The 115343-nt window shown below is 37.2% G+C and carries 113 protein-coding genes, 1 other RNA gene, 2 riboswitches and 1 other annotated feature (2 of these 117 running past the window's edge); of the genes, 15 read left to right on the forward strand and 99 right to left on the reverse strand.

The window, feature by feature from the left end; genetic code table 11:
• Nucleotides 1-405, forward strand: the 3' portion of a protein-coding gene (locus V179_RS0110845; protein WP_034301028.1) for a DUF4397 domain-containing protein. Its footprint begins 351 nt before the window's first position; only the last 405 of its 756 coding nucleotides appear in the window; its start codon lies beyond the left edge, outside the window; its stop codon occupies nt 403-405.
• A gap of 138 nt (nt 406-543) precedes the next feature.
• Here the strand turns inward: V179_RS0110845 and V179_RS0110850 are convergent, their stop codons facing one another.
• The 10 genes from V179_RS0110850 to V179_RS0110895 all read right to left on the reverse strand — a co-directional run bounded on the left by V179_RS0110850 (nt 544) and on the right by V179_RS0110895 (nt 9212).
• Nucleotides 544-1128 carry a YpmS family protein gene (locus V179_RS0110850; RefSeq protein ID WP_028391461.1) on the reverse strand — a complete coding sequence of 195 codons (585 nt, stop codon included), beginning with the start codon at nt 1126-1128 and terminating at the stop codon, nt 544-546.
• Between the two features lie 3 nt (nt 1129-1131).
• Complete coding sequence (locus V179_RS0110855) at nt 1132-1965, reverse strand: SGNH/GDSL hydrolase family protein (protein WP_028391462.1); 834 nt, start codon at nt 1963-1965, stop codon at nt 1132-1134.
• Nucleotides 1966-2174: 209 nt separating this feature from the next.
• Complete coding sequence (locus V179_RS0110860) at nt 2175-2762, reverse strand: SCO family protein (RefSeq protein ID WP_028391463.1); 588 nt, start codon at nt 2760-2762, stop codon at nt 2175-2177.
• 147 nt (nt 2763-2909) lie between these two features.
• Nucleotides 2910-3752, reverse strand: coding sequence for a DegV family protein (locus V179_RS0110865; RefSeq protein WP_028391464.1), 843 nt, complete (start codon nt 3750-3752; stop codon nt 2910-2912).
• 262 nt (nt 3753-4014) lie between these two features.
• The gene (tatC, locus tag V179_RS0110870; RefSeq protein ID WP_028391465.1) at nt 4015-4770 is read right to left on the reverse strand and encodes a twin-arginine translocase subunit TatC; all 756 of its coding nucleotides are present in this window, start codon (nt 4768-4770) and stop codon (nt 4015-4017) included.
• A gap of 314 nt (nt 4771-5084) precedes the next feature.
• On the reverse strand, nt 5085-5279 hold the full coding sequence (locus V179_RS0110875) for a twin-arginine translocase TatA/TatE family subunit (protein ID WP_028391466.1): 195 nt from the start codon (nt 5277-5279) through the stop codon (nt 5085-5087).
• A gap of 292 nt (nt 5280-5571) precedes the next feature.
• Nucleotides 5572-6840 (reverse strand): threonine ammonia-lyase IlvA, encoded by a 1269-nt coding sequence (gene ilvA / locus V179_RS0110880; protein WP_028391467.1) that lies wholly within the window; start codon nt 6838-6840, stop codon nt 5572-5574.
• Between the two features lie 219 nt (nt 6841-7059).
• The gene (locus tag V179_RS0110885; protein ID WP_028391468.1) at nt 7060-7551 is read right to left on the reverse strand and encodes a dihydrofolate reductase; all 492 of its coding nucleotides are present in this window, start codon (nt 7549-7551) and stop codon (nt 7060-7062) included.
• A complete protein-coding gene (locus tag V179_RS0110890) occupies nt 7548-8342 on the reverse strand; it encodes a thymidylate synthase (RefSeq protein ID WP_028391469.1) in 795 nt (264 codons plus the stop codon). Before V179_RS0110890 ends, V179_RS0110885 begins: the two co-directional genes overlap by 4 nt.
• A 165-nt stretch (nt 8343-8507) precedes the next feature.
• Complete coding sequence (locus tag V179_RS0110895; protein ID WP_028391470.1) at nt 8508-9212, reverse strand: anthrax toxin lethal factor-related metalloendopeptidase; 705 nt, start codon at nt 9210-9212, stop codon at nt 8508-8510.
• A gap of 359 nt (nt 9213-9571) precedes the next feature.
• Here V179_RS0110895 and V179_RS0110900 point away from each other — a divergent pair, with 359 nt between their 5' ends.
• Nucleotides 9572-9814 (forward strand): hypothetical protein, encoded by a 243-nt coding sequence (locus V179_RS0110900; RefSeq protein WP_028391471.1) that lies wholly within the window; start codon nt 9572-9574, stop codon nt 9812-9814.
• Between the two features lie 158 nt (nt 9815-9972).
• On the opposite strand, the gene V179_RS0110905 is transcribed toward V179_RS0110900, so the two are convergent.
• The 11 genes from V179_RS0110905 to V179_RS0110955 all read right to left on the reverse strand — a co-directional run bounded on the left by V179_RS0110905 (nt 9973) and on the right by V179_RS0110955 (nt 21972).
• Nucleotides 9973-10728, reverse strand: coding sequence for a TerC family protein (locus V179_RS0110905; protein ID WP_034301032.1), 756 nt, complete (start codon nt 10726-10728; stop codon nt 9973-9975).
• Between the two features lie 350 nt (nt 10729-11078).
• On the reverse strand, nt 11079-11705 hold the full coding sequence (locus V179_RS0110910) for a YpjP family protein (protein WP_028391473.1): 627 nt from the start codon (nt 11703-11705) through the stop codon (nt 11079-11081).
• Between the two features lie 638 nt (nt 11706-12343).
• The gene (locus tag V179_RS0110915; RefSeq protein WP_028391474.1) at nt 12344-13117 is read right to left on the reverse strand and encodes a class I SAM-dependent methyltransferase; all 774 of its coding nucleotides are present in this window, start codon (nt 13115-13117) and stop codon (nt 12344-12346) included.
• A 93-nt stretch (nt 13118-13210) separates the two neighbouring features.
• Nucleotides 13211-13648, reverse strand: a complete 438-nt coding sequence (locus V179_RS0110920) for a BrxA/BrxB family bacilliredoxin (RefSeq protein ID WP_028391475.1) — start codon at nt 13646-13648, stop codon at nt 13211-13213.
• A 290-nt stretch (nt 13649-13938) separates the two neighbouring features.
• The gene (gene ilvD / locus V179_RS0110925; protein ID WP_200868668.1) at nt 13939-15624 is read right to left on the reverse strand and encodes a dihydroxy-acid dehydratase; all 1686 of its coding nucleotides are present in this window, start codon (nt 15622-15624) and stop codon (nt 13939-13941) included.
• Between the two features lie 420 nt (nt 15625-16044).
• Nucleotides 16045-17193 (reverse strand): conserved virulence factor C family protein, encoded by a 1149-nt coding sequence (locus V179_RS0110930; RefSeq protein WP_028391477.1) that lies wholly within the window; start codon nt 17191-17193, stop codon nt 16045-16047.
• Between the two features lie 100 nt (nt 17194-17293).
• Nucleotides 17294-19171, reverse strand: coding sequence for an ABC-F family ATP-binding cassette domain-containing protein (locus V179_RS0110935; RefSeq protein ID WP_028391478.1), 1878 nt, complete (start codon nt 19169-19171; stop codon nt 17294-17296).
• The gene (locus tag V179_RS0110940; protein ID WP_028391479.1) at nt 19168-19785 is read right to left on the reverse strand and encodes an HD domain-containing protein; all 618 of its coding nucleotides are present in this window, start codon (nt 19783-19785) and stop codon (nt 19168-19170) included. Before V179_RS0110940 ends, V179_RS0110935 begins: the two co-directional genes overlap by 4 nt.
• A 51-nt stretch (nt 19786-19836) precedes the next feature.
• Nucleotides 19837-20685, reverse strand: coding sequence for a DegV family protein (locus V179_RS0110945; protein ID WP_034301035.1), 849 nt, complete (start codon nt 20683-20685; stop codon nt 19837-19839).
• 193 nt (nt 20686-20878) lie between these two features.
• Nucleotides 20879-21358, reverse strand: coding sequence for a glutathione peroxidase (locus tag V179_RS0110950; RefSeq protein WP_028391481.1), 480 nt, complete (start codon nt 21356-21358; stop codon nt 20879-20881).
• Between the two features lie 71 nt (nt 21359-21429).
• Entirely contained in the window at nt 21430-21972 is a 543-nt protein-coding gene (locus tag V179_RS0110955) for a hypothetical protein (protein ID WP_034301038.1), read from the reverse strand.
• A 206-nt stretch (nt 21973-22178) separates the two neighbouring features.
• Between V179_RS0110955 and metA the strand changes: the two genes are divergently transcribed.
• Nucleotides 22179-23087 (forward strand): homoserine O-acetyltransferase MetA, encoded by a 909-nt coding sequence (metA, locus tag V179_RS0110960; protein WP_028391483.1) that lies wholly within the window; start codon nt 22179-22181, stop codon nt 23085-23087.
• Between the two features lie 70 nt (nt 23088-23157).
• Here metA and V179_RS31310 read toward each other — a convergent pair whose 3' ends face one another.
• The 6 genes from V179_RS31310 to V179_RS0110990 all read right to left on the reverse strand — a co-directional run bounded on the left by V179_RS31310 (nt 23158) and on the right by V179_RS0110990 (nt 29054).
• Nucleotides 23158-23328 carry a hypothetical protein gene (locus tag V179_RS31310; protein ID WP_182503122.1) on the reverse strand — a complete coding sequence of 57 codons (171 nt, stop codon included), beginning with the start codon at nt 23326-23328 and terminating at the stop codon, nt 23158-23160.
• Nucleotides 23329-23494: 166 nt separating this feature from the next.
• The gene (locus tag V179_RS0110970) at nt 23495-24187 is read right to left on the reverse strand and encodes an AIM24 family protein (RefSeq protein WP_028391484.1); all 693 of its coding nucleotides are present in this window, start codon (nt 24185-24187) and stop codon (nt 23495-23497) included.
• Nucleotides 24188-24201: 14 nt separating this feature from the next.
• Nucleotides 24202-24888: a class I SAM-dependent methyltransferase gene (locus V179_RS0110975; RefSeq protein WP_028391485.1), complete on the reverse strand. Its 687-nt coding sequence runs from the start codon at nt 24886-24888 to the stop codon at nt 24202-24204.
• Nucleotides 24889-25231: 343 nt separating this feature from the next.
• Nucleotides 25232-25660: a transcriptional regulator MntR gene (gene mntR / locus V179_RS0110980; RefSeq protein WP_028391486.1), complete on the reverse strand. Its 429-nt coding sequence runs from the start codon at nt 25658-25660 to the stop codon at nt 25232-25234.
• A 424-nt stretch (nt 25661-26084) separates the two neighbouring features.
• Nucleotides 26085-28253 (reverse strand): DNA topoisomerase III, encoded by a 2169-nt coding sequence (locus V179_RS0110985; RefSeq protein ID WP_034301545.1) that lies wholly within the window; start codon nt 28251-28253, stop codon nt 26085-26087.
• Nucleotides 28254-28439: 186 nt separating this feature from the next.
• A complete protein-coding gene (locus tag V179_RS0110990; RefSeq protein WP_028391488.1) occupies nt 28440-29054 on the reverse strand; it encodes a LysE/ArgO family amino acid transporter in 615 nt (204 codons plus the stop codon).
• Nucleotides 29055-29597: 543 nt separating this feature from the next.
• On the opposite strand from V179_RS0110990, the gene V179_RS0110995 reads away from it, so the two are divergent.
• Nucleotides 29598-31043: an aminotransferase-like domain-containing protein gene (locus V179_RS0110995; RefSeq protein WP_028391489.1), complete on the forward strand. Its 1446-nt coding sequence runs from the start codon at nt 29598-29600 to the stop codon at nt 31041-31043.
• A 52-nt stretch (nt 31044-31095) separates the two neighbouring features.
• On the opposite strand, the gene add is transcribed toward V179_RS0110995, so the two are convergent.
• Both add and V179_RS0111005 read right to left on the reverse strand, forming a co-directional pair.
• The gene (gene add, locus V179_RS0111000) at nt 31096-32088 is read right to left on the reverse strand and encodes an adenosine deaminase (RefSeq protein ID WP_028391490.1); all 993 of its coding nucleotides are present in this window, start codon (nt 32086-32088) and stop codon (nt 31096-31098) included.
• 71 nt (nt 32089-32159) lie between these two features.
• Nucleotides 32160-32259: riboswitch (purine riboswitch) on the reverse strand.
• Between the two features lie 235 nt (nt 32260-32494).
• Nucleotides 32495-33367, reverse strand: a complete 873-nt coding sequence (locus V179_RS0111005; protein ID WP_028391491.1) for a LysR family transcriptional regulator — start codon at nt 33365-33367, stop codon at nt 32495-32497.
• 127 nt (nt 33368-33494) lie between these two features.
• Here V179_RS0111005 and V179_RS32210 point away from each other — a divergent pair, with 127 nt between their 5' ends.
• Nucleotides 33495-33884, forward strand: a complete 390-nt coding sequence (locus tag V179_RS32210) for a class I SAM-dependent methyltransferase (protein WP_326929541.1) — start codon at nt 33495-33497, stop codon at nt 33882-33884.
• A 52-nt stretch (nt 33885-33936) separates the two neighbouring features.
• The gene (locus tag V179_RS32215; protein WP_326929542.1) at nt 33937-34269 is read left to right on the forward strand and encodes a hypothetical protein; all 333 of its coding nucleotides are present in this window, start codon (nt 33937-33939) and stop codon (nt 34267-34269) included.
• 514 nt (nt 34270-34783) lie between these two features.
• Here the strand turns inward: V179_RS32215 and V179_RS27800 are convergent.
• From V179_RS27800 to V179_RS0111040, 5 genes are all read right to left on the reverse strand, one after another.
• The gene (locus V179_RS27800; RefSeq protein ID WP_051404931.1) at nt 34784-35230 is read right to left on the reverse strand and encodes a general stress protein; all 447 of its coding nucleotides are present in this window, start codon (nt 35228-35230) and stop codon (nt 34784-34786) included.
• Nucleotides 35231-35332: 102 nt separating this feature from the next.
• On the reverse strand, nt 35333-36580 hold the full coding sequence (locus tag V179_RS0111020) for a glutamate-5-semialdehyde dehydrogenase (RefSeq protein WP_028391492.1): 1248 nt from the start codon (nt 36578-36580) through the stop codon (nt 35333-35335).
• Nucleotides 36580-37680, reverse strand: a complete 1101-nt coding sequence (proB, locus tag V179_RS0111025) for a glutamate 5-kinase (RefSeq protein ID WP_028391493.1) — start codon at nt 37678-37680, stop codon at nt 36580-36582. The genes V179_RS0111020 and proB overlap by 1 nt, the downstream gene beginning before the upstream one ends.
• Nucleotides 37681-37736: 56 nt before the next feature.
• Nucleotides 37737-37948: a binding site (T-box leader), on the reverse strand.
• 66 nt (nt 37949-38014) lie between these two features.
• The gene (locus V179_RS0111035; protein ID WP_028391494.1) at nt 38015-38194 is read right to left on the reverse strand and encodes a zinc-finger domain-containing protein; all 180 of its coding nucleotides are present in this window, start codon (nt 38192-38194) and stop codon (nt 38015-38017) included.
• 37 nt (nt 38195-38231) lie between these two features.
• The gene (locus V179_RS0111040) at nt 38232-38891 is read right to left on the reverse strand and encodes a ribonuclease H family protein (RefSeq protein WP_028391495.1); all 660 of its coding nucleotides are present in this window, start codon (nt 38889-38891) and stop codon (nt 38232-38234) included.
• Between the two features lie 217 nt (nt 38892-39108).
• Here V179_RS0111040 and V179_RS0111045 point away from each other — a divergent pair, with 217 nt between their 5' ends.
• Entirely contained in the window at nt 39109-39513 is a 405-nt protein-coding gene (locus tag V179_RS0111045) for a reverse transcriptase-like protein (protein ID WP_028391496.1), read from the forward strand.
• Nucleotides 39510-40418, forward strand: coding sequence for a DMT family transporter (locus tag V179_RS0111050; protein ID WP_028391497.1), 909 nt, complete (start codon nt 39510-39512; stop codon nt 40416-40418). Before V179_RS0111045 ends, V179_RS0111050 begins: the two co-directional genes overlap by 4 nt.
• Nucleotides 40419-40455: 37 nt before the next feature.
• Here V179_RS0111050 and V179_RS0111055 read toward each other — a convergent pair whose 3' ends face one another.
• Nucleotides 40456-40731: a DUF6123 family protein gene (locus tag V179_RS0111055; protein ID WP_028391498.1), complete on the reverse strand. Its 276-nt coding sequence runs from the start codon at nt 40729-40731 to the stop codon at nt 40456-40458.
• Nucleotides 40732-40856: 125 nt separating this feature from the next.
• On the opposite strand from V179_RS0111055, the gene V179_RS32040 reads away from it, so the two are divergent.
• Nucleotides 40857-40979: a hypothetical protein gene (locus V179_RS32040; protein WP_268745208.1), complete on the forward strand. Its 123-nt coding sequence runs from the start codon at nt 40857-40859 to the stop codon at nt 40977-40979.
• A gap of 372 nt (nt 40980-41351) precedes the next feature.
• On the opposite strand, the gene V179_RS0111065 is transcribed toward V179_RS32040, so the two are convergent.
• The 6 genes from V179_RS0111065 to V179_RS0111090 all read right to left on the reverse strand — a co-directional run bounded on the left by V179_RS0111065 (nt 41352) and on the right by V179_RS0111090 (nt 49781).
• Nucleotides 41352-42182: a 5'-3' exonuclease gene (locus V179_RS0111065; protein WP_051405019.1), complete on the reverse strand. Its 831-nt coding sequence runs from the start codon at nt 42180-42182 to the stop codon at nt 41352-41354.
• 453 nt (nt 42183-42635) lie between these two features.
• The gene (locus tag V179_RS0111070; protein WP_028391500.1) at nt 42636-43472 is read right to left on the reverse strand and encodes a sulfurtransferase; all 837 of its coding nucleotides are present in this window, start codon (nt 43470-43472) and stop codon (nt 42636-42638) included.
• A gap of 174 nt (nt 43473-43646) precedes the next feature.
• Nucleotides 43647-47336 (reverse strand): dynamin family protein, encoded by a 3690-nt coding sequence (locus V179_RS0111075; RefSeq protein WP_028391501.1) that lies wholly within the window; start codon nt 47334-47336, stop codon nt 43647-43649.
• A 527-nt stretch (nt 47337-47863) separates the two neighbouring features.
• Nucleotides 47864-48028: a hypothetical protein gene (locus V179_RS31035; protein ID WP_154664003.1), complete on the reverse strand. Its 165-nt coding sequence runs from the start codon at nt 48026-48028 to the stop codon at nt 47864-47866.
• 128 nt (nt 48029-48156) lie between these two features.
• Nucleotides 48157-48693 (reverse strand): isoprenylcysteine carboxyl methyltransferase family protein, encoded by a 537-nt coding sequence (locus V179_RS0111085; RefSeq protein ID WP_028391502.1) that lies wholly within the window; start codon nt 48691-48693, stop codon nt 48157-48159.
• Entirely contained in the window at nt 48690-49781 is a 1092-nt protein-coding gene (locus V179_RS0111090) for a type III polyketide synthase (RefSeq protein ID WP_028391503.1), read from the reverse strand. The genes V179_RS0111085 and V179_RS0111090 overlap by 4 nt, the downstream gene beginning before the upstream one ends.
• A gap of 217 nt (nt 49782-49998) precedes the next feature.
• Between V179_RS0111090 and V179_RS0111100 the strand changes: the two genes are divergently transcribed.
• Nucleotides 49999-50451, forward strand: coding sequence for a chemotaxis protein CheX (locus V179_RS0111100; protein ID WP_028391505.1), 453 nt, complete (start codon nt 49999-50001; stop codon nt 50449-50451).
• Nucleotides 50452-51107: 656 nt separating this feature from the next.
• Here the strand turns inward: V179_RS0111100 and V179_RS0111105 are convergent.
• The 12 genes from V179_RS0111105 to V179_RS0111150 form a co-directional block, all read right to left on the reverse strand.
• Complete coding sequence (locus V179_RS0111105) at nt 51108-52418, reverse strand: nucleobase:cation symporter-2 family protein (RefSeq protein ID WP_028391506.1); 1311 nt, start codon at nt 52416-52418, stop codon at nt 51108-51110.
• Complete coding sequence (locus tag V179_RS0111110; protein WP_028391507.1) at nt 52411-53007, reverse strand: xanthine phosphoribosyltransferase; 597 nt, start codon at nt 53005-53007, stop codon at nt 52411-52413. The genes V179_RS0111105 and V179_RS0111110 overlap by 8 nt, the downstream gene beginning before the upstream one ends.
• Nucleotides 53008-53182: 175 nt before the next feature.
• Nucleotides 53183-53284: riboswitch (purine riboswitch) on the reverse strand.
• A 231-nt stretch (nt 53285-53515) separates the two neighbouring features.
• Complete coding sequence (locus V179_RS0111115) at nt 53516-55432, reverse strand: ATP-dependent DNA helicase (protein ID WP_028391508.1); 1917 nt, start codon at nt 55430-55432, stop codon at nt 53516-53518.
• A 368-nt stretch (nt 55433-55800) separates the two neighbouring features.
• Nucleotides 55801-56001 carry a cold-shock protein gene (locus tag V179_RS0111120; RefSeq protein WP_028391509.1) on the reverse strand — a complete coding sequence of 67 codons (201 nt, stop codon included), beginning with the start codon at nt 55999-56001 and terminating at the stop codon, nt 55801-55803.
• Between the two features lie 203 nt (nt 56002-56204).
• A complete protein-coding gene (locus V179_RS0111125) occupies nt 56205-57356 on the reverse strand; it encodes a THUMP domain-containing class I SAM-dependent RNA methyltransferase (protein ID WP_028391510.1) in 1152 nt (383 codons plus the stop codon).
• A gap of 179 nt (nt 57357-57535) precedes the next feature.
• Nucleotides 57536-57673: a hypothetical protein gene (locus V179_RS31040; RefSeq protein ID WP_154664004.1), complete on the reverse strand. Its 138-nt coding sequence runs from the start codon at nt 57671-57673 to the stop codon at nt 57536-57538.
• A gap of 325 nt (nt 57674-57998) precedes the next feature.
• An RNA gene (rnpB, locus tag V179_RS30020) (RNase P RNA component class B) lies at nt 57999-58390 on the reverse strand.
• A gap of 165 nt (nt 58391-58555) precedes the next feature.
• Nucleotides 58556-58867, reverse strand: a complete 312-nt coding sequence (gene gpsB / locus V179_RS0111130) for a cell division regulator GpsB (RefSeq protein WP_028391511.1) — start codon at nt 58865-58867, stop codon at nt 58556-58558.
• Between the two features lie 82 nt (nt 58868-58949).
• Nucleotides 58950-59495, reverse strand: coding sequence for a DUF1273 domain-containing protein (locus tag V179_RS0111135; protein WP_028391512.1), 546 nt, complete (start codon nt 59493-59495; stop codon nt 58950-58952).
• Nucleotides 59496-59618: 123 nt separating this feature from the next.
• Entirely contained in the window at nt 59619-60194 is a 576-nt protein-coding gene (locus V179_RS32440) for a CotD family spore coat protein (protein ID WP_268745190.1), read from the reverse strand.
• 311 nt (nt 60195-60505) lie between these two features.
• A complete protein-coding gene (locus V179_RS0111145) occupies nt 60506-61786 on the reverse strand; it encodes a ribonuclease H-like domain-containing protein (protein ID WP_326929544.1) in 1281 nt (426 codons plus the stop codon).
• Between the two features lie 30 nt (nt 61787-61816).
• The gene (locus V179_RS0111150) at nt 61817-64081 is read right to left on the reverse strand and encodes a DEAD/DEAH box helicase (protein ID WP_028391514.1); all 2265 of its coding nucleotides are present in this window, start codon (nt 64079-64081) and stop codon (nt 61817-61819) included.
• Between the two features lie 849 nt (nt 64082-64930).
• On the opposite strand from V179_RS0111150, the gene V179_RS0111155 reads away from it, so the two are divergent.
• Nucleotides 64931-65392, forward strand: coding sequence for an Hsp20/alpha crystallin family protein (locus tag V179_RS0111155; RefSeq protein ID WP_028391515.1), 462 nt, complete (start codon nt 64931-64933; stop codon nt 65390-65392).
• Between the two features lie 87 nt (nt 65393-65479).
• Here the strand turns inward: V179_RS0111155 and V179_RS0111160 are convergent, their stop codons facing one another.
• The 3 genes from V179_RS0111160 to V179_RS0111170 all read right to left on the reverse strand — a co-directional run bounded on the left by V179_RS0111160 (nt 65480) and on the right by V179_RS0111170 (nt 67097).
• Nucleotides 65480-66040 (reverse strand): YppG family protein, encoded by a 561-nt coding sequence (locus V179_RS0111160; RefSeq protein ID WP_051404932.1) that lies wholly within the window; start codon nt 66038-66040, stop codon nt 65480-65482.
• A 78-nt stretch (nt 66041-66118) separates the two neighbouring features.
• The gene (locus V179_RS0111165) at nt 66119-66487 is read right to left on the reverse strand and encodes a YppE family protein (RefSeq protein WP_028391517.1); all 369 of its coding nucleotides are present in this window, start codon (nt 66485-66487) and stop codon (nt 66119-66121) included.
• Nucleotides 66488-66821: 334 nt separating this feature from the next.
• A complete protein-coding gene (locus tag V179_RS0111170; RefSeq protein ID WP_028391518.1) occupies nt 66822-67097 on the reverse strand; it encodes a hypothetical protein in 276 nt (91 codons plus the stop codon).
• Nucleotides 67098-68213: 1116 nt separating this feature from the next.
• Here V179_RS0111170 and recU point away from each other — a divergent pair.
• Both recU and V179_RS27810 read left to right on the forward strand, forming a co-directional pair.
• Complete coding sequence (gene recU, locus V179_RS0111180) at nt 68214-68816, forward strand: Holliday junction resolvase RecU (protein WP_028391519.1); 603 nt, start codon at nt 68214-68216, stop codon at nt 68814-68816.
• Nucleotides 68817-68854: 38 nt separating this feature from the next.
• The gene (locus V179_RS27810; RefSeq protein ID WP_084552316.1) at nt 68855-71566 is read left to right on the forward strand and encodes a PBP1A family penicillin-binding protein; all 2712 of its coding nucleotides are present in this window, start codon (nt 68855-68857) and stop codon (nt 71564-71566) included.
• A gap of 42 nt (nt 71567-71608) precedes the next feature.
• Here the strand turns inward: V179_RS27810 and V179_RS27815 are convergent, their stop codons facing one another.
• From V179_RS27815 to V179_RS0111275, 18 genes are all read right to left on the reverse strand, one after another.
• Entirely contained in the window at nt 71609-72130 is a 522-nt protein-coding gene (locus V179_RS27815) for a YpoC family protein (protein ID WP_051404933.1), read from the reverse strand.
• Nucleotides 72127-72783, reverse strand: coding sequence for an endonuclease III (gene nth / locus V179_RS0111195; protein ID WP_028391520.1), 657 nt, complete (start codon nt 72781-72783; stop codon nt 72127-72129). The genes V179_RS27815 and nth overlap by 4 nt, the downstream gene beginning before the upstream one ends.
• Before the next feature lie 32 nt (nt 72784-72815).
• Nucleotides 72816-73508 carry a DnaD domain-containing protein gene (locus V179_RS0111200; RefSeq protein WP_028391521.1) on the reverse strand — a complete coding sequence of 231 codons (693 nt, stop codon included), beginning with the start codon at nt 73506-73508 and terminating at the stop codon, nt 72816-72818.
• Nucleotides 73509-73841: 333 nt separating this feature from the next.
• Entirely contained in the window at nt 73842-75134 is a 1293-nt protein-coding gene (gene asnS / locus V179_RS0111205; protein WP_028391522.1) for an asparagine--tRNA ligase, read from the reverse strand.
• 249 nt (nt 75135-75383) lie between these two features.
• Nucleotides 75384-76571: a pyridoxal phosphate-dependent aminotransferase gene (locus V179_RS0111210; protein ID WP_034301049.1), complete on the reverse strand. Its 1188-nt coding sequence runs from the start codon at nt 76569-76571 to the stop codon at nt 75384-75386.
• A 21-nt stretch (nt 76572-76592) separates the two neighbouring features.
• The gene (locus tag V179_RS0111215; protein WP_028391524.1) at nt 76593-77069 is read right to left on the reverse strand and encodes a cell wall elongation regulator TseB-like domain-containing protein; all 477 of its coding nucleotides are present in this window, start codon (nt 77067-77069) and stop codon (nt 76593-76595) included.
• A gap of 15 nt (nt 77070-77084) precedes the next feature.
• On the reverse strand, nt 77085-77255 hold the full coding sequence (locus V179_RS30025) for a YpmA family protein (protein WP_084552317.1): 171 nt from the start codon (nt 77253-77255) through the stop codon (nt 77085-77087).
• Nucleotides 77256-77536: 281 nt separating this feature from the next.
• On the reverse strand, nt 77537-80314 hold the full coding sequence (dinG, locus tag V179_RS0111225; RefSeq protein ID WP_028391525.1) for an ATP-dependent DNA helicase DinG: 2778 nt from the start codon (nt 80312-80314) through the stop codon (nt 77537-77539).
• A 228-nt stretch (nt 80315-80542) separates the two neighbouring features.
• Nucleotides 80543-80926, reverse strand: a complete 384-nt coding sequence (panD, locus tag V179_RS0111230; RefSeq protein ID WP_028391526.1) for an aspartate 1-decarboxylase — start codon at nt 80924-80926, stop codon at nt 80543-80545.
• A 266-nt stretch (nt 80927-81192) separates the two neighbouring features.
• Nucleotides 81193-82044, reverse strand: a complete 852-nt coding sequence (panC, locus tag V179_RS0111235; protein ID WP_028391527.1) for a pantoate--beta-alanine ligase — start codon at nt 82042-82044, stop codon at nt 81193-81195.
• Nucleotides 82041-82877 carry a 3-methyl-2-oxobutanoate hydroxymethyltransferase gene (gene panB, locus V179_RS0111240; RefSeq protein ID WP_028391528.1) on the reverse strand — a complete coding sequence of 279 codons (837 nt, stop codon included), beginning with the start codon at nt 82875-82877 and terminating at the stop codon, nt 82041-82043. The genes panC and panB overlap by 4 nt, the downstream gene beginning before the upstream one ends.
• A 308-nt stretch (nt 82878-83185) precedes the next feature.
• Nucleotides 83186-84172, reverse strand: coding sequence for a biotin--[acetyl-CoA-carboxylase] ligase (locus tag V179_RS0111245; RefSeq protein WP_028391529.1), 987 nt, complete (start codon nt 84170-84172; stop codon nt 83186-83188).
• Nucleotides 84157-85356 (reverse strand): CCA tRNA nucleotidyltransferase, encoded by a 1200-nt coding sequence (locus V179_RS0111250; protein WP_028391530.1) that lies wholly within the window; start codon nt 85354-85356, stop codon nt 84157-84159. The genes V179_RS0111245 and V179_RS0111250 overlap by 16 nt, the downstream gene beginning before the upstream one ends.
• Before the next feature lie 15 nt (nt 85357-85371).
• On the reverse strand, nt 85372-86499 hold the full coding sequence (bshA, locus tag V179_RS0111255) for an N-acetyl-alpha-D-glucosaminyl L-malate synthase BshA (RefSeq protein ID WP_028391531.1): 1128 nt from the start codon (nt 86497-86499) through the stop codon (nt 85372-85374).
• 1 nt (nt 86500) lies between these two features.
• Nucleotides 86501-87205, reverse strand: a complete 705-nt coding sequence (gene bshB1 / locus V179_RS0111260; RefSeq protein WP_028391532.1) for a bacillithiol biosynthesis deacetylase BshB1 — start codon at nt 87203-87205, stop codon at nt 86501-86503.
• 1 nt (nt 87206) lies between these two features.
• Nucleotides 87207-87614, reverse strand: coding sequence for a methylglyoxal synthase (gene mgsA, locus V179_RS0111265; RefSeq protein WP_028391533.1), 408 nt, complete (start codon nt 87612-87614; stop codon nt 87207-87209).
• Between the two features lie 18 nt (nt 87615-87632).
• A complete protein-coding gene (gene dapB / locus V179_RS0111270; protein WP_028391534.1) occupies nt 87633-88433 on the reverse strand; it encodes a 4-hydroxy-tetrahydrodipicolinate reductase in 801 nt (266 codons plus the stop codon).
• A gap of 5 nt (nt 88434-88438) precedes the next feature.
• The gene (locus V179_RS0111275; protein WP_028391535.1) at nt 88439-88786 is read right to left on the reverse strand and encodes a nucleotide pyrophosphohydrolase; all 348 of its coding nucleotides are present in this window, start codon (nt 88784-88786) and stop codon (nt 88439-88441) included.
• A 763-nt stretch (nt 88787-89549) separates the two neighbouring features.
• Between V179_RS0111275 and V179_RS0111280 the strand changes: the two genes are divergently transcribed.
• A complete protein-coding gene (locus V179_RS0111280; RefSeq protein WP_028391536.1) occupies nt 89550-90422 on the forward strand; it encodes a YitT family protein in 873 nt (290 codons plus the stop codon).
• Nucleotides 90423-90592: 170 nt separating this feature from the next.
• On the opposite strand, the gene V179_RS0111285 is transcribed toward V179_RS0111280, so the two are convergent.
• From V179_RS0111285 to aroC, 16 genes are all read right to left on the reverse strand, one after another.
• Entirely contained in the window at nt 90593-91270 is a 678-nt protein-coding gene (locus V179_RS0111285; protein WP_028391537.1) for a zinc metallopeptidase, read from the reverse strand.
• Nucleotides 91271-91324: 54 nt separating this feature from the next.
• Nucleotides 91325-92119 (reverse strand): sporulation protein YpjB, encoded by a 795-nt coding sequence (gene ypjB / locus V179_RS0111290; protein ID WP_028391538.1) that lies wholly within the window; start codon nt 92117-92119, stop codon nt 91325-91327.
• A 77-nt stretch (nt 92120-92196) separates the two neighbouring features.
• Entirely contained in the window at nt 92197-92787 is a 591-nt protein-coding gene (gene lhaT, locus V179_RS0111295) for a lipoprotein heptaprenylglyceryl N-acetyltransferase LhaT (protein WP_028391539.1), read from the reverse strand.
• Nucleotides 92788-93271: 484 nt separating this feature from the next.
• Nucleotides 93272-94036, reverse strand: a complete 765-nt coding sequence (locus V179_RS0111300; protein ID WP_028391540.1) for a menaquinol-cytochrome c reductase cytochrome b/c subunit — start codon at nt 94034-94036, stop codon at nt 93272-93274.
• Nucleotides 94037-94166: 130 nt separating this feature from the next.
• Nucleotides 94167-94841: a menaquinol-cytochrome c reductase cytochrome b subunit gene (qcrB, locus tag V179_RS0111305; protein ID WP_028391541.1), complete on the reverse strand. Its 675-nt coding sequence runs from the start codon at nt 94839-94841 to the stop codon at nt 94167-94169.
• A 3-nt stretch (nt 94842-94844) separates the two neighbouring features.
• Nucleotides 94845-95351, reverse strand: coding sequence for a QcrA and Rieske domain-containing protein (locus tag V179_RS0111310; protein WP_028391542.1), 507 nt, complete (start codon nt 95349-95351; stop codon nt 94845-94847).
• A gap of 160 nt (nt 95352-95511) precedes the next feature.
• A complete protein-coding gene (locus V179_RS0111315) occupies nt 95512-95964 on the reverse strand; it encodes a YpiF family protein (protein ID WP_028391543.1) in 453 nt (150 codons plus the stop codon).
• Nucleotides 95965-96524: 560 nt separating this feature from the next.
• Entirely contained in the window at nt 96525-97061 is a 537-nt protein-coding gene (locus tag V179_RS0111320; RefSeq protein ID WP_028391544.1) for a ReoY family proteolytic degradation factor, read from the reverse strand.
• A 54-nt stretch (nt 97062-97115) separates the two neighbouring features.
• Nucleotides 97116-98375, reverse strand: coding sequence for a tetratricopeptide repeat protein (locus tag V179_RS0111325; protein WP_028391545.1), 1260 nt, complete (start codon nt 98373-98375; stop codon nt 97116-97118).
• 30 nt (nt 98376-98405) lie between these two features.
• A complete protein-coding gene (locus tag V179_RS0111330; RefSeq protein ID WP_028391546.1) occupies nt 98406-99278 on the reverse strand; it encodes a hypothetical protein in 873 nt (290 codons plus the stop codon).
• Nucleotides 99279-99749: 471 nt separating this feature from the next.
• Nucleotides 99750-101036 carry a 3-phosphoshikimate 1-carboxyvinyltransferase gene (gene aroA / locus V179_RS0111340; protein ID WP_028391547.1) on the reverse strand — a complete coding sequence of 429 codons (1287 nt, stop codon included), beginning with the start codon at nt 101034-101036 and terminating at the stop codon, nt 99750-99752.
• A 29-nt stretch (nt 101037-101065) separates the two neighbouring features.
• Nucleotides 101066-102169 (reverse strand): prephenate dehydrogenase, encoded by a 1104-nt coding sequence (locus V179_RS0111345; protein WP_028391548.1) that lies wholly within the window; start codon nt 102167-102169, stop codon nt 101066-101068.
• Between the two features lie 133 nt (nt 102170-102302).
• Nucleotides 102303-103415 (reverse strand): histidinol-phosphate transaminase, encoded by a 1113-nt coding sequence (hisC, locus tag V179_RS0111350; RefSeq protein ID WP_028391549.1) that lies wholly within the window; start codon nt 103413-103415, stop codon nt 102303-102305.
• 58 nt (nt 103416-103473) lie between these two features.
• Complete coding sequence (gene aroH, locus V179_RS0111355) at nt 103474-103836, reverse strand: chorismate mutase (RefSeq protein ID WP_028391550.1); 363 nt, start codon at nt 103834-103836, stop codon at nt 103474-103476.
• 40 nt (nt 103837-103876) lie between these two features.
• The gene (gene aroB / locus V179_RS0111360) at nt 103877-104956 is read right to left on the reverse strand and encodes a 3-dehydroquinate synthase (RefSeq protein ID WP_028391551.1); all 1080 of its coding nucleotides are present in this window, start codon (nt 104954-104956) and stop codon (nt 103877-103879) included.
• Between the two features lie 2 nt (nt 104957-104958).
• Entirely contained in the window at nt 104959-106131 is a 1173-nt protein-coding gene (gene aroC / locus V179_RS0111365; RefSeq protein WP_028391552.1) for a chorismate synthase, read from the reverse strand.
• Between the two features lie 518 nt (nt 106132-106649).
• Here aroC and V179_RS32050 point away from each other — a divergent pair.
• On the forward strand, nt 106650-106775 hold the full coding sequence (locus tag V179_RS32050; RefSeq protein WP_268745191.1) for a hypothetical protein: 126 nt from the start codon (nt 106650-106652) through the stop codon (nt 106773-106775).
• 45 nt (nt 106776-106820) lie between these two features.
• Here V179_RS32050 and V179_RS0111370 read toward each other — a convergent pair whose 3' ends face one another.
• The 9 genes from V179_RS0111370 to spoIVA form a co-directional block, all read right to left on the reverse strand.
• Nucleotides 106821-107594 (reverse strand): CheR family methyltransferase, encoded by a 774-nt coding sequence (locus V179_RS0111370; protein WP_028391553.1) that lies wholly within the window; start codon nt 107592-107594, stop codon nt 106821-106823.
• Nucleotides 107595-108235: 641 nt separating this feature from the next.
• The gene (ndk, locus tag V179_RS0111375; protein WP_028391554.1) at nt 108236-108682 is read right to left on the reverse strand and encodes a nucleoside-diphosphate kinase; all 447 of its coding nucleotides are present in this window, start codon (nt 108680-108682) and stop codon (nt 108236-108238) included.
• Nucleotides 108683-108964: 282 nt separating this feature from the next.
• Nucleotides 108965-109927, reverse strand: coding sequence for a heptaprenyl diphosphate synthase component II (gene hepT, locus V179_RS0111380; protein ID WP_028391555.1), 963 nt, complete (start codon nt 109925-109927; stop codon nt 108965-108967).
• Between the two features lie 34 nt (nt 109928-109961).
• A complete protein-coding gene (locus V179_RS0111385) occupies nt 109962-110666 on the reverse strand; it encodes a demethylmenaquinone methyltransferase (protein ID WP_028391556.1) in 705 nt (234 codons plus the stop codon).
• A 2-nt stretch (nt 110667-110668) separates the two neighbouring features.
• Nucleotides 110669-111499 (reverse strand): heptaprenyl diphosphate synthase component 1, encoded by an 831-nt coding sequence (locus V179_RS0111390; protein WP_034301057.1) that lies wholly within the window; start codon nt 111497-111499, stop codon nt 110669-110671.
• Between the two features lie 549 nt (nt 111500-112048).
• Nucleotides 112049-112282, reverse strand: a complete 234-nt coding sequence (mtrB, locus tag V179_RS0111395) for a trp RNA-binding attenuation protein MtrB (protein ID WP_028391558.1) — start codon at nt 112280-112282, stop codon at nt 112049-112051.
• Between the two features lie 21 nt (nt 112283-112303).
• Nucleotides 112304-112870, reverse strand: coding sequence for a GTP cyclohydrolase I FolE (gene folE, locus V179_RS0111400; protein WP_028391559.1), 567 nt, complete (start codon nt 112868-112870; stop codon nt 112304-112306).
• A 289-nt stretch (nt 112871-113159) separates the two neighbouring features.
• On the reverse strand, nt 113160-113432 hold the full coding sequence (locus tag V179_RS0111405; RefSeq protein WP_028391560.1) for an HU family DNA-binding protein: 273 nt from the start codon (nt 113430-113432) through the stop codon (nt 113160-113162).
• Between the two features lie 802 nt (nt 113433-114234).
• On the reverse strand, nt 114235-115343 hold the 3' portion of the coding sequence (gene spoIVA, locus V179_RS0111410; RefSeq protein ID WP_028391561.1) for a stage IV sporulation protein A. 370 nt of this gene lie beyond the right edge of the window; 1109 of the gene's 1479 nt are visible here — the last part of the coding sequence; the start codon falls outside the window, past its right edge; the stop codon is at nt 114235-114237.

Genomic DNA, 115343 nt, shown 5'->3' on the forward strand with positions numbered 1-115343 from the left:
ACCATTCTAAGTCAGAAAATTCAAGTTGAGCCAGGAAAGTTATATACATTAGCTGTAAGTGGTCTGGATAAGTCGATGCGACTCATCGCTCATGAAGACCTTCCATCTGTTCCTAATAGCGAATCCAAAGTTCGGCTGATCCATTTGGCTTCAGATAGCCCTGCTCTCGATTTAGCGGTAAAAGATGGAGATGTAGTATTTCAAAATGTACCGTACAGAAAAGCAACAAATTATCTGGGAATTACACCTATGAGTATTGACCTTGAAACTAGAGTTTCTGGTACGAAACAAAGCGTGCTTTCCATTCCTCATGCTGCATTCAGTGACAATAGGGCCTATACCATCTATATAATCGGTTTACAGGATGCAGAGCCTGGGTTGGAAGCTTTATTCGTTTTACCTTAACATTGCTTTCGTATCAATTATATTCAACTCTGTTGCCTAACACATAATAAAAGGGTCAGATCCTACATCTACTATTTATCGTTTACATGATGTGTAACTGTCACGTCCAACGATGTGTAGAATGTAGATCTGACCCTTTTAAGGTTGTAACGAAGGGACTGTTAATACAAAGGAAATTTTATCATTTTTTAAATCAAATTCTTTTGCTTTCACATGAACATCACTTTTCAACTCCATATTTTGTAACGATACATATATCTGTTCCTTATCCGGCTGTATCGTGACCCATTCTGGTGTTTTATATTGACGATTAATGAAAGTCAATACATAGGAAACAGGTAAATTGAGTTGGCCAACTGAAATCGACTCTTGTTTTAGCACAACATCGCCGTTACTTTGAGCTTCTGGAACAAATGTCAGCTTTAATTCTATATCTCTCCCAAAAAATGGCATGGTTCCGTAAAGTTCAACAACGTCTGATAAATGGACATCATAATGGACAGGTCCAGCCAATCCTTCTTTCTCAATATATTGAGAAATTAACGTATTTAAATCATCTCGATTCGTATTAATGACAAATGAAACACCTTGATCTTTACGATCTATTTTTGCTATTTCCTCATCTTTTGCAGGTAAATTAATTAGTATAATGACAGTTACTAGCACAATAATATTTATGGCCAATAAACTTAAAAATAAGTATTTCCAACTTGCTTTAGACATTAATTATTCTTCATCCCCTTTTGTACTCGTCTCAATGGAATCTCTTCCTAAAGTTTCAATATGCATTTCTTGATAGATTCTGTCTGCAATCAACTCATACCCTCGATTATTTGGATGAAAATGGTCCTCTGTAAATAATAAATTCTCTGCCGTATTCTCAAATAAATCACCAATTTCAATGAAATACGCGTTATCATATCCCTCAACAATTGTTCGTCCGCTGCGATTCCATTGGTCCATGATTATATCCAATTCTTGAAAGGCACTTAATACTTTGGTAAAAGGATTGTATACACCTACTAAATAAATTTGCGCATGCTCATTGTTTGAGCGAACTTTTTTTAAAATTTGTTCCAATCTTTTTTCATACCCTATTCTTGCTTTTTCAAATTGCTCCATTTTCAAATCGATTATATTTTGGCGGAATACCCGCATGATATCATTGCCACCGATCGTAATTACAATTGCATCTGCCTTTTTAATATTGGCAATCACAGTTTTTTCTTTCATGCGCTTCAATAACTGGTCAGTTCGATTGCCTTTTACGCCATGATTTACAAAATTCACAGACGTAATCGTTGGTTCTTTTTCTAGCAGTTGTCGTAAATAGGGTAAATAACCACCTTTGTCAGTAGTGTCGCCTACACCTTGTGTCAAAGAATCCCCTAAAGATACGATTTCTATTGGATCAGGAAAAAAAGTGGCAGGAATCGCATCCTTTTTTTTTAACCCAAGTTCGTTTTCTTGTTGTGATGGATGATTTGAAACTGTTCGAATGTTTGAACATGAAGTAAGAATTAACAGTCCAATCAATAGACAGGATATTTTTTTCTTCATATGTATCACCGTCCTAAAAAAAAGGTCTTTCACTATTATATCACGTACACTTAATAAAAATCGTAATTCCATAATTTGAGATACCTTACAACAAAAAAGAATATCCCTTTGCAAAAGCCCCAAACCAACGCCTACTATAAACCGTTTAGTGTATGAAACACTGTAAACAATAAATTAGTGCGTGGTCAGATCTTTTAGGGACATCCACATCATTTTTGTAAAATTTTAATATCATTCAGTATTTCTTCAAACGGAACATCACTCACGCCTGAATAATCTTTGACAATTTGTCCTTCTTTATTAATTAAATAAAACTTTGTGCCATGGATAACTTGATCATTATTGGCTGGTTTTTGAACGATTGTTTTAAAATTCTTTTTAGCAAACTCTTCAATTTCCTGCTGCGTATAGCCCGTTAGGAAATGCCATGAGGATAAATCAGCATTAAATCGCTGTCCATACTCTTTCAACGCAGCTGGTGTATCTAACTCAGGATCTACAGAGAAAGAAACAATTTCTACATTGGAGATGCCATTCTCCTTAAGCATCGTTTGAAATTCAGCCAAATTACTCGTCATAGGTAAACAAACCGTTGTACAGTTCGTAAACACGAAATCAGCAAGCCAAACTTTGCCCTTTAAGTCACTTTTTGAAAACTCTTTGTTATTATGATCCGTGAAAGTAAACTCCTCAAGATCCCAATTATACCCGTTTTTAATCCCTTGTGAACCGCATGCGGATAATAACAAAACAGACATAATTCCAACGAACAATATTATGTTTTGCCACCTTTTCATTTTTTTACCGCCTTTATTTGTATATGATAATTATATTATTTTAACAGAGGGTGTAAGCTGTATAAAGAAATTTGCATTCAAGTTATAAATTTTATGAGCCTTTTCACAAAAAGTAACATCTAACTACTTTTACAGTATTTTCATTATTTATTCCCAATGATACATCACTCCCATAGCCCCTTCTCCCGTGTGGGTACTTACAACAGACGATGTACCTTCAATTTTTATCTCGGATAAACCGCTGATTTCGGCTAATGCCGTTCTAATCTTTGAAGCGATTTCATATCCATTCACATGAACAATGGCAATTCCCATAATTCTCTTATCCTTTAAATCTTCTTTATATTTATTCAAGACAAATTTAACAATTTGAGATTGACTCCTTGCTTTTGAGACAGGATGAAGTACGCCACCCTCTAAAATTGCAATTGGTTTAATATTAAGTAACGATCCAATCATAGCAGACACTTTACCAATTCGTCCGCCTTTCACTAAATTCTCTAATGTATCAATAGAAATAATCAATCTTGATTGAGATTGAATTTCATTAATTCTTTCCAAAATTTCAGTAACACTTTTTCCTTCTTTTGCCATTTTAGCAGCTTCAATTACTTGAAATGATAATGCCTTTGAAATGTATTTTGAATCAAATACAGTAACATTAGATTGAGACATTATCGCTGCACTTTCAGCAGATTGGACAGTACCACTCATGCCACCTGTCATATGAATAGCAATAATTTCGCTTCCGTCTTCTCCAAGTCTATCAAATACTTCTAAAAAAGCGCCTGTCGATGGCTGCGAGCTTTTCGGAAGCTCCTTAGCATCCTTCATTTTTATTAAAAACTCTTCTTGCTCCAATTCGATCTTATCTAAATAGATCCTGTCATCTATTGAAACCGATAACGGTACCATTTCAATTCCATATCGTTTAATTTCCTCTTGCGTCATATCAACAGTCGAATCTGTTACAATCTTCACATTCCCCATCACTACACATCCCAATCTCAACAATTCTCTTAATTATACATGGTTAAAACAATCATTCAAACATAATACTCAATATTTCGAGCAATTTTGACAAAGTTTGAAAGTTGGACACATTTATAGCCAACGGGGAATATGATTAAAAAAAAATGCTGCCCTTGATTGAATTGAATCGTAGGCTAGATCTTCCCCTACTACTTCATCCAAACATAAGACAGCATCGTATAATTTTATGCGTATATTAGTGAAATATTTGTTATTGTTATCAATCTAAACCTTCTTCTTCCGGTAATTCCTCTTGTAAGAACGCATCTCTCTTTTGCTTCCGTTTGTACACAAATTTTGATAATGAGATACTGATTTCATATAACAGCAACAATGGTATCGTCACAAGAAAATCTGAGACAAAATCTGGTGGGGTAATACATATCGCAATAACGACCAAGACAAAATAGGCGTATTTTCTCAGCTTTTGCAAAACATATGGATTAACTATTCCAATTGAAGTTAAAAACATCGTCACAACAGGAAGTTCGAAAAGAATCCCAAACGGTAAAGTCATATTAAGTAGAAATTGAAAATATTTATCAGCGGTAAAATTGGTTACAAACATTCCATTACTTAAACCGAGTAAGAAATCCAATACCATTGGGAAAATAATGAGATACCCAAATGCTAGTCCACCAACAAATAACAGAAAAAGTGCTGGGATATAAGATAATGTTACTTTTATTTCTATTGGCAATAACGCAGGTTTTACAAATAACCATAATTGAAAAGCAAACACTGGTATTGTTGCTGCTACCGAAACAACAGTTGCAAGCATGAAATAAATCCAAAGGATATCACTAGGTCCCAATACCATTAGTTTTTCATCAAAATCTTTAACAAGCCATTGATATATATCTTCAACGTAGATAAATCCTACAATAAAAAAGAGGATAAAGGAAATTACTGTAATAATTAAACGTTTACGTAGCTCTTCTAAATGGGCAATTACGTTTTGTTCTTGATCTACCAAATCTATCACGCTCTCTATAAAAAATACGAAGATTATCGAATTTTCTTCATTATTCCTGTTTATTGTAAGAATTCACATCGACAGTGATTTTATCCCGCCTTAATTGTCAGTAAGACATCCACCTCAAGGCATGAGGAATCGAAGTAACGGAGGTAATAGTGACACTAGAACGGAACTATCAATCAGTGGGTGATGAAACCCCACTGATTTATGTTTCACTCTTTAGTGTTACATTTACATAGTTTGAACTATATATTGTAGTTATATAGTCTGACGCTTCCGTTATATGACATCTTACTCTTACATTCAGATACTTATTTTACAGAATTATTCTTTTTTTCATCTTTTTCTTCAAAGACATCATTTGTCAATTCACGGGTTGAACTTTTAAACTCACGTAAAGTTTGACCGAACGCCCGTCCAATTTCAGGTAATTTCTTCGGACCAAAAATGATAAGTGCGAGCACTAAAATCAAAATTAATCCTGGTACCCCTATATTTGAAAACATAGTAACACCCCTCCTGTTCATTCTTCAATAAAACAACCCATTCGAATTAAATAGTATCTCACTTGACATAACTTGCTTAGAATACTTTTAACATGACCCAAAAAAGTCGATTTATCCCTTGTAATTTTACCTTATCCCTGTAATTAATTCCAGTTTTATTAAAAAAAGTGGGTGTGCATAACTAAAGGATCAGATCCCAATCAACTAAATACAGTTCTAGTAAAGTGTAAGTAACACGATAAACTGTGTGATGAGTGGGTCTGACCCTATTTTGCATCTCGTTCTATAAATATTAAATCAGCAAAGAAAATAAATTACTGTCTTTATTTACTTCCACATATGGAAATCCTTTTTTGCTCATGCGCTCAATCAAGGGGCCATAATCCTGCCTATTTTTCAGCTCGATTCCAACAAGAGCAGGTCCCTGTTCTTTGTTATTTTTTTTCGTATATTCAAATCTAGAAATATCATCATTAGGACCGAGTACTTCATCTAGAAATTCACGTAAAGCTCCAGCTCGTTGAGGGAAATTAACTATGAAATAATAAAGTAATCCTTCATATAAAAGCGATTTTTCTTTTATCTCTTGCATACGACCAATATCATTATTGCCCCCACTAATGACACAAACGATGGTTTTCCCTTTGATTTCATCCCGATAAAAATCAAGTGCTGCAACAGTCAACGCTCCTGCAGGTTCGGCAATAATCGCATGTTCATTATATAAGTCAAGAATAGTTGTGCAAACTTTTCCTTCAGGGACCTTAATGATATCATCCACATGTTCCTGACAGAGATCAAATGTTTTTTGTCCTACACATTTAACTGCTGCTCCATCCACAAACGTGTCAATATCTAGTAAAGCCTCTACTTCACCTTTTAATAAAGATTGTTTCATAGAAGCAGCACCTTCTGGTTCGACACCAATGCAAGATGTTTCTGGTGATACTGATTTGAAATATGTCGATATCCCAGATACTAGGCCTCCTCCGCCTATTCCTGCAAGTACATAATCTATCTTTTCATCACAATCATTTAAAATTTCAATGGCTACTGTCCCTTGACCAGCGATGACCAGTTCGTCATCGAAAGGATGGATAAAAGTCCTGTTTTCTGCTTCCATGCATCTCTCCGCTTCATAAAAAGCGTCATCAAATGAATCGCCTACTAATACAATTTCAATTTTGTCTTTACCAAATAGCTGAACTTGGTCAACTTTTTGCCGAGGAGTTGTCGCAGGCATGTAGATTTTCCCTGAAATCCCCAACTGACTACACGCAAATGCAACCCCTTGCGCATGATTGCCCGCGCTTGCACAGACAACTCCATTCCTTGTTTCTTCTTCAGACAGCTTTTTCATTTTATAATATGCTCCCCTAAGCTTAAAAGAGCGCACATGCTGTAAATCTTCTCGCTTTAAGTAAACATTACATCCATACTTCTCAGATAATCTTTCGTTCCTTTGCAGCGGCGTATGTGCAACGATATCTTTAAGCTCCTGGTAAGCAACTAAGATATCTTCAACTTGGACCCATTTTCTTGTTGATGTTATTTGGCTCATGTAATACCCTCTTTTCAATTCACTAGATAATTTGTCAATTATATCACTAATTAAAAATAAATCAACAGATTTTTCAGATATTTCACCTTATTTGCATCTAATAGAAAACTCCAAAAAATTGAGATGAATGACTCAATATTAATCCGATACTTCAATCATCGATATGAATTAAGACAGCGAGTACTACATTTTTCTATAAATGAAGTACTCCGATTCTGCCTAGTTCTCGATTCGTTCTAATACCACAAATTCATGAGGATACTTGTTCTTTTCATCGATGGTACCAGTCGTTCTAGAAATCAACTGCCATTTTGACATATTTAATTCAGGGAAATACGTATCACCAGCAAATGAATGATGAATTTCAGTTATATATAACCGCTTGCAGTTAGCAAGTAATTGCTGAAAGATTTCTGCTCCGCCAATTACGAACACTTCTTTATCCGAGGTATCCGCATATGCAACAGCTTCTTTCAAATTAGAAATAACGGTTACACCTTCTTTTTGATAATCCGTATTCCGGGTCAAGATGATGTTCTCTCTACCAGGCAAAGGTTTGCCAATAGACTCATACGTTTTTCTCCCCATCAAAATCGGATGTCCCATCGTCACCTTTTTAAAATATTGCAGATCCGCCGGTAAATACCAAGGCAGTGTATTGTCCTTACCAATTAATCGATTGTCATCCATTGCCAAAATAAAAGATATCATACACTCACTTCCCCTTTAATATGTGGATGTGCTTCATAGTTTTCCAATTCAAAATCTTCATATTTAAAATCGAAAATACTTTTTACTTTTTGATTAATTTTCATAACTGGTAATGGATATGGTTCTCTAGTTAGCTGGAGATTAATCTGTTCAACGTGATTGTCATAAATATGAACATCTCCAAATGTATGAATAAATTCTCCATACTCTAAGTCACAAACTTGCGCAATCATCATTGTTAGTAGAGCATATGATGCGATATTGAATGGCACACCTAAGAATACGTCAGCAGATCGTTGGTATAGCTGACATGATAATTTTCCATCCCGAACATAAAACTGAAACATCGCATGACACGGCGGTAATGCCATTTTTTCTATTTCGCCAACATTCCAAGCATTAATTATCAATCGACGTGAATCAGGATTTTTTTTAATCTGCTCAATCAATTGTGAAATTTGATCAATTTGTCTGCCATCAGCTGTTCCCCATGAACGCCACTGATGGCCATAAATAGGACCGAGCTCACCTTTGTCATCCGCCCATTCATTCCAAATACGAACACCATTATCTTGCAAATACTTAACATTCGTATCACCTTGTAAAAACCACAGTAATTCATGAATGATTGCCTTTAAGCTTAGTTTTTTAGTCGTAAGGACAGGAAAACCTTCTTGTAGATCAAATCTCATCTGATAGCCAAAGGTACTAATTGTACCTGTCCCCGTTCTATCGCTTTTCTTTGTTCCGTTTTCAAGCACATGTTTACACAAATCCAAATATTGCTTCATTAAATTAAACCACCTTTTTTCAGTCACACACAATTTATATAGGTAATAACCCCTTAATTTCCTTTTTATAATACTACAATTATTCTACTTACAAACCAATTATCGCAAAAGAATTAATTTAATAAGCGTAGTGTTTAATTTATTTCGTAGTTTTAGTTTTTCTTATTAATTAAGCTGTTTAATAAATGAATAAGTACGTGGCGCCTTTTCTTTTAGCACTTTATTAGAAACCGAATTCGCATAGAACATCGCATATGTTTCGGCAAAATATTCTTCTGGATATGTAGAATAATAAGCTTTGTCAGGAAAAAGTCCGCTTACTTCTTGCTCCCAAATTATTAAAAATAGATTATTATCACGAATTCCATTATACGCGAATGTATCGATCGTATGCGCTAATTCGTGAAGCTCAAGATTAATCGAACCGTGTCCGTTTCCCGATTCCGTTGCACCAATTTTCACAAAGACAATACGATTTCCTCCCATTCCAGGCACATCATCCCAAGTTGTCTGATTATTTTTATAACCTCTTGGCTTTACTCCTCTTAAGTGCATCGTATGTGGATCATCTGTCAAGCGACCTGTGAATAACTTAATTTTAACATTTTTATCTACTAACTTTTGAATTGTAGCGGGAGGAAGTTTACTAATTTGTTCAACACTGTGAACCGCTTCTTCTACATTAAAGGATTGTTCAGGGAATAAAAAAAGACGTTCTAAATTTGTATTTTCCTGCCATACTTTTGTTAATTTTAGGCTATGGCCTTTTGGAAATGCACCAACACTTAAACCTTCAGTTTCAACAAAGCTAAATGAAGAAAGAATGAAGAATAGAAGGAGGCATAAGATTATAGAAAATGTTCTTTTCATATATAGCACCACCATTCGTTATACTAGTTTCAAAAACTATCACATTATATTATTGAAGTATAACATACTATGAATCCTTTAAACTGTCGAAAATATTTGGAAATGAACTTGAAATTACAATCAGTACGGGTTCTTCATTCCCATCTAATTGTTGAACCAATTGGATCTTTTCAGGCAGTTTGTCCCCTACCTCTCTTCTTAGTTCCTGATCAGCTTTTTGTAGGGTTTTACTGCCTGTTAAGTGGTGAAAAAAAGTGGTACGTGGTATGAAGGAGAAGATTTTCAAAGAATTTATAAGTAACACTTCAGTAGCTTTGAACATATACAAGAAGTAACTGGATGAATGCTAGGTGATTATATTGAGACGTGTTAATAAGCAGGAGCTATTAAGACTTCACCCTGAACTTGCAGATGAAGTGCTTGATGTATTTAATCTTGAGGTTTTCATATATCTTGACCTTGTCATATTTTCAATCTTTTTAGGACTTCTTTTACACCCTTTAATCCAATCATTTTTATGGTCCATTTTTATCCCATTATTTTTCTTTATCTTCTTTTTCATTGTGTTTCAAATCATTAAACGAAAATTCCCTGATAGTTAAAAACTACTCTATTTCCTTCAAAACGAGAAAAGGCTGTCACCAAAAGAAAACGATCAGAACCCCACAATTTACTTAAGAACGTTTATTTGGTCGTGTGATTAATTCAATAAACGGTCTAATAATTGTAAGGTCTGACCCTTTTGGACAGCCTTTTTCACTTAATCTTTTATATGTCGTAAATTACGGTAATGAATAACAAAGGTAATCGCAAATGTGATGACTATCATGGAGAAAAACATTGCATGTGGAATCTCAATCTGAATAACAGAAAGATACATTTTAATGGAGATAATGGCAATCAAAACATATGCAGCCGTCTCCAGTTCAGGTACTTTATCAATTAGCTTAAGGAATACACCCGCAATGCCACGCATCATTAACACTCCAAGCATACCACCAATCAACAACACCCATACTTTTTCACTGACACCAAATGCAGCGAGAACACTATCCACCGAAAACGCGATATCCATTAATTCAACAGCAACGACCGTTCCCCATAAATTTCCAAACATCCTAATAAGAATACTTTCTTTAGACATTCCTTTTGATTCTTCTTCACCATTCTCATTTTGTTTCGTTTTATCTATAAAATACTTTATGGCGAGCCATGCAAGATATGTTGCTCCCAATACTTTTACCCACCATAGATGAATTAAATAAACACCGAGTCCAATCGCAATGAAACGGAATGCATATGCACCAAGTAATCCATAGAAAAGTGCCTTTTTTCTTTGTTTAGTAGGTAGATGGCGAACCATAACAGCGAGAACTAATGCATTATCTGCTGACAACAAACCTTCAAGTAAAATCAGTGTTCCAATTAACCCCCAGCTCACTGGGTCTGACAATACTTTTGCCCACATTTCCCAATCAAAAAATTGAGCGTACGTGTTCATAATGCTTGTTAACATATTATCCCGGCTTTCTTGTAAAATAAAAGTTCCTCATTTATTAAAAAACCTAAGCTTCAGTAAAGGAACTTCGAAACCAAACTGAATCAAGAGTGATCTTTTCGAATAAGAATGATCGGCTTAAATTAGGGAATTGGACGTATTCGCTCGTTCAAAACATCCTAAAAAAACATTTACATCATTCTTTTAAAAATGAAAAATGCGCTAATAGCAGCGCATTCAGTTTGACCATATAGATAGCATACGCCTATAAAATTCATATTTCAAATGTTTATATTCATTCTAGCAAAATTATTGTTAATCTTAAATCGGTGGGGGTTTTACTGCCCGCTATTATGGGATAAGCATCTTCAAGAAAAATAAGTTTGCTCCGACCATTTCGGAGGTGTATTTTTATCCCAATAAATTTTACCTAAAGCATAGTGTGTAGCGAATTCATCATGATACGTATGATAGTGAAAATTGAACCAATATCCTTCTTGCGGTGGATTCTCTTGTCTAACATGAAAACGAATAATATCTTTTCCAGTATTTTCGTTATAAAGGTGAAAAATCTTCTCACTTCGTCCTGAAGAAGGTCCTTTAGATATAGTTAACTGAACAAGCTCTTCATCAGGGAAGTTTACTGCCATTTGTGTAATGGCCTCTTCAATTTTTGGTAAAACAGCAAATTTAAATTCATCTTCAATCTTCGGACCAATCTTTTCACCGAATTTCGTAAAGGCATGTTCCTCGGCCTTTGTCATGATCGATTCAATAAACTCACTTCGGTCAAATATACTTGGTGATATCGAGTCATCAGCTGATTCGATTAAGGAATAGCTTGTACTTTCCGTTTCTTCAAAAATATTTTTCTTTGGGTGTTTATTCGGATGTGCTTCAGTAAGCCAGGATATATCAGAAGGAGAAACCATTCCGAATGTTAGAACAGTTACTAATACAACTAAGCTTTTCTTCAACCATTTCGATTTCTTCATGATGATTTCCCACCTCCTTCACGTATCAATGAAGTTACAAAAAGTATTATTTCCTGCCTTTATTAGCTATTCACGTCAATTTTCAGTTATCGGCATACATGACTAGCCATTTGTATAATCTAATTTCTAGTATACGGGATTTCTTAGGAAATTACGAAAAAAATGTATGCTAAATTTCATTTTGATGGCATGTTTGTCTATAATAAAGAATGACCATTTTTTTATTGTGTAAAAGAAAATGAAGGATTTTGCATACCTGATGTAGAACTATATATTGTAATCCATTGTTTTGTAAAGGAGGAATTCACCTATGGAAGCGTCAGCACTTTTGATACTCGTCGTAATTTCACTTGTTTATTTCATTTATGAAGCGATTGCCGATTGATCAACGGGAAGACTATGTATAAAACTATTCCAATTCTTCTTTTGTTCTAATCTGAAAAAAGAAGTGGTTTTTGTTATTTTAATAGCCTGATCCTAGAGGATAAGTAGTCGCTATAACTCTACATACAATGTTATTAATGTATTATTAACACGATATACTAGGTCAGGCCCTTTTTAAGTATTCTCTTGCTTTTTCAATTGACTGAAATTCAAACTTGAAGAAACTCGTCTTAAAGAGCAACGACGAGTTTCTTTTATAATTGAATATACCCATAATGAAATAATGAGGTTTTCCTTTTGATTGTTGTGAACCCCAATTTCTCAAATCGTTTGCTTCTGAAATGATCCTTTAGCACGACTCGATTTTTCGCAACGCGCTTTGCCTGCTCAATTGTTTCTAGTTGTAAATCATTATAGGATGCAAATTGTGCCAACCCATTTATACCTTCTGATTCTTCAATACGCTCTTCAAACATCGGATCAAAGTACACCACATCGAAGCTGTTATCTGGAAGCTTTTTTAAAACCTCATGATGATTACCTGTTTCAATCTGAATTCTTTTCATTGCAGCATCCATAAGTTCGATCCCACTTTCCCACTGCAATAGTCCTTCTTTAACAATAAAGGAGATGATCGAATTTTCTTCAATCGCTCTAATTTCCCCACAAGCACCTGAGACGTAACTCGCAATAATGGCATCTGAACCTAATCCGAGTGTACAGTCGAGAATAGAAGACCCTTTTTCAATTCTAGCAGCTGTTATATACGGATCATCTTCGCCGTTCATCATTCGTTTGATACGAATCATTGCAATATTCGGATGAAAAAAGAAAGGTGAACCCCCAGAAATTGTATGAAGTTCAAGTTTGTTTTTCCCGACAACCAAACAGTCCATCCCATAATCTTGATGCATTCTATTTAAAGACCGTTTATTCCTCTTGTAAAACGGTAGTGAAAATTGAGCGGCAATACTTTTAGCTCGTTCAGTATGTATTTCATCAGTGCGTCCAGCTGTTGTGACAAACATGATTGCTCTCCTTTTAGTCAACTAAATAGCAGTAGAGACTTATCTAAAAGGACAAGCCCTTTAGAGATAAGTCTCTACATGCTTAATAATAGCTTATTTCATTTCTTCAAATGCTGTGAGAAGATTCTCCATTACCGCTTCCATCGGAAACCCTTCTATATCATGACGTGGAATGAAGTGAATCACTTCTTTTCCTTTTAATAAAGCCATAGACGGGGATGATGGTTCATATCCTGTGAAATATTCACGCATTTTTGCCGTAGCGTCTTTATCTTGGCCTGCAAACACTGTAACGATATGATCTGGTTTGTTAGCCGAATTTAATACTGCTTGAGTTGCTGCTGGGCGGGCTATTCCTGCTGCACATCCGCATACCGAATTCACTACAACAAGAGTTGTTTCATCTTTTACTGTATTCATAAAGTTGTCTACTTCCTCAGCAGTAGTAATTTCCGTAAACCCCGCTTGAACAAGCTCTGCTCGCATTGGTTTTACCATTTGTTTCATATATTCTTCATATGCCATTGACATAGGTAGTTGCCTCCTTTATTTTCCGATACACCATAAGAATACTATACATATTAACAAATATGCAAAAAAGTGAATCGTCTATAATACGTTTAAGTTAGATAATCCGCTCATTTTTTCAAAATAGTTAACCGACTGCTCCACTACTTCTTGAATAGGTTTGAATTTTACAATTCCAAATTAAAAAGGGCCAGGCCCAACTCTTATTAGAAAATTCGTGTCTAAACACTTTCTTCTAATTTAGAGTGTGAACTCCGACCCTTCTTTAACAAGTGTAGATTAACTTCATCTGCTTAGATTTTTAATACGCCACCTGTGTTAGCACTTGTAACGAGCTTAGAGTAGCGTGCTAAATAACCAGTTTTTACTTTTGGTTCAAAACCTCGCCAATTTGCTTTACGTTTTTCAAATTCTTCATCTGAAATTTCTAATTGGATTGTACGATTATTTAAATCTAATTCGATAATATCGCCGTTTTCTACAAATGCAATTGGACCACCTTCTGCAGCTTCTGGAGAAATATGACCAATTGAAATTCCTCTTGATGCACCTGAGAAACGACCATCAGTAATAAGACCAACTTTAGCGCCAAGACCTCTGCCGACAATTTGCGAAGTAGGTGCTAACATCTCAGGCATTCCTGGCCCACCTTTAGGTCCTTCATAACGGATCACGACAACATGTCCTTCTTTTACTTTACCAGTGATGATTCCAGAAAGGGCATCTTCTTGAGAATCGAAGCAGATTGCTGGACCTCTATGATAGCCGCCTACTGCTGGATCGACAGCTCCAACTTTAATAACTGAACCATTTGGCGCTAAGTTACCGAATAATACAGCAAGGCCGCCTCGCTCAGAATAAGGATTGTCTAATGGACGAATAACATTTTTGTCCAAGATTTCAGCCCCAGCAACATTTTCACGTAATGTTTTACCAGATACAGTTAGGCAATCACCATTGATTGCACCCGGCTTTTTAAGAATCTCATTGATGATGGCACTAACGCCTCCTGCGTTATGAACATCTTCAATGTGATAATCTGATGCAGGAGCGATTTTTGCAAGATGAGGTACACGACTTGCAATTTCATTGATACGTTCTAATGAATACTCAATTCCAGCTTCATGTGCTAATGCAAGTGTATGAAGTACTGTGTTTGTTGAACCACCCATCGCCATGTCCAACGCAAATGCATTATCAATTGCATCGATTGTTACGATATCACGTGGTTTAATATCCTTTTTGATAAGCTCCATTAATTGCGTAGCTGAGCGTTTAACAAACTCTTTACGTTCGGGAGCTACAGCTAAAATTGTACCATTACCAGGTAGGGCAAGACCAAGACCTTCTGCCAAGCAGTTCATGGAGTTTGCAGTAAACATACCAGAACAAGAACCACATGTAGGACAAGCAAATTGCTCAATCTCTTGTAATTTTGCTTCATCAATTTTACCAGCTTGGTAAGCTCCAACCCCTTCAAAAACAGAGTTTAAGTTAAGTGGGTTACCATCTTTATCCACACCAGCTTTCATTGGTCCACCGCTAACAAACATTGTTGGAATATTGACACGAAGTGCCGCCATCATCATCCCAGGCGTAATTTTGTCACAGTTAGGAATACAAACCATTCCATCGAACCAATGCGCAGAAACAACAGTTTCAATTGAATCAGCAATAATCTCACGACTTGGCAATGAATAGCGCATACCAATATGCCCCATTGCAATTCCATCATCAACCCCGATTGTATTGAATTCAAAAGGTACGCCGCCCGCTTCGCGAATCGCTTCCTTTACAATTTTTCCAAATTCCTGCAAATGTACATGACCTGGAACAATATCGATATAAGAGTTACAAACTGCGATAAACGGCTTTCCGAAATCTTCTTCTTTAACGCCGGCTGCACGTAACAAACTACGGTGTGGAGCTCGGTCGATACCTTGTGTAATCATGTCACTTCTCATTTTTGGCGTAGACATTGCTGAAAGACCCCCAATTTATTATGTTATGTGAATAAATAAGATTATTTATTATTATCCAAAAATTCTAACATAAAAGCCAAGAAAAGAAAATGAAAAAAACTCAAATAATATCGAAATATGGCTATTCCATACAAAACTCCACCATTTACTATGAAGGTTCCAGCCTGTAGCACACTACACACACCTAATCACAATCGTGGCGGTGCGTAGCCGATTTTGGATGCATTCTTTATAAAAATTAAGTATACCCGCTAAGTAGATTGGCTATATTAGTAAGTCACGAAGCCCCGTCCACATATCCTTCATACAAAAAGGTCAGATCCCACATCGACTATATTGTTTATTTGACGTGTATATGACACAATAAACATCTATAGTGTGTGAGGTCTGACCCTCTAAAACATCCTCTGTTTACCCTTATTTTTCGCTATTTTCTACTTCCGTAAGTCGCGCATCTGTCATTTGCTTCCAAACGGACCCTTTCGCTTCTTCCCCATTTTCAATTCGGTCAATAGCCATTTTTATTTGCAAAGCCACTTCGAATTCTGAATCTTTTTCCGCTTCTTTTAAAGCAGATAATACGCTTTTATCACCAGATTCATAGAGGAACATTGCAGCACGCCATCTAACAATTTTACTTTTATCTTTTAAGGCAGATGCCATTTCCGTCATCGCTTCCGCAAATCCGAGATCAGATAAGCAATCACCAGCCGTTCTTCTCACAGCAGGATTTTTATCATTTAAGCCCATATATAGTGCAGGTAATACTTTTCGATCTTCAATCATTCCTAGTAATACGACCGCTTCTCTACGTACAGAAACTTTACTGTCTGACAAAGCTTTTTTTAACAATGGAATATCCTCAATTGTCGGATCTTCCATTTGCTCAAGTGCCTGATAGCGTTTTTCCCAATTTTCATCCTCAAGCATTTCTGCGGTAAGCTTAATTTTAGTCCGTTTTACTAGTTCTTTTTTATTGTCGTTCTCTTGCTTAGCCGCAGCTACAAGTTCATTTATCCGTTCTGGCGGATACGCAGCTATAAGTTCCTCAGATACTTCTGCACCAATTGCATCCATATCTCCGTATCTGACACCATAGTCTTTCCATTTTCTTAGCAAAACAACATTATCATCTTGTTTCTGTGCTGCTTGAACAGCTTGGGCAAAAGAATCCGGAAGAGCATAGCGCTTTTCACTATTTCCGTCGTTTAGCTTGATTTGATATGGTAATCCTTTGAAATGTAAAATCGAAACATTGACTTCTCCATAATGATCGAGAATAGTCGATCCCACTTCTTCATTTCTTGTATCTTCACCGAATACTTGGCGAACTTTAATCAAGATTTCTTGCCAATCAAATTTACCATTTCGTTCAATGGCTAAAAAATCGGCAACATGATAAACACCCTTCACACCATCGATATATAAAATTTCTCTGATTAAAGATGGCGCTTTTTCAGCTTCCTCTTTTTTATAGTTATTGCTTATACCAGCTGGTAGCTCTTCGGCCAAGTTAATTTTCATTGTGTTTGGACTTGGTGTAGGTTCAATCGATATAATATTCATACGTTCGCTCCTTTACACATATTTTTAGGATATGACTATAGTTTATCATAATCTATGGTTTAGGCGGTTCGGAGTGAATTAATGCTCATACGTGACCTGCTTATTCCTCTAATTTTTCCGCTAAGTATTCCCAACGTTCAAGCATATAATCAAGCTTTTCTTTAACTTCTGTCTCCTCTTCCATTAAGATTCGGAGTTTTTCAAAATCACTTCCAGCCGTTGCCATTTCTGCAGTGATGCTTGTTAAACGTTCCTCGGCTTTTTCCATTTTCTCTTCAATTTCTTCCCACTCTTTCGTTTCAGCATAGGTCAATTTCTTTTTCTTTTTATCAGGACGTTGTTGTACTTGAACAACAGGTTTCTCTTGCATAGGCTCAACTGTTACTTTTTCTTCTAAAAACTCAGAATAGCTACCGTAATAATGACTGACAACAGCTTTTCCTTTGAAAACAAAAAGTTGTGAGCATGCTTTATCAAGAAAGTAACGATCATGCGAAACAGTAACGACCACTCCAGGGAATGTCTCTAAATAATCCTCAAGTACAGTCAATGTCTGAGTATCAAGATCATTGGTTGGCTCATCCAAAAGGAGTACATTTGGAGCTGACATTAAAATCTTCAATAAGTAAAGTCGACGCTTTTCTCCACCTGAAAGCTTGCGGATTGGCGTTCCATGTGTATGTAGAGGAAAGAGAAATCGCTCGAGCATTTGAGCGGCAGAAATATAGCTACCATCTTTCAAGGCAATCGATTCAGCTGTTTCGCGAATATACTCGATCATCCGCATGCTTTCATCCATATCTTCACTTTCCTGTGTATAGTAGCCGATTTTCACAGTTTGTCCTGTTTCAATCACACCAGAATCGATTTTCACTCTACCGGCCAAAATATTTAGCAAAGTCGATTTTCCTGTTCCATTTTGACCGACGATGCCAATTCTATCTCCTCGTTTAAATAAATAGGAGAAGTTATGTAGGATAGTGTGGTTGCCATATGACTTCGAGATGGACTCTAGCTCCAACACTTTTTTCCCTAGGCGTGCCCCGCTTAATTCAATATCAAGTGACCCTTGTTGCGATTTATTTTGCACATCCGATTCTAGCGTTTCAAAACGCTGGATTCTTGCTTTTTGCTTTGTCGTTCTCGCTTTTGCACCTTTTCTTATCCAGGCTAATTCCTTTTTAAATAAGCTTTCCTTTTTGTTTTGTTCAATTGCTTCATTTTCTTCTCGGATTGCTTTTGCCTCTAGAAAATCACCATAATTACCTTTGTATTCAAATAGGCTACCACCACTAAGCTCCCAAATTTTATCCGAAACCGTATCAAGGAAATATCGGTCATGAGTTACAAAGAGAACGGCTCGCTTTGATTTCACTAAATATTCCTGCAACCATTTAATACTGTCATAATCAAGGTGATTCGTTGGTTCATCAAGGATGAGCAAATCGGTTGTTTCAATTAGCGTTTTCGCTAAAGCCGCCCGCTTTTTTTGTCCACCTGACAGCTCAGCTATTTTCCTTGAAAAATCAGGGAGTCCAAGTTTTGTTAATATCGCTCTAGCGTCAGCGCTTGTATCCCATGCATTTAATGCATCCATTTCCTGCTGTTGCTTTAATAACCGGTTCTGTATGTCGGTATTATCCGGATCGTTTTGCAACTTTTGTAGGGTGTTTTCATATTCTTTAATGACTTTAAAAACAGGGTAGTCACTTGCATAAAGAAAATCAATTATTGTCATGTCATTTGGAAAATCTGGATCCTGAGATAAATATGAAATAGAGTAATCGTTCGGATGATCCTTTTCCCCAGTGTCAGCTTCCTCAATTCCAGCAATAATATTTAATAGTGTTGATTTTCCTGTTCCATTTACACCGATGATTCCAATTTTATTGCCTTCAGAAATTGAAAAAGAAAGGTTTTCAAAGACTAATTTTTCACCTTGCATTTTTGTTACGTTTTCCATTGCAAAAACTTTCATAATCGTACATCCCATTCTATATAAAATTGCTGTAAAAACTCCTGCATATACTGATGTCGCTTTTTGGCTAATTCTTTTGCTGTGTTTGTATGTAATTGATCCGCTATCTTTAATAATTTATCATAAAAATGCTGGATCGTTGATTGCTTTGCCTCAATTGTATCTAAATCTGGATGATAGATTGGATTCCCTACACTTCCACCATATGCGAATGTTCTTGCAACTCCAATTGCGCCAATTGCGTCCAAACGATCGGCATCTTGCACAATTTTAGCTTCAATGGAAGGAAGTGCGATTTGTCCTTTACTAAAAGAAATTGAATCGATAATGGCTGTGATCTTATCAACGGTCTCATTATCCATGTTAGAATGAAGAAACCAATCATTCATTATACGCCAGCCATCTGCTTTTGATTCATGTAATTTACGATCAGGTATATCATGCAATAATGCAGCTAACTCAATTGTAGGTAAATGACCCTTATGCTCTTCACAGGCAATATGTATGGCCATTTTTCTTACTCTGTCTATATGGAACCAATCATGACCTGTTATGTCATTTCCAAGTCTACTCTTCACAAAAATTTCCGCTTCTTCTATTAGGCTTTTATTCATCATGCACTCCCTGTACTTTCTTTCATATTGTATCATGCTAGAACACTTTGGTCATTCTTCATTAAACCAAGATAATCCAAGAGTCTTTGGTCCTGCATGAACACCTACAGAACTCCCTATTGGGTAGGCATGGATGATGATGCTTGAATCGATTTCATTAATGACTTTACGCCATTTATCAGTCTGTGTAAGCGAAGCACCAAATAACAAGCAGCACTCCTTCACTTCTTTTGAAGTATATGCTTTTTTAAATAGATCAAAAATCCGCTCTTCTGCCTTTTTCTCACTTCTCACTTTTGCGATGGTAGCAAGTATGCCATTTTCTATCGAAATAATCGGTTTGAAATTCAACATACTGCCGAGCAAATATTGAGTACCTGATAACCGGCCACTTCTATGGAGTTGTTCGAGTGATCCAATCAATACATACGTCTCATTACTCTTACTATATTTCTCAGCTTCCTGTAAAGCATCCGTGATCTCCATTCCTCTTTCAGTGTAACTCATGATTTTTTTTAAAACCATCGTCATTGGATAAGAAATAACAAGGGTATCGTATACATACACAGGAATTGAAACCATTGCAGCTGCTTGCCTACTTGAATCAACCGTTCCGCTTAAGCTTCCCGATAAATGAACAGAAATGATACAATCATACCGTTCTTCAAGTGACTGATACAATTCTATAAAGGTTCCAACAGAAGGCTGAGACGTTGTAACTGCCACCTTCTCTTCTTCCATCAAACGATAAAGTTCTTTAGGGATAATATCAATTCCATCTCGATATTCTTTTCCTTCCATTATGACAACCATCGGAACGATATAGATATCATCATTTTTCTGTAAATCGTCATCCAAGTAACCGGTACTGTCCATTACCCAGGCTATGCGTTTAGTCATTTGAATGCCCTCCAAATGTATATAATTGTTTCTAATTATATGATGGATCAGGAATAATCATTTACCTTAATAAAAAATTTGGCATTCTAAAAAATTTGGCATTCTAAAAAAGCCTGATTCTCAGAAATCTGTATCAGCATATTGAGCAGACGGATTGAGAATCAGGCTATTTTGAATTTCCTATTATTCAGTTTCAAAAGAGCAGCGACTTAATATCTTCTTCTAATTCTTTAGGCTTCGTTTGAGGAGCGTATCTGCTGACAATATTACCGTTACGATCTAATAAAAATTTTGTGAAATTCCATTTTATCCCCTTTGAACCGAGCATTCCTGGAGCATGTTCGGTTAAATATTGAAACAAAGGATGGGCGTTTTTACCATTCACATCAATTTTAGCAAACATCGGGAATGTGATACTATGATTCAATTTACAATACGAATCAATTTGAAGATTATCGCCAGGCTCTTGTGAAAGAAATTGATTACATGGGAAGCCAAGTATGACCAAGCCATCATCATGATATTGTTCGTATAACGCCTGCAGTTCACTATATTGTGTTGCAAAGCCGCATTTACTAGCAGTATTAACAATGACTACTACTTTCTCTTTAAATTGCTCCATAGAAATATATTCGCCATTTATTTTTTTAACGTCAAATTGATATATAGACATACAATGTCACTCCCTTTAACTAGTAAATATATTGTATATCATTTCATGTTAACTTTCCCATTTTTTACAATTCACTTGAATATAGGTTCTAATTTCTCTAACGTTTCAATTACATAATCAATAATTTCCACAAGATCGTCTATCTGTTCTTCTTTAATTAATCTTCCAAAAGAAAAAGTATATTTTGTTGTATAGAAAACTTGCTTTTCCTGGTTATTTATCGTTTCGGAATCCGTTTTTTCAATGAGACGAGTTTCTCCCCAAATATGAGTAAGGACATTCATTACTTGTTTAGTTTGAATTTCATCCAACTTATCTTGGATTGCAACCATCACTTTGAGGATTGAGCCTGAAGCAGATTCATAGTTAGATTTTGGTAGTAATTCAGCACTCAGGTTTTCTAATTTTGATATAAGTGTAATTCCTGCACTGATCTTTCTTTTAGCACATGTATGTTTCAACTTCATTTCAATTACAAACTCACGTGATAAATCTGCAAGGTTTACTAAATCCATTCGATTCGTTACAAGGATATCACCATCTAAATCTCGATCATAAACTGCTCCTTCAACTATAACTTTCATATTATCAAATGCAGTAGGATCAAATACCATAACACACCTCTTCATTTATTTTATCTTAGCCTCATATTTTATCATAGGGACACTTATTGCAGGAATGACTTTAAAACTTTGTACAAGCAATATTCTATCATTATGCTAATTTCAGTCAAAAAATGGTGCCTTCTAACAGAAACTTCTATATAATAAGTTTTATTAGAATTTTCTAATTTCAAAAAAATAGTGGAGGAGGATATATATTGCCTATTAAAATTCCCGGTTTATTACCCGCCAAACAGATTCTCGAACAGGAGAATATTTTTGTAATGGAAGAAGAGCTGGCAACTAAGCAGGACATCCGTCCATTAAATATACTTATCTTGAATTTAATGCCGGAGAAAGAAAAAACGGAAGCCCAACTCTTGCGCTTTTTAGGGAACACACCAATTCAAGTAAATGTTTCATTTTTACGATTAACCTCACATGAAGCAAAAAACACTAGTAAGCTACATTTAGATCAATTTTATAAGACTTTTTCAGAAGTGAAAAACAATAAATTTGATGGGATGATCATTACTGGTGCTCCCGTTGAAAAGCTTGAATTTGAGGAAGTGGATTATTGGGAAGAACTTCAGGCGATTATGGATTGGACAACTCAGCATGTTACATCGACCTTACATATATGCTGGGGTGCACAATCTGCTCTATATCATCATTATGGAATAAACAAATACGAGTTACCAAAAAAATGTTTTGGTATTTTTACACATGATGTTCTTCAGCCAAACGAACGGCTTGTCCGCGGTTTTGATGATCAATTTTTAGCACCACATTCGAGGTACACGGACATTGATTCAGAACAATTATTAAGCAATGAAAAACTGATTGTACTTGCCCAATCAGACCAAGCTGGAATCTTGTTACTCGCATCAAGAGATGGTAAAAGGATTATGATTACAGGACATCTTGAATATGATGCAGGTACATTAGGGCAAGAATATAAACGTGATCAGGCCAAAGGTATTTTAACAGATATCCCTGAGAATTATTATCCAGACGACAATCCAGAAAAGAAACCACTTCATCGTTGGAAAAGCCATAGTAGTCTTTTGTTTTCAAATTGGCTCAATTATTATGTCTATCAAGAGACACCTTTTGAATGGGATTAAGATTATCGTCTCCAATAATCACATGCTAAAAGAGACCAACTTGTATTAAGTTGGTCTCCTATCCATTGCATCATATTTTTGTAAGTTCTTCCTCAAAATAAAAAGTCGACGGCTTTTCTTTGATTACATACGTATACTTTTTCATTTTCGGAACATATTGAAACTTCATGATCGTTACTTCTTCACCAGTCTCTCCAAGATTGACAATTTCGCCTGGTTGGAACTTATTCTTATTGGACACCGGTCACACTCCCTCTCTATATTCATTATACCATAGAAAGAGTAAAATAAAGTGAAACTTCCATCATTCGGGTTTTCCTTTCCCTCACCTATGCTTCTACGATTTCTCTAAGCCTCATGTTGAGAACTTACTGCCCATTATTGCGGGATCATATCCAACCCAATTTTTAGCTTTGTTGAGAAAGATACACTTCCTCGAAAGGCTGTACAACTACAAAGCCATTCCCTTGGAATTTCATTTGAATGGATTCACCACTTGCACGACCAAAAAAGGATTTCAATGAAACATCTGTAACAAACTCAGGAACAAGGTGACCAGACCAAGCAACGGTTGCATTTGGATCGGTGTATACCGGATTTCCCGGTTCAACTAATAGAGTTAGAGGTTCATAATGAGACGTAAAGGCTACCATTCCTGTCCCTTTCAGCGTCACGTTAAAAAGCCCTCCTGACAATAATCCAGCAACCTTTCGCATGAGCTTAATATCCCAATCGATACTAGGTTCAAATGCAAGTAAGTCATTGCCGTTTACTGTTACCGATTCATTATATAAATTTAATATTGAGATTTTCTTGCCTTGATCGGCAACGTATAGCTTACCCTGCCCTGTCGCTTTCATAAGGGGTGCACCCTCGCCTGTAAAAGCCTTCTTAAATAGCTTCCCAATTCCATGTTCAAGAATACCTTCACGTTCAAACTTAATATTGCCACGGTAAGAAATCATCGATCCCATCTTTGCCCAAATTTGGCTTTCAAGATTAATTTCAAGTATTCTCGGTGTTTCCAATTCAAACAATCCTTGCCCTTTATCTTCTTGTTTGGTTTCGTCAATGAATTGATTGATTCTGAATTTTTCCAACTTAATCAACTCCATTATTTTTTTCTTAACATAAATAACCATGTGAATGAAAGCGATTGCTGTAAATCTTTTGCTAAATAATTAAGTTTGGTATAATCCACACCACGCTTCGGAATACCTTTATCTGCTATGATTTCCCAACCATTGTCCGAGGCTAATTTTTCTAAATCCCATGATTGCAAAGTATTCATAATTACATCTTTCCCAAGGATTTTTGGATAGCTATGCTTCTTTCTAGGCATAGCTGTCGGCCCTAATATTCCTATGCAGCCATATCCACCTTGCTTTACAACACGATGCATCTCTTTTAGGGCAAGCAGTGGATTTTCTGTCCATTCTAGCGAGTTTATTGCCAATACAGCATCATATTCTTGATTCCGGAAAGGTAGTTTTGCTAAATCACCTTGAACAAAAGAGATATGATCCATTCCTTGCGTCTTTGCATGAGCGATTTCAATCATTTCAGATGATAAATCAAGACCAGTAACATGATAACCTAAGCTAGCAAGCTTCATTGACCCATAACCATCGCCACAACCTAAATCAGCTACTTTCGCCCCAGATGGAACATACTCTATAAAAAAAGGGATAATACTCTGTCTACTTCCCGTTTCCCACATCTCTAGTGAATTTTTTGACCAATCAAGCGCAAATTGATCCCATTGTTTACAAGCATCATCAAGCCAATTATGTATTGTCACGCTTCCACCTCATCTCTTTAAGTGCTTCTAATTATGTTGCTGAAAATAATACACGCTAGTTTGTAATTTAGCTACTTATTCTTACGTTAAGTGGTAAAAAAGGTTTCAGTTTATTCGAACATTTACTTATTGGCTCTGTTAAACTTGCCTGTTGATTAGAACGAAAGGCTTTCGCTTTCCGATCAACATAGTGCCAAAATCAACAATGAGCTTTAACATAGCCTACTTATAATAAGGTCATTAAAACAGAAAGTGGCCTGACTTCGCCAATACGATAACAGTATAAGTAGTAAACATAAATATACTGTATGTAAAGTACGAGGTCAGACCTCCTAAATTATTTTTATTTTTCTGCGTCTTCATTTTTCTTTTGGATGGCTTTTAGTTGTTCCATTCGTTGTGGATCTTCTTGAAAATACTCAACTAAATCACCAATTCGGTCGATGGAATCCCAACTTAAATGATGTTCAATCCCTTCAACATCTTGATAAATGTTTTCTTCCTTTACTCCGATAATCTGTAACAATTGTTCTAACAGGTCATGACGATATACGAGCCTTTTCCCTACTTTTTTTCCATTTGCAGTAAGCACAAGTCCGCGATATTTTTCATAAACTAGATATTTTTCTTGATCAAGTTTTTGTACCATTTTCGTAACTGAGGAAGGATGAACAGACAGGTTTTCCGCTATATCAGAAACCCGAGCATATCCTTTTTCTTCTATTAATAAGTAGATTTGCTCGATATAATCCTCCATGCTCGGTGTAGGCATTTATTAATCCTCCCATTCATAAGAAAAGTGAATAGCGCCAATAAAGGAACTTCGACTTAAATCCATTTCTTCCAGGAGTCGTTGCCGAAGTTAGTGCATCCTGTGTACTCTAAAATTAGACAAGCTAACTAAGATGAGGAGTAGACTTTTCCTCACCAGAATGGATTGTCATGTAGGATGATTTCGCTAAACACCAAAACTCATTAAAAACCTTATACTTTCTTATCATTTTTGCAATCGTCTCAGGTCTCGGCTACCATCAATTAATTATTCTACCATAACGTATAAACCAAAAAGACACACTCTAGACGATGGTAAATGAGATATGTATAAGGTTAAACTCTAAAATGTATGAAAAATTTTATACATATACAAAAAATTCTACTATATTAAACTTACTTAAACAAGTATGAAACGAAAGACTTTACTGATTGATATTCGTTTCTTGTGGAAACTTCCAGCTAATTTTTTTTGATTGTTCATCCCAAATCAAGGCTGCATGAAATGTTTTGTTTCCTTTTTCAAATCCTTCTATTACATCTGTTTCTCCTGTTTTCAGTAATTTTTTCAAGATTGCTTGTGTAATGTTTTTGTTAAGTATTTTTTTCGAAACGGTAAATGTGCAGTTTGTTGTCGAATAATTTGTGCAGCCGTAGAAATTACCTTTGTCGACTACCTTTCCATCGCATAATTTACAATTACCCAAAGATGCAGAACCCTTTCTTTTTGTAGATTTTCGTTGAATCGATTCTGTATCAAATTGAGAGAAATCCCATTCATTTGAAGCTTCTATTGCATCAGATATGATTTTAGATGATAATTTCTTAACGGCTTCCATAAATGTTCCTGCAGCTGCTTTACCTTCACCTATTTCTCTAAGCCGCTGTTCCCATTTGGCCGTCATTTCTGGTGATGCAAGGATTTTATCACCAATCGCTTCAATTAATACTTTCCCTTTATCTGTCGCAAAGACTTGATTTTTTTGCACAGTAATATACTTACGATCCTTCAGCATCGTAATAATCCCAGCTCTTGTTGCCTCAGTTCCGAGACCTTCTGTTTTCATTAATACTTTTTCAAGCTGCTCATTGTCAAGATGCTTTCCTGCTGTTTTCATAAGTGTAATGAGCTGACCTTCTGTATAACGCTTTGGTGGCTGTGTTTTTCCTTCTTTCACTTTACACTTTACTACTTTACCACTAGCTTCTTTTTCGACATTTGGAAGCAATATATCTTCGTCTTCTTTCTCATTATTAAAAATGACCTTTCGCCAACCTTCTTGAATTTGCTGCTTACCCTTTGAAACAAATTCAGCCCGTTGATCAACCATTGTCGTTATAGTCGTATAATCAAAAATAGCTTTGTCATAATGAGCAGCGATCAGTCTTTTGACGACTAAATCGTACATTTTTCGTTCATCATCCGACAAGCGTGCTGGATCAGTCACCTGTTCGGTTGGAATAATTGCGTAATGATCGGTCACTTTTTTTTCATTGACAAAGCGTTTGTTATGGAGAATTGATGGCTGTGGCAGTGGAAAATACTTCGAATAGTCGGCAAATCTACTCAATTTGTCCATGATTTCTGGAAAGGTTTCCGCTTCTCCTTTTGTTACGTAATTAGAGTCTGATCTGGGATAGGATACGATGCCTTTCTGATAGAGGCTTTGTAAAACATCAAGCGTTTTTTTGGGCGGAAATTTATACATTTTATTTGCGGTTGCCTGTAATGCAGACAAATTGAAAAGTAGCGGTGGCAGAAATTCTTTGCGATCTGTTGCCATTTCTGTGACTTTTGCATCTTTCCCTTTACAAAAGGCAGCGATTTTCTCAGCCATCTCTTGATTGTCAATACGAGTCTCCTGATTCTTCTGCCATTTCCCTTGATATTTTCCACCTTCGATATTAAAGTCAGCTATGACTTCCCAAAAAGGCTTCGATACAAATTGTTCAATTTCTTTTTCCCTTTTCACAATTAAAGCAAGTGTTGGTGTTTGAACTCGGCCTGCTGAAAATACGTCGCTCATTCCTTTTTTCTTTAGGAGTATACTATAAACTCTTGAAGCATTCATCCCAACTGTCCAGTCTGCACATGCTCTTGTATACGCTTCATGAAACAAAGGCCTTGTCTCTTGTTCCGCTAATAAATGCTGGAACCCTTCATAGATAGATTTTGGTGTAAGTGATGAAATCCAAAGCCGTTTCATTGGTTTTTTTGAACCACTAAGTTGGATTATATTACGGACGATTAATTCACCTTCACGACCAGCATCTCCTGCATGGATGATTTCCTTCACTTCAGCTTTTTGCAGTAACGTTTTGACTACTTGAAATTGCTTATATTTCGATCTCGTCACTTCATATTGAAACTTCTCAGGAATCATCGGTAGCGTATCAAGCGACCATTTTTTCCATTCTGACTTATATTTTTCAGGTGAAATCAGTTCTGTTAGATGGCCAATCGCCCATGATACATAAGCTCCTTCTGGAAAAAGCTCATTTGGTAAAATTTCTATATACCCTTGATTTTTTTTCGTTTTAAATTGCTTAGCCAGAGTTGCCCCTTGATCAGGCTTCTCGGCGATAATTAACACGGATGGCAACTTCAGTGCACCCTCCTTTTTGAACAAGATCCTACTACAAATAACTTTACCGCAAAAATCGCTTTTCGTATATGGATGAATCGTAGAATTATCCATTCGTTAATGGAAATCATTTATTCCTAATTAACGGGGTAGTAACCCCCAGCACTGATTGAAGTTTCACTTTATATAATACATTTATTTTATCAAAATAGATCCTATATAGACTGCTGTTCCCCACATAACACTTGCTGAAATTTTATTGAGAATGGCCAAAAAGCGACCCGATTGATCCAATTTCCCTGTTATTCTTCCTATAATCCCCAAACTAACAAACCATGCCCAGGAAACCAGTATGCATACAACAGTGAATGCGACTTTTTCAATCCCAATATAGTTTAATGAACTTGTGCCAATCACGCCAATTGTATCCAAAATCGCATGTGGATTTAACAACGATACAGACATAGCGAATGCTATTTGTTTTTTAGGAGTGAACGTAACGTTTTTATTCTGCTCCTTAACAATTGGTGTACTCCGCCATGTAACAAAACCCATATAAATTAAAAAACAACAACCTGATGTAAGAAGAATTGTTTTTAACCAGTAATATTCAAGAACAACAACAGAAACTCCTAAAACGGCTAAAGAAATTAATAGAGTGTCACAAATGGCTGCTGTAACAATAACTGGTAATGCCCTCAAAAATTGAGGCTGGACCGCTCCTTGGTTAAACACAAACACATTTTGAACTCCTAATGGTAAAATTAATCCGAACGCTAAGATAAAACCATGAAGTATTGCTTCTAACATTTTTATTCCTCCTGCTTTATTATTGATTTCATTGTATAAGAAAAATTTCAATAGGTCTCCAACCAATTGGTTGGAATCACATCCAACCAATCGATTATAATGGATAGATAAATTGAAACTTCAAACAGTGGGATTTTCTTCATCCCACTGTTCGTTTGTCCCGTTCTAATGTCGCTAATACCTTCGCACAGCATAGGTAAAGCGACACTAGGAACCTGAAGACTAAGTGCGCCGCTTCCTATAGTCTTTCATCTGAGTAACCAATATCCTTTGGACACAAACTTAGCTTTGAAAACCACAAAGGTACGTTTCACTGTATCTCATCTATCGGGCTTTTACTTCGAAAAGCGAGACGACTGCTTTAAGGAACGTCTACTAGGATCACTCACGTCTTCCGAGCAACGTAGACGCTATAACATCCAAAACCATAAGAAGGAATACAGCATCGCGTAGTTTGCTACAGATATTACAGCTAGTGACCTAAGGGGGCTAGGTTCCGCAATTAAATGAGTTAGTTAGGATAAAGCGAGGAGTGTATTTTTTATGACTGATGAATGGGCATTAAATAAATCGTCTCAGACGCCACTTCACCAACAAATATACGAATATATTCAAAGTAAAATCATGAACGGCGAGTGGTCAGTCGGAACTAGAATCCCAACACAACGGGATCTAGCAAAAAAATTTCAAGTGAATCGCAGTACGATTGTCTATGCTCTAGGAGAGTTAACTGCCGATGGATTAATCGAGTCAAAAGTAGGAAAAGGAACAATTGTTGTAAATAACACTTGGAGTATTCTGGCTTCTACTCCACCACCTGATTGGAATAGTTACGTGAAGTCCGGTTCTTATCAGCCAAACATACAAATGATTCAAGAAATCAATAAAGCTGAATCGAACCCCAAAATCATTCGACTCGGCACTGGAGAGCTTTCTCACGAATTGTTGCCTGCTGAAAAAATGCAACAAATGTTTCAAAGTCGTTCAAAAATATTTTCTTTAGGATATTCTGAACCAAAAGGGAGTATCCATTTAAGAGAATTATTAAGTGAATATTTAAAAGCCAAGGGAATCATAGCCTCTCCTTCTTCGATATTGATAGTATCAGGGGGGCTACAAGCATTGCAATTAATCTCTTTAGGCTTATTACACCGTGGGTCAACTATTCTTCTCGAAACCCCTTCCTACCTAAACTCTGTACATGTCTTTCAATCAGCAGGAATGAACTTACTTGGCATTCCTATGGATCAAGATTGGCTTTTAACGGATTCGATAGGAAGGTTCAAAAGGCAGCATAACGGAGCTTTACTCTATACCATCCCATCTTTTCATAACCCAACAGGTGTTTTAATGTCTGCAAATAGACGAATAGATTTATTAAATGTTTGTAAAAAAGACCGGTTACCGATTATCGAGGATGATGTTTATGGGGATTTATGGTTCGAACGTTCGCCACCAATTCCATTAAAAGCTATAGATAACCAGGGGCTTGTCTTATATATGGGGAGTATGTCTAAAACCGTTGGCCCTGGTTTAAGGATAGGTTGGATTGTAGGACCAGAACCTGTAATCGACCGTTTATCAGATATTAAAATGCAAACCGATTATGGCTCAAGTTCATTATCTCAATTTGCCGTAGCTGAGTGGCTATCAAGTGGTTTTTATGATGAACACATCAAGAAGATTAGAGCAGAATTAAAATGTCGTAGAGACTTTACTATTGCATTACTACATAAACATTTTCATGATTTAGCAACTTGGAATATGCCTGAAGGCGGTTTTTATATTTGGCTTTCGATTCAGAAACAAATTTCAATCCGAAAATTATTTGAAAAAGCCTTGAATGAAGGGATTTTATTAAATCCTGGAAATGTATACGATCGAAACGATCAACAGCATCTTCGATTGTCTTATAGTTATGCATCGCCCGGCCAACTAAAAAAAGGATTAATAAGACTTTCAGAACTAATTCAGGAGCTTTCTAAATAAGTGTAATGCCAGAACCCCTATTTACTTGGTTCTGGCAGTTTAATCTTCTCCATTATATATACTTTTTCAGCATTTCCTTTGTCTCTAATTCTGCAAAGCATGCTTCAACACTATTTAAATAAATTTGTTTATAATCTTCAAGACTCATATTAAATTCGTTAAATAATAAATTGCATTCATTCAGCATATTTGTAGCTGATACTGTTCTGTTATCCGTATTAATCGTTACTTTTATTCCATCTTTGTGAAAATTATAGATTGGATGTTCACGAAAATTATTCACTGCTTTTGTTTGGACATTACTTGTTGGGCACATTTCAAGCACAACTTGTTGTTCCTTAACTATATGATATGCTTCATCACAATCTTTAATAAATACGCCATGTCCAATCCTTTCAGCGCCCAAAAGTTTAACAGCCTCTAGTACATTTGTGCCTATTCCAGTTTCACCAGCATGGATTGTTACTCTATAGCCATATTCTTTAGCTAATCGAATCGGAGCTTCAAAAATTCTGCAAAACCCTTCCTCTTCAGATGCACATAAATCGATAGCAACAACTCCCTTTCCAAGGAATTTTTTACCCTTTTCTACGACTTCAAAAGCATGATCTACCGACATCGTTCTCATACATGAAAGTATTAAGTTTCCTTTTATATCGTATTGATCTTCGGCATCCTTCATTCCATCTAAGACACTTTGTATGATTACTTCTACATCTAATCCTTTTTTTGTGTGGAGTAAAGGTGCAAATCGAACCTCCATATATTTTACATTTTCCTGTGCAGCATCTTCCAAAAGCTCAAAGGCAATTCTTCTTAAATTTTCTTGTGATTGCATGACTAAATTAGGAAGTGCGAATTTTTTCAAATATTCATCAAGAGATTCACATTCTATTGGAGCCGTGAGTTCTCTCTGTATTTCTTCAAGATCAAAAGAAGGAATGCTGATGCCTTCTCTCTTTGCTATATCAATGACCGTTTCAGGTCTAAGACTACCATCTAAATGGCAATGAAGCTCAATTTTAGGTAACACTGATAATTTCATAATAACCTCCACATTTTTTTGTTATTTGAGAAGTAAAAGGTAAAAAAAATTCCTGATTACGAAGAAAATACACGTACATGTACCTTCTTCGTAATCAGGAATTATCGGTTCCTGGTAGAGACCTCCAAACCGTATCATTGGAGTTATACGAATAATTTTTTTCATCACTTTTGTAAAAGAATAATAAATTTTATTTTTATTGTCAAGTAGTTCCCTATTTAAACAAAGTTAAGATTATACAAAATGTCAGATAAAGTGCAACTTCTGTATGTGGAGAGATTACAGCCTGTTAAACCTATAAACGTAGTTTTAAGACAAAACACCTTTCTTAATAAAGCTCAAAAGGGACAATATTATATCATTATTAAACTTTTTTGAGATAAGAATATAATACTTAAAAAACGGACTAAAACTTTGACATTTCCCCTTTGAAAAATCGAATAAATTTATTCGCTTCATTTGTTTCAACTTTTGTTAAGACATAAGTTGAGGATGTAGGTAGATGAATATGTTCTGATTTTATTTGAATTAGTTTATTCATTCTTAATTCATCCCTAACCATTGTAAATGGTAAATATGAAATGCCAAGTCCTTGTTCGATAAATTGTTTCGTAATTTCTATTTGATTCACTTGCATAGTTCGAACAGTTGGATAAAGACGTTTAATTTCATTCAACAAATTCCGCCAATAGTCAGGATGATTATGAGTGATGACCCTGTATTTTTCGAATAGGATTTTTTCATCTTCTAACTTCACTTTATCTTCATTAGGTCCTACTAAAATGACAGGCTCTTCGTGTACAATATGGCTCTGTATATTTGTTTGGATCGGCTTGATTCTCGTTAAACCTAAATCTGCTCTTCCCACACTAATTTCCTCACCAATTTCATATGATTTAAGTACGTTAATAAATACTTCTATATTTGGGTTTTCATCCATAAAGCGACGTAATATGGCAGGCAATACAGATGAGGCTATTTGTGGTGCTGTCGCAATTACTAGCTTATGATTGTATCCTTGTTTCCATGATTCAAAATCGGCTAATCCTTTTTCGTATTTTTCGACTATTTCTCTTGCGTATGGAAGATAATGTAGACCCGCTGAAGTAAGTGAAATTATTTTTCCATTCCGATCGAATAATTCAATGTTCAGGTTCTCTTCTAGTCTCTTTATATGTTTCGTTATAGCGGGCTGTGTTAGAAAAAGTTCTTCCGAAGTTTTGCGAAAATTTTCGTACTTTGCTGCAATGATAAATGTTTTGAGCCATTTAATCTCCATGGATTTCTCCCCCCGTAATAACAGTTCGTTATTAATTTCCTCATTTTTTGTTAATATCCATTATTTATTCTCTAAAGTATAATCTATTTAACAGAAATATACAGCCAATTAAAAGGAGCGAGTAACTATGGGGAAAGTGCCAAGTGCCCAGGACAGTTGGAATGCCAATTTATATGATCGTAAACATTCATTTGTAACAGAATACGGGAATCGTTTAATTGAATTATTAGCTCCAAAAGCAGGTGAGAAGATTCTAGACCTCGGTTGCGGAACAGGAGATTTGGTAAAGAAATTACATGATTACAAAGTGGATGTTGTTGGTGTAGATCAATCAAAAAATATGGTAATGCAAGCAAAAAATAAGTACCCAACGCTTAAGTTTTTTGTGCAAGATGCGACAAACTTAGAATACAAGAACGAATTTGATGCGGTTTTCTCTAATGCCACACTTCATTGGGTAAAACAGCCTAAACAAGCACTAAATTGCATTTATAACAGTTTAAAGACAAGACGGTAGGTTTATCGCAGAATTCGGAGGTAAAGGAAACGTTAAAACAATAACCGATGAGATGATTAATCAATTCAAAGAAAGTGGAATAAGTTATCAAACGGCAAATTTTCCATGGTATTTCCCGAGCATTGCTGAGTATTCAACTTTAATGGAAGAAGCAGGATTTAAAGTAACCTTTGCCGAGCACTTTGCTAGACCAACTCGACTAGATGGAGATGATGGATTAAAGAACTGGATGAATATGTTCGGAAGTGAGATGTTTGAAGGGATAGATCAAAATAAAAAAGAGGATATTATCACACAAGTTGAGATTCATTTAAAACCAATTATATATATAGATGATCATTGGATCGCTGACTACAAAAGGATTCGTATAATTGGAATAAAGTGAAACTTCAATCTGTCTGGGGCTTCATCCCCCACTGATTGTTTGTCCCGTTCTACTATTGCTAAGATCTTCGCATTCGCTTCGATCAATCGACAGTACGATCTAAGGATTAATGAATCACAGACTAAGTACGCCGCGTCCATTAGTCTATCGTCTACGTGACCCAAATACTGCGGGCGCAAACTTACCTGTGAATACCACAAAGGTAAGTTTCACTGAATCTCACCCTTTACGGGCAGTTTGATTCCCCACCTCTCTTCTTTTAGCATACTCAGAATCTCGAGGTAGCGGTCTTACTGTCCGTTAAGAGTGGGATAAAAGACTAGACAAGGATAGCTTCTTTCTTTGTTCCGCCCATTTTGCTTTAACAGTGATTAAAAGAAGAAAATGAAACAACCTGAGTCCTATTTGGATAAGAACTCAGGTTGTTTAGTTTCTGCCAGAACCGATTTCAGCGTCCAAACATGTTAGTCGCTTAAAACTTTTTTGATTTTTTAGCATCTACAATCATGTTAGATTAGTTACGTTTCTTTTCCTTATGAACCATCACTAAAACCCTTCCAATTTCTAAATCGTTCTGATACATCTTAGCTTCTTTTTCCGAGATACCATGAGCATTTAGAGCAGGCAGCAATCCTCCAGCACCGCTTGCCGCACCAGCTACCGCACCAGCAAGTGTAGTAAATATTGGACCAATAGCTAGAATAGGGCCGAATCCAGGAATCGCCAACGCACTTAACCCGATAAATAGACCTGTAAGACCAATTGCCCCTCCCGTTGTTGCACCTGCAATCATACCGCGGCTTGCTTTGGGTACTATCTCTTCTCCATGGTCTTTGATTTTATCGATATGTTTAGCTACGATTGAAATCTCATTATCTGAATATCCCTTTTCTTTAAGAGTTTTAATTGCTTGTACCGCTTGTTCTTCTGTTTCATATACGCCTATTACTCGATTATCCATATGTGAGTCTCCTTTACTGATCTATACCAATTGAATACCCTCTTAATTGATAAATTAATCATGGTTCGATTAATCGGACCAGTATTATAGAGCTTATGGTTATCAGGATCTTATTTGCCCCTGACCATATATGAAATATTTTGTTGAAGTCAGTGCTGGCAGCCCCATCGGCCCTCTAGCATGAAGCTTTTGAGTACTAATTCCGATTTCAGCACCGTAGCCAAATTCAAACCCGTCTGTAAAGCGAGTAGATGCATTATGATACACAGCAGCCGCATCAACATTTGTTAAAAAGAACTTTGCTGCGACTTTATCATTTGTAAGAATTGCTTCTGAATGTTTTGTGCCATAAGTATTAATATGCTGGACAGCTTCTAATACATTGGCAACCGTTTTAACGCTGAGTGATAAGTCTAAGTATTCAGTAGACCAATCCGCTTCTGTCGCTTGGTTAACTTCAGGATAATGCGCTAGAACTTTATTATCACCAAATAGTCTGATACCAGTATCATGTAACAATTTCAACAATTCTTTCCCATGAAGCTCTAACCATTTTTCTTGAATAACAAGGCTTTCCACAGCATTACATACTGATGGACGCTGAGTTTTTGCATTTACAATGATCTCTGTTGCCATCGCGAAATCCGCGCTTTCATCAAGATAAATATGACAGTTTCCTGCACCAGTTTCGAGCACAGGTACTGTTGATTCTCTTACAACTGTGTCAATCAGATTTTTACTGCCCCTAGGTATTAACACATCTAAATATTCACTTGCATGGAAAAGCTCTTTTGCTGTTTCTCTGCTTGTGTCTTCTATTAATTGTACAGCATCTACTGGTAGTTTCGTATTTTTCAATGCCTGATGTATGACCTTTATGATCGCTTGATTAGAATGCTGTGCTGAAGAGCTTCCACGTAAAATGACCGCATTTCCCGTTTTTAAAGAAAGAGTTGCTGCATCAATCGTTACATTCGGTCTAGCTTCATAGATCATTCCGATAACACCCAGAGGAACTCGTTCTTTTTTTATTAACAGACCATTCTCTTTTTCTATCGTTTCTAATGTTTCGCCAATTGGGTCAGGAAGTTCAATCAACAATTGAATCGCCTCTGCCATTGCCATAATGCGCTTTTCATCTAACATTATGCGGTCAAGCACCGCAGTAGTTAAGCCATTTTCACTTCCTACTTCCAAATCTTTCTTATTCTCCATCATTATATAGGATTGTTCAGCGATTAACTGTTCAGCAATCATTGCTAACGCTTCATTTTTTTCAATCGTTGATACATTGACCATTTGATAACTCGCGGCTTTGGCTCGAATTCCTTTTTCAGCAATTTCACCCATTATTTTTCCTCCTTAATTTTTACCCATTTATCTCGATGAATCACTTCGATAGCTGGAAAAACGATCTCATTACTTCTTTTACCCATGACTGCTTTTAATTCGTTTTCCGAATAGAGCACTTCGCCTTTTCCAAGTAAGCCTAATGATCCATATACCTCAACAACATCGCCTTTATCAAAGCTGCCAATCATTTTATAAATACCAGCTGGAAGCAGACTACTACCTTTTTTAACTAACGCTTCTTCTGCGCCTTCATCAACAAATAAAGCACCTGAAACATGGGAATGAAAAGAAATCCATTGTTTGCTTCTCGCAATTGTAGGGAGCGCACCTTTGCCAATATAGGTGCCATCTCCGTTTCCAGCAATAATACTTTTTAGTTTATCACTGCCTTCACCAGTTCCTATAAAGACCTTTACCCCTAATGATAGAGCCGTCTTAGCAGCATGGAGCTTGGACTTCATTCCACCAGTGCCAACCTTTGAATCTGATTCTCCTCCAAGCATCATGAACTCAGCGGTCACTTTTTCCAGATAATCAATTCGTTTGGCATCATCTTGTTTATTCGGATTCGCGTCATATAATCCATTAATATCTGTCAAGATGACAAGTTGATCCGCATGTACTAGTCCGCTTACTAGAGCAGATAGCATGTCATTATCTCCAAAGGTAAGTTCTTCGATTGAAACGGTATCATTTTCATTAATAATCGGCAAAATTCCTCTACTAAGTAATTCCGTTAAAGTTTCAGAAGCATTGCGATAACGACTTTTATTGGAAAAATCAGTTCTTGTTAATAAAATTTGTGCAGGTATGATTCCATATTCACTAAACTGTTCGTTATACGACTGGATAAGTACACTTTGACCTACAGCAGCTGCAGCTTGCTTTCCTTTTAAAGTAACGGGGCGTGAAGAATAGCCCAACTTGCGAAAACCAGCCGCAACAGCTCCAGAAGATACTAATAATACCTCATGTCCAGCTTCCTTCAACTTAGCAATGGCTGCTGTATGATCCGATATTTTTTCCTGATCAATTTGCCCTTTATTATTTGTTAAAGAACTGCTGCCGATTTTCACAACGATCCGCTTTTTTTGCATGAGAATTGCCTCCATAAATTATCATTTATGCATAAAAAAACCCTTCTCATCCTCTAAGAAAGGACGAAAAGGGTTAGTTTCCGTGGTACCACCTTTGTTGAATGCTTTATTTTGCATCCCACTTTTCTTGTTAACGCCAAGGATACGCCCGGGGTTCTCCCAGGACTCCAGAAGCAGGTTCAATGGTTCATTGTGACGGGATTCTCAGCACCCTCCCGCTCTCTGACACAATAAATGACATTTACTAATCCTCTATCTTCGTTCAAGTTTTTATTAAGTATGCAAAAAAATTAGATAATTGTCAATAGATAATGAGAAAGTAGTACCACCACATTTATGTTAGAAGCTTGTTTCCTACTTTTCGCAGTTGCTCGCCAACTGTACACTGAGAAATACAAAATTTATGAGCAAATCTTCTACCTTTTTCTTTTTTAAATTGTTTATGGACAAAACATCCTTTGCACTGATGTTCTAAAATTTCTTGCACATCATTATATAATTCATTCCTTTTCATCTTGTCTACTCCTTCTTTACTTTTAAAACAATAGATCCTATCCTTCAACCTGTAGTTGACTAAATATTTCTTCTCCACGCAGGGCTTGTGAAGCGAGATGATCTGCTTCACTATTCTTTTTACGAACAATTAGCTCGTAATTCGGCGTGATGCCAAGTTTCTTCAACTTTGCTTCAATACGGTCTCCCCATGCATTCAATACTTTTTCAAAACAAGGCCATTCACCAGATAGTTGATTTAGGACAACTTGGGAATCACCTCGAAATGTAACCACCTGGTGGTGTACGTCAAGTATCTCTAACTGATTTACAGCTTCATAAAAAGCGGCATATTCAGCTTCATTATTCGATTCTAGCTCCTCTAATAAACTGTTCATACGAATTCGAAAGCTTTTTTTGCCTTGTTTATAATAAATAGCGACTCCAATGCCGGTCATCTTTGAATCCTTCTGATAACCACCATCGAAGTAGACCGTGACATCTTGCGGTTCATATTCGATTTCAGCCAATAATTTTTTCAGTTCCTTCTTTGACCAAGAGGTTCCTTTTTCATCTTTAAACTCTATTTCCTTCAAGCGGCCTATTTTTTCAAGATCGTCAGTAATAATTAGTGCTTCTTCAGCAGAGATCCAATCAGAGGTAAATATGGCAGATGGTTTCTTAGCCGAATGATACTGCCATAGCATAGTGACCTTCAAATCATTCCCCCCTTGTAAACTTTTATAATAATTTATACAAAATTCATTTATTAAAGACTATAATAACTGATGTATCATCATCCAAAGCGATATTATTTTCTCATATTTTACGCAGAAATTCATCGGTTCATGCTTATAATAGAAGAAATATCGGGTGCATTACTTAAGTAGTTTACATATCATCAGCAAATTATTCTGTAAGGAAGTGTTTATCATCATGATTGAAGTTCATATCGATGGTGCTAGTGCGGGAAACCCTGGACCGAGCGGCGCTGGTATTTTTATTAATAATAATGGAACGGTTGAACGGCATAGCATTCCTCTTGGAAACATGGAAAATCACGAAGCGGAATACTGGGCATTGATTAAGGCGTTGGAAATCTGTTTGAGCAACCAATATAAGGTCGTTTCATTTCGTACAGATTCGCAACTCATTAATCAAGCCGTTGAAAAAGGCTTTGTAAAAAATAAAAGGTATTCTCCATTATTAGATCAGATCCTCCATTTATCTAGTAAATTGGAGTTATTTTTTCTAAAATGGATTCCAAGTAGCGAGAATAAGTCAGCTGATGAGTTAGCAAGACGAGCTGTTCGAATGAATAGTGGGGGTACAGAGTCATGACAAAAGCGGCAGTAGCTGATTTAACTTTATTATTTGTCGTTTTCATTTGGGGTTCAACATTCGTTATGGTTCAAAATGCGATTGGTTTCTTAGAACCACATTTATTTAATGCAATTCGTTTTTTTATTGCAGCTATTGTGTTAATCATTGGTTTTCGAATTTTTTATTTTAAAAAAACCGATGCGATTTGGACAAGATCTTTATTTTTTTCTGGTATTAAAATCGGCATCTGGTTATTTTTGGGCTATGCCTTTCAAACGGTTGGTTTATTAACGACTACGCCTGCCAAAGCAGGTTTTATCACAGGCTTAAGTGTCGTACTCGTCCCGCTATTTTCTTTGCTGTTATTGAAGCAAAAATTACGACTGCCAACTATTCTAGGAGTTCTATTAGCGACTTTTGGATTATACTTTTTAACGGCTGCAAAAGGCTCTTCAATTGTCTTGGGAGATGTGCTCGTATTTTTCTGCGCCATCAGTTTTGCTATGCAAATCATTATGACCGCAAAATATGCAAAGTCTCATCCAGCCCTGCCATTAACGATTATCCAAGTCTCGGCAGTAGCCATACTTTCTTTTGTTTCTGCCCTTTTATTCGAAGATTTTTCTGTTCTAATGAATCCAGCCATCATACTAAAACCTGATGTTTGGAGCGCTTTACTAGTTACTGCTTTTTTTGCAACAGCTTTTGCATTCTTTGCCCAGACCTATTTTCAAAGTTATACCTCTCCAACGAGAGTTGCACTGATTTTTGCAATGGAGCCTGTATTTGCTGCACTAACATCATTTGTTATAATCGGCGAAAGTCTTACTACGGTGTCTCTAATTGGCTGTTTGTTCATTCTCACTGGTATGATCTGTGCCGAGCTACCTCCAAGAAAAAAATTAGCCGCCCAACTTGAATAGGGCGGCTTCGCTATTATTTCTATTTATTTTTACCATTCTAATTTAACAATCCTTGTTCACGGGCAAATCGTTCCGCTTTAGAGCGACTATTTATCTTATTTCTCTTCAAGGTTTCCAGCAATGAAATATAAAAGCTACCGTCGAAACTTTTTTGTGCTTTTAAAGTTATTTCGATAGCTGTATTAACAAGGAAATCGCTTGCTTCTGTATAACGCTGTCCAAAATAAATAAAGCCAATGGCATCTTCGCCAAATGAGAAGCCTTTTTCTTCTAGAAAACAAACATATTCCTCCACCGTTTTCCCCACAAACATCCACTCCATCCTTATCCATTCTACATATTACCTTAATTCAACCTTTTTGCCTATCCATTTTTCGACAAAAGTTGCCAAATTATTATCGAAGTTTTTGGAAATAGTAGAGCTAGGAGGTGTTTTCATTGAGCAAAAATCGCAACCGTGGTCATGGCGTAAATCCTCAAGGTTACTCTGGTGGAGGCAAGGGCGACACAAGTCCAAAATCACAATTAGAACAAAAAGCAAAGAATGAAAATCATAAATAATCTCTTAATAAGATGAAACTTCAAGCAGAGGGGGATTCTTCATCCCCCACTGCTTGTTATTCCCTTTCTACTGTAGCTAAGTTCTTCGCTTTTTCGATCAATCGACAGTACGAACTATGGTTCAACGAACTCAGCCTAAGTACGCCGCATTTTTTAGTCTTTCGTCTGAGTAACCCACATCGCCTTGGAGCCAAACTTAACCTCTGTTCGCGTATCGATAAGTTTCACTGCATCTCATCAATCGTGATTTTACTAGCAGTTATCCCGCACCTACGCTTCCTCGATTCCTCTAAGCCTTGAGGTGGGAGATTTTACTGCCCGTTAACAGATAAAAAACCGCAATCCAGCACAGGCTAAGATTGCGGTTTTTTTTTAGATAATTCGTTGTATTGTTTTGAACTCATGGTCTTCTGCAAGCCTTCTAACTTTTTCGTGGTCAAACCTATAAACGCTCGTTTCAAGAGCACATGATACAGGGACATCACATTTGATTTCTGCAAGCAGTCTTGATAAATGAAGCATGTCAACTGCAGCTTGAATTTTTGTTTGTTGCGCTTTTGTAAGTAATGCAATGTTATTAAGAATCCCTTCAATATTTTCATATTGAATGAGCAACTTCAATGCCGTCTTCTCGCCAATCCCTTTTACTCCTGGATAATTATCCGCAGTATCCCCCATCAATGCTTTTAAATCAATCATTTGCTTTGGTGTAATACCCTTCCATTCGAAAAAGCTAGCGCCATTATGGACTTCGTAGTTGCCATATCCTTTTTTTAGCAGTACAACTGAAATGCGATCATCAATCAACTGCAACATGTCCTGATCACCTGTCAAAATCGATACATGACTTTCATTCATAGCTGACTTCGCAATGGTCCCAATGCAATCGTCTGCCTCATATCCAGCAACCCCAATGTTAGGAATGTTAAATGCTTCAACAGCTTCCTTTGCCAACTCAAACTGCGGCACCATCTCAATTGGTGCTTCCGATCGATTTGCCTTATAATCTGGAAACAAATCGTTACGGAAGGTTTTACTTCCCATATCCCAACAAACTGCTACATGGCTTGGTGAAAAATGATCAATGGCCATAAGCATATGTTTAAGAAATCCTTGAACTGCATTCGTTGGAACACCTTTTGAATTAATCATAAATTGCCCCGTTACTGCTGTTGCATAAAATGCTCTAAATAAAAGTGCCATTCCATCAACAAGTAAAAAGGATGGCAGCTGTTCTCTTTCTTTTATATCCAAAACAATCACCTCATACACTACTCTACTATTATTTCAATATAATTACTAGTTTCATCGTTTGGTAATCTTAAAGTGAAACTTCCATCAGTAGTGGGCTTGCTACATCCCCTACTGATGGTTTGTCCCGTTCTAGTGTCGCTATACCTCCACGTAGCGAAGGTAAAGCGACACTAGAACTAAGGTTCAACGAACTCAGACTATGTACGTCGCGCCCTTTTCTTTCCTCTGAGTGATCCACATCCTGTGGGCGTTAACTTCTTTGAAGACCACAAAAGTAAGTTTCACTGTATCTCACCAATCGGGCTTTTACGGGCAGTTTGTCCCACCACCTATCTTCATTGTACCTCTAATAAGCTTGAGATAGGGGTCTTACTGCCCAATAATGCGGGATATATGGAAATCTCAGCTTTTCGTAACAACTTCATTTTCCTCATATGATATCCAATCACTAAAACTCCCAACATAAAGCTTAACTTGATCAAACCCAGCTTCTTTAAGCGCGATAAAATTTGGTGCAGCCGTTACTCCTGAACCACAGTACACAATTACTTTCTGTGAATTACTTAATTCAGCAAATCTTTCTCTTTGTTTTTCAGCTGATATAAATGAACCATCTTTTATACCTTCATTCCACATTTTATTTCGTGCAAATGGAATATGTCCTGCAACATGGTCAATAGGCTCTTCTATTCCTAAATAACGTCTTTCCTCTCGTGAATCAAGTAGAGTGACATCTTTTGGCTGGAGAATTACATATTCTTTCACTTCATCATAGGTAGCAAGAATGGTTGGATCAATACAGACATGAAAAGTTTGTCGATTATAATGTGGAATTTCTTTGTCCACTTTTCCCCCTGCTTGTTTCCATGCATAGTAGCCACCATTTAGAATTTGCACATGTTTATGTCCTAAATAGGAAAGCAACCATACAAATCTTGAGGCAAAAGCTCCTTCCCCACCATCATAAGCGACCACTCTTGTGTTATTCGATACTCCTACTTCTTCAAGCTTTTGTTTAAATTCAGCTAGATTAGGGAGTGGGTGCCTGCCACCATGGTTTCCAACTTTGCCAGACAAGTCTTCCTCAAGATGGAAATACACAGCGCCAGCAATATGCTCTTGGTCATAAAGGTCTTTACCGCACGAAGGATCACCGAGATTAAACCGACAATCAACAATTCTAACCTCTTCATTTTGTAATGTTTTCAATAATTCGTTTGGCTCAATTAAATAAGACATTTTTCGTATTCTCCTTTAATTAGTTCCGAGGGTCAGACCCTCGCAACTTTCTTAAGCTTAAATTTATTAATGAAGTAAATTTGTACTAATTCTGACCTTTACAACCCCAAAAATTTTTACTTGTATAAAGCTAAATAGAGTAAAAGGACACAAGAAAAGACCATTACATGTTCTTTATTTTTGATTTAAAAGCTTAATCTCTTCTGCAAGTTGTTCATAGTGGGGAATATCAATCGTTTCTTCAAGAGCTGCTTGTAATCCTGCAAAAATTTCAGCTATTTCAGCTTCACTATTTTTTTGCAACGAAACCAATTGTTGCATAAGATGTTCTTGGTAGCTTTCATATAATTGCTCACTTTTTTCAATTACATAATCAAGAGCTGGTTTATCCAGACTTTCTTTTAACGCATCACTCATTTTGACTTTTTCATTTTTCTCAAAAAAGGCTTTCGGGTTCTTAAATAATGAAAGTTCTTTTTTAAATTCAGTTGCTGTTAATTCAGTAAACGCTTTGTCAAAAGTAATAATCGGACCATTTTGTGGTTCATATGGTTTTAAAGCAATGTTTTTCTTTACTTTTTGGACTTGTTCCAATATCGAGCTTTGCTTTTCTAATACTAGCTTTGTTACAAATAATTCTGCTCTTAAAGCAGTTGCACGCATTTCTTGAGCAAAGTCAAAACCGATTGATTCTAATAAACTGTTTAAGGATTGCTTCAAGACGACTTTATTATCCTGACCATCATCTTTTATCACAGCAGGGTTAAAACATTCTTTGAAAAAATCAGCAAATCGGAAAAACACGCGTTGTTTGCTATAAAAGGTGAGCTCATCGATTTCTTTTTTCAAACGTTTTTTATCGGTTTCACCGTTCATATCCTGCACAATTTGTTTAATTTTTTGAAGATCCTCTTTTAAAGCGAGCAGTGCCTTTTGCTTCGTTTCTTTATCCTGCTTGGATGTAGTTACTACATCCATCATTAGCTCCTCAGTCCGAACCATGGCAGCTTTAGCCGACTGCAAAGCAAGATCCGTTAAGTCATGCTCTATAAACGCATTAAACTGCGCCTCAAATTGGGCGATGCCACTGTCTGGAAGAAAAGCATGTGAAAACGAACTTTGTTTTTGCTTTTCTCCTAAAGCCCCTTTACTACTAAGTGCAAAAAGCTTCGGAAAACGGATGCCAAAACTCGCCAATTCAGTTTCTACATAGTCTTTGACTTCTATGACCTCTTCTTTTGAATTTGCTAAATCAGCCGCATTAACAATAAAGAACATTTTATCCATTGCAAAAGAGTCTTTCACACGGCCAAGTTGGATGAGAAACTCACGGTCTGCTTTTGAAAATGGATGATTATAGTAGGTAACAAAAAGAATCGCATCAGAGTTCTTAATGTATTCAAACGCTGCTCCGGTATGTCGGGCATTAATCGAATCTGCACCAGGTGTATCAACTAATACCATGCCTTGCCTTGTTAAATCACAGTCATAATATAATTCAATTAAATCAACAAGACACGATTTCGTCTCTTGGGCAGCAAACTGACGGAAGCCATCCAAATCAACAGTCAATGTCGTACCAAGCTCACTTTTGTATAGTGGAAGCCCCGCGTGGAAAGCGCGTAAAAAAGATAATTGTGTTTTACCTGTTTCAGAATTACTACTTCTTTGGATAATATCTTCAGATAGCTGATGTGCTTCCTCCAAGTTGGCTGCTTTTTCTGAAAAGACAGTAAGTGCAACGTTCACATCTTCAAGGAGCATCGCTTCTGTTTTAAGCTTGACAGCAGCAGTCCCATGCTTATGTACAGGATCTGCTGCCATTATTTTATTGATCGCAGCTGTCGTTGGATTTGGTGAAACAGGAAGTACACTTTCACCCATTAATGCGTTGGCAAAGGACGATTTCCCTGCACTGAAAGCACCAAATAGGGCAACAGTAAACGTTTGATTTTCAAGTCGTTTGGATTTTTCCTTTAATTCACTATATAAAGATTGAAACCCTTTTAAAGGATAAATCAAATCTGCAACTTCAGATAAACTGACAGCCGTTTGGTGTAGTTTATCTTTTGCGCTCATTTGCTTGGTTACTGTTTGCAATTCTACCTGATCTATAGAAACTTCTTCAGTTTCTTTCTTCTTTTCAGCCCGATTCTGCTGTTTGCTTTTCTCTTGAACGATGATTTTTCTTTCTACATCATTTTCTTCTTTCAGCCAAGCTGTCAGTATTTGCTCTACCTGAGTTTGTTCGTTTGCTTTACCTGCAAGTATGTCAGCAAGTTGGTCTTTTTCTTCTTGGAGCTCTCGTTCCATCATGTTGACTAACTCTAACGCATATAGATACGACGAAAACTGCTTCAATTCATTCTCTAATTCCTGAGTTCGCTGTTCGTTCTGTTCCATTATTTTTTGAGTAAGTTGATCCATAAATTGATCACATGATCTTCTTGCATCTCTCTTTATTGTTTCAGAAAGTTCATCTGTATAATTTAGTACATATTCACCCGTAATTTGGACTTGCCCCTTAAGTAAGCTGGTTAATAAAGTTTCTGGAACCTCTACTTGTAGGCTCTGAGCAGTTTGTTCCATGAGCACATCATGTAGACCAGAGGCTGCTACAGTTTGGACAGCGAGCTCTTTAATATGCCAATCCATCTGTGTTTTAACTTTTTCCTGTATATCCGCTAGAAACACTTTTTTACGTTCTAGACGCTCAAGGTCTGTTTTTTTCTTTGTAAAAAACAGACCCATTTTAAAGTCTTTCTGTGTGGATTCGAGAAATTGATTGGCTAAGTCACGAGTTGCTGCAGGCATAAGAATAGCATTTTTGACAATGGATTGTGTTGCTTTTTCAAAGTTTTCTTTCACGCGTTCTATATTACGGACCAATTGATATTTTTCCTCAAGAAGCCGATTTACATCATCTGTGATCGCTAATCTTTCGGTATCAGTAAGGCTATATAACGACTCAAGTTCTACTGAATGTGCCTCTTCATACTTATTCTTTAACCAGCTAAGATGCTGATTGATGACCCTTTTTGTAGATACACAAAGTGAATGCTCTCGATTTTTTTCTTTATTTTGAACTAATGTATCAATAAATTGCCGGACGTTTTCAATTTCATTTTGAGAATGCGTCAAATCGCGGATGGATGTGAAAAACATGCCATCGAATATTACGTCCCAAGCTGCAAAAGCATCACGAGCAGACTGTTTAAATGCTTCAAAACTGAGTTCGTTTTCATCATGTTTATCGATCATATTGACGATAAGATAAAAAGACTTACCCGCTTCAGTCAGTTCTCTAGTAAAAAGGAAGTTCACTTCTGATTGAACATGATTATAATCCATCACATAAAAAACGACATCCGCTAAATGAAGAGCGGATTCAGTTGAAATTCGGTGAGCGTCATCTGTTGAATCGATACCAGGCGTATCCATAATCACACAAGTATTAGGTAAAGGAAAATCCTGCGAGCTAATAGTAATGGAAGATACAGCGTCACCATCTTTTGCAAATGTCTTAACGGCAGTGTAATCATATGGAGCAGGAAATATTACCGGTTTACGTTTACGAAAATGAATTTTTGCAAAGTCTTCACCTTTTTGGACTTTCACCGTATTTGCACTTGTTGGAATTGGGCTTGAAGGCAACAAATGTTGATTTAATAAAAAATTAATCATACTTGATTTTCCGGCTGAGAAATGACCGCAGAACGCTATCACAAACTCTTCTTTATGAGATTTTAGGATTAGTTCTTTTATTTTCTCTGCATTTGTTCGATCTCCCTCTTCAGAAAGTTTTTCGTATAGATTCATTAAGTCCGTTATGTTGTAAGTCTGTCTTGTATCAGTGTACGCCATTCATCTCTTCCCCTTAAACATCGTTTTTATGAACTCAAATTATCCCGATTTAATTAGCTTTAATATCCACACTTTTATTTTAAATCGCATAGTGCGTTGATATTCAGCCTGTAATTCCCTGTTTGGTGAGATACTGTGAAACGTACCGATGCTAGAGCATAGGTTTAATTTAGGCCCACAGGATGTGGGTCACTCAGACGTTGCCGCAGGACGCGGCACTTATTCTGAGTTCGTTGAACCTTAGTTCGCAGTGTCGCTTTAAAGAAGCGTTAGCTTGCAATTTAGCGACACTAGAACGGGACTAAGCATCAGGGGGACCTACATTCCCCTGATGAAAGTTTCACTTTATTCTATGTATCATCAAATGGAAATTGCGATTTACGCATGTCTCTTATTGTAAACGATTTTGTCCATTATTCATATATTTGGATAAGTATTAAATAGAGGATTAAGAACAAAAGAGCATAAGATATATATCAATAAAATAATATCTCTTATCCTAAACAACAAAAAAACAACCAAGTATATTACCTGGTTGTCGGTGTTGGGATGTACGCTTGGTTATTTTTTGTTACGATATGTTTCTGTGCTAGATTTTTTTGTGCTTTCTGAGGGCTTGCAATAAAACTTAACACATATTTCATTACAAAGCTATATGTAACAACTGTTAGCAAAACAAAAAACCATACCATCTTATACACCATCCTTAAAAATAAAGTTTATTAAAATTTATAGTTGTCTCAATTGATAATCATAATCATTTTCATCTTATTAAAGCAATACTATCACGAACGATAATCATTTTCAATAAGATTTTAAATTATTTTTTATCTTTTAGGAAAACGGCGGAATAACTTGTTAAATTCTTCAATGCACGTTCTTCGATTGGAATTCTAACTGACATTGCCCATGCATTTAGACATGTGAACAGTGCGGCAGTGAAATAAGCATTATATAAAAGTGAAATGACAAGAATCTCTGTTGCTACAATGATATAATTAGGATGTTTCACATATTTATATGGTCCTTTTACAATAACCTCAGCATCTGGGAGAACGATGATTTTTGTATTCCAGTAAGGTCCAAGCGACGTGATGACCCAGACTCTGCCGATTTGAACTAATAAAAAAATCGACAGCCAAAAAGGCCATAATACCGAGACATCTTTATCAAAAAGATTGACCTCTGCAATGAATGATGAAAAGAACCCCAAATGCATAAGCACAATCCAAGGATAATGTGAACTGCCGAACTCAAGTCCCCCTTTCGCCTTTAAACGATCTTCGTTATATCTCGCCAGCACAAGTTCGCTCAGTCTCTGTACCGCGAGCAGGGTTATCAATATCAGAAATGTCATTCTTCCCACCTCAATAATAGTAATTCTGAACTAAAGCCAGGACCTAATGCAGCCGCAAGCCCATATTCCCCTTCGCTTATATCTTGTTCCATAAATTTCTCCAGCACGTATAGAATAGTAGCAGAAGACATATTGCCATACTCTCTTAGCACTTCCATTGAAATCTTCACCATCTCTTCATGAAAACCTAATGATTCACAATACGCATCAATCACTTTCTTACCACCTGGGTGGGCAATGAAATGACGAATATTACTTTGCTTCATATCGTTTTTATCGAGAAAAACCTCTACATTCGGTTTCAACCAATTGCTAATAATCGTCGGTATATCTTTTGAAAAAATAACATGAAGACCTTCATTTCTTACGTCCCAGCCCATGACATCTAATGAATCTGGCATTAATGTGGACTGTGTAGACAGTATTTTGGGAACTCGTTTTACTTTACTAATACTTTTACGTGCAACTTCATCACCGCAAATAAACGTACAGGCTACTCCATCCGAAAACAAGGATGTGCCGATTAAATTGCTTTTCGACCGATCATTTCTCTGAAAAGACAGGCTGCATAGCTCAACAGATAAAACAAGCACTTTTGCTTTTGGAAATGCCTTGCAATATTCGAAAGCACGAGACAGCCCTGACGCACCCCCAGCACATCCTAATCCCCATAGTGGTATTCTCTTCGTATAAGGAGAAAAGGGGAGTCTATTCATAATTCTCGCGTCTATAGTTGGTGTTGCTATGCCTGAACTTGTTACGAAAAAAATCGCTTCAATTTCTTGTACGGCTACTTCGTGTTTTAAAAAAGTTCCATTAGATAAACAGCTTTGAATTGCTTTAGTTCCATATGTCACAGCACCTTCAATAAAAGCATTGTTTCTTTCTTCGAATGAGTGATCTCGTTTAAACCATTCTAGGTCTTTAATAAAATAACGGCTATCAACTTGTCCATTTTTAAAAGCTCTCAATAATCGATCAATGTCTTTAAAAGAAGAACCAAATATTTCACGTGAAAATTCCATTAATTTTTCTTGAGCAAATAAATAAGGAAGTTGGATATGTGATGTTGATAGAATATATGGCAATATTTCCACCTCCAAGGATGATGGTTATCATTCCCAAATATTCTTTCTCTATTCCTAGCGTTGGGTATCATTATTTAAAAAACAATCATTCTTTAGAACTAAAAATACGACATAATCCTTTATTATTATTCAAAATTCTTGCTTTTTGTAAAATTTTCAGTTCCAAATACCTATCAGAATGGTATCATGAATTATATTGTGTTATGGAGGAAAAAAGATGAGTGTTACCACACAGATTACGTCCGTTTTAAATGGGACTATTCAAGCAGTAAAGTCGATTATCCCGCTCAATCTCGAGATGAACAAACCACTATTAGTTACTGAACCATTTTTACAACAGGGCATTTGTGTCATAATTGGAATGACAGGCGATGTCCGTGGCAGGTTAATAATCGAAGGAAATTCAGACGCAATTAGTCTAATTGGTGAAAGGATGTTCGGAATGACGTTAGAAGGAGAAATGCTTGAATCCTTTGCTGCGGAGTTTGGAAACATGATTGCTGGAAATTTATCTACCCAACTAACAGTTGACAATATCATTATGGACATCTCCCCGCCAACTGTGTTAGTTGGTGAAACAAAAATGTACGGCATTGAAAAAGCCATACATGTACCAATAACGATTGAGGCTGATAGATCGATTCACATTCTATTAATGATTGAATCATAATACTTCCTTTAAAAGAATGAATGATTACAAACGAATTTTAATTTCGTCTGTTTTTTAATACAATAACTCTGTTAAACTTGCCTGTTGATTGCAGCGAGAGGCACTCGCTTTCCGTGGGGCGGTACGGGAGCGTCCTCGGCGATGTTTGCCTGTGCAATCTCCCTTTGACTCGTATTTCACGAAGCAGTCTCACGCCTTCCACTCCAATCAACAAAATGCCAAAATCAACAATGGGCTTTAACATAGCCAATACAAAAAAAGCAAGCAACAGACGGTGTCACTCACGTGTGAAAAATAGTGCCAAGAAACTAAAGCTGATTTTCTGAATTAAACCTGCGATTTTGCTTTTGAACTTCAATGATGATGTCTTGAAACTCATTTCTCCCACATTTTTCGCAAATTGATTCTATGGTTAACAATGTTCTGCAGTATTTGCAGTATTTCTTTTCCACATACTCCACTCTCTTTCGTATACTTATTCTTATAAGATATGAATGAGAGTGGTAATTGTTTCCACTTCACTTCACTTTATTTTAATTGAAATAAAGTGAAATGGAAACGAAACTGATACTGCCTGTAAATGCGTGAAAAAGGAGGCTGCCCTAAAAATAACTTTTGTAAGACACCCTCCTCTTCTTCATTATTTAGACTGTAGGTTAAGAAGCCTTTTGTTCAAGTACCACAGAATTATTGATATTTCGTTTTGATGGAATCATATTGAATAAAATATTAAGGAAAATAGCCGATAGACTTCCTGCTACGATTCCATTGCTTGTAAGGATCTGTAAACTTTCCGGTAATTTCAAGAAAATATCAGGGACTACAGTTACACCAAGCCCCATTCCCACAGAGCAAGCAATAACCAATAAATTCTCCTGTCTAGCAAAATCAACTTGGCTCAGCATTTTAATTCCAGATGCAATAACCATCCCAAACATGGCAATCATGGCTCCACCTAGAACGGCTGTAGGAATTATTGTGGTTAGAGCTCCCATTTTTGGAACTAGTCCAATCACAACTAACATGACCCCTACAGTATAGATAACATTCTTGCTTTTAGCACCAGATAACTGAACTAGCCCTACGTTTTGCGAGAAAGCAGTATAAGGAAAAGCGTTGAACAAGCCACCTAACACAATCGCTAACCCTTCAGCACGATATCCTTTCGTTAAATCTTCTTTTCTGATAGTTCGATTTGTAATATCACCTAATGCGTAATAAACACCAGTTGACTCAACTAAACTGACAATAGCGACTAAAACCATTGTTAAAATAGCTGGTATATCAAAAGTTGGTATGCCGAAATAAAACAAATGTGGCATATGAAAAATAGATGCATCTGCTACTGGTGAAAAATCAACTTTCCCAAAAAACGAAGCAACTACTGTTCCTACTAACAAACCTATTAATATAGAAATAGATCGTAAGAATCCAGTAAAAAATTTATACAAAATGATAATCAATAGAAGTGTACCAAATCCAAGTACGATATTTTCTAACGAGCCAAAATCTTTTGCTCCTTGTCCCCCAGCTAGGTTATTCATCGCAACTGGGATAAGTGTGATCCCTATAATCAAAACAACAGAACCAGTCACAATCGGCGGAAAGAAACGGGCGAGTTTCCCGAATGATTTCCCTATCATCATCACGACGAGACCCGAGATAAGAATAGAACCATAGATGGATGTAATACCGTATTGTCCGCCGATTGCAATCATTGGGCCAACTGCCGTAAAAGTACAGCCTAGCACTACAGGAAGGCCGATTCCAAAAAAGCGATTTGTCCAAACTTGTAATATGGTCGCAATTCCACACATGAAGATATCAATCGAAACAAGGTATGTTAATTGTTCTACGCTTAAACCTAACGCTCCACCAACAATAAGAGGCACAATTACAGCGCCAGCATACATGGCTAAAACATGCTGAATTCCTAGTGACGCCGTTTTAAGCGGATGATTACTCATGGATTGCTCCCTCACGCTCTTCTACAAATGTAATTTCACCAAGACTAAGTGCTTCAATTCTTGCAAGTGACTCAACCCGTACGCCTTGTTCTCTCAATTTTTCTCCACCATCTTGAAATGCTTTTTCAATTACAATCCCAATTCCTACTACAGTTGCATTTACTTTATGGCAAATTTCCATTAATCCTAAAGCCGCCTGCCCATTCGCCAGAAAATCATCAATGATCAGTACTCTGTCCCCACTATTAATAAACTTATTAGAGATAGCAATTTCATTTGCTTCTTTTTTTGTAAACGAATATACATTAGCTGTAACAAGATCATCGGTTAACGTCACTGATTTCCGTTTTCTAGCAAAAATCATTGGAACTTCAAGTTCAAGAGCTGCCATCACACCAGGCCCAATCCCAGATGATTCAATAGTAAGAACAACATCGATTTTTTCATCTTGAAATCTCCGTTTGAATTCTTTACCCATCTCGTGCATCAGAACGGGATCCATTCTATGGTTTAAAAAAGAATCAACTTTCAAAATGTTATCGGATAAAGCTTGTCCCTCTTCTAGAATTTTAGTTTTTAATAATTGCATGTCTTTGCTCCTCCAATTCGTTAAGCCCTCTTCACTCATTACCCATGTAATTTCAGAATATAAAAAGCCCAAGAATCATCCCCTGACTCTGAACAATAGAGTGAGACAACGACTCTTGAGCTTTTACCATAGGCAAGCGAAAATAGAAATAGAACCGGCTTGCATGATTAGCAACAAGTATATGTGACTCACTCATAGTCAGATCATTTACGGTAATCCGGTAGAAACTAGCAAGCCCTATCCCTGCAATTATATGAGTGTAGCTGAAAATTATTATTGTAATAAAATTATATCAGTTGTAATTCAATTTGAACAGAAAAATTTCACTTCTTCTTTTAATCGACTGGAGATTGTAAAACTTCCCTATTTTTTTCAAAAATTAGCCAAGGTTTTTTAATCTAGAAAGCATCCAAAATTCCAGCTCCGCACCACCACCATTGAGATTATGTGAGTATAGCGTGCTTCATGGTATATCCTTCATAGTAAAATGATGGCGTTTTATATGAATTCACTTTAATGATGTCGGTAAAACAGCGACAATTTTATCAAGAGTTGATTTTGAAAGATTTTTCTCAGTAAGAATATGAACCGTACCTGAATCTTCATTTGTCCGAATTAATCGTCCTATTCCTTGTCTCAAACGTAACAGCATATACGGTAAATCTACTTGTTCAAATGGATCAGCACAAGCTTCACGTTTCGCCTGGAAAACAGGATCATGCGGCGGGAAAGGTAACGAAAAGATAATGACATTCCGTAGTGAATCGCCTGGTATATCTAATCCTTCCCACAAATGGTAAGAAAACAGAACAGAAGTTTCTTCCTCTTGAAATTTCTTTACTAGCTCACTGATTTCTATATCTCCTTCAAAATAGAACGAATAAGGAGTTGATACAGCCTGTCTTTTAAACCACTGGAGTTCTTCTTTTGACTTGAAAAGTACTAATGTCCTACCCTCTGTTTCTTTGATGCTGTTAATTGTATACGCTAGTTTTGCATCAGCATCATCTGTTGCAAAAACAGGCAACTTAATATCCATCACTTCATCATATTCAAACGGTGATGAAACTGAAAAATGACTAGACTCACTGATTCCTAAACTGTCAGCTATATAATTAAATGAACCGTCATTTGAAAGGGTTGCTGATGAGAAAATATACGGAATTTTCTTCGTGAACACTTCTTCTGACAAAATTTCTTGAACAAGTCTAGGCATAATGACCAATGTTTTACTATTTTCAGTTTGCTCAAACCACGTAATCGCCTGTTTATTTTTAAGAAATAATGATAAGGAATAGTTCAATTGCTCTAAATACTCTTCCGTCACCTTCAAGTCATATTCATTAATTGTATAAAGCTCTGCTTCAAATACGAGACTTTCTTCAAGTTCTTCCACTTTTTTATGGAGCTTTACTGCTAATGAATGAATTTCAGTTGACGTTGGTATTTCAGAGCGATTTGAACCAGTAACAGGTATTGATTGTTCATGTAGGACGGCAAAGAAATTTTCACTCATATCGATTAAATCTTCTATCATATAAAGCGTTTCTTCACGAACTTCATTTGCAACTAGTGCCTCTAGTACAGTTGCTAACGTCGCCTCACCAATTTTATACGTGAGTGCTTTTTGAGCAGAATACTCCAATAAATGACCTTCATCAAAAACGACACAGCTGTATTCAGGTAATAATGGTAGCTGCCCTTCTCGTTTTCGCTTTTCCTTTGTCCAAATATGCTCCATAAAGAAATCATGGGAACAAATAATTAAATCGCTGGATTTACGATAATGGTCACGTGAAAGTGTCTGACCACAGCGGTGCCGTACATCACATGTAAAACAATTTTGCAGTTGGTCCCAGCCTATCTGTGACCATTCTTCATCATTTAAATACGGGTATTGCTTTCGATCGCCGTAAGCTGTATATGCCGACATAGACTCATTGCCATGTACGAATTTTGGCAAGGAATCATAAACCTGATCAATCCCTTCCGAATCCACTATATTAACGGCATGCTCCAACTTTTTAAGACATAAATATTGATCATGGTATTTTGCTAAACGTACATCAACAGTTAATCCGAGTGCTTCTTTAAGCTTCTGAATATCTCCTTCTTCTTTCACTAGCTGCTCGATGAGCGTTTCGTCAGCACAAGAAATGATCGCTGGTTTATTCGTATAGCGCGCATAACAAATGGCATACAGCAAGTAAGCTAGTGTCTTACCAGTTCCTACTCCTGCTTCAGCAAACATTACTTGTTTTTCTTTAAAAGCTTTCTCCAGTTGGAAAGCCATAAATATTTGTTCATCTCTTAATTCAAAGCCTTTCTCTGGTAAAATGTCATAAAAGACATCTCCTATCCACTCAGAAAGCTTATCGTAAAAGGAATCTTCTTTTGTTATCGGAAAAGGCAGCGACTGAATCATCAATTTCCTCCTAATATAAAAGCAAAAGCGCCTTTGTTAAGGTGCTCTAGCTAGACATTTAATAATAATATTTTTAAATGAACTTCATTTATTCTGTTCACGACCGTTTACGTTTTTAATGGTAAATTTCCCCTGATCTACTATATGATTTCTAACGAAAAGGGTAAAACATTTTAGCTTAATTAAGTATTTTATTTAAATACCGCACGTTCAAATTCATATTATCAACAAAACTACATTATCCTTTATTTCTCGTTGACCGTCAAGAAATTATTATGGCTACAAGGTATGATTTTACTGAAGTCGGTTCATCCCAGATGAAAACAGGCCCCCAAAAAAGGGAGCCTGTTTATATATGATCAATCTTATTATGCTTTATTTACGTTAGTAGCTTGTGGTCCACGTTGACCTTGTTCTACTTCAAAAGTAACTTCTTGACCTTCATCAAGAGATTTGAAACCTTCACCTTGAATAGCTGAGAAATGTACGAATACGTCGTCTCCGCCTTCACGTTCGATAAATCCAAAACCTTTTTCTGCGTTAAACCATTTTACTTTACCTTGTTCCATTGTTGTTGCCTCCTAATGTGATAGCACACAGTGTATTACTATCCTTGCCCTGGTGATAATGAAAATAACGCGTCATACAACAGCTATTTCTTTCATATCGAACAAAAATAATTCTTTATCAGAATAACAGATAGTCCTGGTAAAAGCAAGCTTAACCAGAAAATAAGTATAATGTTCACAAATCAACTATTATTATTTCAAGCTTATTCTTCTGTTCTAGGTTGCTTAGGTGGACGTTTCCCCCAGTATTGATAATAATCAGTTCGAATAAATCCATTGAACAGCTTGCGTTTTTTCGTTGCTTGCTTTCCATAATAAGTTTCAAATTCAGGATGCGAAGTAATCATATAGATAGACCATGTATCAAGCTTTTTAAACGCTTGACCCATTCCTCTATAAATGTCTTCAACCTGCTCTTTTTCACCTAGTCGTTCTCCATATGGGGGATTCCCGACTATTACCCCATATTCTTTACGAGTAGTTAGGTCACTTACCTGCATCTGCTTAAAAGTAATGAGATCACCAAAACCAGCTTCAAAGCTATTCGCTTTTGCAATTTCAATCATCCGGTGATCAATATCATAGCCTTCAATATCAAGTGGTTGATCATATTTTGCAAGATCCTCTGCTTCCACTCTTGCTGCATCCCACACTTTTTGATCAAACCAATCCCAAGTTTCTGAAACAAAGTCGCGATTGAAGCCTGGGGCAATATTTTGACCGATTAATGCCGCCTCAATTGGTATCGTCCCTGAACCACAAAACGGATCAATAAACGGCTTATCAGGATACCAATTGGTCAGCATCACTAGTGCCGCAGCAAGTGTTTCTTTCAAAGGCGCTTCACCTTGATCTGTCCGATACCCTCGACGATGAAGGCCCGGTCCGCTCGTATCTAAACTAAGAGTTACAATATCTTTCAAGATTGATACTTCAATTTTAAATAGCGCACCATTCTCCTCAAACCATGATGTTTTTTTATAATACTTCTTCATTCGATCGACAATTGCTTTTTTTACAATCGCTTGACAATCCGATACGCTAAACAGAGTAGATTTAACGGATTTTCCACTCACAGGAAATTCTGCATTCTCCGGGAGATAATCTTCCCAATTCAACGCTTTCGTTTTTTCAAATAATTGGTCAAATGTAGTCGCCTTGAATTCACCGATTTTAATTTTAATTCGATCGGCACTTCGAAGCCATAAATTAGATCTAGCAATGGCAGAAGCATCGCCTTTATACATGATTTTTCCATTCTCTACTTCACACTCATAACCGAGTGCGCGCACTTCTTTTGCAACAACAGCTTCAAGCCCCATTGCCGAAGTGGCAATAATATCAAATTGTTTCAACCTTTACACCAGCTTCCCTATTAACAACTCAAGAACCCATCTTCCTATTAAAGATTTGTTCTTGTGATATTATATCTTATTAGTTTTCGTACAATCTTGGTATTTCTCACACGTTTTTCAACCATATCACATAAATAGTCTTGGTCATTATGATTATCGTGTTTATTACAGTAGCCCCATTACGATGCATATGTAAATGTCAGATCAGACTTCGGTCCGATATCAGTCAGCAAACGATATAAATAACTTAGGTTTTGAAAGTCATCAATAGATAGTGTAATGCCTAATTGATTCATTGTCACTAATTTACGCATCATTTCTTTAGTGTCTCAGTCTCTTAAGCATTGTCATGATCGCTCTTACAGTTCTACCAACTGGCTACCTACACTGTCGTTGTGGAATTGATTAATAAAGTGAAACTTCAATCAGCAAAAAAGGTATGTTACCACTTTTATCAATTATCTTACAAAGTATACAAAATCCTTCAAAAGGTTATATATTTGACTTCACAAAGACCGAATTACCCTTACCATTACGTTTAATTTTAAATGTTTACACCATACCAATAGTAATTGACAAATCTATATACAAAACAAAACTCCCCTTATTTGAATAAGGAGAGTTTTGTTTTGTATAATGACGTTCTGTAAGCCATGTTTTGTACCGTAGTACTGCAAGCGATTTTTCATCTCGTACTTAGGTGGTAATCATCTATCTACAGAGGCAATAGCCTCTGTCCTTCTCCTCGTTCATTTCCAAGGAAGAAAGCGCCCCTACCATTAATTTGGGTTTCTCGCTCGTGGGGTTTACCGCGTTCCACCCTTTTCATTTCTGAAAAGGCTACGTCACTGTGGCACTTTTATAGGTATTCATGCCATATCCTAATGGACTTAGGCACTTTCCCGGCCGTCAGCAGAATGAATTCTGCTGCCGTGGCTTATTTTTTCGCCAGGCACGAACACTACAAACATCTCAGTCTGTGCGAGCATGGACTTTCCTCTACAGTTAAGCAACTGCAGCAATTACCCAAACGTCATTACACAAGAAATCATTCTACATTGTTTTTCACTATAAAGCAAGAAGTAATTATTATTATTTTTGGATAGCAATACAAAATTGAAGTATTATGTTGATTTTCTGTTGTTAGTTAAGCAATTTTCAGCACTCTGCAACGATATGAGATACGTAAATCAAACACATCAGTCATATAGTTTGCTGCCAAATACATGCTTTTCCAAGTTCGATAACCTTTTAAGAATATCGAAGTTCGTCGTTCCAGGCATTGGCCCAGTATTCGTTTGGCTTTGGCGCTTAACTTGCTCTTCAGAATGTTTGCGCAGTTTTAGATTTTCTTGTTTTAAATCTTCAATTTCCTGATAGAATGCTTCATAATCCTTAATAACAATATCTAAGAACTGGTCCACATCTTCAGGTTTGTATCCACGCATTGCAGTTTTGAAATCTTTTTCCAATATGTCTTTTCCAGTCAATTTTATCTTGTCAGATAGCATAAGACTCACCTCTACACTTTCTCCATACATCGACTTTTCATTTATTTTTTCAAAAAAACCTTGATTTGTCAATGAATCTTTATTAATCAGACCACTGTTCTTCTTGTGCAGCCGCTTCGAGATCATCAAATGTTAGAGGAAAGATCAAATAATCATGTTCTAGCCTATACTTCTTCGCTTCAGCCATAGCAAATTTAGGCGAACCCTCTTTTTCTTCATCATAAATAATCATCATACCATCACTTTTATGAATCATAAACATATTTTTCATTTTCAATTGACTCGGGCTTTCGTATGGGCTTTTGTAAATAGATTCTACTAAATCAGCTTTAGCTATAATTGATTGATAAAACTCACGATTTTCATCATTCCATGACTCTTCTTGGTTTAAGTATGGCGTAATCACCGCAAGCTTTACATCATATTCTTTTTTACATTCAAAAACGACTTCCGCAGCCCAGAGTTCTGTCCCTAGTTGCCCAGAAATTATGATCCATTCTAACCCATCTTCTATGAATGATGTTAATCTTTGTTTAAGAACCTTCTTAATATATTTTATACCTGGGTGATCCTTTTTGAAAATACCATATTCATAGGCCTTATAGCCTGTTATGTATAGAACTTTCATCTTATTCTCTCCATCATTGATACTATTATTTAGTATAACATCTTTCCTACTCTAAACACTTATTCTTGTTATAAAAATCAATTAAAAAGAAACAAGGGCATGTATTAGCCCTTGTTCTATCTGTTAATAACCGAATGGTCTTGGTCTTGGTCCACAGCACGGATTATATGCCGGCATTGGTGGCGGCCCAGTGCAAACTAAGTGTTGGTTAAAGCATTCGTTGACTACTGAATTAGTATGTGGAAAATAGTGTTGATGCTGGAATACATGCTGATTAACCGTTGTGTTATGAGACGGGTGAATATGAGGTACAATCGTCTTCATAACATTAGCATTGACCGTATTTGTCGTTGGTGATACTTGAGATGGTGCAACACTTGTCGGCATTACTGGACTTACGCCATATCCAGGTGCTGGATACCCCGGCCCCATCTGTGCGCCTCCAACATAAGGATAAGGTGTTGGTGCTGGACCTACTGCAGCACCCATAACTGCAGGAGCGTAACCTGGACCTGTTTGTGCACCCATAACTGCAGGTGAGTAACCTGGACCTGTTTGTGCACCCATAACTGCAGGTGAGTAACCTGGACCTGTTTGTGCACCCATTACTTTATGACCATAACCATGTTTCGCACCTAACACAGTTTTATGATAGTCAACGTTTTTATGATAGTCGACATTTTTCTTTGTAAATTCCATCGCATTTTGTCCCCTTTCATCAAAGTATCGCTTTCAATTACAGACTATGACAAAGGGGGAGTTCATGTACTAGTCAAAAACCTAATTTATCATAAAAAGGTATAGAATGTATCCCCAAAAGCAGAAAACAAAAATGCAGTTAAACATAAGACAACGAAAAACAAAACTAAAATTGCTTTGTACATCTCCCGTACGACCTCATTTATCATATTTTAGGACATTTCATCCGCATTCAATATTACACGCTTTCACGGGCTGTCACAATCATTTCTTATCATGTAAAAATAGGAATTTTTTATCATTTTTCCATATTAAAGGATATGCATATCAACCTTTAATTTCCTTTGCAGTCGTAATAGACGTTTTGTCAACTCATTTTCTTTCAATGAATCATTATATTTAGATATACCGGAAAGTATAGTCAGCGCTTCTTCCGTATATTTCTTTGCCTGTTCATAATCCTTGAATTGGTGTTCTAGCAGTTTTGCACATTCAATACCCGCTTCAACTTTTAACATGCCATTCCCCTTTTCAAAAACCTCTTTCCAGATAGAATATGCTTCAATAAAGTGTTTATTTTTCTTTTTTGCAAAGCCTAGTGCCTTTTTGGCAAGAAGGACTTCATCTGCTGATCCTTCTTTGACCACACGTTCGTACGTTTTATATGCCTCCTCTTTTGTGCCAAGATCATGTAGCCAGCGTGCGACTTCAAGTGACTCATCCCCATATCCATCTACTTGGAGAATTTGCCGAGAAAGATGAATATACAAGGTAATTAATGAAAGGACATCCCATTCATTATGCTTGAGGACACCAAATAATACTTCTGGATCCTGACGCTCGACAAAATCAAAATAAATCATCGGTGCTAAGTAGCCTGGTATATCATTTTCTCGCTTAAATCCGAGAATTTCAGTTTCAACAATCGATAGTTTCACTCTTTCTAATTTATTTTTCCAGAGTCTTCGGGAGGCATGATATAAGTCAAAATGCCCGAATTCTGGTAAGTTCGGTACATGTTGTTGGATAAGTTTATGTCTTGTTTTTAATTGAGGCCAATCAAATGATTTGCCATTATAGGTAACAAGCGTTTCATAGTTCACTTTTTCTAAGAAACTCTGATATAACGGGACCTCAGCCCCAGGCTGGGGCAAAATATGCTGTCTGACAACAACTTCATCTTTTTCAAAGCTTGCATAACCGAGGATAAAAATGGTATTCCCAACTCCTCCGCCAAGACCGGTTGTTTCTGTATCAAAGAAAAACAAATCCTGTGTACCAATTCCTGCAGCAGTTAATGGGTGATTTAATCCGCTTTTCTGCCACACATCCATAACAGTTTGCAATTCTGCAAACGAATAATCACCATGTTTCATCTCGATGGGATAACGTACTTCCCTAATCCAACAATAGGAGTCATCAAACCTATATGGTTGTGTATCGAATTGCTGCCATTTTTCTGCAAATGGAAGTTCTCGATGGCCATCAACTTTTTCATGAAGCTCCTTTTTTATGACTTCTACTACACTTTCCTTTTTCTCTGAATCAGGCAAATCCATATGTGTTTTCATGCGATTTAATTTATTCTTCAATGACAATTCAAGCACCTCTATTTACAACGTTTAGCGGAATATTTTTAACACATTCACAGCATCTATTTTGGCAGTCGTTGAAGCTGTGTCTGTTCCGATACAAGAAGGGCAGCCTTTTTCACAAAGGCAGCGTTCAATCATTTCTTGCGTTTCTTTTAGAATATTCTCAGCATTTTGGTAAACTTTTTCACTTAATCCGACACCACCTGGATATTTATCATAGATAAAAATGGTCGGTTTTTCATTATGGGCTGCTTTCACTTGAGGATATACGTGAATATCATTCGGGTCGCACATGACGAATAGTGGTACCATGTAATTTAATGCATGTGATGCTCCAATCAGGCCTTGCTCCATTCGATTTTCATCCCAGTCAAATGCATTATGATTTATTGATAGCATCGCACCGTTTGTGTGCAGTTCAGATTCTGGCAGCGTAATCGGCCCTGAGCCAATGTTTTCATGCGTTTCAAATTTAATTTTTTTAAAAATAGTTGCCATCGCCCTGACTGATACATCACCAAAGGTCGCTTCTGTTTGTGCAAACACTTTTTGTTTATCTATTTCCAATACAGAAAGCTGTACAGCGAGATTAGCATCTGTATAATAATCAACATTTACTTCGCGTACATATGCCTTCTTTTCCTCCCAATCAAGCCTCTCCACTTGATATTGGGTGCCTTGGTGCAAATAAATCGCTTCATCATGAAGCAATGTCATAGCACTAAACGTATCCATTTCACCAATAACTTGATGATTAGGCGATTCTGTTTGATCAATGATGACAACATTTTCCTGTGAAGCCGATCGTAAACTAATATTGTGTGCCGGAAAAGCATCATTCATCCAATACCATTTATCGCCGTTTTGATGAAGTACTCTCTCCTCGGTTAAAAATTCTAACACATCCATAATCTCAGTTTGACCAAATAAGTCTCCCTTTTTAAATGGTAGCTCATACGCGGCACATTTCAAATGATCGACTAGAATGACGAGATTATCAGGATTAATGCGTGCCGTTTCGGGATTTCTCGTGAAAAAGTACTCGGGATGTAAAACGATATACTGATCAAGGGCATTTGAACTACCTACCATAATAATTAGCGCTTCACCATGCCGTCTCCCTGCTCTTCCCGCTTGCTGCCAAGCACTTGCAATCGAACCAGGATATCCCGTCATTATACAAACTTGTAATTGTCCAATATCCACTCCCAGTTCTAGTGCATTCGTGCTAACCACTCCGTAAATAGAACCGTCTCGTAACCCTTTTTCAATCTCTCGGCGCTGCTTTGGTAGATATCCGCCACGATAGCCTCGAATCGATTTTGGTCCTAGCTGTTTTGCCACTAGCTCCTGTAAATAAGTTAATAAAATCTCCACTCGGACGCGGCTTTTTGCAAACACAATTGTTTGAATTTTGTTAGCTAGGAACTCAAGAGCAAGCTTTCTTGCTTCAAGTACTGCACTTCTTCTAATATTTAGTGGTTTATTCACAATCGGAGGATTATAAAAAACAAAATGCTTCCTTCCGCTTGGAGCGCCATTATTATCAACGAGCACCATTTCTTTTTCTGTTAATTCCTCAGCAAGTTCAAGAGGGTTGGCAATCGTTGCTGATGTGCAAATAAACAAAGGGTCACTGCCATAAAATGCACAGATTCGCTTTAACCTTCGAATCACATTTGCCATATGACTACCAAAAACTCCACGGTATATATGCAATTCATCAATGATGATATATTTTAAATTTTCAAACAAAGAAACCCACTTTGTATGATGAGGCAATATTCCAGAATGGAGCATATCAGGATTCGTAATAACAATATGCCCTGCTTGCCTAATTTTTTGTCGGATGTTTGAAGGTGTATCTCCATCATACGTATAACTATTAATGGAAGCATCCATTTCGTCAATCATTTCATGTAATTCACTCTTTTGATCGTAACTAAGTGCTTTCGTTGGAAATATATACAAAGCTCGTGTTTTTTCATTTTCAAGAATAGATTGCAATACTGGAAGATTGTAACAAAGTGTTTTTCCAGAAGCTGTGGGAGTAACAGCAACTAAACTTCGACCTTCAGCTGCTGTATCAAAAGCTGTTGATTGATGTGTATACAGTTCACTAATTCCACGTCTTTTTAACGCAGCCTGAAGCTTCTCATGCATACGAGCTGGAAAAGGTGCTGTTTTTGCTAATTTCTCCTCAATTGTATGCCAGTGAGCAATATTAAATTTATATTCTTCGCTGCTTTTTAATTCAGCCATGATTTCTTGTAAATTCTTTCTCAGTCTCATAAAACCACCTCATCTCTTTATATTACCGAATAAGCGTTCTATACAAAAGGAAAATCTCATTCCCTTTAAATGGAATGAGATTCCCGACTCCTTTATCCTCTATTAACTGGTAGTCCCCTTACCTCAAGGCTTAGATGAATCGAAGAAGCGTAAGTGGACGAACTGTCCCTATATGCCCTGTTGGTGAGATAAAGTGAAACTTGCCTTTGTGGTTTTCAAAAGGTATGTGCACCCACAGGATGTGAGTCACACAGACGAAAGACTATAGGGTGCGGCGCACTTAGTCTGTGTATTCTCTAACTATCATTGGAAATGATGATCAATTCAATCAACTGATTGATTGGGCAATTATTCCAATTGGACAATTGCTTACGATCGTCATCCTTTTTTCTTTCTTGTTTAGTTTATCTTAAATAATCAAACACCATTTTTGTCACATAATTAGACAGAAATACATAGGCTAATACAAAACAGATTCTTTACAAAAGGCTGTTTTCACATACTTTGTTGCTTTTCAATCATTTTTACACTAATAACCCGGGTTGATTTCCGTTGCAGGTACTCGCTTTCCGCGGGCGGTCTCAGAAGCCTCCTCAGTGCTTTGCACTTGCGGGGTCTCCCTCAACACGCTTTTCCCGCAGGAGTCTCGCACCTGTAACGAAGATCAACATCTGTTCGAATTGGTTTCTTGCTAAAAACAACAATCTTTACGACCACAGGATGTGAAAAAAATAATGATGAAGCAAGCTTATGGTTGGCTACGATGAATCATTTTTATAAACGTTACTTTCCTCCATTTAAGAACAGTGATTGGTTGTTCCATGAATGAATTCGAAAGGAGTATGAACCATGTCTGACTCTGAAAAAAGGAAAAAACCATTTCGTCATGAAGGTGTTTACGATTTCTTCAATAAAATGGATCGTCTTTTTGCTGACAAACCAGCAAAAGGAATGCTCCAATCAATGAATGAATTTTTCGGCTCTGTTTCTTCTGGAAGCTTTCCAGTTGATGTATCAGAGACGGAAAGTGATTATTTCATTAGTGCTTCCTTGCCAGGAATCCGTAGAAAAAATATTGATATAGAAATCCTCCCTCAAGCTGTCACAATCCGGATTCTCAGAGACAAACAGCAAACTGTTGCAAACAAAGATTTTTATTCAACACGAAAAAAGCAATCAACCTCTCTTACAAGAACCATTAGTTTGTCCAAACCTATCGATGAACAAAAAGTAACAGCTCACCACCGTGATGGAATCCTCCGACTGACCATTCCAAAAATCAAAGGGAAAACAATTATTGTCGATGATTAAATCATGTCATATTCTTTTTAATTAATCATATTAAAAGGTCAGATTTTACCGTCCTGTCGTTATTCGGTAGAATCTGACCCTTATTATTTACGCTTTGAAAATTCCCCCCACCCCTTTAATCATCGAAGACACTTGATTCACCGTATTCATCATCTGTCCGGCTGTGTTCACCATTTTATTTAAATCCATCGATCCATCTTGTGTTTTAAATTGATTGAGCATCGATTGAACACCTGTTGGCTGTTGCTTTTGCATAAATTGCTGCTTTGGATACGGATTGGAGCCAATTTGAAGATTATTCATTTGCCCTTTCTTGTTTTTTGCTTTAGACAATGGATTTTCAAATGGATTAATCCCCTGCACCGGCTGTTGGTAATATTGCATCGGGTGTTGCCCGTAATATCCGGATACCGGCTCGCTTGGCTGGGGTTGGTGCATAAAAGGATGATAGGCACCCATTTGATAAGGGTGCTGACCATGTTGAGGTATAGGCCCAATCGCTTGCTGCCCTTGTATTTGTACGTATTGAGGATGAGCCTGATAAGACGGTTGCTGCATATGATACCCATTCACAAACCCGCTCATCTCATTAAAGTAGGCTCCGTTGTTTCTGTGATCCCATTCATAGTAGGACCCCCACGTGTTCATGTATACTCCCCCCATAAAGTCATTAGCTGATTTATTATATGTGGCAGAAGTATATTTGGTGAGAATCTGAGAAAACGGTTATATTTTAAGTTGAATTTCTGTTAACACATTTTGCAAAATAAATCGTACGGATTGAATGTGACTTTTAAATCTTTTATAACTTGTTTTATGAAAGAATGCCTGTACAACCACATCGGCAAGATTGTTTGCAGTTTGCTCAATTTGTTGTGGAAACAAGTGAGTAAAGTCTTCTTCTTTCATCCAATCTCTCATGTTAGGTGTCCATAATTGTAAGACAGCGTCCACTTCTTCAACAAATGGTTTCACTTCAAGATAAAAATCTCTATCTTTACCTTCTTCCCTAACTGCTTCATATACTTCATCCGCTTTTTCAGTAAACTGTAATAATTGGACAGTAAGTGTTTCCATATATTTCTTATCCAGCATCTAATCCCCCATTTATTTATGTATGAATGTGTATTCAAAATGACCGAGAAATTTAGTTGATTAGCTTAATAGTCTACACAGTTAATACGTGAAAAACGAGGAGACAGGGTTTTGCTACATTCGACGGTTATGTTTTCTCGGACTATTTGAACATCCTTAATAACCAAATTATAAATCATTTATATAAAAAAGGAATGGTAAACAAGCTTGTCTTAAAAAAACAAATTATGGTTCATTCATATGAAATTGCTGTCTCTAATACCTCAATCATGATATCAATGCTAAAAAAAACCCGTACAGCTTGACTGCCGGATTTGTAAACTTCCTTCACAAATTAATAGCCAAGTTTTGGCTTCATCGAAAGAATGGTATTTCGATTCTTATCGATATCGCGTAACTCTGGATTTTGATGTTGCATCATCAACCATCTAAAGTCAGTTTCGTTAATTTTCATACTCGCGGAATCGACCATGTGATGCTGGTTAGTCCATAGCTTGTTGCGTTCCGTGGCAAAGGAAACAGATAATGATGTTTCTAAACTTTCCAAACGCTCATTGATTTCTTCCATCAACCCTAGAATTTCTTCTACATCCACAAGTTTGATTCCCATAAAAAATCCCTCCTTATTTCTTTAACCTGTATTATTCTTTGTTTTTGCCAAAAGCCCTTCACGTCTGACAAAACTAGAAGTAAATCGGCAAAGAAAGTGGAATAAATGGGGATTTTTCAAACTTTCGACAATTCTTATGAATGAGCGGAAAAATTGAGATAAAACTATTATTAGGAGGTGGTAAATCATGACGACAAACGAGAGTAAAGAACAGCAAAAAAAGAAAAATGAAAAGAGCGTTAGTACTAAAGCTGCAATTGGTAACCCGAAATTAACTGGACCTGATCGACCTTCTACTTAAACAAGCCAAATATACTTGTAAAAAACGGCTGTCCCACAAACTGAGCTGATCCTAACACTGATTCAGGGTTTATAATGAAAAAACACTCATTATGAACGATATAAAGTGATAGGTGCTGACTCTTTTGTGTGGGACAGCTACTTTTTTTTATATCAATATAAGCAGCCGAACTTCACCCAACCATTGTTGCTTACTTACAACTTCAATATCTTCTTCAAATTAATTACTTAATTTCCAGAAAAATATGGAGAATAATTTTCTATTCACATCACTTGCATAGTATATGTTGAAGAAGAACTAGCCCTATTCACTAGTCGAATAAAACGGAACTTGCGGCAACGTCTGAGTGACCCCTATACTGTGAGCATCAACTAAACCTTTGAAGACCACAAAGGTAAGTTACACTGTATCTCACCAATCCAGCTTTTACATGCGGTTTCCCCACCTTCTATTCTTCTAAACCTTAAGGTGGGGTCTTACTGCACGTTATTGCGGGAAAAAATCATTTTTTCAAGATTATTGTTGGCTATTTAAATAGTAGAATTGAATTAAAAGGTACTATTAGAAATCTTATCTACTTTTTATTATTGTGATATTTTCCTTATTTGCTTTTCCTGATTTCTGTTTTAAAGTATATAAATGCAAAAAATTAATACAGAACAACACTTATCCGTGTACTATGTCAATCCTATTACCCAATTCAATCTAAATATGATAAAATACATAGTTAGATCGAAAAGAAAAAGATCATTTTATTCACTACTTCACTTGTTTTTTTGCTATTATATGATAAGTGAAAATAAGGGGGGATTCACTTGGCTTTTCATTACCCCAATGGGCGTAAATATGTTTCTAAAAGCTCGGAAGCCATACAACGTCCCATGAAAAAAAACAGCTTCAGTAATCGAGGGAAAACGTTGGAGGATGATTTAAACGATTCGAACGAATATTATGTAGCAAATGGTATAGCTGTCGTCCATAAGAAGCCTACTCCTATTCAAATTGTAGATGTACATTATCCAAAACGAAGTGCAGCAGTAATAAAAGAAGCATATTTCAAGCAAGCGTCTACTACAGATTATAATGGTGTGTATAAGGGTAAGCATTTAGATTTCGAAGCAAAGGAAACACAAAATCCAACTTCGTTTCCACTAAATAATTTTCACGAACACCAAATCCAGCATATGAAAAGCATCGATCAGCAAGGCGGGATCGCTTTTGTCATCATCCGATTTTCTGCAACTGATGAAATTTACTTAATGGAGTCAGGGCATTTAACAAAATTCTGGAACCGTATGAAAGAAGGCGGAAGAAAATCAATTACAAAAAAAGAAGTGGAATCTTTTTCAAAACGAATTCCACTAGGTTTTCAACCAAGGATTGATTATATTAAAGTAATAGATTCCATCTTAGGATAATTTCCAATTGGATCATTATGAAAGGCAGGTAAGCTATTTTGGCTGAAAAATATAATACAAGAGAGGAACGCCGAAAGCAGGCGAACTCTAATAAAAAAGGAAAGGGTCACAAAAAACCAAGAGGGTTATTTAAAAAGATTTTTCTTGTTCTCGTAACGCTCTGTATTATTGGAGTCGTTGCGGGTGGTGCAACAGTAGCCTATTTCATCAGCGATGCACCACAGATTGACGAGTCGCTCTTAAAAGACCCCCTTTCCTCAAAATTTTATGATAAAGATGGTAAACTACTTACCGAGGAAGGCGTTGAAAAGCGAGAATATGTAGCTTATGCGGATATTCCTGAAGTTATTAAAAATGCTGTATTAGCAACGGAAGATGTCCGGTTCTTTAAGCATGGTGGAGTCGATTTTCTCCGCCTAGGGAGTGCTGTGATCGGAAATGTAACCAACGGCTTTGGTTCACAAGGTGCTAGTACTTTAACTCAACAAGTCGTTAAGCGGACATTTTTAACCGATGAAAAGACTATTAAGCGTAAAGTTCAAGAAGCTTGGTTAGCCATTAAACTTGAACAAAGATATACGAAAGAAGAAATTTTTGAAATGTATGTGAATAAGATTTGGTATGCTAACCATGCATTTGGAATTGCCACTGCTGCAGATACGTATTATGGAAAAGAGCTTAAAGATCTTACACTCGATGAAGTAGCGATGCTTGTTGGGCTACCGCAAAGTCCGAGCAGATATAATCCTTTTAAACATCCAGACCGGGCAGAAAAAAGACGAAATTTAGTGCTTCACTTAATGAATCGTCACGGATTTATTACCGAAGCAGAAATGAAAGCAGCCCAAAGCATTCCAGTAACTAAAACGTTAAAATCACAGGATACGAGTAAAATTGATACAACACCATACGATGCTTTTATTGATCAAGTAATTGAAGAAGTTCAAAGTATGGGCGATTACAATCCGTATACAGATGGACTCGAAATCTACACAACCATCGATACAGATGCACAAAAATATGTTTATGACATGTTAAATACCGAGAAGATCATCCAATATCCGAGTAAATCCTTGCAAGCCGGAATTTCCCTGATTGATACACAAAACGGTGAAATACGAGCAATCGGTGGAGGTAGAAATATTCAAGGTAAACGGGTATTTAACTACGCAACTGAAGCAAAGCGTTCACCAGGGTCTACGATTAAGCCGATCATGGATTATGCTCCTGCAATTGACAAATTAAATTGGTCTACTTATCATCAACTAACCGATGAACCATATGAATATTCAAATGGTACACCAATTAAAAATGCAGGTGGTCGTTATCGCGGTGATGTGAGTATGCGTGAGGCTTTAGAGCGATCCCTAAATATCCCAGCACTTAAGGCACTTCAAGAGGTTGGCGTTGAAGAAGGTTACGCTTTTGCGCAAGAATTAGGAATTCCGATCCCTAAAGCTAATTATGAGTCTGGTGCTATTGGCGGAACACAATCGGTATCGTCCATGCAAATTGCTGGCGCGTATAGTGCTTTTGGAAACGGCGGAATTTATAATCAACCACATACCGTCACAAAAATTGTTTTACGAGATAAGACAACTATTGAAAATAAATATACATCAAAAGCTGTTATGAAAGAATCAACAGCCTTTATGATTTCTGACATGTTAAAAGGAGTTATTGATAAAAGCCATGGAACTGGACAACGAGCGAGAGTCTCAGGTCTAGAAATGGCTGGTAAAACCGGCTCCTCCAATTTCACTGCTGCAGATAAGAAGAAATATAACATCCCTTCTGAAGGGATTCCAGACAGTTGGATGACAGCTTATACGACCAAGTATACGGTCGCTGCTTGGATTGGATATGATAAAAAAAGCGAATACCTTGGAAAAGAATCGCAAACGATTCCGAAAAAGATGGTTAAAGAATTAATGCAACATGTTCATAAAGGTAAAACAGAAGACTTTAAACAGCCGAAAAACGTTGTAAAGATTGGCATTCTTAAAGGATCGAACCCTGCTGTAAAAGCAAGTGAGTACACACCTAAAGACCAGATTGTTTATGAATATTTCATAAGAGGACATGAACCAACAAAAGTAACCAAGCAATATGATAAGACATCTGCTCCTATTGGAGTAAACGCAAGCTATGATGAAGCGAGCAATTCCATTAATCTTCAATGGAACTACCCTCAAACAGGTAGTAAGACACCAGAATTTGAGGTTAAAGTATCGATTGATGGGGGAGCCTCTCAAGTACTCGCACGTTCGAGTACGATGGGATTAACACTCCAACAACCTAACCCTGGTTCAACTTATACATTCACTGTCACAGCGATTATTAACGGCCAGAAAAGTGCATCAGCTTCAGCCAGTGTTAAAGTCACTGCACTTCAGGAAGAACCGATCGCACCTGAACCTGACTTAAATAACCCTGATGTGACAGATGACACTGGACAGAATGAACAAGGGCAAGATAATTCAAATGATAACAATAGCAATGACGGCAATAACAATGGAAACAATAATAATCCTGGTAATGGTAACAATAGTGATAATAACAATCCTGGCAAAGGGAATAATAACGGCAATAAAAATCCAGGTAATGGAAACAGTAATGGTGCTGAAAACAGCACTGGCGGCACTGGCGGCACTGGAGGCACTGGCGGCAATAGCGGAACTACTGAACCACCAGAACCTCCAATTGATGCCGAAAACACGGTACCACCAGCTGAAGGTACCAATCCTTAACTTCTCAAATAAAGTAAGAGGCATCCATATGGATGCCTCTTCTTATTTTTGATATCTTTTTTTCATTGCTATCGTTTTATAATATTGTTTTTCGGCTTCAAGAAATAATTCTGATAGTTGAATAAAAGAAACATAATGAGTCATACGCAATTCGACAAATGAAAGTCTTTCAACAACATTAATCGGTTTTATTGAAAGCTTGTCAACAGACTCATACCAATTATAGAGCACTACAGGTTGCTCATTGATCCAAAACAAAGCTTGAAAAAAAAGAGCCATCCCCTTTTTCATGAACAGTTCAGCATCTTTTTGCCTGCGCTCATCAATGATGATCTTGCAAGTATTAGCTATCTCTTTCCATTTTTCAAAAAGAACTGGTATGGTCAAGTGTCCCTGCTGCCAAGGTTGAAATCCTTGTCCCCCACTCCAATACAGCATATCATACACAAAAAGGGCTGGATTAAAACTCGGATCCCATTTATCAAAGCTAGAATGATCGATTTCAATCATATCACTAAAAAAGAACTTTTCATGTAAAAGTTTTTGTGGTAATTTTACAATCATCTAACTGCTTCTCTTTTCATTCGCTTCTTCCCTTCGCGACATACATCAAGAAGTGGACAAACAGGGCATTGTGGATTTTGAGCTTTACAATGGTATCTACCGAAGAAAATCATGCGATGATGGGTAACGGACCATTCTTCTTTTGGAACTTTGTTCATTAAAGTTTTTTCCACCTCAAGAACACTGTCTTTCCACTTGCATATTCCAAGGCGTTTACTCACTCTTTCAACATGAGTATCCACCGCAATGGCCGGAATACCATATGCAACGGAAACAACAACATTTGCCGTCTTTCTACCGACACCTGGCAAATTCGTTAATTCATCCCGGTCTCTCGGAACTTCTTTACCATATTCTTCAATCAGCATTTTGGAAAGCTTTTGGATGTTTTTAGCCTTATTTCGGTACAATCCAATTGAGCGAATATCCTGTTCAAGCTCCTCGATGGGGACATTTATGTAATCCTCTGGAGTTTTGTATTTTTGAAATAATGTTTTTGTGACTTTGTTTACAAGAACATCTGTACATTGAGCAGACAGTGCAACCGCGATGACGAGTTCAAATGGATTAGAATGATTCAATTCACAATGTGCATCTGGAAACATCTCACCCATCGTATCCAAACAATAACGAATCTGCGTTTTATTCAGCATAATAGACTCCTTTTACCTAGAACTATTTATAACTATTGCTCCAACCAATTATAAAAAGGCACATCTTTAATTGGAGTTTGTGTAACCTGCTTCTTTTCTCGCTTTTGATGCATTCTGAATTGCTGACCACGATCCTTTGCCTGATCAATTGTCTTAATGCCATTCTTCTTCCATTCAAATAAAATACGATCAACATAGCGAAAATTTAATTTACCAGAGATAACAGCTTCACGCAATGCCGCTTTTATGATTGAAGGTGAATGATCATCGTCCATCCATAGTGCTAGTGTTTCACACTCATACGGCGACAACGGCCGGCCAAATTCCTGTTCAAATACTGTATAGAGGCTTTCTCCCTCATTTAATGCCTGCTCCGCTTTCTCTTGTTTCTGAGCCTGTAAGAAGCAATCAATTAATCTCTCATACAATGGATCTAGTGAATACCTTTCATCTCCAATTGCTTGTCCTTGATCTTCTTCTAATTTAATATACCCTCTTTGAATTAAACGCTGTATTAAAAACAAACACTCTGTTTCCTGTAGAGTCATTCGCTCTGCTAGCTGGGATGGCGCGGGAAAATCATTTCCCGTTTCAATAAAATGTTGAAGTTGAAGCAGTAGCATAACATCTTGCTCATTTAAGCCTATCTTTTTATAATGAGTAAATAAAAATGAAGGAATCGTCATCGATCCTTCTTTAAACCATGCATATAAGTTATTTTTCATATCTTTGACACCTCATTATAAGTATAACATGAAACAAGGTTCGACATTAACTATAAAACATTTTGGAAAATAATTACCAAAAATAAAAATAAATTTATTTTAAAAGCTTTTTCTATATAGCCTTATAAAGCGAAACTTTAATCAGTGGTTTTTTTTCTGACTTCTCTCAAATGGTTAGTTCCGTACTAGCGTCGCTAGGCCTACTACCCGTTAATGCACGATAAAAAAAGGGACTGTCCCCGTAATCACAACATAAAGTTTAGAAGTGTACACAACACTTTGCTACCGTTGTAGAAGACGAGGTCAGTCCCTTATTATGATATTCTCATGTAATTATGGGTATAGTCTATTTAATAAACGTGGGAATGGAATCGTTTCACGTACATGCTCTACTCCACTGATCCACGCTACAGTACGCTCAAGCCCAAGTCCGAAACCAGAGTGAGGAACCGAACCGTATTTCCGTAATTCGAGATACCAATTATACGTATCTTTGCTTAATTTATGTTCTTCAATTCGTTTTTCAAGCAATTCGAAATCATGGATACGTTCTGATCCACCAATAATTTCACCATATCCTTCTGGCGCGATTAAATCGGCACATAATACAACTTCTTCACGCTCTGGGTCTGGCTGCATATAAAATGGTTTTAATGAAGTTGGGTAATGCGTAATGAAAACAGGTTTTTCATAACTTTCGGCAATTGCTGTTTCATGTGGCGCACCAAAATCATCTCCCCACTGAATATCTGAAAAACCTTGTTCATGAAGGAATTTAAGTGCTTCATCATACGTAATCCTTGGAAATGGTGCTTTAATTTTTTCAAGCTTCTCGACATCTCGTCCTAGCGTGTTCAATTCCAACTTACAGTTTTGCAATACAGATTGAACGATATAAGAAACATAATCTTCTTGTACTTTTAAACTGTCTTCAAAATCGTAAAACGCCATTTCTGGTTCAATCATCCAAAACTCAATCAAGTGACGACGAGTTTTTGACTTCTCAGCACGAAATGTTGGACCGAAAGAGAATACTTTTCCAAGCGCCATTGCGCAAGCTTCCATATATAACTGTCCACTTTGTGATAGAAATGCATCTTCATCAAAGTATTTAGTCGAAAATAATTCCGTTGTGCCTTCCGGAGCACTTCCAGTCAAAATTGGCGGATCTATCTTAACAAAACCTTGATTATTAAAAAATTCATATGTAGCACGAATGATTTCGTTACGGATTTTCATAACAGCATGCTGTCTTTTCGAACGTAACCATAAATGGCGGTGATCCATCAAGAAGTCTGTTCCGTGTGATTTAGGTGTAATTGGGTAGTCCACTGATTCATGAATGATTTCAACATTCTTCACTTGCAGCTCATAGCCAAATGGAGAACGCTCATCTGTTTGTACAATACCTGTAACATATAAGGAAGACTCTTGTGTAATCGATTTCGCACGGGCAAAAATCTCTTCCCCAACATCTTCTTTCACAACAACACCTTGTATATACCCTGATCCATCCCGTAATTGTAAAAATGCAATCTTTCCGCTTGAACGTTTATTAGCTAACCAACCGCCAATCGTCACTTCTTGATCTACATATTTACTTACTTGTGATATCGTAATTTTCACGATACATTTCCCTCCAAATCATAAAGCGCAAGCACCTACCCACCCCATTAAGCCCGAAAGCAATTATCTCTCTAGATAACATGAACCACAATACTTTAGAGGAGGTAGACTACTAGCGCTAAACAATAAAACTTATAAAAAATATTATACGTGCATAACATTTTCATTATACATGTACTTCATTGTAGTGGCAAACACGATACAAATAAATGTATTTTATCTGGTTACTCAACAGTGTAAGTTAGCAAGTCAGCCCATTTTTGATAAAACGAATGAATGAATGCGTTCAACAGCTTTTTCCAATTGATCTAATGATGTTGCATAAGATAAGCGAATAAAATCATCAGCTCCGAATCCCGATCCTGGGATAACTGCTACTAGTGCTTCCTCAAGCAGGGCACCAGCAAATGCATCTACATTATCAAAACCAGTAAGGTCTGCCGCTTTCTTTGCATTAGGGAACAGGTAAAATGCCCCTTGAGGTTTCAAACAAGTGATTCCAGGAATAGCTGTAAGTTTATCGTAAATGATATTCAACCGCTCCTCAAATGCGACTCGCATCTCTTCTACTTTGTCCTGCGGTCCTGATAAAGCAGCGATTGCACCATATTGAGCTGTTGTTGTTGGATTTGAAGTACTGTGACTTGCTAAATTCGTCATCGCTTTTACAATCTCAGCATTTCCAGCTGCATAGCCAATTCTCCAACCGGTCATTGAATAAGATTTTGATACACCGTTGACGACAATTGTTTGTTGTTTCAATTCTTCTGATATAGATGCGATTGAAACATGCTTCGCTCCATCATAAATAAGTTTTTCATATATTTCATCTGAAACAATTAATATATCATGATCTAAACAAACTTGCCCAAGCTCGCGCAACTCTTCTTCTGTATATAACATACCTGTTGGGTTGCTAGGTGAATTGATAAGAAATGCTTTCGTTTTATCTGTAATCGCTTCTTTAAGCTGCTCTTTTGTAATTTTGAACGACTGTTCTTCTGTACCATTCACATATACTGGAGTTCCGCCAGCTAATTTAACTTGTTCAGGGTAGCTGACCCAATATGGAATAGGGATAATCACTTCATCCCCTTCATCCAAAATCGCTTGAAATAATGTGTAAAGCACATGTTTCGCACCTGAGCCAACAATAATTTCATTTGGTTGATATAAGAGACCATTATCTTTTGAAAGCTTGTTAATAATTTCCTCTTTCAACTTTGGCAAACCGGCTGAAGGGGTATATTTTGTATGACCTTCATTCATAGATTTAAAAGCTGCATCGATAATATGCTGCGGAGTATTAAAGTCTGGTTCGCCTGCTCCAAGACCAATAACATCTTGTCCTTGAGCTTTAAGCTCTTTTGCCTTAGCAGTAATTGCTAATGTAGATGATGGTGTTAATGCTTGTACGCGATTTGCTAACTTTGTCATAATAAACCCTCCATTATCTGTCTAAATACCTCGATAGTAATCAATCATTTCGCCTGACTTAAACTCATAATATTCATAATTATAATGTTTTGTAGCATCCAGAGAAGTTACTTCCCAGAGTGGAACATTGTTTTCCATCCCGAGTTTTACTGAAATAATTTCATGAGATTTCAGATGTTCCTTGGCAATCTGAATGATTTCTTTCTTTGTCTTACCATTTTTATATTGAGCTGTTACAATATCTAAATCTTTGTTCTCAGGAATCCAAACAACTAGTTTCTCACCAGCCACATTTTTTCCGACAACAACAGAATAAGATTCAAGTCCATGGTAAAGATAAAATTCATCAAGTGTAACTAGGTCTCTTTCCTGCTTCGCCTTGGCAAAAGCGATATCAGATGCATCTTGTCTTGGCGACATCGCTTTAATATAAGCCCCCGCTACAAGAACAATGAAGCAAAGTACGAAAACCGAAGTAATAATCAGCCACTTTTTCAAATACAGTCACTCTTTCTATGTACGATAAATCGTGAATATCGCTTTTTCCTGATCTTCTGAATCTAGCGCAAGCCCAAACATAAGATTTCTTTCCTTTAGATTACGGTTTAAAGAATCAACTATTTTATACAAATCAGGGGAATGCGCAAGTTTTACAGTTGAAATCACTTCTATTTTGCTTTCCATTTCCAAGCACCCCCTTAACAATAATTTTTATATAAAAACCTTGGGATAACAAGGTTTTATATGTTTGACTTCTTTTCACATTATACCAGTTTGTTGAACATTTCCATATCAATTTTTTGCTATTCTTCGAATTAATTCATTTACAGGAATAAACAAAGAGATAAGCCCTATAACCAAATTTTTTTGAGTCTATTCACCCGTTGATACCAGATTATTCCACAAACTGGCGAGACGATTTAACACGGTGTTTATCTTATTTAAACTTAACTTAATCAGTTAACTTAAATCCATTCTTCAATCGCTTTGACAAGTTCATTTTTTGATACTTGCAGCCAATCAACTGGAGGTATCGCTTGCCTGAAAGCTTCGCCATATATAGTCGTCATAATTCTTCGATCAAGTACAACGAGCACACCTCTATCTGTGCTTGTTCGAATTAATCGGCCAAATCCTTGCCTAAATCTCAAAATTGCCTCAGGAAGTGAATAGGCTGAAAATGGATTCTTGCCTTGATTTCTGATGATGTTGCATCTTGCTTCCGTTATCGGATCATCAGGGGGCGAAAAAGGCAGTCTAACAATAACAAGACAGGACAGATCTTCTCCTGGCACATCAACCCCTTCCCAGAAACTAGTCGTTCCAAATAGGATGGCTTTATCGAAGCTTTGAAAGTTTTTTAGAAGCCTTGTTTTACTGCCACTTGTTATCCCTTGACCAAACAATGTAAACTCTTGTAACGCTTGAAGCTCTTTTATTACATGATAGGTAGCTCTTAACATCTCATGAGAGGTAAATAATATCATCATCCTCCCTTTGGCAGCTTCTGCAGTATGAATAATATGTTGTGCTGCGTGAAAGACAAATTCTTCTTTTGATACGCTCTGAATATCTGGAATATCCTTTGGTACAAGTACTCGCACTTGTTCACGATAGCTGAATGGTGAAGGGTAGCTAAACGTTTTCACTGGTATATCCTGCATCCCGATCTGATTCATAAAAAAGTGAAATGACTTTTTTACAGAAAGTGTTGCCGATGTCATAACGATGCTTTTTTGTCTCGAAAAGAATGTATACCATAACAATTTGCTTCCTGTAATGGGCTGAGAAGCTAATGAGATTCCTTGTTGTGGATTTGCTTTTGTATAGTCCATCCAATAGATAAAATCGGTATTTTGAGTGATAAAGAAATCAGTAAGAGTCTTCTTAAGTTCATTAATTTGATAACAAATCAGTTCAAAATCATTCAAATAAAATTGGGCATTTTTACTTAAAGTTTCAATGCTTGTTAGTAACGAAATTCTTTCTGTTAGTCCTGACAAAATCGTTTGTAGCTGATCAACCAATCTTTCTGCAACCATAGAGATTTTTTTCCATTTTTCATCTTTTAAACAAATCGATATTCGCTTTGGACTACCAGACCTTTCATGCTGATTTGCAATTGCCCCTAATTGAAAAAATAATTGGTCAAATTCATAGAAAAAATCAAGCAAAGTTCGATCTATATTCGATTGTCTAGTTGTTGCTTCTAAAGAATATTGGAGGAGCATCTTTTCCAACCGAAATAGTAATTGTTTTTGATCCGAATGGCCTAAACGATTTAAAAGAGTTTTTACTGAAACATAATCAAGTCTTCGTCCAAGATGCTTGCTTGCAGCCCGTTCAAGGTGATGCGCTTCATCAAGTATTAAAAAACCGTCATTTGGAATTAAAGGATCAGAAGATACTAAATCAGCCATTAAAAACGCGTGGTTGGTAATAATGATGTCTGCTTTAAGTGCAACAGCTTTGGCTCTTTCATAAAAATCGACTACTTGCCAAGGCTTTTGTAACCCCTTTTTAGTAAATGAATTACTTTGTAGCCTTTCCCAGAATAACTCACCTCCGCTTGTTAAGTTCAATTCATCCTTATCACCAGTATCCGTTTCTGTTAACCAAACTAATATTTGCATTTTCGTAAGTGCAGTTTCATAATTGTCTTCTTTTTCCCTGATTGCTCGCTCAAATTTTGCAAGACTAAGGTAGTTGCTTCGTCCTTTTAATAGAACAACTGAAAGTGGAAAATGAAGCATCTTCTTTAATTTTGGCACTTCTGACTGAAGTAGCTGCTCTTGAAGTTGAAGTGTATACGTTGATATGACCACTGGTTTTCCTTGCTTCACAGAAAAATAGGCTGCCGGTAGTAAATAAGCCAAGCTCTTACCAATACCTGTACCAGCTTCAATAATCGTATGGTTTTCATTTTCAAACGAATCATATACCTTATCCATCATCTCAAGCTGGCCTTCTCTGCTTTCAAAATGGGGCAATGATTCACGAATAAGTTCCAATTTCTCTTGTCTATCGCTTGGATAAGCCATTTTCCACGTAGCTTGAGCATGTTTTGTGCTCATTTTCTTAAAAGCTAAGCCTTGAAATGCTTCAATCGTTGCATCATACTCACTTGGTCGAGAAAGTTTTTTTGCTATACATTCTTGAATAAGCTCCGAAATTTCACTTTTTAAAGAGTATGAAAGTCGGTATAGATGTTTCATGGTAAGAAGTGGTAGCTTATAAAGTTTCTTTTTTAGTTCAAGAAAAAGTTGGGCCGTGACAAATGCATCACTATCAGCACGATGTGGCATAGAGTGATCAAGCTTCTCTGCTTTGGCAAGCTGATTTAATTTATAACCATCTGAGGTTGGTTTCATGATTTTAGCAAGTTCGACAGTATCAATCGTAGAGCCGTAGAAAGCTTCCATTCCACATCGTTCTAATTCTTCTTTTAAAAAATTTAAATCAAATAATACATTATGCGCTACAAAGACCGCATCCTTTAATAAAGCAGAAATATGTTCAGCCACTTCTTCAAATATAGGAGCATCTTTTACCATATCATTATCAATACCTGTAAGCTCTTCGATAAATATCGAGATTTCCTGTTCAGGATGAATAAAAGTAGAATATTCAGCAATGATTTGATCTTCTTCTATCACAACTGCTGCAAATTGAATAATACGCTCCCCTTTTTTAGGGGAATTTCCTGTTGTTTCTAAATCGACTACTACATAGCGTTGCGCCATTATATAAAACACCTCTAAATCCCGTTCACACAAGTATGTTCGTTTGTTGTTCTTCCTTGTTTATACCACATTTAAACCAATAAGGAAAATGAACGTAGTTCTAAGTTATTTAAAGAAAAAGCCACTCATTTAGAGAATTAGTCGTTCCTAAAGTGGAACTTCATTTTCACTGATGAGTAGCTTTATAGGATTAAGTGAGATTTTTAGGTTGCAGAAATCTTGTTTTTTTTAATAAACTGTTGCCTCTGGTTCATGAGAAATCATTTCAATGATTTCGTTATTTTCATTCATAAGAGCAACTTTGGGCTTATGACTGTATACAGATTCTTCTGCAATCATGATATACGAAATAATAATGACAATATCTCCAGGCTGTACGAGTCTTGCTGCAGCTCCGTTTAAACAAACAACACCGCTTCCTCTTTCACCTGCAATTGTATACGTTTCAAGTCTTGCGCCATTATTATTATTAACAATAGCTACTTTCTCATTTGGAAGGATTCCAACTGCATCCAGAATATCTTCATCTATTGTTACACTACCTACATAGTTTAAGTTTGCTTCTGTTACAGTGGCTCTATGAATCTTCCCATTCATCATTGTTCGGAACATACAAGCTCCTCCTTGTTAGTTCGTTTATTTAGGCTGTTTTCACATACTTTGTTGCTTTTCAATCATTTTTACACTAATAACCCGGGTTGATTTCCGTTGCAGGTACTCGCTTTCCGCGGGCGGTCTCGGAAGCCTCCTCAGTGCTTTGCACTTGCGGGGTCTCCCTCAACACGCTTTTCCCGCAGGAGTCTCGCACCTTCCACTACAATCAACATCTGTTCGAATTGGTTTCTTGCTAAAAACAACAATCTTTACGAAAAGAGCCTTTATTTATGAACCAAAAATGTTACATTGTCAATTAATCTGGCTGTTGAGAACTGAACAGCCAATGCAATAATGACGCTTCCTGATACTTTTTCGATTGGTTTTAAATCAGGATAAGAATATACTTCAATATAGTCGATCGAGCCAGTTGTATAGTTCTTAATATGATTTGAAATGAGCGAGACTAATTTCTCTGGATTGTCTACGCCGTGTTGCGCTGCCTCTCGTGCAAGGTTTAAACTTTTATACAATTCATGGGCGCAGGCACGCTCTTCTTCAAGTAAATAAACATTCCTCGAGCTTTTTGCCAAACCGTCTTCTTCACGAACCGTTTCGACCGGTACAATATCAATATCAAAATTAAAGTCCGTAATTAACCCATCCACCACAGCTACTTGCTGAGCATCTTTCAAGCCAAAATATACTTTATCTGGGTTAATAATATTGAAAAACTTCGTTAGGACTGTAGCTACTCCGTCAAAATGACCAGGTCTTTTCCTACCACAAAGAACATCCGTTCGTTGTTGAACAGTTACTTTAACGGATACTTCATCCGGGTACATTTCTTCAATGGATGGATAAAATAAATAGTCTACTAACGCCGATTGTGCGACTTTTTCATCATGTTCGATATCCCGTGGATAACTGTCAAAGTCTTCATTTAGTCCGAATTGAAGCGGGTTTACAAAAATCGTCAATACAACAATGTCATTTTCTTGGCGTGCTTTTTCCAATAAACTTACGTGACCTTCATGTAAAAACCCCATTGTCGGGACATATCCTATCGTTTTTCCATTCTTCTTTTCTACTGCTATTTGTTGCTGTATCTCTTTTGCAATTGTAAGGATTTTCATGCTTTACCCCCGTATAACGCTGCTACTTCTTCTTCTTTCATCGTAAAGCTATGCTCTAATGTTGGGAATTGCTTTTCTTTTACTTCACTCACGTATTGTGATAGCGCTCCGCTTATTAATTCATTAGCATTTGCATATGTTTTTACAAATTTAGCGACGCGATCGACTCCATAAGTCACTACATCATGATAGACAAGTACTTGGCCGTCTACAGCTTTCCCTGCGCCAATACCGATTGTTGGAATGCTAAGGTTTTCAGTAATCACTTCTGCTACTTGGTATGGCACACATTCAAGTACAACAGCTATCGCACCTGCAGCTTCACATTGCTTTGCCTCATCTAATAGCTGCTCAGCATCATTTGCGCTTTTCCCTTGAACCTTATACCCTCCAAGCACACCTACTGACTGCGGTGTTAATCCTAAGTGAGCAATAACGGGAACTCCAGCTTTTGTTAAGGCAGCAATCTTATCAGCTACTTGACCAGCTCCTTCAAGTTTTAAAGCATCAGCACGACCTTCTTGAATCATGCGTGCAGCGGTTTTAAGTGTTTCGTCCAATGAAAGATGATAGCTCATGAATGGCATGTCAGTAACAACGAACGTATTAGGTGCTCCGCGTTTCACTGCTTTTGTATGGTGAATCATATCATCAACTGTTACTCGGATTGTCGATTCATAACCTAGAACAACCATGCCAAGGGAGTCCCCGACAAGTATCATGTCCACATTAGCAAGTTCTGCTAGCTTAGCGCTTGGATAATCATACGCAGTAAGCATAACAATTTTCTCATCATTTTTTTTCATTTTCAAAAACTGTCCGGAAAGTTTCATTCAAATATCCTCCTTATGTTAGAGGAGATGAAAAATCTTTCTTGATAGGCATATAACAAAAAAAGAGACGAGCTTTAAAGGAAATAGGACCCATTGTCCCAGCCAAGTTTTCAAATAGCCTTTTTCCCTAAATAAAAGTTCGTCTCTTTAAATTCATCAGAAAATTCATCCCTCCGTCCCCGTCCATTACTGGATCAAGGCAGAAATTTTAGTTTATTAATTGGGTCGTGCAGGTGCAGTTCGAATGATACTGCCCATTAGGATTATATCAACTTTGTTAAATATATTCTATAGTAACGTGCTTCTCCCTATTTATACGGAATCGTAACATCTGCTGAATAAATATGGTGAATTTTCCCCAATTTGTCTTCTAAAAGTAAAACACCACTATCCGTAATACCGAGCGCTTTACCGATAATCGTTTCATTTACAGTTGTCGCTTTTAGTTCTTTCCCAAGTGACACTGCGTAGCTTTCCCATAGAAGTTTTACCGGATTAAATCCATGTTGCAAATATGTATGATACAGTTTTTCCATATTAAGAAGGATTTGTTGAATTAAAGCTGATCGCGAGATATTTTTTCCTGATTCAATGAACAATGAAGTCGCAGTATTCTGTAGTTCCTCAGGAAAATCACTAAGCTTCTGATTAACATTTATTCCCATACCAACAATTACAGAATGAATTCGATCCGATTCCGCCTGAAGTTCTGTTAATATTCCTGTTACCTTTTTTCCTTTAATCAATAAATCATTCGGCCACTTGATCTCTGGGGTAAGATCGGTAACATCCTCGATTGCTTGAGCCACAGCAACTGCCGCAAGTAGGGTCAATTGTGGAGCTTCATGGAAGGGGATATTTGGCCTTAGAATTAAACTCATCCAGATTCCTGTGAATTTCGGCGAATGCCAATTGCGGGATAACCGTCCTTTACCCAATGTTTGTTCTTCAGCAATTACGATCGTTCCTTCGGCTGCATCCTCATTAGCAAGACGATTAGCGATTTTTTGGGTAGAATCTACGCTCTCTTCATAGTGAATGTTTTGACCAAACGCAGTTGTTTGTAAGCCGATTTGAATTTCGTTGCTCGTTACATTTCCAGGTGCTGAAATAATTCGATAACCTTTATTCCGAATCGCTTCAACTACATAGCCTTCATTTCTTAATTCTTCAATATGCTTCCAAACGGCTGTCCGGGAACAGCCGACATAATCCGCAATTTCTTGACCAGAAACAAAGCTGCCAAATGCATTTGAGAAAGCATCAATTATTTTTTTCCTCACATCAGATTGCACGTGCTTAGCCACTCCTTTATTGCTGCTTTATCGTTCTTCACTTTTCCCGTCAATACCGCTTGCAAAGTACTGTCCATCGCTTCCTTTACCCATGGTCCAGGTTTTCGGTCAGATGCAAATGCGAGCAAATCATGCCCTGTCAAAGCAAGCTCAGACATCGATTTAATTTTCAAGTCTTTATAAGCTTCATTCACAGTACGTATCGCATCTTGTACATCGGTATTTTCCAAGACTGCTCTTACAGAAGCCGCCGATATGGCCGTCTTTTCGCCTTCTTTAAAAAGGAGGAGCTTATCTTGCAGAAAATAGGGCTCCTGTTTTACCAATCTGACTACAGATAGAATAAAACGAATATTTTTCATTGGCATCTTCCAGTTTCTTAAAAAAGACTCAATGTTTTCTATATCTAATAGAACTAGGAGAATTCCCCATAATTCCTCTTTCGCATTAAGCTGCTCGATATCATATGCCCTAACTTGCGCTAATTGGCTTTTATATGTTTTAAAGCCTGGAAGATAGTAATACAAAGCAGAATCAATGACCAACTCCATACTTTTCTTTCGATTCATTCCTAATAATAGCTTTTCAAATTCACCAAGAATTCGTTCCACTGATATATGTTCCATTAACCGAACATGTCGCTTTAATGAAGCATATGTATCAGGATTTAATTCAAAGCGAAGCTGACTTACAAATCGAAGTGCTCTCATCATTCTAAGTCCATCTTCGGTAAAACGTTCATCAGGATTCCCGACCGTCACGATTTCTTTTTTTTGAATCGCTTCTTTGCCATAAAAGGGGTCGATTAACTTTCCGTTACGGTCCATCGCAATCGCATTCATTGTAAAATCTCGCCGTTGTAAATCCTCTCGTAATGAACGAACAAAGTTTACCTCATCAGGTCGACGGAAATCAGAATACCCACTTTCTGTTCTAAAAGTTGTCACTTCGTAATTTCCTGAATCATGCAAGACAAGAATCGTCCCATGTGCAATTCCTACATCTACCGTTTTGGGGAAAATCGCTTTTACTTCTTCGGGAGTAGCCGATGTTGCAATATCTACATCATTAATCATTCTTCCTGTTAGGGAATCACGGACAGATCCCCCTACAAAATAAGCTTCATATCCTGCATCTTCAATCGCAGTGATAATCGGCAGCGCCTCTGTGAATAATTGATCCAAGTTGATTGTCACCCCCTACCGATTTAACAGTTTAGTGTATATCGCTTCATATTGTTTAGTGATCGTATTGGAGTGGAATTTCGTTTCGACTGCCTTTATTCCAGCTTTACTAAATTGATTGTGAAGCTTGTCATCTTGTAATAGTAAAACCGCCTTTTTCGCAACCGCTTCAATATCACCAACCTGACATATAAAGCCTGTCTCTCCATCTATGATTACTTCAGGAATGCCCCCTACATTCGTTCCAATGGCAGGAACCCCGCAAGCCATTCCTTCCAGCAGAACAAGACCAAAGCTCTCTTTTTCTGAAAGTAATAAGTTAAGATCGCTAATCGAATACAACTCGTTAAGATTATCCTGCTTACCGAGCAAAAGTACATCTTTTTCTAGTCCTAAACAATTAATCAATTTGATGATTTCTGACATTTCAGGACCATCCCCTACAAGCATGAGCTTAGAAGGAATCTGTTTTCTAATTTGAGCAAATGCATGGATCACATCTTTTACCCGTTTTACTGCCCTAAAATTCGACACATGTATGATTACTTTTTCGTCATCTTTTATTTCATATTCATGACGTAGATTAGAAGAATCTGTTTTATGGTACACTCGTTCATCAATAAAGTTGTAAACCGTGCTTATTTCTTTATCTGGAGCTAATAATTCCTTCGTTTGATGTGATAATGAGTCTGATACGGCCGTTACTACATCTGATTTTTCGATTCCGAATTTAATAAGCTCAGCTAAGGATGAATCATTCCCTAGGACTGTTATGTCAGTTCCATGCAATGTTGTAACAATTTTTACATCATGACACGCCATTTGTTTAGCAAGTATCGCACAGACGGCATGAGGTATTGCATAATGGACGTGTAAAACATCTAACTTTTCTCGAGTGATGACTTCTGCCATCTTACTTGCCAAAGCTAAATCATATGGTGGATATTGAAAAACAGAATATGAATTCACTTCAACTTGATGATAATAAATATTGTGATACATTCTATTTAACCGGAAAGGAAGACTCGATGAAATAAAATGAATTTCATGCCCTTTCTCAGCTAGCAGTTTCCCAAGTTCAGTAGCTACGACTCCAGACCCACCGACCGTTGGGTAACATGTAATACCAATTTTCAACTTCATGTTATCCTCCTATTAGGTCTGCCGAAAGTAATAATGGTTTTTTCGAGAGAAACCCTTCCGCATACGTAACACCTACTTCTTTTCCAAAGAGACGCTCTCTTGCCTCGACCGTTTCGATGTAACCATTTACAAGTGGTGTGTCAAAAGCTGTATCCGTTTGTTGAAATTGACTTGCATATGCCCGTAAACTTTCAAGCTTTGTATCCATCGTTGCAGTTACATCAACGACAAAATCCGGCTTATGAAAGCCATTAATCATATAAAAATAAAGAGAAGCAATCTTATGGGCAGACTGACCTTTTTCTTCCATATATTTTCTGATACCTGCTGAAAAAGCGGCTTCTTCTACTAGTCGTGCGCAATTGCCATGGTCAGGATGACGATCTTCTAAATAGGGCGCAAATACCAAACTAGGTCGGTATTTACGAATCATACTCGTAATTTCTTGTATGTATTCTTCTTTCATCTGTAAGCCTCGATCTGGTAAGTCTAGCGAAATTCGCTTAACTCCGAGGATTTTCGCTGCTTTCTTCGCTTCTTGCTGACGTAACTCTACTGTCCCATTTGAAGACAATTCCGCTTTTGTTAAATCGCAAATGACAATCTTTTTTCCAAGCATTGCGAATTTAGCTAGCGTACCTCCCATGCCAATTTCAACATCATCAGCATGGGCGCCAAAAGCTAATATATCTATATTGTTTTCCATTTTACTCACCTTTTGTTTCGTCTAGTTTTCTCCAGTCTAAATAGCCGTCTTTTAGTCCTCTAATAATTACTTCTGCAGTTCCCATATTCGTTGCCAGTGGCACTTGATATACATCACAAAGTCTAATTAAGGCATTCACATCAGGTTCATGAGGCTGAGAAGTGAGCGGATCACGAAAGAAGATTATCATATCCATTTCATTACGTGATACGAGTGCGCCGATTTCTTGATCTCCCCCAAGCGGTCCCGAATTAAAGCAATGAACAGGAAGTGATACTTCCTGGTTAATTCTGCTACCAGTTGTTCCAGTAGCGTATAACTCATGTTGCTCAAAAATGTCTCTATATGCTGTTGTAAAGCGTATCATATCTTCCTTCTTGTTATCATGGGCAATTAATGCAATTCTCATCGGTATTCTCCCCTTCAATTATTCGATAATATTCTCTAATCCATATACAAGAACATCTAACTTCATAACAGATTCAACAGCAAGCTTTACACCCGACATGAAAGACACTCGGTCGAATGAATCATGGCGAATAGTCAACATTTGACCTTTTTCACCGAACATCACTTGTTGATGAGCAACCAATCCTGGCAAACGGACGCTATGGATACGCATGCCATCTATGTTTGCACCCCGAGCTCCATTCAACGTTTCCTTCTCTTCAGGATGACCTTGGATTTTTGGTTCACGAACACTTTTAATCATCTCTGCTGTTTTTACCCCTGTACCTGATGGAGCATCGAGTTTGCGGTCGTGATGCATTTCAATAATTTCCACATCTGAGAAGTATTTCGCAGCCATTTGGGAAAACTTCATCATTAATACTGCACCTACAGCAAAGTTCGGAGCAATAATACAGCCTAGACCTTTTTCTGCTGTTAGTTCTTCCAATTTCGCTAAATCTTCTGTGCTAAAACCAGTCGTTCCAACTACTGGACGAATTCCATGGTTTAAAGCGGCAACTGTATGTAACATACCTACCTCAGGAGTAGTTAGATCAATTAATACATCTGCTTTGATTGTGGAAAAACAATGCTCAATATCTGAGAATATCGGTACATCTATCCCTTGGAAACCATCAAGATTTCCTAAATTATCCCCATCATGTTTTCGGTCAATTACTGCTACCAATTCAAAGCCCGCTGTTTCTAAAACGAGCTTGACTGCTTCACTTCCCATTCTTCCACGAGGTCCTGCCACAATGATTCGAGTTGTTTCCATAACTATTATTCTCCTCTTTCCTCTTCGTCAATTTTCGTCCATCTGTCTTTATCTCGCGTTTTAAATTTATGCATGACAAGATCATGAGCTTTTGCTAAATCAATGTTCAATGAATTAGCAAAACAAATGATGACAAATAGGAGATCTCCTATTTCTTCTTCTACAGTATTTTCCTTTTCAGTCGTTTTCTTAGGCTTTTCACCATAGTAATGATTGACCTCTCGAGAAAGCTCACCAAGTTCCTCTGTCAATCTGGCTAACATGGCTAAAGGGCTAAAATAGCCTTCCTTAAATTGACTTATGTATTGATCTACTTCGTTTTGAAGATCTAGCATTGTTTTTTTCTGTTCCATTTTCTCACCTATTTCTAACTAATCTCATCAATCTCAGTTCAGAGTGGCAGTAGTATCTTGCATAAACAATCGTCAAATTTGACATGTTCAAAATCTTCTGTGCTTACTAATGCCTAAAGAAAATATTTTTCTTTTACGCTGAAATTTTTTGGAGTTTTAACAACTTTATCAGTATTCTCTATCCATGTTAGCCAAAAGTCACTTATATGACAAGATTTTCGATAATTTTCCAATGTTTGTAACTAACATAAGAATTCGATATAATAAAGAGCACTCTTAAACAAACTAATCTAGTTTAAGAGGATTCAAAGCATATTCTGAGTAAGATTCACTTTAACCCTCATTTACGGGCAGTCCCCCTACCTTAGGCTTAGAGGAACCGAAGAATCGTAGATGGGGTATAACTGCCTATTCTAGTTGCGGCTCCTAGCCCTGTTCAAGGTCATAAGCTGTAATACTCTGTGGCAAACTACGCCATGCCGTATCCCGTCTATGCTCATTGATTATCACAGGATGTGATGGCGTCTACCTTGCCCACAGGAAGTGAGCGATCTTAGTAGACGATCCTTAAAGCAGTCGCCTCACTTTTTGACGTATAAGCCCGATTGGTGAGATACAGTAAAACTTATCTTACGCAGAGGTATAGTTTGCGCCCACAGGATGTGGGTCACACAGACGAAATACTAAAAGGACCTGGCGTACTTAGTCTGTGATTAATTGAATCGGGTTCACTTTATTATAATTGATATTGGAGGGCAAACGCTTGATATACGGTTTGAGATTTAAAAATATTTTGTTCATACTATTAGGCGCGGCTATTTTTGGTTTTGGTCTCGTACACTTTAATATGCAAAATAACTTAGCTGAAGGCGGTTTCACAGGACTTACATTGATTATATATCAATTAGCCAATATTAACCCAGCCTATACAAACCTAATTTTAAATGTACCATTATTTTTCATTGGCTGGAAATTTCTCGGTCGAACCACGTTTCTGTATACAATTATTGGCACAGTTGGCGTATCCTTCTGGCTTTGGTTTTTTGAAAGAAATGAAATTAAACTAACTCTCGGAAATGATTTAATGCTTGTTGCTTTATTTGCCGGTGTTTTTATCGGTGTAGGTCTTGGCATCATCTTTCGTTATGGAGGAACAACTGGAGGTGTTGATATAATCGCAAGGCTTGCCAATCGCTATTGGGGGCAAAATATGGGCAGAACGATGTTTCTATTTGATGCAGTTGTTATCCTGCTATCCATTTTAACCTATCTTGAATATCGTGAAGCGATGTACACTCTCGTTGCAGTCTTTATTGCTGCTCGTGTCATAGACTTTATGCAGGAAGGCGCATATTCTGCTCGAGGCGCGATGATCATAAGTAGCAATAATGAAGCAATTGCCGAAAAAATTATGTTGGAAATGGAGCGGGGGATTACCGTCCTAAAGGGGTATGGTTCATTTACAAAGGAAGATCGAGAAGTACTGTATTGTGTCGTTGGAAAAACGGAAATTGTTCGTTTAAAGAACATTATTACTTCTGTAGATCCACATGCATTCGTATCAGTCAGCGAAGTTCACGATGTACTTGGCGAAGGATTTACATTAGATGAGAATAAAAATCCAATCCATCGGTAATTCAAATTATTCATTTTAATGCAATGATTGGGTATTAATAATACAACCATACATAATTGCATTTTATAAATTAAGAAAGGTGCTGTCCCTTTGCAAAAGGGTCAGACCCCGCAATTACTCTATACTTGTGTATAGTGTGCGAGGTCTGACCCTTTTGTGATATCCACTTTCTATTCATCATTTCTAGCCATTCCTGTATATATTAGAACTAGTCGCAGTAATTCAAGTACAGCTACGAGGGCGGCTGCAACATATGTTAATGCAGCTGCATTTAAGACTTTCTTCGTTTCTCGTTCCTCATCATTACGGATAACTCCAAGAGAAACAACTTGATCCATCGCACGAGATGATGCATTATATTCTACAGGGAGTGTTACAATCTGGAATACAACAGCCGCTGCCATGAAAAGAATTCCTAGTAAGACGAAGTTGCTCAAACCTGCTAACATTCCGATAATGATTAAAATCCATGAAAAATTCGAACCAATATTGGCAACTGGTACTAATGTGTGACGTAAACGAAGCGGTGAATAATTCTGCTGATCCTGAATGGCATGACCAACCTCATGAGCTGCAATGGCAACTCCTGCCACAGAATGACCGTGATAATTATCAGAGGATAGTCGAACTGTTTTAGAACGTGGATCATAGTGATCACTAAGAACCCCTCGAGTTTCTTCTACCGTAACGTTATACAAACCATTTGAATCCAATATCCATCTAGCAGCTTCTGCTCCCGACATTCTAGATGAAGCAGATACTTTAGAATATTTTTTGTATGCACTTTTTACTTTCATTTGAGCAAATAACGGGACTAAGATGATAATCGCAAAGTAAAGTAAAAACATTGTTTCCTCCTAAAAGATTGATTATTTCAATTGTAAAAGTAGCAATCATCTCTGTCAAACATTGTGATCTTTCCGTGGTTTTTCTGCCTTCTCATTTCCTTTGTATTTTCTCCAGCCTACATAAGATAATGTCAAGATAATAATGCTTCCTGTTGATATAATTACCCACCATAATGATGGATCTGCTTCATCCTCATTGGGTTCATCAAATAAAGACTTTAAATCTTGTTCCATTGCAACCCATTCTTGTTCGTTAGTCTTCATAGTTAACATTGCTGGACGATATTGATCCATATAAGTTACACGAGCATCAAGCTGTTGCAGTTTCTCAGAAGGCACCGAAACTTTTAAACTCGGATAGATGATATTGTAATGTAATAACAAATCATTCAACTTTTGATTAAATCGTTCTGAATCACCAATTTTGACCGCTTCTTTGGCTTCATAAAAAGCATCCATGATTGGATCTTCTAAAGCCATCCATAAAGGCTGATTATTCGAACTGACAGCATCCAGCACTAAGCGAAATTTTGTTACTGCATTTATTTTTTCAGAATCTGTTTTTTCTATTGTTTGAACTACCTCTAATGCATCATTATAAGCGACGGTAACGACTCTTAATTCAGCCATATTAAAGATTTCTTTTTCTTTAGATGAAAGTAGATAAAGTTCTGAAAATTTTTGAAGAACTTTCTCTGTTTCTTGATATCGTTTCATTTCCACAAGTCTGAGTGCCTCGTCGGAGATGGAATCCAACTGCCTCATACTTTCAGAAGGCTCAGCACGAACTTGATAAAAAGAAACAGTGATTATTAGCAGTAGTGCAAGCACCAGGATTTTTTTCACCATACTCCTTGTCCCTCCTTATTTCTCTACTAATCAATATGAGAAGGAAAGTTGGAGTAGACCAATGTTTCATAAAAATTTCAAAGGGATAACGTAAATCTTTTTTCTCTATATCCAAAATAGTAGGCAATACTTATAGATATCAAACTGAGCCAGAAAGTAAAATAGCCTATTTCATGCATATATACAAGCAAGTCTCGATAAACCGGCATCATATTAAAAACATAATCAATAATATCATTATGTAAAGTCCAAATTGCTGCGATAATGAACTGCCATGGCTTGATTCGATAAAATGGAGAATACAAAATCCCTTGAATCGCCATTCCTAAATGAGACGCTATTAGCATATAACCTTGCCAAGCAAGTTCTCCTGTCGTAAATAATGTCAGTATATTCATTACCACTGCCCACATTCCATATTTAAAAAGCGTCATAATCGCAAGTGCTTCTACAAGTCCCCAGTTTTTTTTCAGTAAAAATGCGAGTAAAACGAAGACAAAAAACAAAGAAGCAGTTGGACTATCCGGAACGAAAGGAAGAAAAATGACTGGAGTAACCGCAAGTTGACTTCCATACCATATATAACCATATATGGTTCCGAATATATTAATGATTAGTAAAAGTAAGATAAACTTTCTATTTGCCAAATACGGATAGAACATGCTCATATTTGTACCTCTTTCTTAATAAAGTAAAACTTCAATCAGTGAAGTGCTCCTCGCCCTCACTTATTGTTATTCCCATTCAAGTATCGCCAATACTTTCACTCCGCATAGATAAAGCGATATTACGAGGATAAGTTTCAATGAAACAAAGACTAAACACGCGTATCCTTTAGTCTTCCGTCATTGTGACCCACATCCGGTGAACGCAACCTTAAAAAACCACAATGGTATGTTTCACAGTATCTCACAAATCTGGTTTAACAGGTAATTTATTCTTACCTTTCTTCAAGTGGGGGTCTTGACCTTCCGTATATGGGGGATAATATAATAAGCTTAAAAATGAAATAGAAAAAAGAGGATGTCCCTGATAAGGGTCTGGCCGAGCTACCACCATACAGTTTACTGTGCTACTTACACTTATACTAAACTGTATGTAATGGTTGCTGGACCTACCCTTTACTTATGGGATATCCTCTTTCTTCATACATTATTTAGCTGATAATTTCACAAGAAATTCAGCAAGAGCATCAAGTTCTTCATCAGAACCTTTAAAAATACCAGCAGGCATTCCACCAGTACCATTTTTGGCAATATCTTTAATTTCATCAGCAGTATGTCCTGTATCGATAAGAGCCGGACCTGCTCCACCTGTTAATTCAGCACCATGGCATGAAAGACAAGTGTTTGCCTCAAGGGCTTTGTATCCAGCATCCTCTTTATCAATTGCCACGCCTTCAACAATCTTCCCTTGTTGAGCTTGCTTATCCCAGTCATGATAATAAACAGATTGCCAAGTCAAGAAGACAACTCCCGCGATTGCTAGTAGCATGAAGCCAGTTGCAAATGGACGTTTCATGGGACGACGCTCTGGACCACGATCAAGGAACGGTGCAAGCAATAGTCCTCCAAATGCAAGTGTTGGAATAATGATTGATCCAACAATATTATACGGACCTGACGCATACGTATACTTCAGTAACTGGTAAAGAAATAAGAAATACCAGTCAGGAAGCGGAATATATGCAGTATCTGTTGGGTCGGCAATTCTTTCAAGCGGCGATGGATGTGCTGCTGTCAAGCAAAGGAACCCAACAAGGAATACTGCTCCAACTAGCCATTCTTTTAATAAGAAATTCGGCCAAAACGCTTCAGTTTTACCTGGATATTCCGAATAATCTTTCGGAATAAACGGTTTACTATTCGCTGAGATTCGAGAATCACCTACGAATTTCATACCTTTTCCACGATGCATTGAACAATCCCCCTCCTTTATGAAAAGGTTATTATTTAGGTTACTGGATAAAATGTTTCTATGTCCTTCAACTTCTTTGAATCAGAAGCTTGTCCAGTTAAAGCAACTAGATATAGTACTTCCAGATTTCTTACAACGGACCTGAAATTCCTTGTTTTCTGATCATTATAAAGTGAGCTGCGATTAACCCCAAAAGTGCAGCTGGTAAGAAGAAAACATGAATTGCAAAGAAACGAGTTAATGTCTGTGCACCAATAATCGTCGGATCTCCAGCAATTAACGTTTTAATAGCCGGACCAATCAATGGAACAGAGTCGGCGATTGTTAATGTAACTTTTGTAGCAAAAACCGCTTTCATATCCCAAGGTAATAAATAACCAGTCAAGCCCAAAGCTAACATGACAAAGAAAATTAGTACTCCTACAACCCAGTTAAGCTCACGCGGTTTTTTATAAGCTCCCTGAAAGAAGACCCGTAGAGTATGTAAAAACATCATTACGATAACTAGACTTGCTCCCCAGTGATGCATTCCTCGTACAATTTGTCCAAATGCCACTTCATTTTGTAAGTAGTAAACAGACTCCCATGCATTTACAATATCAGGTACATAGTACATGGTTAAGAACATACCTGAAAGAATTTGGATAACAGTAATGAAGAAAGTTAATCCCCCAAAACAATATACAAAAGCTGAAAAATGGTGTGCAGGGTTTACGTGTTCAGGAACCTCATGGTCGGCAATATCCCGCCAAATGGGCGCAATGTCTAAACGTTCGTCAACCCAATCATAAATCTTGTTAAACAATGATTACGCCCCCTCATGCGGTTTTAATAGCCCTAAATAAAGGATTCCGTCTTTTTCCTGCGTTTCATAAACATCAAGCGGTTTGATCGGTGGAGTACCTGGTACGTTTACCCCGTCTTTTGTATATCTACCCATGTGACAAGGGCAGAAAAATTGTTCCGGATGTTCTTTGTCTGTATTCCAAGCAACAGTACATCCTAAATGCTTACATACAGGTGATAAAGCAACGATTTTACCATCATCTGCTTTATATACCCATGCCGTATTCGTCACCTGAGACTCATACCAACCATCGATTTGATCGAATGTGTAATCAACTCGGATTGGTTCCGCTGTCAATTCCGAAACTTTCTGACTTGTTGCTACATACCCCCCCGATGCACTCGCTTTTAACACTGGATCAATCGCGAATCGAACCATTGGCATTAATATTCCTGCAGCCATGAAACCGCCTACACCTGTAAGAGTGTAATTAAGGAATTGACGTCGTGAAACATTACGCTTACTCATGCTTTTCCCCCCCTCTATTACTATTCTGAACCAATTAACCAATAAATAGCAACACTATAAAACTAGGACATTACAATGATATCTCAATATTCCGTCAAGGTCAATATATGATGGTCCTAAATGATGGCAACAATGTGGTATATTACCTATGTAACCAATGCTATTTATTCCAGCTTTGGGTAAGCATATCAATAATTTGGCGCACTTGATCATTCATCATCTGCCTTGCTTGACCTTCTTCCAAATATTCGAGCCCAATTGCGGGTATCCATAAAAGTGTACCTGGAAGCTTATCTTCATATCTTTTCCACTCACTGTCCGATGTAATCCAAAAAATATGTTTGAATTCCGCTTCCGCCAATTTTACTTTCCAAATATCTATAAGACCCGCTTTCTCTTGACCTTCTGACCAGTATGTTAACGCTGGCATTAATAGAAGTCTTCCTTTCAATTGCTTCTCTACTTCCATCGTTAAAATTGTCATAAATTCATGCATGGATGAAAATTGTTTCATCTGCGCTCCGAATGTAATCGGATTCACAGGAATGATTAAACTGTCGACATATTCCTTCGACTCTTCATACATCCCAGTTTCTTTAAAAGTCCATTTCAACTTACTCACTCCTTACAATTATCAATCAACTCCTTATTATTTTATCATGATTAAGTCTTGTTTCATATATCATTACCAGTAATCCTTCTTTTTAACAAAATATTCATTAATTAGAATTTGTATAAATTTGACTTTAGAACATCTAATCCTATCTTGGCATATTTAAACTTTCTCGAATTATAAATGATGGCATGCTCGAAATCTCACATCAGCCGGAGTTGGTAATTATCATATTACACAATCCCAATTTAAAGTTTTTAGCGTTTTCAAAGAAAAATAGGCTGTCCCATATTAAAAAGGCCAGACCACACAACTTCTATATCTCGTCTATCAGCGTGTACTTGACACAATAAACGATATATAGATTGTAAGGTCAGGCCCTTTTTTTAGAGAACTTCTTTCTTTTTAGTTGAAGGCTATGTTATACATAATTGATGCTAAAAAGGATTTAAACTAATTAGTGTGGAAAGTGATTTCACATGTCCCTCAATTAACTTGAAAAGTTATTTTAAATAGCTAAACACAAATAATGATAAACATAACTTAATTGAAACATCGCATTACAGCTTATTCAGTTCTTCTGTTAAAGAATAAAAAGATTCTTTATCATTTTGGTCTAGTGCCTTATCGATCGCTTTCAAGATCCGCTCTTTCTGGAATGTCGCCAACGAATTTTCTAGAAACCTCTCTGCCATGAGTTTATCTCTCTCATTACTTCCTGTACTTTTTGGCATAAATGGATTTTCTTCTAAAACCGCAGCATAGTGGTAGGATGAGTAAGCTGATTTAAAATTTAATTGGATATAGATATCTTCATCCCGATTCAGGCGAATATCATGAAACGACTTCTCTGCGTCAGTTGTCATGATATTGGATTTATAAAATCGGAATGGTGCCTCATCCACACAATGCGTTGACATAATTAAACCTCGTGGGCAATATTGAGCACTTTCCACAAAATGAACCTTTTTCATTAATTGATCATGGCTCATTAAATAATTTAAAATCCATACACATTCCCTGCGCTTCAACTGATAATGATTTAAGAACCAGCGAATAAAGTCTTTCTTTTCGTTAACAGATACAGGGGCTGCCACCATAAGTTCCCTCCTCTGTACAGATATTGTATCAATCAGCATCCTATACCTATTTTATTCCTCAGCTAATCGATCCAAAATCAGCACATATTCATCATTTGCCGGATCCAGCTCGAGAAGCTTATTAAATATTTCTCTAGAGGTAGCTCTGTCTCCTTCTTCAATTAAAAAGAATCCGTAATCTTCTAAAAAATCTTGGTTATTTGCAAAAAATTCATACGACTTTTTGAAACTTGCTAATGCTTCATTATAACGTTCGTTTTTTTGTAGACTCACAGCAAGCATCCATTCAAATTGCGGATCATCCTCACCATATTTCCTAACGCTTTCAATTGTTTCAATAATATCCTCATACTTCTCTTCATGCATCAACAACTTAATTAATGTAAGTGTGGCCTCTAAATAACCCGGATCAATGGCAAGAGCTTCTCTGAAAAACAATTCTGCCTCATCAGTCAGATTTTTTTTCAATGCAATTTTACCCCCGAAAAGATTCAACTCTTTGTTAAATTCATCCTTATGAATCCCCTCCCTTACCGTTTCTAAGGCTTCATCCAGACGTTCAAGACTTTCATAAGACTTGGCCAGATACAAATATAGGGAATGATACTCTGGGTCTAATTCTTTGAGCTCAGTAAATCTTTGAATTGCCGTTTCGAACATTTGTGCTTGGTAGGCAGTTAATGCATATTCAAATAATGTGTTGATTTCGAGTTTGTCTTCCAACGCCTTCTCAAAAAAAGGAATGGCTTCTTCAAACTCACCCAAATTACTTAAAGACTGTGCTAAGCGCTGGTTAATATTAACCCCACCAATTTCCTTCTGCTGCATAAGCACCTCTTTGAACTTCCCTATAGCAGCATGATCCTTCCCTTGCTGGTAATACAGTTCTCCTAAAGCATAATCAATTAATGGTTCTGTCGGTAGCAGTTCCTTTGCTTGTTTAAGCTTTTGTTCACTGACCTCATCCATTCCCTGCATTTGATATAAATCCGCTAAAAGGAGCAGGGCACTCGGATACATGTCATCTGACTCGCTTATTTTTTCAAGCAGCAGGAATGCCTCTTCTTCTCGATCCATATCAACGAGAATTTCAGCGAGTGTAACGAGTAGCTCTCCTTCATTAGGGAACAGCTTAAGTAAATGTTCGTATAAATCCTTTGCTTGCTCCATAAAACCTAGTTGTAATAATTCCTCCGCTAAAAGGAGCATCTCTTCAATTGCTTCAGATGATTTTATTCGATTTATATGTAGAAATGCTTCTTCTAATTCGCCTTTTTTTAGATTGCTGAGCACTTTTTCAATTGTGTTCATAATTAAGATTTCCCCCTGCAAACAATTTCTTCAAATTAAAAATCCAGGAATCTTGATTTTTATTTCAGATCCTTCTGTCTCGGAAAGGGATATTCTTGTCCCTGCCCTAACAACCTTTCCTTTTAACATGGTGACAATCAGTTTATCATATTCCCCTTCAGAAATTCCATTGAAGTCACTTGCAATGTGCGAAGAGTGGAATAGGTTATAACTTAATTCTCCATTATTACGTAAATATCCTTTAATCGGGTACAGACCTATTTTTTTTAATGTCTGGTTTGCAATTGGAGCACCTTCAATAAGCGGCTCTTTACTATGTGAAAGTTTAGCATCGATCATAATTTTACTCCAAATTTCTTTTGCTTTTTCAATTGCAGTTTCTAATCTGAATATGGGGATAAAAGTTGGATTGAATGGAAATGAATATTGACGGATCCAGCTCCACGGAAGCTGCGTTAATTCATCTAAATCCGTAATTTCTACAAATACAGCGGGGATCCGTTCTTTTTTACAACGTTGCATTAGCTTAGGGGATACTATTTTTTGGGAAACTTTGATTGCAAGTAGATAATCAAGAGGTGAGACTTTCATAAGTTTGCGTATTTCTTCTAGACGAGAAGTGAGACGATATTCATAGGCAATCGTTACAGGAATCAAAATCACCCCAATTCCTTTTAACACATGCTGTTCATAAAGTGAAAGTTTTGCGGGCAAATTTAACTCATTAAAGACTGTCGTTGTAATAGGGCTCATTATAAAATTATCAAGATTTTGTTTCATCATACGCAATTGATTGACGGAGTTATGAATAGAATCTACTTTATTTCCTTTCACTACAATAGACTTGATGGATATTTCGTCATTTTGAAACAGCTTTACATGATCCATGATATAATTCGACATGCAACCCCTCCCAAGTCTTGTCTTATGATCAGCTTATGAATAGGAGGCTAGAGTTATGTTCGTTGAAATAAAGATAGGTTTAAAAAAAGATGATTCACCCCAATTTTATGACCTTCTTCATTTTGAAGGCCTATTAGGTTGAATCATCACGATTACTTATTTTGTCCAGCTTGAACGGACAGTCAAGCCCCCAACTTTAAACCTTAGAGGAATCGCAGAAGCATAGATAGTGAAACTTGCCATAAAAGCCGATTGAAAAAGGTACAGTAAAATTTACCTTTTTGGTTTTCAAAGGTAAGTTTGCGCCCACAGGTTGTCGGTCACACAGACGAAAGACGCAGCGTACATAGTCTGTGTTCTTTGAACCCTTGTTCATAGTGTCGCTTTACCTACGCTTCTCGGAGGTATTTACGACACTAGAACTGGACTAACAATTAGCACTGGATGTAAAGCACTACACTAATTGAAGTTTTACTTTATTAGTGCTGATAAATGGTCAAAAAACTGTGGATATGAAACTTCAATCGCTTTTGAATCAGTGAGGATTATTTCTTCATTTGCAATTAAACCTGCAATAGCGAGCATCATGCCAATGCGGTGGTCTCCATGACTCGAAACTTGACCACCATGTAAAGGTGTACCTCCTTTAATAACTAAGCCGTCTTCCGTTGGCTTGATTTCAGCTCCAAGTCGAGATAGCTCGTCTGCAACTGTATCAATTCTGTTCGTTTCTTTTACTTTTAATTCGGCCGCGTCCTTAATTACAGTTGTTCCTTCAGCATTAATCGCTAACAGTGTAATAACAGGAATTTCATCGATCAAACGTGGGATTAAATCACCTTCAATCGTAATAGCGTTAAGCTTAGATGATCGTACTGTGATATGACCATACGGCTCTCCATTTTCATTTACACGTTCAATCTCGATATCTGCACCCATTCTTTCTAGCACATCAATAATTCCGGTACGGGTAGGATTTAAGCCTACGTTTAATAGCTTCACTTCACTATTAGGTGTAATAGCAGCGGCCACCATGAAAAAGGCTGCAGAAGATATATCGCCAGGAACATAAATCGAAGTGCCTTGAAATCTTTGACCGCCTTCAACGCTTATCTCATTTCCCTTTCTCTCCACCTTACCGCCAAACTGAACAATCATTCTTTCAGTGTGATCACGTGTTTTTTCAGGTTCAACAATGATTGTCGTTCCATCTGCTTGAAGGCCAGCTAAAAGGATTGCAGACTTCACCTGGGCGCTTGCTACTGGTAGCTCATATCTAATTCCTTTAAGTTTACTACCGTTAACTGAAAGTGGCGTAAATTCTCCATTATTCCTCCCTTCAATATCTGCCCCCATTTGTTTCAAGGGATTCACCACTCGAGTCATGGGCCGCTTCCCAATTGAATCATCGCCAATTAACTCAGCCTGAAATGACTGACCTGCCAATATCCCTAGCATTAGTCGAATCGTTGTACCGGAATTACCAACATCAAGTACTTCGTTTGGTGCTTTTAATCCTGAAAAACCTTTACCGGTTACTTCAACTTTGTCACCATGCTGTTGAATGCTAACACCTAATTTAGAAAAGCAATCGATCGTACTAATACAATCGGCACCAGGGAGAAAGTTTTCAATTTTGGTAACCCCTTCGGCCAAAGCCCCAAACATGATCGAGCGATGTGAAATGGATTTATCCCCAGGTATAGAAATGGTTCCTTTAAGCGAAGCAATGTTTGTTTGTAAAGTTTGTGTATCCATCAATAGGTCTCCTTTGTAATTATTTGACATTAGACAAGAATCGTATCAAAACTAGTATATTTTTTTATACATGCAGCTGCTTTTGTTCGGTCAGTATCTGTTTGGAAGCTAACGACCAAGACACCAAAAATATCTCCCCTTGTTTCGAGAATACGAATATTGGTAATACTTATCTCTTCTTTCGCAAAATATCCTGTAATTTCTGAAATTACACCTGGGTAGTCTGGAACATCAATATATAAGTCATAATAAGCGGGGATCGCCCCTTTTCCATGGACAGGGAGATCATCGCGAAACTCTTTGGCTTCCTGGAAAAATTGATAAATTCCTACACGATCCGCAGCAGCGATCAAGTCTTTCACTTGAACCATTTCATCGATCCAGTTATCCATTAATTCAATTAATACGGTTTTATTATGAAGAAGAATATCCCGCCACATTTCCGGACTGCTTGACGCGATTCTAGTGATATCCCTGAATCCCCCTGCCGCTAAACGTGAAACTAGCGGATTTCTCTCACTGTAATGTTCTGCTTGTTTGACAAGCCCTGAAGCAATAATATGTGGAAAATGACTGATAACTCCTGTTAATAAATCGTGGTTTTCCGGTGTTACTAGTAAGAAGTTTGCTTTTGTACCTTTTAACCAGATCTTGAGCCTATTAATATCCGCATCAAGAATCTCCTCCGTCGGTGTTAATAAATAAAAGGCATTCTCGAATAATTGAAGCTTGGCAGCTCCAGCACCACTTTTATGGGAACCGGCCATCGGATGTCCCCCAATAAATGTAATTCCCATATCAAGCAGTTTTTTTGCCGCTTTTGTAACCGAACCTTTAGTGCTACCAGCATCGGTCACAATACAGTCCTGTTTCAAATTCATATTTGCCAGTTCAGCAATAATTCGCTCCGTTTCATTGACGGGAACGGCGAGAATTATTAGGTCAGCTTCTTGTACGCCCATTTCAATTGATGGGGTCATTTCATCAATAATTCCCAAAATCTTTGCCAAATGAGCGTTGTTATCATCACGGTCATAACCAATAATATTTACTTCCGGATGTTCATGTTTAATTGCCATCGAAAGCGATCCACCTATTAAACCAAGCCCGATAACACATACATTTCCGTTCATTCATACCACCTGCTTCATTCTTTAAAATCCAATCTTCCATTTCAAAAAGCATGTTATAAAAAAGGTGAGCCTTACCATCTTTTCGTTATGGCACAGTGCCCACCTTTTCTATTCATTCATGTCAATTATTCGCTTAATTATTCTTGCCTAGAACGGCTGCTTGTGAGGCAGTAAATTCTTTTAGAACAGCAATCATTCCCTCATTTTGTTCTTGCGTGCCGACTGTAATTCTCAGACAAGTAGGGAAACCAAGGAATTTTCCAGAACGTACGATAAAACCGCGCTCTAATAAATGTTGGAAAAGTAGGTCAGCATCCACTTTAAAATCAATTAATATGAAATTCCCTTGTGGTGGGTAAAAAGATAAGTTTTCGGATTCACAAAAGCTTATATATTGAGCAAGACCTTTGCGATTTTCTTTGCTACAGTGCAAAATAAAGTCTTGATCAGAAAGAGCGGCAATTGCAGCGGCTTGACCTAATGTGTTTGCGTTGAAAGGTTGTCTTGCAGGATCTAACTTCTGTATGATATCTTCATCTGCTATACCATAACCAATCCTCATACTCGCTATTCCGTACGCCTTTGAAAATGTACGTAAAATGATTAAGTTTTTGTATATACTTGGCCATGCATTCGTCTTCGGATAATCTTCTGCCACAACATATTCTGCATATGCTTCATCCAAGACAACAAGAACATCTCCAGGAACTTTCTCAATGAATTCACGAAGCTGCTTTTCACCAATATATGTACCTGTTGGGTTATTAGGTGTACACAGCCATACAACTGCCGTATTTTCGTCAATTGCACTAAGCATGCCTTCTAAATCGTGATCCCCGTTTATTAAAGGAATTTCACGAATTTCAGCATGTTCCAAGACAGCGTTATGCTTGTATTGGGAGAATGTAGGTGTTGCCATTACTGTATTCTTTCCTTCACTTAACAAACTCCTTGAAATGATTTGAATATTTTCATCTGAACCATTCCCGAAAATCAGCTGTGTTTCGTTAACGCCTGTGTGTTTAGCCACTGCTTCTCGAAGCGCAGTCGCATAGCCATCCGGATATATTGCTAATGATGAAGCGAATTCGGACAATACTTGTTTTACTCTTTTGGAACAACCAAATGGATTTTCATTAGAAGCAAGCTTCACAATTTCATCCAGACCATATTCTCTTCTTACTGCATCAGTTGATTTTCCCGGTTGATATGGTTTTAATGATAATACCGATTGATTCCATTTCATAATCTTACACCTCATTTTTTTATATAGAAATTCTTATGCCTCCGTTTATATGAGCATATTAATTCTTTAAATCAGGACGTAATGCAATAGCTTCCCCATGGTATACGTGCTCAATTTCTTGCTGCGATTTATCAGTATTTAGATGCAACATTATTCTAATACAGTATGGAAGCGATCCTTCAACTGGTATTTCCTGCATGCAAACAACTGGAACGTATTTCCACCCTTCAATATTTCTAAGCGCTTTTGACGGAAAAGTTGACTGCAACTCCTTTGTAACCGATACGAAAACGGACGCTACTTTTTCAGGATGAATCTCATTTTTCTGAATCATTTCAGTTAGAAGTGTTTCCACTGCTACTATAATTTCTTTTTCTTCATCGTGTAGAACTGTCGTAGCTCCCCTAACCCCTCTTATCATGGTCGTTCACTCCTCAGTTGTTTATTTTTCTGTTTATTCTTTATACCATCTCTTCAATCTGCTTCATAATGTGGCCGTCTTCGATTTCTACTAATACTGGAGATCCTACCTCGTTTAACAATACAAATGTTATCGTATCGGAAATCGTTTTTTTATCTTTTTTCATTTTCTGAATTAATGATGCATGATCCAGCTGCTTAGGAATGAAGGTTTTGTAGCCTAATGATTGGACCCATTTCGTAAATTCGACTACATCAAAGTCTAATCTCACATGGTGTTGACTAAGTTTCAAAGCGTACACACAGCCAATTAAAACAGCTTCACCATGCGTGAAATTTCCGTAACCTAGTAATCCTTCCACAGCATGACCTAATGTATGCCCGAAATTCAAATAAGCTCGTACTCCAGTTTCCTTCTCATCTTCTTGGACAATCGATGCTTTAATTTCAATGCCTCTTTTGATCATATAAAGATATTGTTCATCTGTGATTGCCGTTAAATCTTGAATTTCAGAAATTAGCCATTTGTAAAAATCCAGATCTTGAATCAGTGCGTGTTTAATGACCTCTGCGAAACCTGATCGAATTTCCTTCTCTGGTAACGTATGTAAAAAAGATAATTCATAAAAAACAGCTTCCGGCTGATAAAAAGCACCAATCATATTCTTTCCTTCAGGATGATTGATCGCAACTTTGCCACCAACTGCGCTATCATGAGCAAGCAATGTCGTAGGAAGTTGGATAAACGGAATCCCTCTCATAAATGTCGCTGCAACGAATCCAGCAACATCACCGACAGCTCCGCCACCCAAAGCTAGTATCATCGATTTTCTATTTAACCCATTCGCAAGCGCAAAGCTTTGGCATTGATAAAAGACATCAAATGTCTTAGCATGTTCTCCTTCAGGAACAATATATTCCAATACTTGTTTTCCTGTTTTTTCTACCAATTCCTTCACTGTATGCAAATGAATGCTTGCTACTTTTTCATCACTGATAATCAATATTTTCGTAATATCCGAATAATTTTTTTCTATAAAAAATGGTAGTTGCTCAATTACTTGTGTTCCTAAAAAAACAGGGTACTGCTTGGATGGTGTTTTGATGTCAATCGATTCCATCATTAAAACTCCTTTACTTCTTGTCGGTATCGCTCGATATATTCAGATAATTGACTAAAACGATCCGAAGGGAACTGCTCTACAATTGCACATGCTAATTCCCATGCGACTGCAGCTTCTGCAACTACAGCAGCTGCCGGAACTGCACAGCTGTCCGAACGCTCAACACTTGCCTCAAACTCTTGTTTAGTATCAATATCCACACTTTTTAATGGTTTATATAATGTTGGTATTGGCTTCATAACACCACGTACGACAATCGGCATTCCAGTTGTCATTCCGCCTTCAAAACCACCTAAACGATTTGTTTTTCTATAATATCCTTGTTCTGAATCCCATGCGATCTCATCGTGAACCTGACTGCCAAATAGGTGAGCTGCTTCAAAGCCAATTCCGATTTCTGCACCTTTAAAGGCATTAATGCTTACGATTGCTCCAGCTAATTTAGCATCCAATTTACGATCGTAATGTACGTAGCTGCCAACCCCTGCAGGCATTCCTTCGACAATTACTTCGACTATTCCACCAATAGAATCGCCATTTTTCTTAGCTTGATCAATAGCATCCATCATGCTTTGTTCCACTTCTTTATCCAAACAGCGAACTGGGGATTCTTCTGTGATTTGCTGTAATTCTTTGACTGAAGAATACGGAGTTGGTTTTGCTTTAATTCCACCAATTTCAAGCACATGTGAGGCAACTTCAATCCCTAACAAAGAAAGAAGTTTTTTGGCAACTGCTCCCGCAGCCACTCTGACTGTCGTTTCTCTTGCTGATGATCGCTCGAGAACATTCCGCAGATCTCTATGACCATATTTAATCCCACCATTTAAATCTGCATGTCCTGGCCGTGGTCTTGTAATTTTTCGTTTGACCTCATCCGCTTCTTCTGCAGAAATAGGTTCGCTACCCATTATTTTTGTCCAATGCTTCCAATCATTATTTTCAACAATTAGAGCTACTGGAGAACCAAGTGTATTGCCATGTCTGATTCCAGATGCGATAAATGCTTCATCTTTTTCAATTTGCATCCTTCTGCCGCGACCATGACCTTTTTGTCGACGAGCTAATTCATTATTAATATCTTCGGCTGTGATCGGCATTCCTGCTGGAAGTCCTTCAATAATTGTCGTTAATTGTGGACCATGCGATTCGCCTGCTGTTAAATATCTCATTTTCTCTGCCCCCATTTAAACCGTTAAAGGATTTTGATTTAAGTAACAATATACCACAATTTTATGAAAAATGGGAATTTGATTTCTAGAAAAATAAAGATGTTTTTCTCATCATCATTTTTCTATCTTTTTTCAGCCTATTCCACTGGCCAAATGAATTCTAAAAAAATCTTTTCGAGTGAGTATCCAAAAGAACTTGCCCCTTTACTTATGAGGCATCATCCCTCATCTACAAATTAATTATATGAATAGAATATTATGACCGATGTTAAAATCAGGCCCTTTTATGAACAACCTCTTATTCATAATTAATAGAGATACATTTTTTTATTATAGTTCAAAATAATTTTAAAATAACAGTAACTTTATCCCCCATAAACGGGCAGTAAGACCCCAACTCAAAGGTTAGAGATATCGAAGAAGCGTAGGTGGGAGTTAACTGCCCGTAGAAGCCCGATTGGTGAGATACAGTGAAACTTACTGCTGTGATCTTCAGTGGTTTAGTTGAGGCCCACAGGATGTTGGGTCACACAGACGTTGCCGCAGGACGCAGCGCACTTAATCTGTTATTCAGTGAATCGAGTACGTACTGTCGCTTTATCGAGGCGAAAGGAGAGATCTTAGCGACAGTAGTAGGGGACTAACAATCAGTGGGGGTGAAGAAAACACCCACTGAATAAAATTTCACTTTATATTTTCTTATAAAAGAAAGTATCTTCCGCCTCAAAGTCATATTGGTTTGCGTTAAAAATCTGTTCTGTACTTCCAACGAAGAACACACCGTCGGTTTTTAATGCTTGACTAAACTTTGTGTATAGAAGATGTTTAGCTTCTTCAGTAAAGTAAATTAACACGTTTCGACAGATAATTAAATCATAGTTTTTGTCGAATGGTTCAGATAATAAATTGTGTTTTTTATATGTAACTGTTTTCTTAATTTCATCCGCTATATGATAAAAATTTCCTTCTTTAATGAAAAATTTCTTTTTCACCTCGGCAGGCACTTCATTTAATGAACGCTCCGGATAGATTCCAAGCTTCGCTCGTGCAAGGACGTTTTCATCAATATCAGTGGCATATATTTTTATCTGATGCAGAGGTAGAAAAGAAGATAGCACCATTGCAATCGTATATGGTTCTTCTCCGGTCGAACAGGCGGCACTCCATATTTTCAGTTTTTGATTAGCAGTAAGCAACCGAGGTAAAATTTTCTCTGCTAACACTTCCCAACGCTTTGCGTTGCGATAAAATTCCGATACATTAATCGTCATCCGATCAAGGAACTCTTCTCGTTGCTTTGTGTCTTGTTGTATTGCTTGAAAATATGCCTCGAATGAACGATACCCCTTTTTTTCATAAAGGGAAGTCAAACGCCGTTTCATTTGCGCTTCTTTATATAAAGATAAATCTATCCCAGTTAGTTTTCTTACCTTTAAAATAAATTGTTCGTATTCCTGTACCATTATTAACGACTCCCCGTAACATTTAAATATTTTTTATCCGCATTAACGGGCAGTAAGACCTCCACATCAAGGCTTAGAGGAATCAAAGAAGTGCGTGGGGGACATCTGCCTAATCTAGTTGCGGCTCCTAGCCCTACTTAAGGTCATAAGCTGTAATACTCTGGGGCAAACCACGCCACCCAGTATTCCATTTTTAAGCTGTCGGACTATCACAGGATGTGATGGCGTCTACGTTGCCCACAGGATGTGGGTCACACAGACGAAAGACTAAAAGGACGCGGCGTACTTAGACTGCGATTCATTGTATAGGTTCTTACTGTCGATTGATCGAAGCGTAAGCGAAGATCTTAGCGACAGTAGAACTGGACTAACAATCAGCCTGGGGATGAAGAAAAATCCCAACTATTTGATGTTTTACTTTATACAATCTCTTATTCTTATCGGAAAAGAATGGTACTTTTCAACCTGATTCTAATAATTAAATGGTCACTGCCATCATGTTGTTCTCTAATACTTTACTCTGACTAGTTGGTGAAATTTAAAAGTGGGATTACAGTAAGTCAAACTAATAGTTAAAAAGCCTAGATGAAGAGTGAATTCACTCATCATCTAGGCTTTTCGAATACTTATTTTGCAAAGAATTAATAAACCCACTCATTGATTACTTTATTGCTAGCTACCAATTCTTCATCTTTGAAGAATAATGCTACTTCACGTTCTGCACTTTCTAATGAGTCAGAACCATGAATAATATTCTTACCAACCGTCATTGCAAAATCACCGCGGATTGTCGCAACTGCTGCATCTTTAGGATTTGTCGTACCCATCATTTGACGCGCTGCTGCAATGACGTTTTCACCTTCCCAAACCATTGCAAAGACAGGACCTGAAGTAATGAAATCTACAAGTTCACCAAAAAAAGGACGCTCTTTATGTTCGCCATAATGCTGTTCGGCAAGCTCTTGAGTGACTACCATCAGTTTAGCACCAACTAGTTGAAAACCCTTTCTTTCAAAGCGGCTAACAATTTCACCAATTAAACTGCGTTGTACCCCATCTGGCTTAACCATTAAAAATGTTTGTTCCATTTCTCCCACTCCCACTATGTATCATCTGTTTGTCTGTCTATCCATCGAAATATTATCACTTTTCCAATAATATAGCAACTATTTTTTGCAAACGCATACATATTTATAAAAATGTAAGTCCTATTAAAAAAAGATTTACGGAGCTACAGATAACTCTCTCTTTTCTAATTCCTGTACAATTAGAAAAGAGAAGGCTCATTGAAGTAGATATTTGTCTTTTTTAATAGCTGAGTTAGATCATCCACTATGGGAATCATCCTCCCCCAGCTTAATATGTAATTATTAGAATTTCCGCTTGCCGATATTTTTCGCAATTTGGGATAAAGTTTTTCTCGCCTGGTTAGAAGGAAGTCCTTCAAGCTCAGCAAATGCTTTTTTAAGATACATATTGCTTACTTCTGCTGCTTTTTCAATCGACCCTGAAGCTTTTATCGCTTTAATAATGATATTCATTTCTTCTTTTGAAATAGATTCATGGACTGTTTCGATTAACATTCTAAGTTTTGGATCTTCCCTTGCAATTAGTACAGGTAATGTAATATTGCCCTGGCGAAGATCTCCACCTGCAGGCTTGCCTAATTCTGCTTCAGAACCAGTGAAATCAAGAATATCATCTGTGATTTGATAAGACATACCAACATAGTATCCGAACTTATAAAGCTTCAGGCACACTTCTTTATCAGCACTGGAAGCAATTGCACCTAATTGACAACTTGAAGCAATCAATAAAGCCGTTTTTCGTTTAATTCGTCTGAAATAAGTTCGCCAATTTTGTTCAAAATTAAACTTATCTTTAATTTGTTCAATTTCCCCTAAGCATAGTTCAACCATTGTCTTAGCAAGGATTTGATGAGCAGACGGATTATTTATATTAGACATGACTTCAAGTGCACGTGCAAAAATGTAGTCGCCTGTATACATGGCGACACGATTATCCCATTTTGATTTTATTGTAGCCGAACCTCTTCGTAAATCTGCATCATCTACAACATCATCATGGACAAGCGATGCTGTATGAATAAGCTCAAGAGCTACTGCAACATGTTTAATAACATGAATATCATAATTGCCAAATTTAGAAGCCAATAATACAAAGACTGGGCGAATGCGTTTCCCTCCAGATTGAAGTAAGTGCAGTGATGCTTGTCTAAGTACAGGGGAATCCGCCTGGATAGCAGCTTCCAATTCTTTCTCAATTAATTGAAGATCCGTATTCAAAAAAGAATACAACATTTTAAATTTCATACATTCCACCCAGCTTTGTAGTCACTAACCCTTTCTATTGTTCAAGCTTGTAGCCAAAATGTGTGGCAGCTACTCCACCAGTATGTGCTTTATAGCTCACTTTAGCGAAACCAGCCTGACTAAACATTCTTTCAAGCTCTTTCATTCCTGGAAAATCACGGGCCGAGTCTTGAAGCCAAGAATATTCTTTAAAGCTTTTTGCAAATATTTTCCCAAACATTGGCATAATAAAACGAAAATAAAAATTAAAGCCTTGTTTGAATCCAAACATTGTCGGGTGTGACGTTTCAAGACAAACCGCCATTCCCCCAGGTTTCAAAACACGATGCATTTCTCTTAGTACTTGCATATAATCAGGAACATTACGAAGGCCAAAACCGATCGTCACATAGTCAAAGGTATTGTCTTCAAACGGTAACTCCATGGCATTTCCGTGAAGAAGTGTAATTTGCTTAATATTTTTTACTTTTTCTTCACCGATTTTCAACATATTTTTGCTAAAATCGAGACCAATTACTTCCCCTTCACTACCCGTCTCCTCAGCCAAAGCAATGGTCCAGTCTGCAGTTCCACAGCATATATCCAATGCCTTAGAACCTCGTTTTACATTCATATGATCCATCGTTACTTTACGCCACTTGATATGTTGTTTAAAACTAATGACAGAATTCATCTTGTCATAGTTCCCATATATTTTTTCAAAAACATGGTGAACTTTTTGTTCTTTAGTTTGTTCCATGTTCACCCTTCTTCCACAAATGTATTTGTATGGGCGGCTGTTTCTTCGAGAATATGATGAATTCGATCGTTAACTGATTTATTTGGGGAACTAAACAGCTGGACTGTTCGTTCTACAGACTGATGCACTTGTAAAATATGCTGATCAATTATATCGACGATCCGCTTTGATTCTCCACCAGGGTTGGTAGGTAGAGGATTGTTGTGTGTGTCTATTGACTGAATCGCTCTAACTACGATAGATTCACCGCTCTCTAGATAGTTCAACTTCTCTGAATGAAGCCTTTTTAATAAAAGTAACGCTCCTGAAATTTCTTTCCAAAAAGGCATATTTAAATAATCAGCAACTTTACCAATTAAAGAAGATTCAATGACTTGTATGCTTCTCATTAATTCAACTTCATTAGTAATCGTTTTTTGATAAAGCATAATTTTATGTTCATTTATTTCTTTTATGGCATTCGATAAAATACTGATTAATCGAATATTATTCGAATTAGCCAACAATTGATAATAGAGACCACTATAATAGTCACCCGCAAGCACTGTTAACTGACGATCCTTAAGCATTCTGCCGTTTTTGCTATTATCATTTTCATTTGTATTCGTTACTAATTCATGTGTATCCAAAGCACTTTGAACAAGCAATGTAGCCAAAATATACGTATTTCGTTCTTGTTTCGGAATCTCAAGCTCATTAAACATTCCCCAAAGCAAGAGTATTTTATCAAAATCGATATTAGGCTTATCAAGATACTTAAGCAAGTACGGATGATAAGCTGTTGACTCGGTAGATTCTTTCAGTTCAATCAAAAGATCGTCTATGTTTAACAATTGAGATCACCCTTGTATCCCGTAAGATAATATTGACGTTCTATTCCAATTTTGACTCGGTTTAGAAACACAAATTATTATAACATAAAAATAATCGGAAATATCCTTGTACGCCTTATTTTTATTACAATACTCGTAAATTTAGTTTATAAAATTTCTAAAATCAAGCTATCGTAGTACACGAGCTGTTTTAGAATGAAGCTCTTTCATGTAATATGTAAACGAGCTTTATTTATCCCGCATTAACGGGCAGTCAAGACCTCCCCCACCTCAGGGTTTAGAGGAGTCGAAGAAACTAAGATGGTGAAACTTGGCGTAATAGCCCGATTGGTATGATACGTGTAACTCAGCTTCGTGGTTTTCCACGGTATAGTTCCAGGCCCACAAGATCTGGATCTCACAGACGTTGCCCTAGACCCAGCATAGTCTGAGTTCTCTTTGAATCAGGTTCTTAGGGTAGCATAACCTAAGCTGCGCGGAGGTATTAGCGACAATAGAACAGGACTACCAATCAATGGAGATGAAGTCCCCACTGATTTAAGTTTCGCTTTATCCTTTTTTCGATTCGCTCTCGATTTCGCCATATGGCGTATAAACCATCGCATGACCTCTGATCTTTATCGCTGAAGTATGTTCAGTAAACTGAGCAATCATCACTTCTCCTGCATCGAGCTTTTCAGAATGGTGAAATTTCGTATCTGATCCTCTCGTTAATCCAATTACATTAACACTATCTTCAATTGCTTTTATTACAATGTAATCTTTAAACGTTTTCTCGTCCATACTATTCCCTGCCTCATTTTATCAATTTTTAATAAACGATAATACCTCTGCTCTTGTACTGTGGTTTTCAGCAAACACACCTCTTACTGCAGACGTAACTGTCTTGGCGCCAGGGTTCTTCACTCCGCGCATCGTCATACACATATGCTCTGCCTCCAAAATAACCATTACACCATGCGGGTCCAATTTCTCCATAATTGAACTTGCAATTGTAGAAGTAATTCGCTCCTGAAGCTGAGGACGTTTTGAAATCGTTTCTACTGCTCGTGCTAGTTTACTCAAACCGGTCACTTTTCCATTCTTCGGAATATAAGCTACGTGTGCCTTACCGTAAAAGGGGACAAGATGATGCTCACATACTGAATAAAATGGGATATCCTTCACTAAAACAAGCTCTTCATGATCTTCTCCAAAAACCGTTTCGAAATACTCTTTTGGATCCTGGTTTAGCCCTGCAAATATCTCTTCATACATTCTTGCCACGCGTTTCGGTGTATCCAACAATCCTTCTCGCTCAGGATCTTCACCAACCGCTTCTAAAATCATCCTTACAGCTTCTTCAATTTTTGCATGGTTCACATTTGTCATTTCTTTTCCTCCAAAGATTCAGTAATATCCATTCTATGTATGTCATTATATTTCATTTATCGTATTATTAAATTTGTGAAAAGATAACTTAAGATAAGCACAACTTCTTCAATTGTAACATACTCGGAAAAAAATAGGCAAAAGAGGATGTCCCAAAGCGCCTGATCCAGAACTCACCACACAGTTAATAGTGTTACGTACACTTTATGTAAACTGTATAGTAGTTTCAGGGTCTGACCCTTTACTTATGGGACATCCTCTCTTCTTATGCTCAAATACCGTTATGTAATTACTTAACAGCGTCTTTAAGAGCTTTACCAGGTTTAAACGCTGGTACTTTGCTTGCTGCGATTTCGATTTCTTCGCCAGTTTGTGGGTTGCGCCCTTTACGAGCAGCTCGCTCACGAACTTCAAAGTTACCAAATCCAATTAGTTGTACTTTATCTCCACTTTTCAAAGCGTCTAAGATTGTATCAAAAACAGCATCAACAGCTTTCGTAGCGTCTTTCTTTGAAAGCTCACCTGTTTCAGCAACTGCGTTAATCAATTCCGTTTTGTTCATGCCATTCACCTCCTCCCAAAAGGATCTTTATAAAAAATCATTATTACAAACTATAATAGTGATTTGTTACCTAGTTGAAAAATTCACACTTTTGATGTTCTTCTTAAGAATACCTCGAGGAATTCCGGATGGATTTGCAGCTCACCGGAACGTTCAGAAAAGGTCCCTAAACCTGCAAGAATGGCTTTGCAATGCGTTTTCTTAATGTAGATTATCACAAATCCTATTCAGATAGCAAGGAATTTCATAAAATAATGGGAATCTTTTCATGAGAATATGCATATAGTATAAATTTGCCTGCTTATCATTCATCATTTCCCTTATTTACCCATAATAAACACCGAATGTGTTGCCAGAGTAAGGTTCGCATAGAACTAGCTTTTCATACTCTACTTCATCCTAGAAAAATATGCAAATAAAAAGTATGCTTTTTAATTCGTGCAACTCTATAACCATTTCCCGAAAGCAAAAATACGAACTACGGCGTTTTTAATTCAAAGCTATGCTAAAGCTCATTGTTGATTTTGGCAGTATGTTGATTGGAGCGTAAGACGTGAGACTCTTGCTGTGGAAGAGAGTCAAAGGAAGACCCCACAGGTGAACAGCGCCGAGGAAAGTAGAACACCTTTGGTTTCAATCAACAAGCAAGTAACAGAGCCTAATTCAAAAAAAGGGGTATCCCAAAAGCAAAAGAAGGGGCTGACCCCGCATTAACTAAATACAGTATAAGATAGTGTATGAAACACTACATACTGATTTAGAATGCGAGGTCAGCCCCTTAAATGACATCCTCTTTTCCATTTTATAAAATAATCGCAATAAGACCTCCAGAGCCTTCATTAATGATGCGCTCCAACGTTTCCTTCAGTTTATACCTCGCATTTTCAGGCATAAGTGAAAGTTTGGCTTGTATCCCTTCTCGTACAATCGAACTTAAATTTCTGCCGAATATTTCCGAATTCCAAATTGACATTGGATTGTCCTCGAAATCCTGCATTAAATAGCGAACAAGTTCTTCACTCTGCTTTTCCGTGCCGATGATTGGCGCAAATTCTGATTCAACATCTACTTTTATCATATGAATTGATGGAGCTACTGCTTTAAGCCGTACGCCAAATCGAGAACCTTGGCGGATAATTTCCGGTTCATCTATGCTCATGTCTTGTAAGGAAGGGGCTGCCACACCATACCCCGTTTGCTTCACCATTTTTAACGCATCTGAGACTTGATCATATTCTGCTTTAGCGTGTGCGAAGTCTTGCATCAGTGCGAGTAAATGATCTTTCCCGCGGATTTCAACACCGACAATCTCTTTTAGAATATCATCATATAATTCGTCAGGAGCGTATAAATCAATTTCTGCTATCCCCTGGCCCATTTCAATTCCCGCTAGACTTGCTCGATCAATAAATTCGAATTCATTAAAGTGACCGACGACACGATCCACATCCCTAAGCCTTTTGATATCTTTAACCGTTTCTCTTACAGCTTCTTGATAACTTTCTCTTAGCCAATGGTTTTCATTTAAAACCATTACCCAACTTGGTAAATTCACATTTACTTCAAGTACTGGAAATTCGTATAACGCTTCACGCAAAACGCTGAGTACATCAGCTTCTCTCATACCTTCAACACTCATCGTCAATACGGGAATATCATATTTTTCTTGGAGATTTTCCCTTAAAATTGCAGTGTCAGGATGATGTGGCTGCACAGAATTAATAATCATTATAAACGGTTTACCAACTTCTTTAAGCTCTTCAATTACTCGTTCCTCGGCTTCAATATAATCACTGCGAGGAATTTCTCCAATGGAACCATCCGTAGTAACGACTACGCCTAATGTAGAGTGGTCTTGAATCACTTTTCTTGTACCGATTTCAGCTGCTTCATGGAACGGAATCGGTTCTT

This window comes from Bacillus cihuensis (assembly GCF_000504145.1).
Taxonomy (GTDB): Bacteria; Bacillota; Bacilli; order Bacillales; family DSM-1321; genus Peribacillus; species Peribacillus huizhouensis.

What these genes read in the sequence shown, in the direction of transcription:
- V179_RS31040 (WP_154664004.1), bottom strand. Translation starts at nt 57,673, where the DNA reads ATGATGCGTAAATTAGTGACAATGAATCAATTAGGCATTACACTATCT.
- panB (WP_028391528.1), bottom strand. Translation starts at nt 82,877, where the DNA reads ATGAAACTTTCCGGACAGTTTTTGAAAATGAAAAAAAATGATGAGAAA.
- V179_RS0111310 (WP_028391542.1), bottom strand. Translation starts at nt 95,351, where the DNA reads ATGAGTAAGCGTAATGTTTCACGACGTCAATTCCTTAATTACACTCTT.
- V179_RS0111160 (WP_051404932.1), bottom strand. Translation starts at nt 66,040, where the DNA reads ATGAACACGTGGGGGTCCTACTATGAATGGGATCACAGAAACAACGGA.
- aroA (WP_028391547.1), bottom strand. Translation starts at nt 101,036, where the DNA reads ATGGATACACAAACTTTACAAACAAACATTGCTTCGCTTAAAGGAACC.
- lhaT (WP_028391539.1), bottom strand. Translation starts at nt 92,787, where the DNA reads ATGAGCATGTTCTATCCGTATTTGGCAAATAGAAAGTTTATCTTACTT.
- V179_RS0111165 (WP_028391517.1), bottom strand. Translation starts at nt 66,487, where the DNA reads ATGCTGGATAAGAAATATATGGAAACACTTACTGTCCAATTATTACAG.
- ilvD (WP_200868668.1), bottom strand. Translation starts at nt 15,624, where the DNA reads ATGTCTACGCCAAAAATGAGAAGTGACATGATTACACAAGGTATCGAC.
- V179_RS0111065 (WP_051405019.1), bottom strand. Translation starts at nt 42,182, where the DNA reads ATGGCACTTTTATTTAGAGCATTTTATGCAACAGCAGTAACGGGGCAA.
- hisC (WP_028391549.1), bottom strand. Translation starts at nt 103,415, where the DNA reads ATGAAATGGAATCAATCGGTATTATCATTAAAACCATATCAACCGGGA.
- V179_RS0111200 (WP_028391521.1), bottom strand. Translation starts at nt 73,508, where the DNA reads ATGAAAAATAACTTATATGCATGGTTTAAAGAAGGATCGATGACGATT.
- V179_RS0111075 (WP_028391501.1), bottom strand. Translation starts at nt 47,336, where the DNA reads ATGGCGTACACTGATACAAGACAGACTTACAACATAACGGACTTAATG.
- V179_RS0111405 (WP_028391560.1), bottom strand. Translation starts at nt 113,432, where the DNA reads ATGAACAAAACGGAATTGATTAACGCAGTTGCTGAAACAGGTGAGCTT.
- aroH (WP_028391550.1), bottom strand. Translation starts at nt 103,836, where the DNA reads ATGATAAGAGGGGTTAGGGGAGCTACGACAGTTCTACACGATGAAGAA.
- hepT (WP_028391555.1), bottom strand. Translation starts at nt 109,927, where the DNA reads ATGAAATTTAAAATGTTGTATTCTTTTTTGAATACGGATCTTCAATTA.
- V179_RS0111325 (WP_028391545.1), bottom strand. Translation starts at nt 98,375, where the DNA reads ATGAACACAATTGAAAAAGTGCTCAGCAATCTAAAAAAAGGCGAATTA.
- ilvA (WP_028391467.1), bottom strand. Translation starts at nt 6,840, where the DNA reads ATGAGCCAAATAACATCAACAAGAAAATGGGTCCAAGTTGAAGATATC.
- mntR (WP_028391486.1), bottom strand. Translation starts at nt 25,660, where the DNA reads ATGCCTACACCGAGCATGGAGGATTATATCGAGCAAATCTACTTATTA.
- ndk (WP_028391554.1), bottom strand. Translation starts at nt 108,682, where the DNA reads ATGGAACAAACATTTTTAATGGTTAAGCCAGATGGGGTACAACGCAGT.
- aroC (WP_028391552.1), bottom strand. Translation starts at nt 106,131, where the DNA reads ATGAGATATTTAACAGCAGGCGAATCGCATGGTCCACAATTAACGACA.
- V179_RS27815 (WP_051404933.1), bottom strand. Translation starts at nt 72,130, where the DNA reads ATGATTGTAAAATTACCACAAAAACTTTTACATGAAAAGTTCTTTTTT.
- nth (WP_028391520.1), bottom strand. Translation starts at nt 72,783, where the DNA reads ATGCTGAATAAAACGCAGATTCGTTATTGTTTGGATACGATGGGTGAG.
- mgsA (WP_028391533.1), bottom strand. Translation starts at nt 87,614, where the DNA reads ATGAGAATTGCATTAATTGCCCATGATAACAAGAAGGAAGATATGATA.
- V179_RS32210 (WP_326929541.1), top strand. Translation starts at nt 33,495, where the DNA reads ATGGGGAAAGTGCCAAGTGCCCAGGACAGTTGGAATGCCAATTTATAT.
- V179_RS0110875 (WP_028391466.1), bottom strand. Translation starts at nt 5,279, where the DNA reads ATGTTTTCAAATATAGGGGTACCAGGATTAATTTTGATTTTAGTGCTC.
- V179_RS0110860 (WP_028391463.1), bottom strand. Translation starts at nt 2,762, where the DNA reads ATGAAAAGGTGGCAAAACATAATATTGTTCGTTGGAATTATGTCTGTT.
- V179_RS0111370 (WP_028391553.1), bottom strand. Translation starts at nt 107,594, where the DNA reads ATGGTACAGGAATACGAACAATTTATTTTAAAGGTAAGAAAACTAACT.
- V179_RS0110920 (WP_028391475.1), bottom strand. Translation starts at nt 13,648, where the DNA reads ATGTCAATGGCATATGAAGAATATATGAAACAAATGGTAAAACCAATG.
- V179_RS0111385 (WP_028391556.1), bottom strand. Translation starts at nt 110,666, where the DNA reads ATGGAACAAACTAAAGAACAAAAAGTTCACCATGTTTTTGAAAAAATA.
- V179_RS0111210 (WP_034301049.1), bottom strand. Translation starts at nt 76,571, where the DNA reads ATGACAAAGTTAGCAAATCGCGTACAAGCATTAACACCATCATCTACA.
- V179_RS0111085 (WP_028391502.1), bottom strand. Translation starts at nt 48,693, where the DNA reads ATGACATTTCTGATATTGATAACCCTGCTCGCGGTACAGAGACTGAGC.
- V179_RS0110905 (WP_034301032.1), bottom strand. Translation starts at nt 10,728, where the DNA reads ATGTTAACAAGCATTATGAACACGTACGCTCAATTTTTTGATTGGGAA.
- dinG (WP_028391525.1), bottom strand. Translation starts at nt 80,314, where the DNA reads ATGGCGCAACGCTATGTAGTAGTCGATTTAGAAACAACAGGAAATTCC.
- add (WP_028391490.1), bottom strand. Translation starts at nt 32,088, where the DNA reads ATGAAATTATCAGTGTTACCTAAAATTGAGCTTCATTGCCATTTAGAT.
- V179_RS0111135 (WP_028391512.1), bottom strand. Translation starts at nt 59,495, where the DNA reads ATGAAAGTTCTATACATAACAGGCTATAAGGCCTATGAATATGGTATT.
- gpsB (WP_028391511.1), bottom strand. Translation starts at nt 58,867, where the DNA reads ATGCTATCTGACAAGATAAAATTGACTGGAAAAGACATATTGGAAAAA.
- V179_RS0110915 (WP_028391474.1), bottom strand. Translation starts at nt 13,117, where the DNA reads ATGTTTGTCACAACAGCTGGACGCACTGATGAAATACATACTGAACGA.
- V179_RS0111285 (WP_028391537.1), bottom strand. Translation starts at nt 91,270, where the DNA reads ATGTTTTTACTTTACTTTGCGATTATCATCTTAGTCCCGTTATTTGCT.
- V179_RS0111105 (WP_028391506.1), bottom strand. Translation starts at nt 52,418, where the DNA reads ATGAGTAATCATCCGCTTAAAACGGCGTCACTAGGAATTCAGCATGTT.
- V179_RS0111275 (WP_028391535.1), bottom strand. Translation starts at nt 88,786, where the DNA reads ATGGAACAGAAAAAAACAATGCTAGATCTTCAAAACGAAGTAGATCAA.
- V179_RS0111120 (WP_028391509.1), bottom strand. Translation starts at nt 56,001, where the DNA reads ATGGAACAAGGTAAAGTAAAATGGTTTAACGCAGAAAAAGGTTTTGGA.
- V179_RS32215 (WP_326929542.1), top strand. Translation starts at nt 33,937, where the DNA reads ATGATTAATCAATTCAAAGAAAGTGGAATAAGTTATCAAACGGCAAAT.
- V179_RS0111345 (WP_028391548.1), bottom strand. Translation starts at nt 102,169, where the DNA reads ATGAACGGAAATGTATGTGTTATCGGGCTTGGTTTAATAGGTGGATCG.
- dapB (WP_028391534.1), bottom strand. Translation starts at nt 88,433, where the DNA reads ATGGAAACAACTCGAATCATTGTGGCAGGACCTCGTGGAAGAATGGGA.
- V179_RS0111020 (WP_028391492.1), bottom strand. Translation starts at nt 36,580, where the DNA reads ATGGGTGAAATTGCTGAAAAAGGAATTCGAGCCAAAGCCGCGAGTTAT.
- V179_RS0110910 (WP_028391473.1), bottom strand. Translation starts at nt 11,705, where the DNA reads ATGAAGAAATCGAAATGGTTGAAGAAAAGCTTAGTTGTATTAGTAACT.
- V179_RS0110990 (WP_028391488.1), bottom strand. Translation starts at nt 29,054, where the DNA reads ATGTTAGAAGCAATACTTCATGGTTTTATCTTAGCGTTCGGATTAATT.
- V179_RS0111070 (WP_028391500.1), bottom strand. Translation starts at nt 43,472, where the DNA reads ATGTCTTATTTAATTGAGCCAAACGAATTATTGAAAACATTACAAAAT.
- V179_RS0110945 (WP_034301035.1), bottom strand. Translation starts at nt 20,685, where the DNA reads ATGACTAAACGCATAGCCTGGGTAATGGACAGTACCGGTTACTTGGAT.
- panD (WP_028391526.1), bottom strand. Translation starts at nt 80,926, where the DNA reads ATGTTCCGAACAATGATGAATGGGAAGATTCATAGAGCCACTGTAACA.
- V179_RS0111050 (WP_028391497.1), top strand. Translation starts at nt 39,510, where the DNA reads ATGACAAAAGCGGCAGTAGCTGATTTAACTTTATTATTTGTCGTTTTC.
- V179_RS0111005 (WP_028391491.1), bottom strand. Translation starts at nt 33,367, where the DNA reads ATGGAGATTAAATGGCTCAAAACATTTATCATTGCAGCAAAGTACGAA.
- V179_RS0110955 (WP_034301038.1), bottom strand. Translation starts at nt 21,972, where the DNA reads ATGGTATTTGATCCTACTGCATTTGATAATATGAAAGTTATAGTTGAA.
- V179_RS0111300 (WP_028391540.1), bottom strand. Translation starts at nt 94,036, where the DNA reads ATGCATCGTGGAAAAGGTATGAAATTCGTAGGTGATTCTCGAATCTCA.
- bshB1 (WP_028391532.1), bottom strand. Translation starts at nt 87,205, where the DNA reads ATGGAAAACAATATAGATATATTAGCTTTTGGCGCCCATGCTGATGAT.
- V179_RS0110855 (WP_028391462.1), bottom strand. Translation starts at nt 1,965, where the DNA reads ATGAAGAAAAAAATATCCTGTCTATTGATTGGACTGTTAATTCTTACT.
- V179_RS30025 (WP_084552317.1), bottom strand. Translation starts at nt 77,255, where the DNA reads ATGGAAAGCAAAATAGAAGTGATTTCAACTGTAAAACTTGCGCATTCC.
- panC (WP_028391527.1), bottom strand. Translation starts at nt 82,044, where the DNA reads ATGAAAATCCTTACAATTGCAAAAGAGATACAGCAACAAATAGCAGTA.
- bshA (WP_028391531.1), bottom strand. Translation starts at nt 86,499, where the DNA reads ATGAAGTTGAAAATTGGTATTACATGTTACCCAACGGTCGGTGGGTCT.
- V179_RS32440 (WP_268745190.1), bottom strand. Translation starts at nt 60,194, where the DNA reads ATGGAATTTACAAAGAAAAATGTCGACTATCATAAAAACGTTGACTAT.
- ypjB (WP_028391538.1), bottom strand. Translation starts at nt 92,119, where the DNA reads ATGGTGAAAAAAATCCTGGTGCTTGCACTACTGCTAATAATCACTGTT.
- V179_RS0110995 (WP_028391489.1), top strand. Translation starts at nt 29,598, where the DNA reads ATGACTGATGAATGGGCATTAAATAAATCGTCTCAGACGCCACTTCAC.
- V179_RS0110890 (WP_028391469.1), bottom strand. Translation starts at nt 8,342, where the DNA reads ATGAAGCAATATTTGGATTTGTGTAAACATGTGCTTGAAAACGGAACA.
- V179_RS0111170 (WP_028391518.1), bottom strand. Translation starts at nt 67,097, where the DNA reads ATGGGAATCAAACTTGTGGATGTAGAAGAAATTCTAGGGTTGATGGAA.
- V179_RS0110850 (WP_028391461.1), bottom strand. Translation starts at nt 1,128, where the DNA reads ATGTCTAAAGCAAGTTGGAAATACTTATTTTTAAGTTTATTGGCCATA.
- V179_RS0110935 (WP_028391478.1), bottom strand. Translation starts at nt 19,171, where the DNA reads ATGAAAGTTTTTGCAATGGAAAACGTAACAAAAATGCAAGGTGAAAAA.
- V179_RS31035 (WP_154664003.1), bottom strand. Translation starts at nt 48,028, where the DNA reads ATGGTATGGTTTTTTGTTTTGCTAACAGTTGTTACATATAGCTTTGTA.
- V179_RS0111100 (WP_028391505.1), top strand. Translation starts at nt 49,999, where the DNA reads ATGAGTGTTACCACACAGATTACGTCCGTTTTAAATGGGACTATTCAA.
- V179_RS0110930 (WP_028391477.1), bottom strand. Translation starts at nt 17,193, where the DNA reads ATGAATATTATATCGATTGAACCTACACCAAGTCCAAACACAATGAAA.
- V179_RS0110885 (WP_028391468.1), bottom strand. Translation starts at nt 7,551, where the DNA reads ATGATATCTTTTATTTTGGCAATGGATGACAATCGATTAATTGGTAAG.
- V179_RS0111155 (WP_028391515.1), top strand. Translation starts at nt 64,931, where the DNA reads ATGTCTGACTCTGAAAAAAGGAAAAAACCATTTCGTCATGAAGGTGTT.
- V179_RS0111150 (WP_028391514.1), bottom strand. Translation starts at nt 64,081, where the DNA reads ATGAGACTGAGAAAGAATTTACAAGAAATCATGGCTGAATTAAAAAGC.
- V179_RS27800 (WP_051404931.1), bottom strand. Translation starts at nt 35,230, where the DNA reads ATGGATAATCGAGTAATAGGCGTATATGAAACAGAAGAACAAGCGGTA.
- V179_RS0110895 (WP_028391470.1), bottom strand. Translation starts at nt 9,212, where the DNA reads ATGAAAAGAACATTTTCTATAATCTTATGCCTCCTTCTATTCTTCATT.
- V179_RS0111035 (WP_028391494.1), bottom strand. Translation starts at nt 38,194, where the DNA reads ATGAAAAGGAATGAATTATATAATGATGTGCAAGAAATTTTAGAACAT.
- V179_RS0111330 (WP_028391546.1), bottom strand. Translation starts at nt 99,278, where the DNA reads ATGTCGAATTATATCATGGATCATGTAAAGCTGTTTCAAAATGACGAA.
- V179_RS32050 (WP_268745191.1), top strand. Translation starts at nt 106,650, where the DNA reads ATGTTGGGTCACACAGACGTTGCCGCAGGACGCAGCGCACTTAATCTG.
- V179_RS0110865 (WP_028391464.1), bottom strand. Translation starts at nt 3,752, where the DNA reads ATGGGGAATGTGAAGATTGTAACAGATTCGACTGTTGATATGACGCAA.
- V179_RS0111045 (WP_028391496.1), top strand. Translation starts at nt 39,109, where the DNA reads ATGATTGAAGTTCATATCGATGGTGCTAGTGCGGGAAACCCTGGACCG.
- V179_RS0110940 (WP_028391479.1), bottom strand. Translation starts at nt 19,785, where the DNA reads ATGAATAAAAGCCTAATAGAAGAAGCGGAAATTTTTGTGAAGAGTAGA.
- folE (WP_028391559.1), bottom strand. Translation starts at nt 112,870, where the DNA reads ATGACAAATGTGAACCATGCAAAAATTGAAGAAGCTGTAAGGATGATT.
- V179_RS0111110 (WP_028391507.1), bottom strand. Translation starts at nt 53,007, where the DNA reads ATGCAATTATTAAAAACTAAAATTCTAGAAGAGGGACAAGCTTTATCC.
- V179_RS0111115 (WP_028391508.1), bottom strand. Translation starts at nt 55,432, where the DNA reads ATGATTCAGTCGCTGCCTTTTCCGATAACAAAAGAAGATTCCTTTTAC.
- V179_RS0111055 (WP_028391498.1), bottom strand. Translation starts at nt 40,731, where the DNA reads ATGTTTGTGGGGAAAACGGTGGAGGAATATGTTTGTTTTCTAGAAGAA.
- proB (WP_028391493.1), bottom strand. Translation starts at nt 37,680, where the DNA reads ATGCAAAAAAAGCGGATCGTTGTGAAAATCGGCAGCAGTTCTTTAACA.
- V179_RS0110950 (WP_028391481.1), bottom strand. Translation starts at nt 21,358, where the DNA reads ATGTCTATATATCAATTTGACGTTAAAAAAATAAATGGCGAATATATT.
- aroB (WP_028391551.1), bottom strand. Translation starts at nt 104,956, where the DNA reads ATGGAATCGATTGACATCAAAACACCATCCAAGCAGTACCCTGTTTTT.
- mtrB (WP_028391558.1), bottom strand. Translation starts at nt 112,282, where the DNA reads ATGGACGAGAAAACGTTTAAAGATTACATTGTAATAAAAGCAATTGAA.